Origin of the sequence: Burkholderia sp. BCC1644 (assembly GCF_902833225.1) — a bacterium.
In the GTDB taxonomy this organism is placed as follows: domain Bacteria; phylum Pseudomonadota; class Gammaproteobacteria; order Burkholderiales; family Burkholderiaceae; genus Burkholderia.
In genome coordinates this window covers 57,195-166,875 of record NZ_CADFEI010000011.1, presented here as the reverse complement: position 1 = coordinate 166,875, position 109,681 = coordinate 57,195, and the positions used below count along the sequence as shown (strand labels likewise).

Annotated in this window: 113 protein-coding genes and 6 tRNA genes (2 of these 119 only partly in view); 54 read left to right on the top strand and 65 right to left on the bottom strand. The window is 66.6% G+C overall.

What is annotated here, in order from left to right; all coding sequences use genetic code 11:
• The 10 genes from HWX87_RS22750 to hemN form a co-directional block, all read right to left on the bottom strand.
• A protein-coding gene (locus HWX87_RS22750; RefSeq protein ID WP_176049387.1) for an urease accessory protein UreD crosses the window boundary here: on the bottom strand, positions 1-646 show its 5' portion. It extends 230 nt beyond the left edge of the window; the window shows 646 of its 876 coding nt (coding positions 1-646); the start codon lies at positions 644-646; the stop codon falls past the left edge of the window.
• A 202-nt stretch (positions 647-848) separates the two neighbouring features.
• Positions 849-1,541, bottom strand: a complete 693-nt coding sequence (gene urtE, locus HWX87_RS22745; protein WP_176049386.1) for an urea ABC transporter ATP-binding subunit UrtE — start codon at positions 1,539-1,541, stop codon at positions 849-851.
• A 4-nt stretch (positions 1,542-1,545) separates the two neighbouring features.
• The gene (urtD, locus tag HWX87_RS22740; protein ID WP_176049385.1) at positions 1,546-2,403 is read right to left on the bottom strand and encodes an urea ABC transporter ATP-binding protein UrtD; all 858 of its coding nucleotides are present in this window, start codon (positions 2,401-2,403) and stop codon (positions 1,546-1,548) included.
• On the bottom strand, positions 2,400-3,587 hold the full coding sequence (gene urtC / locus HWX87_RS22735) for an urea ABC transporter permease subunit UrtC (RefSeq protein WP_176049384.1): 1,188 nt from the start codon (positions 3,585-3,587) through the stop codon (positions 2,400-2,402). Before urtC ends, urtD begins: the two co-directional genes overlap by 4 nt.
• Position 3,588: 1 nt before the next feature.
• Positions 3,589-5,208, bottom strand: a complete 1,620-nt coding sequence (gene urtB, locus HWX87_RS22730) for an urea ABC transporter permease subunit UrtB (protein WP_176049383.1) — start codon at positions 5,206-5,208, stop codon at positions 3,589-3,591.
• Positions 5,209-5,321: 113 nt separating this feature from the next.
• Positions 5,322-6,629, bottom strand: a complete 1,308-nt coding sequence (urtA, locus tag HWX87_RS22725) for an urea ABC transporter substrate-binding protein (RefSeq protein ID WP_176049382.1) — start codon at positions 6,627-6,629, stop codon at positions 5,322-5,324.
• A gap of 365 nt (positions 6,630-6,994) precedes the next feature.
• A complete protein-coding gene (locus tag HWX87_RS22720) occupies positions 6,995-7,318 on the bottom strand; it encodes a rhodanese-like domain-containing protein (protein ID WP_176049381.1) in 324 nt (107 codons plus the stop codon).
• A gap of 14 nt (positions 7,319-7,332) precedes the next feature.
• Complete coding sequence (locus HWX87_RS22715; RefSeq protein WP_176049380.1) at positions 7,333-7,989, bottom strand: protein-L-isoaspartate O-methyltransferase; 657 nt, start codon at positions 7,987-7,989, stop codon at positions 7,333-7,335.
• Positions 7,990-8,093: 104 nt separating this feature from the next.
• Positions 8,094-8,351 (bottom strand): hypothetical protein, encoded by a 258-nt coding sequence (locus tag HWX87_RS22710; RefSeq protein WP_176049379.1) that lies wholly within the window; start codon positions 8,349-8,351, stop codon positions 8,094-8,096.
• Between the two features lie 72 nt (positions 8,352-8,423).
• The gene (gene hemN, locus HWX87_RS22705; protein WP_176049378.1) at positions 8,424-9,815 is read right to left on the bottom strand and encodes an oxygen-independent coproporphyrinogen III oxidase; all 1,392 of its coding nucleotides are present in this window, start codon (positions 9,813-9,815) and stop codon (positions 8,424-8,426) included.
• Positions 9,816-9,974: 159 nt separating this feature from the next.
• On the opposite strand from hemN, the gene HWX87_RS22700 reads away from it, so the two are divergent.
• From HWX87_RS22700 to HWX87_RS22690, 3 genes are all read left to right on the top strand, one after another.
• Positions 9,975-10,304 carry a YkgJ family cysteine cluster protein gene (locus tag HWX87_RS22700; protein WP_244137729.1) on the top strand — a complete coding sequence of 110 codons (330 nt, stop codon included), beginning with the start codon at positions 9,975-9,977 and terminating at the stop codon, positions 10,302-10,304.
• Positions 10,301-10,882: a DUF1439 domain-containing protein gene (locus HWX87_RS22695; protein WP_176049377.1), complete on the top strand. Its 582-nt coding sequence runs from the start codon at positions 10,301-10,303 to the stop codon at positions 10,880-10,882. The genes HWX87_RS22700 and HWX87_RS22695 overlap by 4 nt, the downstream gene beginning before the upstream one ends.
• A gap of 79 nt (positions 10,883-10,961) precedes the next feature.
• Positions 10,962-11,792 (top strand): undecaprenyl-diphosphate phosphatase, encoded by an 831-nt coding sequence (locus HWX87_RS22690; protein WP_176049376.1) that lies wholly within the window; start codon positions 10,962-10,964, stop codon positions 11,790-11,792.
• A 94-nt stretch (positions 11,793-11,886) separates the two neighbouring features.
• Here HWX87_RS22690 and trmB read toward each other — a convergent pair whose 3' ends face one another.
• The 3 genes from trmB to HWX87_RS22675 all read right to left on the bottom strand — a co-directional run bounded on the left by trmB (position 11,887) and on the right by HWX87_RS22675 (position 14,615).
• Positions 11,887-12,654, bottom strand: a complete 768-nt coding sequence (gene trmB / locus HWX87_RS22685) for a tRNA (guanosine(46)-N7)-methyltransferase TrmB (RefSeq protein ID WP_176049375.1) — start codon at positions 12,652-12,654, stop codon at positions 11,887-11,889.
• Between the two features lie 345 nt (positions 12,655-12,999).
• Positions 13,000-13,527 (bottom strand): 2-oxo-4-hydroxy-4-carboxy-5-ureidoimidazoline decarboxylase, encoded by a 528-nt coding sequence (gene uraD / locus HWX87_RS22680; protein WP_176049374.1) that lies wholly within the window; start codon positions 13,525-13,527, stop codon positions 13,000-13,002.
• A 149-nt stretch (positions 13,528-13,676) separates the two neighbouring features.
• The gene (locus tag HWX87_RS22675; protein ID WP_176049373.1) at positions 13,677-14,615 is read right to left on the bottom strand and encodes a LysR substrate-binding domain-containing protein; all 939 of its coding nucleotides are present in this window, start codon (positions 14,613-14,615) and stop codon (positions 13,677-13,679) included.
• A 378-nt stretch (positions 14,616-14,993) separates the two neighbouring features.
• On the opposite strand from HWX87_RS22675, the gene HWX87_RS22670 reads away from it, so the two are divergent.
• From HWX87_RS22670 to HWX87_RS22650, 5 genes are all read left to right on the top strand, one after another.
• Complete coding sequence (locus HWX87_RS22670; protein WP_176049372.1) at positions 14,994-16,334, top strand: MFS transporter; 1,341 nt, start codon at positions 14,994-14,996, stop codon at positions 16,332-16,334.
• 2 nt (positions 16,335-16,336) lie between these two features.
• Positions 16,337-16,858, top strand: coding sequence for a hydroxyisourate hydrolase (gene uraH, locus HWX87_RS22665; protein ID WP_176049371.1), 522 nt, complete (start codon positions 16,337-16,339; stop codon positions 16,856-16,858).
• Between the two features lie 46 nt (positions 16,859-16,904).
• Positions 16,905-17,240, top strand: coding sequence for a hydroxyisourate hydrolase (gene uraH, locus HWX87_RS22660; protein ID WP_059235698.1), 336 nt, complete (start codon positions 16,905-16,907; stop codon positions 17,238-17,240).
• 23 nt (positions 17,241-17,263) lie between these two features.
• Positions 17,264-17,731 (top strand): nucleoside deaminase, encoded by a 468-nt coding sequence (locus tag HWX87_RS22655; RefSeq protein ID WP_176049370.1) that lies wholly within the window; start codon positions 17,264-17,266, stop codon positions 17,729-17,731.
• Between the two features lie 387 nt (positions 17,732-18,118).
• Positions 18,119-18,451 (top strand): hypothetical protein, encoded by a 333-nt coding sequence (locus tag HWX87_RS22650; protein ID WP_176049369.1) that lies wholly within the window; start codon positions 18,119-18,121, stop codon positions 18,449-18,451.
• Positions 18,452-18,679: 228 nt separating this feature from the next.
• On the opposite strand, the gene HWX87_RS22645 is transcribed toward HWX87_RS22650, so the two are convergent.
• A tRNA-Gly gene (locus HWX87_RS22645) sits at positions 18,680-18,754 on the bottom strand.
• A 240-nt stretch (positions 18,755-18,994) separates the two neighbouring features.
• Entirely contained in the window at positions 18,995-19,702 is a 708-nt protein-coding gene (locus HWX87_RS22640) for an ImmA/IrrE family metallo-endopeptidase (protein WP_176049368.1), read from the bottom strand.
• Positions 19,703-20,299: 597 nt separating this feature from the next.
• Between HWX87_RS22640 and HWX87_RS22635 the strand changes: the two genes are divergently transcribed.
• The 6 genes from HWX87_RS22635 (at position 20,300) to HWX87_RS22610 (ending at position 25,211) form a co-directional block, all read left to right on the top strand.
• The gene (locus HWX87_RS22635) at positions 20,300-20,542 is read left to right on the top strand and encodes a hypothetical protein (RefSeq protein ID WP_176049367.1); all 243 of its coding nucleotides are present in this window, start codon (positions 20,300-20,302) and stop codon (positions 20,540-20,542) included.
• A 42-nt stretch (positions 20,543-20,584) separates the two neighbouring features.
• The gene (locus tag HWX87_RS22630; RefSeq protein ID WP_176049366.1) at positions 20,585-20,887 is read left to right on the top strand and encodes a helix-turn-helix transcriptional regulator; all 303 of its coding nucleotides are present in this window, start codon (positions 20,585-20,587) and stop codon (positions 20,885-20,887) included.
• On the top strand, positions 20,865-21,890 hold the full coding sequence (locus HWX87_RS22625; protein ID WP_176049365.1) for a reverse transcriptase family protein: 1,026 nt from the start codon (positions 20,865-20,867) through the stop codon (positions 21,888-21,890). The genes HWX87_RS22630 and HWX87_RS22625 overlap by 23 nt, the downstream gene beginning before the upstream one ends.
• 42 nt (positions 21,891-21,932) lie before the next feature.
• Positions 21,933-22,832 carry a hypothetical protein gene (locus HWX87_RS22620; protein ID WP_244137728.1) on the top strand — a complete coding sequence of 300 codons (900 nt, stop codon included), beginning with the start codon at positions 21,933-21,935 and terminating at the stop codon, positions 22,830-22,832.
• A gap of 582 nt (positions 22,833-23,414) precedes the next feature.
• The gene (locus HWX87_RS22615; RefSeq protein WP_176049364.1) at positions 23,415-23,759 is read left to right on the top strand and encodes a cupin domain-containing protein; all 345 of its coding nucleotides are present in this window, start codon (positions 23,415-23,417) and stop codon (positions 23,757-23,759) included.
• Positions 23,760-24,044: 285 nt separating this feature from the next.
• Positions 24,045-25,211 carry an enolase C-terminal domain-like protein gene (locus HWX87_RS22610; RefSeq protein ID WP_176049363.1) on the top strand — a complete coding sequence of 389 codons (1,167 nt, stop codon included), beginning with the start codon at positions 24,045-24,047 and terminating at the stop codon, positions 25,209-25,211.
• A 3-nt stretch (positions 25,212-25,214) separates the two neighbouring features.
• On the opposite strand, the gene HWX87_RS22605 is transcribed toward HWX87_RS22610, so the two are convergent.
• The 3 genes from HWX87_RS22605 to HWX87_RS22595 form a co-directional block, all read right to left on the bottom strand.
• Complete coding sequence (locus HWX87_RS22605; protein ID WP_176049362.1) at positions 25,215-25,841, bottom strand: LysE family transporter; 627 nt, start codon at positions 25,839-25,841, stop codon at positions 25,215-25,217.
• A gap of 108 nt (positions 25,842-25,949) precedes the next feature.
• Complete coding sequence (locus HWX87_RS22600) at positions 25,950-26,291, bottom strand: SMR family transporter (protein ID WP_176049361.1); 342 nt, start codon at positions 26,289-26,291, stop codon at positions 25,950-25,952.
• 121 nt (positions 26,292-26,412) lie between these two features.
• Entirely contained in the window at positions 26,413-27,342 is a 930-nt protein-coding gene (locus HWX87_RS22595) for a LysR substrate-binding domain-containing protein (RefSeq protein ID WP_176049360.1), read from the bottom strand.
• Between the two features lie 170 nt (positions 27,343-27,512).
• Here HWX87_RS22595 and HWX87_RS22590 point away from each other — a divergent pair, with 170 nt between their 5' ends.
• The 3 genes from HWX87_RS22590 to scpB all read left to right on the top strand — a co-directional run bounded on the left by HWX87_RS22590 (position 27,513) and on the right by scpB (position 30,926).
• Positions 27,513-28,835, top strand: coding sequence for an MFS transporter (locus tag HWX87_RS22590; protein WP_176049359.1), 1,323 nt, complete (start codon positions 27,513-27,515; stop codon positions 28,833-28,835).
• A 61-nt stretch (positions 28,836-28,896) separates the two neighbouring features.
• Positions 28,897-30,120, top strand: a complete 1,224-nt coding sequence (locus tag HWX87_RS22585; RefSeq protein WP_176049358.1) for a CaiB/BaiF CoA-transferase family protein — start codon at positions 28,897-28,899, stop codon at positions 30,118-30,120.
• Positions 30,117-30,926, top strand: coding sequence for a methylmalonyl-CoA decarboxylase (gene scpB / locus HWX87_RS22580; protein WP_176049357.1), 810 nt, complete (start codon positions 30,117-30,119; stop codon positions 30,924-30,926). Before HWX87_RS22585 ends, scpB begins: the two co-directional genes overlap by 4 nt.
• Before the next feature lie 32 nt (positions 30,927-30,958).
• Here the strand turns inward: scpB and HWX87_RS22575 are convergent, their stop codons facing one another.
• The 3 genes from HWX87_RS22575 to HWX87_RS22565 all read right to left on the bottom strand — a co-directional run bounded on the left by HWX87_RS22575 (position 30,959) and on the right by HWX87_RS22565 (position 32,973).
• Positions 30,959-31,501 (bottom strand): chromate transporter, encoded by a 543-nt coding sequence (locus HWX87_RS22575; protein ID WP_176049356.1) that lies wholly within the window; start codon positions 31,499-31,501, stop codon positions 30,959-30,961.
• Entirely contained in the window at positions 31,498-32,109 is a 612-nt protein-coding gene (locus HWX87_RS22570) for a chromate transporter (RefSeq protein WP_176049355.1), read from the bottom strand. The genes HWX87_RS22575 and HWX87_RS22570 overlap by 4 nt, the downstream gene beginning before the upstream one ends.
• A gap of 108 nt (positions 32,110-32,217) precedes the next feature.
• Positions 32,218-32,973 (bottom strand): DeoR/GlpR family DNA-binding transcription regulator, encoded by a 756-nt coding sequence (locus HWX87_RS22565; protein ID WP_176049354.1) that lies wholly within the window; start codon positions 32,971-32,973, stop codon positions 32,218-32,220.
• 81 nt (positions 32,974-33,054) lie between these two features.
• Between HWX87_RS22565 and HWX87_RS22560 the strand changes: the two genes are divergently transcribed.
• The 3 genes from HWX87_RS22560 (at position 33,055) to HWX87_RS22550 (ending at position 35,085) form a co-directional block, all read left to right on the top strand.
• Positions 33,055-33,654: an NUDIX domain-containing protein gene (locus HWX87_RS22560; protein WP_176049353.1), complete on the top strand. Its 600-nt coding sequence runs from the start codon at positions 33,055-33,057 to the stop codon at positions 33,652-33,654.
• Positions 33,651-34,031, top strand: a complete 381-nt coding sequence (locus tag HWX87_RS22555) for a DUF4406 domain-containing protein (RefSeq protein WP_176049352.1) — start codon at positions 33,651-33,653, stop codon at positions 34,029-34,031. The genes HWX87_RS22560 and HWX87_RS22555 overlap by 4 nt, the downstream gene beginning before the upstream one ends.
• A 184-nt stretch (positions 34,032-34,215) precedes the next feature.
• On the top strand, positions 34,216-35,085 hold the full coding sequence (locus tag HWX87_RS22550; protein ID WP_176049351.1) for a Sir2 family NAD-dependent protein deacetylase: 870 nt from the start codon (positions 34,216-34,218) through the stop codon (positions 35,083-35,085).
• A gap of 37 nt (positions 35,086-35,122) precedes the next feature.
• Here the strand turns inward: HWX87_RS22550 and HWX87_RS22545 are convergent, their stop codons facing one another.
• A complete protein-coding gene (locus tag HWX87_RS22545; protein WP_176049350.1) occupies positions 35,123-36,334 on the bottom strand; it encodes a S53 family peptidase in 1,212 nt (403 codons plus the stop codon).
• A gap of 413 nt (positions 36,335-36,747) precedes the next feature.
• Between HWX87_RS22545 and crcB the strand changes: the two genes are divergently transcribed.
• Both crcB and HWX87_RS22535 read left to right on the top strand, forming a co-directional pair.
• Entirely contained in the window at positions 36,748-37,134 is a 387-nt protein-coding gene (gene crcB, locus HWX87_RS22540) for a fluoride efflux transporter CrcB (protein WP_176049349.1), read from the top strand.
• A 23-nt stretch (positions 37,135-37,157) separates the two neighbouring features.
• Positions 37,158-37,508, top strand: a complete 351-nt coding sequence (locus HWX87_RS22535; RefSeq protein WP_176049348.1) for a DUF190 domain-containing protein — start codon at positions 37,158-37,160, stop codon at positions 37,506-37,508.
• A gap of 14 nt (positions 37,509-37,522) precedes the next feature.
• Here HWX87_RS22535 and HWX87_RS22530 read toward each other — a convergent pair whose 3' ends face one another.
• Positions 37,523-38,086 (bottom strand): YggT family protein, encoded by a 564-nt coding sequence (locus HWX87_RS22530; protein WP_176049347.1) that lies wholly within the window; start codon positions 38,084-38,086, stop codon positions 37,523-37,525.
• A gap of 75 nt (positions 38,087-38,161) precedes the next feature.
• Entirely contained in the window at positions 38,162-39,091 is a 930-nt protein-coding gene (locus tag HWX87_RS22525) for a DUF2520 domain-containing protein (RefSeq protein WP_176049346.1), read from the bottom strand.
• 515 nt (positions 39,092-39,606) lie between these two features.
• Here HWX87_RS22525 and HWX87_RS22520 point away from each other — a divergent pair.
• A complete protein-coding gene (locus tag HWX87_RS22520) occupies positions 39,607-39,912 on the top strand; it encodes a hypothetical protein (protein ID WP_027783774.1) in 306 nt (101 codons plus the stop codon).
• 117 nt (positions 39,913-40,029) lie between these two features.
• Here HWX87_RS22520 and HWX87_RS22515 read toward each other — a convergent pair whose 3' ends face one another.
• Positions 40,030-40,698: a LysE family transporter gene (locus HWX87_RS22515; protein ID WP_176049345.1), complete on the bottom strand. Its 669-nt coding sequence runs from the start codon at positions 40,696-40,698 to the stop codon at positions 40,030-40,032.
• Positions 40,699-40,756: 58 nt separating this feature from the next.
• Positions 40,757-42,313, bottom strand: a complete 1,557-nt coding sequence (locus HWX87_RS22510) for a UbiD family decarboxylase (RefSeq protein ID WP_176049344.1) — start codon at positions 42,311-42,313, stop codon at positions 40,757-40,759.
• Positions 42,314-42,909: 596 nt separating this feature from the next.
• Between HWX87_RS22510 and HWX87_RS22505 the strand changes: the two genes are divergently transcribed.
• Positions 42,910-44,037 (top strand): transglycosylase SLT domain-containing protein, encoded by a 1,128-nt coding sequence (locus tag HWX87_RS22505; protein ID WP_176049343.1) that lies wholly within the window; start codon positions 42,910-42,912, stop codon positions 44,035-44,037.
• Positions 44,038-44,146: 109 nt separating this feature from the next.
• Here HWX87_RS22505 and HWX87_RS22500 read toward each other — a convergent pair whose 3' ends face one another.
• The 5 genes from HWX87_RS22500 to HWX87_RS22480 all read right to left on the bottom strand — a co-directional run bounded on the left by HWX87_RS22500 (position 44,147) and on the right by HWX87_RS22480 (position 48,273).
• Positions 44,147-45,343 (bottom strand): pyridoxal phosphate-dependent aminotransferase, encoded by a 1,197-nt coding sequence (locus tag HWX87_RS22500; protein WP_176049342.1) that lies wholly within the window; start codon positions 45,341-45,343, stop codon positions 44,147-44,149.
• A gap of 70 nt (positions 45,344-45,413) precedes the next feature.
• Positions 45,414-45,851, bottom strand: coding sequence for a transcription antitermination factor NusB (nusB, locus tag HWX87_RS22495; RefSeq protein ID WP_176049341.1), 438 nt, complete (start codon positions 45,849-45,851; stop codon positions 45,414-45,416).
• Positions 45,848-46,366, bottom strand: a complete 519-nt coding sequence (gene ribH / locus HWX87_RS22490) for a 6,7-dimethyl-8-ribityllumazine synthase (RefSeq protein WP_011351235.1) — start codon at positions 46,364-46,366, stop codon at positions 45,848-45,850. The genes nusB and ribH overlap by 4 nt, the downstream gene beginning before the upstream one ends.
• Before the next feature lie 53 nt (positions 46,367-46,419).
• Complete coding sequence (gene ribBA, locus HWX87_RS22485; RefSeq protein ID WP_176049340.1) at positions 46,420-47,562, bottom strand: bifunctional 3,4-dihydroxy-2-butanone-4-phosphate synthase/GTP cyclohydrolase II; 1,143 nt, start codon at positions 47,560-47,562, stop codon at positions 46,420-46,422.
• A 192-nt stretch (positions 47,563-47,754) separates the two neighbouring features.
• Positions 47,755-48,273: a DUF1993 domain-containing protein gene (locus tag HWX87_RS22480; protein WP_176049339.1), complete on the bottom strand. Its 519-nt coding sequence runs from the start codon at positions 48,271-48,273 to the stop codon at positions 47,755-47,757.
• A gap of 272 nt (positions 48,274-48,545) precedes the next feature.
• Between HWX87_RS22480 and HWX87_RS22475 the strand changes: the two genes are divergently transcribed.
• Positions 48,546-49,148: a class I SAM-dependent methyltransferase gene (locus HWX87_RS22475; RefSeq protein WP_176049338.1), complete on the top strand. Its 603-nt coding sequence runs from the start codon at positions 48,546-48,548 to the stop codon at positions 49,146-49,148.
• The gene (locus tag HWX87_RS22470; RefSeq protein WP_176049337.1) at positions 49,145-49,828 is read left to right on the top strand and encodes a GntR family transcriptional regulator; all 684 of its coding nucleotides are present in this window, start codon (positions 49,145-49,147) and stop codon (positions 49,826-49,828) included. The genes HWX87_RS22475 and HWX87_RS22470 overlap by 4 nt, the downstream gene beginning before the upstream one ends.
• A gap of 98 nt (positions 49,829-49,926) precedes the next feature.
• On the opposite strand, the gene HWX87_RS22465 is transcribed toward HWX87_RS22470, so the two are convergent.
• From HWX87_RS22465 to HWX87_RS22450, 4 genes are all read right to left on the bottom strand, one after another.
• A complete protein-coding gene (locus HWX87_RS22465) occupies positions 49,927-50,556 on the bottom strand; it encodes a riboflavin synthase (protein WP_176049336.1) in 630 nt (209 codons plus the stop codon).
• A gap of 14 nt (positions 50,557-50,570) precedes the next feature.
• Positions 50,571-51,692, bottom strand: a complete 1,122-nt coding sequence (gene ribD, locus HWX87_RS22460; RefSeq protein ID WP_176049335.1) for a bifunctional diaminohydroxyphosphoribosylaminopyrimidine deaminase/5-amino-6-(5-phosphoribosylamino)uracil reductase RibD — start codon at positions 51,690-51,692, stop codon at positions 50,571-50,573.
• Positions 51,693-51,707: 15 nt separating this feature from the next.
• Complete coding sequence (gene hemL / locus HWX87_RS22455) at positions 51,708-52,991, bottom strand: glutamate-1-semialdehyde 2,1-aminomutase (RefSeq protein WP_014897811.1); 1,284 nt, start codon at positions 52,989-52,991, stop codon at positions 51,708-51,710.
• A 185-nt stretch (positions 52,992-53,176) separates the two neighbouring features.
• Entirely contained in the window at positions 53,177-53,629 is a 453-nt protein-coding gene (locus HWX87_RS22450) for a hypothetical protein (RefSeq protein WP_176049334.1), read from the bottom strand.
• Between the two features lie 224 nt (positions 53,630-53,853).
• Here HWX87_RS22450 and HWX87_RS22445 point away from each other — a divergent pair, with 224 nt between their 5' ends.
• Positions 53,854-55,071 (top strand): Bcr/CflA family multidrug efflux MFS transporter, encoded by a 1,218-nt coding sequence (locus tag HWX87_RS22445; RefSeq protein ID WP_176049333.1) that lies wholly within the window; start codon positions 53,854-53,856, stop codon positions 55,069-55,071.
• Between the two features lie 98 nt (positions 55,072-55,169).
• On the opposite strand, the gene HWX87_RS22440 is transcribed toward HWX87_RS22445, so the two are convergent.
• The 3 genes from HWX87_RS22440 to zwf all read right to left on the bottom strand — a co-directional run bounded on the left by HWX87_RS22440 (position 55,170) and on the right by zwf (position 59,313).
• The gene (locus tag HWX87_RS22440) at positions 55,170-57,098 is read right to left on the bottom strand and encodes a bifunctional transcriptional regulator/glucokinase (RefSeq protein WP_176049332.1); all 1,929 of its coding nucleotides are present in this window, start codon (positions 57,096-57,098) and stop codon (positions 55,170-55,172) included.
• Positions 57,076-57,756 (bottom strand): 6-phosphogluconolactonase, encoded by a 681-nt coding sequence (gene pgl / locus HWX87_RS22435; protein WP_176049331.1) that lies wholly within the window; start codon positions 57,754-57,756, stop codon positions 57,076-57,078. Before pgl ends, HWX87_RS22440 begins: the two co-directional genes overlap by 23 nt.
• Before the next feature lie 87 nt (positions 57,757-57,843).
• Positions 57,844-59,313: a glucose-6-phosphate dehydrogenase gene (gene zwf, locus HWX87_RS22430; RefSeq protein WP_176049330.1), complete on the bottom strand. Its 1,470-nt coding sequence runs from the start codon at positions 59,311-59,313 to the stop codon at positions 57,844-57,846.
• A 431-nt stretch (positions 59,314-59,744) separates the two neighbouring features.
• On the opposite strand from zwf, the gene HWX87_RS22425 reads away from it, so the two are divergent.
• The 4 genes from HWX87_RS22425 (at position 59,745) to ugpC (ending at position 64,147) form a co-directional block, all read left to right on the top strand.
• On the top strand, positions 59,745-60,992 hold the full coding sequence (locus tag HWX87_RS22425) for an ABC transporter substrate-binding protein (RefSeq protein WP_176049329.1): 1,248 nt from the start codon (positions 59,745-59,747) through the stop codon (positions 60,990-60,992).
• 138 nt (positions 60,993-61,130) lie between these two features.
• Positions 61,131-62,069, top strand: a complete 939-nt coding sequence (locus HWX87_RS22420) for a sugar ABC transporter permease (protein ID WP_176049328.1) — start codon at positions 61,131-61,133, stop codon at positions 62,067-62,069.
• Positions 62,059-62,916, top strand: coding sequence for a carbohydrate ABC transporter permease (locus HWX87_RS22415; protein WP_006476648.1), 858 nt, complete (start codon positions 62,059-62,061; stop codon positions 62,914-62,916). Before HWX87_RS22420 ends, HWX87_RS22415 begins: the two co-directional genes overlap by 11 nt.
• A gap of 112 nt (positions 62,917-63,028) precedes the next feature.
• Positions 63,029-64,147, top strand: a complete 1,119-nt coding sequence (gene ugpC / locus HWX87_RS22410; RefSeq protein ID WP_176049327.1) for a sn-glycerol-3-phosphate ABC transporter ATP-binding protein UgpC — start codon at positions 63,029-63,031, stop codon at positions 64,145-64,147.
• A 99-nt stretch (positions 64,148-64,246) separates the two neighbouring features.
• Here ugpC and HWX87_RS22405 read toward each other — a convergent pair whose 3' ends face one another.
• The 3 genes from HWX87_RS22405 to trxB all read right to left on the bottom strand — a co-directional run bounded on the left by HWX87_RS22405 (position 64,247) and on the right by trxB (position 66,734).
• On the bottom strand, positions 64,247-64,897 hold the full coding sequence (locus HWX87_RS22405; protein WP_176049326.1) for a trimeric intracellular cation channel family protein: 651 nt from the start codon (positions 64,895-64,897) through the stop codon (positions 64,247-64,249).
• A complete protein-coding gene (locus tag HWX87_RS22400; RefSeq protein ID WP_176049325.1) occupies positions 64,857-65,636 on the bottom strand; it encodes a Smr/MutS family protein in 780 nt (259 codons plus the stop codon). Before HWX87_RS22400 ends, HWX87_RS22405 begins: the two co-directional genes overlap by 41 nt.
• Before the next feature lie 135 nt (positions 65,637-65,771).
• Positions 65,772-66,734: a thioredoxin-disulfide reductase gene (gene trxB, locus HWX87_RS22395; RefSeq protein ID WP_166957305.1), complete on the bottom strand. Its 963-nt coding sequence runs from the start codon at positions 66,732-66,734 to the stop codon at positions 65,772-65,774.
• Between the two features lie 397 nt (positions 66,735-67,131).
• Between trxB and HWX87_RS22390 the strand changes: the two genes are divergently transcribed.
• From HWX87_RS22390 to HWX87_RS22380, 3 genes are all read left to right on the top strand, one after another.
• Positions 67,132-69,441 carry a DNA translocase FtsK gene (locus tag HWX87_RS22390; protein WP_176049324.1) on the top strand — a complete coding sequence of 770 codons (2,310 nt, stop codon included), beginning with the start codon at positions 67,132-67,134 and terminating at the stop codon, positions 69,439-69,441.
• 46 nt (positions 69,442-69,487) lie between these two features.
• Complete coding sequence (lolA, locus tag HWX87_RS22385; protein WP_176049323.1) at positions 69,488-70,177, top strand: outer membrane lipoprotein chaperone LolA; 690 nt, start codon at positions 69,488-69,490, stop codon at positions 70,175-70,177.
• Positions 70,178-70,340: 163 nt separating this feature from the next.
• Complete coding sequence (locus HWX87_RS22380) at positions 70,341-71,651, top strand: replication-associated recombination protein A (RefSeq protein WP_176049322.1); 1,311 nt, start codon at positions 70,341-70,343, stop codon at positions 71,649-71,651.
• A 45-nt stretch (positions 71,652-71,696) separates the two neighbouring features.
• On the opposite strand, the gene HWX87_RS22375 is transcribed toward HWX87_RS22380, so the two are convergent.
• The gene (locus HWX87_RS22375; RefSeq protein ID WP_176049321.1) at positions 71,697-71,966 is read right to left on the bottom strand and encodes a DUF2164 domain-containing protein; all 270 of its coding nucleotides are present in this window, start codon (positions 71,964-71,966) and stop codon (positions 71,697-71,699) included.
• Positions 71,967-72,216: 250 nt separating this feature from the next.
• Between HWX87_RS22375 and serS the strand changes: the two genes are divergently transcribed.
• The 3 genes from serS to HWX87_RS22360 all read left to right on the top strand — a co-directional run bounded on the left by serS (position 72,217) and on the right by HWX87_RS22360 (position 75,732).
• Positions 72,217-73,518 (top strand): serine--tRNA ligase, encoded by a 1,302-nt coding sequence (serS, locus tag HWX87_RS22370; RefSeq protein ID WP_176049320.1) that lies wholly within the window; start codon positions 72,217-72,219, stop codon positions 73,516-73,518.
• 122 nt (positions 73,519-73,640) lie between these two features.
• Positions 73,641-73,731, top strand: a tRNA-Ser gene (locus HWX87_RS22365).
• 465 nt (positions 73,732-74,196) lie between these two features.
• Positions 74,197-75,732, top strand: coding sequence for a methyl-accepting chemotaxis protein (locus tag HWX87_RS22360; protein ID WP_176049319.1), 1,536 nt, complete (start codon positions 74,197-74,199; stop codon positions 75,730-75,732).
• 67 nt (positions 75,733-75,799) lie between these two features.
• Here the strand turns inward: HWX87_RS22360 and HWX87_RS22355 are convergent, their stop codons facing one another.
• Complete coding sequence (locus HWX87_RS22355; protein WP_176049318.1) at positions 75,800-76,960, bottom strand: alkane 1-monooxygenase; 1,161 nt, start codon at positions 76,958-76,960, stop codon at positions 75,800-75,802.
• Between the two features lie 669 nt (positions 76,961-77,629).
• On the opposite strand from HWX87_RS22355, the gene HWX87_RS22350 reads away from it, so the two are divergent.
• From HWX87_RS22350 to HWX87_RS22330, 5 genes are all read left to right on the top strand, one after another.
• Positions 77,630-78,142: a GNAT family N-acetyltransferase gene (locus HWX87_RS22350; protein ID WP_176049476.1), complete on the top strand. Its 513-nt coding sequence runs from the start codon at positions 77,630-77,632 to the stop codon at positions 78,140-78,142.
• Between the two features lie 169 nt (positions 78,143-78,311).
• Positions 78,312-79,091 (top strand): septum site-determining protein MinC, encoded by a 780-nt coding sequence (gene minC, locus HWX87_RS22345; RefSeq protein WP_176049317.1) that lies wholly within the window; start codon positions 78,312-78,314, stop codon positions 79,089-79,091.
• A 59-nt stretch (positions 79,092-79,150) separates the two neighbouring features.
• The gene (minD, locus tag HWX87_RS22340; RefSeq protein WP_176049316.1) at positions 79,151-79,966 is read left to right on the top strand and encodes a septum site-determining protein MinD; all 816 of its coding nucleotides are present in this window, start codon (positions 79,151-79,153) and stop codon (positions 79,964-79,966) included.
• Positions 79,967-79,978: 12 nt separating this feature from the next.
• A complete protein-coding gene (minE, locus tag HWX87_RS22335; protein WP_006486661.1) occupies positions 79,979-80,233 on the top strand; it encodes a cell division topological specificity factor MinE in 255 nt (84 codons plus the stop codon).
• A gap of 160 nt (positions 80,234-80,393) precedes the next feature.
• Positions 80,394-80,795: a YXWGXW repeat-containing protein gene (locus HWX87_RS22330; RefSeq protein WP_176049315.1), complete on the top strand. Its 402-nt coding sequence runs from the start codon at positions 80,394-80,396 to the stop codon at positions 80,793-80,795.
• Between the two features lie 116 nt (positions 80,796-80,911).
• Here HWX87_RS22330 and HWX87_RS22325 read toward each other — a convergent pair whose 3' ends face one another.
• Positions 80,912-82,483, bottom strand: coding sequence for a chloride channel protein (locus tag HWX87_RS22325; protein ID WP_176049314.1), 1,572 nt, complete (start codon positions 82,481-82,483; stop codon positions 80,912-80,914).
• Between the two features lie 171 nt (positions 82,484-82,654).
• Here HWX87_RS22325 and waaC point away from each other — a divergent pair, with 171 nt between their 5' ends.
• Positions 82,655-83,653 carry a lipopolysaccharide heptosyltransferase I gene (waaC, locus tag HWX87_RS22320; RefSeq protein WP_176049313.1) on the top strand — a complete coding sequence of 333 codons (999 nt, stop codon included), beginning with the start codon at positions 82,655-82,657 and terminating at the stop codon, positions 83,651-83,653.
• A gap of 19 nt (positions 83,654-83,672) precedes the next feature.
• Here waaC and HWX87_RS22315 read toward each other — a convergent pair whose 3' ends face one another.
• The 9 genes from HWX87_RS22315 to rph form a co-directional block, all read right to left on the bottom strand.
• Positions 83,673-83,852, bottom strand: a complete 180-nt coding sequence (locus HWX87_RS22315) for a hypothetical protein (RefSeq protein ID WP_034182977.1) — start codon at positions 83,850-83,852, stop codon at positions 83,673-83,675.
• Between the two features lie 105 nt (positions 83,853-83,957).
• Positions 83,958-85,268 carry an MFS transporter gene (locus HWX87_RS22310; protein ID WP_176049312.1) on the bottom strand — a complete coding sequence of 437 codons (1,311 nt, stop codon included), beginning with the start codon at positions 85,266-85,268 and terminating at the stop codon, positions 83,958-83,960.
• Between the two features lie 298 nt (positions 85,269-85,566).
• The gene (locus tag HWX87_RS22305; RefSeq protein WP_176049311.1) at positions 85,567-86,058 is read right to left on the bottom strand and encodes an energy transducer TonB; all 492 of its coding nucleotides are present in this window, start codon (positions 86,056-86,058) and stop codon (positions 85,567-85,569) included.
• A 334-nt stretch (positions 86,059-86,392) separates the two neighbouring features.
• Entirely contained in the window at positions 86,393-86,686 is a 294-nt protein-coding gene (locus HWX87_RS22300; RefSeq protein ID WP_176049310.1) for a hypothetical protein, read from the bottom strand.
• 173 nt (positions 86,687-86,859) lie between these two features.
• Positions 86,860-87,255 carry a hypothetical protein gene (locus HWX87_RS22295; protein WP_176049309.1) on the bottom strand — a complete coding sequence of 132 codons (396 nt, stop codon included), beginning with the start codon at positions 87,253-87,255 and terminating at the stop codon, positions 86,860-86,862.
• 149 nt (positions 87,256-87,404) lie between these two features.
• Positions 87,405-87,492 (bottom strand) — tRNA-Ser (locus tag HWX87_RS22290).
• Between the two features lie 44 nt (positions 87,493-87,536).
• The gene (gene hemW / locus HWX87_RS22285; RefSeq protein ID WP_176049308.1) at positions 87,537-88,751 is read right to left on the bottom strand and encodes a radical SAM family heme chaperone HemW; all 1,215 of its coding nucleotides are present in this window, start codon (positions 88,749-88,751) and stop codon (positions 87,537-87,539) included.
• 34 nt (positions 88,752-88,785) lie between these two features.
• Positions 88,786-89,412: an RdgB/HAM1 family non-canonical purine NTP pyrophosphatase gene (gene rdgB, locus HWX87_RS22280; RefSeq protein WP_176049307.1), complete on the bottom strand. Its 627-nt coding sequence runs from the start codon at positions 89,410-89,412 to the stop codon at positions 88,786-88,788.
• 1 nt (position 89,413) lies between these two features.
• Complete coding sequence (gene rph, locus HWX87_RS22275) at positions 89,414-90,145, bottom strand: ribonuclease PH (protein ID WP_176049306.1); 732 nt, start codon at positions 90,143-90,145, stop codon at positions 89,414-89,416.
• A 172-nt stretch (positions 90,146-90,317) separates the two neighbouring features.
• Here rph and HWX87_RS22270 point away from each other — a divergent pair, with 172 nt between their 5' ends.
• The 4 genes from HWX87_RS22270 to HWX87_RS22255 all read left to right on the top strand — a co-directional run bounded on the left by HWX87_RS22270 (position 90,318) and on the right by HWX87_RS22255 (position 94,614).
• Complete coding sequence (locus tag HWX87_RS22270; protein WP_176049305.1) at positions 90,318-91,241, top strand: YicC/YloC family endoribonuclease; 924 nt, start codon at positions 90,318-90,320, stop codon at positions 91,239-91,241.
• A 6-nt stretch (positions 91,242-91,247) separates the two neighbouring features.
• A complete protein-coding gene (gene gmk / locus HWX87_RS22265) occupies positions 91,248-91,922 on the top strand; it encodes a guanylate kinase (RefSeq protein ID WP_176049304.1) in 675 nt (224 codons plus the stop codon).
• A gap of 58 nt (positions 91,923-91,980) precedes the next feature.
• Positions 91,981-92,184, top strand: coding sequence for a DNA-directed RNA polymerase subunit omega (gene rpoZ, locus HWX87_RS22260; RefSeq protein ID WP_006025620.1), 204 nt, complete (start codon positions 91,981-91,983; stop codon positions 92,182-92,184).
• Between the two features lie 63 nt (positions 92,185-92,247).
• Complete coding sequence (locus HWX87_RS22255; protein ID WP_176049303.1) at positions 92,248-94,614, top strand: bifunctional (p)ppGpp synthetase/guanosine-3',5'-bis(diphosphate) 3'-pyrophosphohydrolase; 2,367 nt, start codon at positions 92,248-92,250, stop codon at positions 94,612-94,614.
• Positions 94,615-94,766: 152 nt separating this feature from the next.
• Here the strand turns inward: HWX87_RS22255 and HWX87_RS22250 are convergent.
• Both HWX87_RS22250 and HWX87_RS22245 read right to left on the bottom strand, forming a co-directional pair.
• Positions 94,767-94,843, bottom strand: a tRNA-Arg gene (locus HWX87_RS22250).
• 66 nt (positions 94,844-94,909) lie between these two features.
• A tRNA-Arg gene (locus tag HWX87_RS22245) sits at positions 94,910-94,986 on the bottom strand.
• 128 nt (positions 94,987-95,114) lie between these two features.
• Between HWX87_RS22245 and greB the strand changes: the two genes are divergently transcribed.
• Positions 95,115-95,678: a transcription elongation factor GreB gene (greB, locus tag HWX87_RS22240; RefSeq protein ID WP_176049302.1), complete on the top strand. Its 564-nt coding sequence runs from the start codon at positions 95,115-95,117 to the stop codon at positions 95,676-95,678.
• Between the two features lie 84 nt (positions 95,679-95,762).
• On the opposite strand, the gene HWX87_RS22235 is transcribed toward greB, so the two are convergent.
• Complete coding sequence (locus HWX87_RS22235; RefSeq protein WP_176049475.1) at positions 95,763-96,914, bottom strand: porin; 1,152 nt, start codon at positions 96,912-96,914, stop codon at positions 95,763-95,765.
• A 497-nt stretch (positions 96,915-97,411) separates the two neighbouring features.
• A complete protein-coding gene (locus HWX87_RS22230; protein ID WP_176049301.1) occupies positions 97,412-97,678 on the bottom strand; it encodes a hypothetical protein in 267 nt (88 codons plus the stop codon).
• Between the two features lie 393 nt (positions 97,679-98,071).
• Here HWX87_RS22230 and HWX87_RS22225 point away from each other — a divergent pair, with 393 nt between their 5' ends.
• The gene (locus HWX87_RS22225; protein WP_014897770.1) at positions 98,072-98,275 is read left to right on the top strand and encodes a cold-shock protein; all 204 of its coding nucleotides are present in this window, start codon (positions 98,072-98,074) and stop codon (positions 98,273-98,275) included.
• A 141-nt stretch (positions 98,276-98,416) separates the two neighbouring features.
• Complete coding sequence (locus tag HWX87_RS22220; RefSeq protein ID WP_176049300.1) at positions 98,417-99,544, top strand: exonuclease domain-containing protein; 1,128 nt, start codon at positions 98,417-98,419, stop codon at positions 99,542-99,544.
• Between the two features lie 36 nt (positions 99,545-99,580).
• On the opposite strand, the gene HWX87_RS22215 is transcribed toward HWX87_RS22220, so the two are convergent.
• Together HWX87_RS22215 and HWX87_RS22210 are read right to left on the bottom strand one after the other, a co-directional pair.
• The gene (locus HWX87_RS22215; protein WP_176049299.1) at positions 99,581-100,174 is read right to left on the bottom strand and encodes a chorismate mutase; all 594 of its coding nucleotides are present in this window, start codon (positions 100,172-100,174) and stop codon (positions 99,581-99,583) included.
• A gap of 223 nt (positions 100,175-100,397) precedes the next feature.
• Positions 100,398-100,544 carry a hypothetical protein gene (locus tag HWX87_RS22210; RefSeq protein ID WP_009690993.1) on the bottom strand — a complete coding sequence of 49 codons (147 nt, stop codon included), beginning with the start codon at positions 100,542-100,544 and terminating at the stop codon, positions 100,398-100,400.
• Positions 100,545-100,742: 198 nt separating this feature from the next.
• Here HWX87_RS22210 and HWX87_RS22205 point away from each other — a divergent pair, with 198 nt between their 5' ends.
• The 4 genes from HWX87_RS22205 to HWX87_RS22190 all read left to right on the top strand — a co-directional run bounded on the left by HWX87_RS22205 (position 100,743) and on the right by HWX87_RS22190 (position 105,356).
• The gene (locus HWX87_RS22205) at positions 100,743-101,132 is read left to right on the top strand and encodes a DUF2946 domain-containing protein (RefSeq protein ID WP_176049298.1); all 390 of its coding nucleotides are present in this window, start codon (positions 100,743-100,745) and stop codon (positions 101,130-101,132) included.
• Positions 101,133-101,257: 125 nt separating this feature from the next.
• Positions 101,258-103,621: a TonB-dependent receptor gene (locus HWX87_RS22200; RefSeq protein ID WP_176049297.1), complete on the top strand. Its 2,364-nt coding sequence runs from the start codon at positions 101,258-101,260 to the stop codon at positions 103,619-103,621.
• A complete protein-coding gene (locus tag HWX87_RS22195) occupies positions 103,609-104,877 on the top strand; it encodes a sialidase family protein (protein ID WP_176049296.1) in 1,269 nt (422 codons plus the stop codon). Before HWX87_RS22200 ends, HWX87_RS22195 begins: the two co-directional genes overlap by 13 nt.
• The gene (locus HWX87_RS22190) at positions 104,874-105,356 is read left to right on the top strand and encodes a TlpA disulfide reductase family protein (RefSeq protein WP_176049295.1); all 483 of its coding nucleotides are present in this window, start codon (positions 104,874-104,876) and stop codon (positions 105,354-105,356) included. The genes HWX87_RS22195 and HWX87_RS22190 overlap by 4 nt, the downstream gene beginning before the upstream one ends.
• Positions 105,357-105,435: 79 nt before the next feature.
• Here HWX87_RS22190 and HWX87_RS22185 read toward each other — a convergent pair whose 3' ends face one another.
• The 6 genes from HWX87_RS22185 to HWX87_RS22160 all read right to left on the bottom strand — a co-directional run.
• Positions 105,436-105,690, bottom strand: coding sequence for a GlsB/YeaQ/YmgE family stress response membrane protein (locus HWX87_RS22185; RefSeq protein WP_059235555.1), 255 nt, complete (start codon positions 105,688-105,690; stop codon positions 105,436-105,438).
• A 258-nt stretch (positions 105,691-105,948) separates the two neighbouring features.
• Positions 105,949-106,170, bottom strand: a complete 222-nt coding sequence (locus HWX87_RS22180) for a hypothetical protein (protein WP_176049294.1) — start codon at positions 106,168-106,170, stop codon at positions 105,949-105,951.
• Positions 106,167-107,906, bottom strand: coding sequence for an FAD-dependent oxidoreductase (locus HWX87_RS22175; protein ID WP_176049293.1), 1,740 nt, complete (start codon positions 107,904-107,906; stop codon positions 106,167-106,169). Before HWX87_RS22175 ends, HWX87_RS22180 begins: the two co-directional genes overlap by 4 nt.
• A 166-nt stretch (positions 107,907-108,072) precedes the next feature.
• Positions 108,073-108,882, bottom strand: a complete 810-nt coding sequence (locus HWX87_RS22170; protein WP_176049292.1) for a LuxR C-terminal-related transcriptional regulator — start codon at positions 108,880-108,882, stop codon at positions 108,073-108,075.
• A gap of 169 nt (positions 108,883-109,051) precedes the next feature.
• Positions 109,052-109,127 (bottom strand) — tRNA-Thr (locus HWX87_RS22165).
• Between the two features lie 205 nt (positions 109,128-109,332).
• On the bottom strand, positions 109,333-109,681 hold the 3' end of the coding sequence (locus tag HWX87_RS22160; protein ID WP_050011574.1) for a class 1 fructose-bisphosphatase. 665 nt of this gene lie beyond the right edge of the window; the window shows 349 of its 1,014 coding nt (coding positions 666-1,014); its start codon lies off the right edge, out of view; its stop codon occupies positions 109,333-109,335.

Below are 109,681 nucleotides of genomic sequence, written 5' to 3'. Positions count from 1 at the left end.
CCCACAGCGTGCCGTATGCGGGAAAGCCGGCGAGGCCCTGCAGCGCGCCGCGCAGCGGATCGTGCGCGTCGAGCAGCGCGCGTTCGGTCCAAAGCGGCCGGCCGTCGGCATCGACGAGCGCCGAGGTCGACGCGATGCGTCCTGCCGACCAGGTTTCGCCTGCCGCCTGCCGGCCGAGCTGCGTCGCGTCCCAGCCGATCGCGCTCGCGTCCGCGCCGAGCGTCACCGTGAAATCGAGCGACGCATGCGATGCGTCGAAGAACAGGTTGTTCTGCGGCAGCCAGTCGAGCTTCGCGTCGCGGCCGACCGTGATGCCGATGCGCTGCGTCGCGTCGAGGCCGTTCGACTTGTACCACTTGGTTGCGCCGGGCGTCGTCAAAACCGCATGCGTGCCGTCGCCGAGCGCGATGTCGATGTCGAGCCGGTCGCCGCCCGCGACGCCGCCCGGTGGATGGACGATCACCGCATGGCAGATCGCGTCGCCTTCCGGGTACAGCGGCCGCTGCACGCGCAGCGGGCCGTCATGCAGCCGGTGCACGAGCGTCGTGCGCGCGCCGTGCCGCTCGAAGCCGAGTTCGAGGCGGCCGCGCCACGACTTGGCGACGGCGGGGCGGGACAGCGTGGCGTGCGAATCGGGGGCGGACATCGGCGGCGAACGGGAAACGAGGGAAACGGGCGCGAAGAACGTGGATGCTACCGGAACAATAATGCAGATGCCGCGTTCGTTGGAAGCGCCGCGTGCGGGCGCGTCGCGAACCGGCCGCCGGTACCCGTTGCGGTGCCTACCGCCGTGCCTACCGCCGTGCCTACCGCCGTGTCTATCGCGGTGCCTACCGCCGTGCCGCGCATCACACCGCGATCAGTTCGCGCACGCCGTTCGTCTCCATGTCGTGCGCGTCGCCGCCCGCGACGATCTCGCCGCGGCTCATCACCCAGTAGCTGTCCGCGATCGATTGCGCGAAGTCGTAATACTGTTCGACGAGCAGCACGGTCATCCTCGATTCGTCGACGAGCTGGCGCAGCGTGCGGCCGATGTCCTGGATGATCGACGGCTGGATGCCTTCGGTCGGCTCGTCGAGGATCAGCAACTGCGGCTCGCTCATCAGCGCGCGGCCGATCGCGAGCTGCTGCTGCTGGCCGCCCGACAGGTCGCCGCCGCGCCGCGCGCGCATGTCCTTCAGCACCGGGAACAGGTCGTAGATGCGGTCGGGTACCTTCGACGGCGCCTTGCGGCTCGCCGCGCCGACGAGCAGGTTTTCCTCGACGGTCAGCCGCGGAAAGATGTCGCGACCCTGCGGCACGTACGCGAGCCCGGCCGCGACGCGCGCATACGGCGGCAGCGCACCGAGCGCGGTGCCGCGCCACGACACGCTGCCGCTTTTCGCGGCGACGACGCCCATCAGGCAGCGCAGCAACGTGCTCTTGCCGACGCCGTTGCGGCCGAGCAGCACGGTGAGCTTGCCGTCGTCGGCGGCGAGGTTCACGTTGCGCAGGATGTGGCTGCCGCCGTAGTACTGGTTCAGTGCTTCGATCTTCAGCATCGCATCATCGTCCGAGATAAGACTCGATCACCGCGTCGTCGCGCTTGACCTGGTCGAGCGTGCCCTGCGCGAGCACCGCGCCTTCGGCCATCACCGTCACGCGGCCCGTGTCGCCCGCGAGTGCCGCGACGAATTCCATGTCGTGCTCGACGACCATCATCGAGCAGGTGCCGCGCAGCGTGTTCAGCAGTTCGGCGAGTTCCATCGTCTCGTGGTCGGTCATCCCGGCCGCCGGCTCGTCGAGCAGCAGCAGGGCGGGGCGCTGCATCAGCAGCATGCCGATCTCGAGCCGCTGCTTCTGCCCGTGCGACAGTTCGCCGGCTGCACGGTATGCGTGACTTTCGAGGCCGATCAACGCGAGCGTTTCCTCGATCTTCGCCTGCGCCGAGCGGTCGAGCCGCGCGCGCAGCGATGCGAGCCAGCCCTTGTCGGTCTGCATCGCGAGTTCGAGGTTTTCCCACACCGGATGCTGTTCGAACACGGTCGGCTTCTGGAACTTGCGGCCGATGCCCGCGCGTGCGATCTCGGGCTCGCTCATCCGCGCGAGGTCGAGCGTCTGGCCGAGAAATACGCTCCCGGCGTCGGGGCGCGTCTTGCCGGTGACGACATCCATCATCGTCGTCTTGCCCGCGCCGTTCGGGCCGATCACGCAGCGCAGCTCGCCCGCGTCGATCGCGAGCGACAGCTTCTTCAGCGCACGAAAGCCGTCGAAGCTCACCTCGATATCCTCGAGGTAGAGGATCGTGCCGTGCGACGTGTCGATGCCTTGCGGCACCACGCGCCCCATCGACGCGGAGCCGCTGACGGCGAGCAGTTCGTCTTCGGGCGGCGGCGTGAACTGGTACAGGGCCGTTCCGTTCATGCGCGTTTCCCTTTCGCGATCAAGGTTTCGACGAGGCCCATGATCCCGCGCGGCAGCAGCAGCGGCACGAGCACGAAGATCAGGCCGAGGAAGAACAGCCAGTATTCGGCGAAGTACGCGGTAAACAGGCTCTTCGCGCCGTTCACCGCGAACGCGCCGACGATCGGCCCGATCAGCGTGCCGCGTCCGCCTACCGCGACCCAGATCGCCATTTCGATCGAGTTGCCGGGCGACATCTCGCCGGGATTGATGATGCCGACCTGCGGCACGTACAGCGCCCCTGCGATGCCGCACAGCACGGCCGACACGGTCCACACGAACAGCTTGTACGCGAGCGGGCTGTAGCCGAGGAACATCAGCCGCGTCTCGCCGTCGCGCACCGCGGTGACGACGCGCCCGAGCTTGCTCGTGACGATCGCGCGCGCGGCGATGAACGACAGCACGAGCGTCGCGAACGTCAGCAGCAACAGCACCGTGCGCGTGCCGGGCGACGTGATCGCGAAGCCCGCGATGCGCTTGAAGTCGGTGAAGCCGTTGTTGCCGCCGAAGCCCGTCTCGTTGCGAAAGAACAGCAGCATCGCGGCGAACGTCAGCGCCTGCGTGATGATCGACAGGTATACGCCCTTCACGCGGGAACGGAACGTGAAGAAGCCGAACACCCAGGCGAGCACGGCCGGCGCGAGCACGACGAGCGCGAGCGCCCACGCGAGGTGCTGCGTGCCGCTCCAGTACCACGGCAACTGGTGCCAGTCGAGAAACACCATGAAGTCGGGCAGGTCGCTGCCGTACTTGCCGTCGCGGCCGATCTCGCGCATCAGGTACATGCCGATCGCATAACCGCCGAGCGCGAAGAAGAGGCCATGGCCGAGGCTCAGGATTCCGCAGTAGCCCCACACGAGATCGAGCGCGAGCGCGGCGATCGCGTAGCACATCAGTTTGCCGGCGAGCGTCATCGCGTATGCGGACAGATGGAACGCGCTCGCTTCGGGCGCGACGAGCGCGGCGAGCGGCACGCCGATGCCGATCGCGATGCACAACGCGACGAGCGCGAGCCATGCGCGGCGCGACAGCAGCGCCGGGCGCGGCGGCAGGCCGAGCGCGAAGCCGTCGGCCGCGCGCGCGGCGGCAGCGGGCTTGGGTGAATCGGCGACCGGGTTCGACAGCGAATCGGTGAATGAAGTCACGTCAAGCCTCCGCGCTGCGGCCCTTCGGGGCGAACATGCCCTGCGGGCGTTTCTGGATGAACAGCACGATCATCACGAGCACCGCGATCTTCGCGAGCACGGCGCCCCAGAACGGCTCGATCGCCTTGCTCGCGAGGCCGAGCCCGAAGCCGCCGAGCACGGTGCCGGCGATCTGCCCGACACCGCCGAGCACAACCGCCATGAACGAATCGATGATGTAGTTCTGGCCGAGGTCGGGGCCCACGTTGCCGATCTGCGACAGCGCGCAGCCGCCGAGGCCGGCGATGCCCGCGCCGAACGCGAACGCATACGCGTCGACGCGAGCGGTCTTCACGCCGACGCATGCGGCCATCCGGCGGTTCTGCGTGACCGCGCGCACGAACAGGCCGAGCCGCGTCTTCGTCAGCACGGCCCATGCGATGAAGACCACCGCGAGCGCGAACGCGAGGATCGCGAGCCGGTTGTAAGGCAGGATCAGGTTCTGCATCACCGTCACGCCGCCGCTCATCCACGACGGGTTCACGACCTGCACGTTCTGCGCGCCGAACAGCATGCGCGTCGCCTGGATCAGGATCAGGCTCACGCCGAACGTCGCCAGCAGCGTTTCGAGCGGGCGGCCGTACAGGTGCCGCAGCACGAGACGTTCGAGCACGATGCCGACGAGTGCGGCCGTGACGAACGACACGGGCACGGCGACGAGCGGATACCAGTCGAATGCGCCGGGCGCGTAGCGCTGGATCAGCGTCTGCACGACATAGGTTGCGTACGCACCGATCATCAGGAATTCGCCGTGCGCCATGTTGATCACGCCGATCAGCCCGTAGGTGATCGCGAGGCCGAGCGCGGCGAGCAGCAGCACGCTGCCGAGCGACAGGCCCGCGAACAAGGTGCCGACGATCTCGCCGCGGCGCTGCAGCGTGTGCAGTGCGTCGAGCCCTTGCTGCGCGGCGTCGCGCACACGCGCGTCGGGTTCCGCGGAGCTGCCGTCGGCATTCTTCGCGACGAGCGGGCGCAGCTGTTCGATCATGTCGAGGTCGCGGCGCGCGGCCACCACCTGCACGGCTTCGAGGCGCTTCGCCGGATCGGCATCGTGCAGCGCGGCGATCGCCCACAGTGCGTCGAGGCGGCGCTTCAACGCGGGGTCGGTTTCCTTCGCGCGGGCGCGGTCGATCATCGGCTTGAGCGCCGGGTCGGGCGACTTCAGCAGCGCATCGATCGCGTCGCGTCGCGCGGCGACGTCGGGCGATGCAAGCGCGAGGCCCGACAGCGCGCCCGCGATCTTCGTGCGCAGCAGGTTGTTCAGCATCACGGGCTGCGCATCGCCGGCCGGCATCGCGGCCTGCGTGAGCGCGTCGTGTGCGGTGTCGCCGGTCTGGATCAGCAAGCGGCCGTCGCCGGTCGCGAGCGCGTCGCCGCTCGACAGTGCATTGAGCACCGCGACGGCGCGCGGATCGGTGTCGGCGGCGAGGCGCTCGATCGCGGACTCCTTCGCGTCGAAGTCGTCGCCGGCGAGCGCGGCGGTATCGGCCGCCGTCAGCGCGAATGCGGCGTGCGGCAGCATGCCCGCGAGGGCGGCGCACGCGACGATCGCGACGGCGGCGCGGCGAAAGCGTGTAGGCATCGGGAGATCCTGTCGGCGTAGGGAGGCGGATTCATGCACCGATGTGCCGGCCGGCGCATCGGTGCATGCGTGCGAGCGGGGCAGCGCGCCGGTGCGCGCGCCCCTGCATCGCGTCAGGCCAGCGCCGTGCGCTGCCGGCGCAGGAACGCCGGGATCGACGTGACGATGTCCGGCTTGCCCTGGTTGCCCGCGATGAACGGGCTCCACGGTTGCGCGCGCACCGCGGTCTTGGTCTTCCACACGACGTTGAATTGCCCGTCGCCGCGAATCTCGCCGATCATCACCGGCTTGTGCAGGTGATGGTTGCCGTCCATCGCGAGCGTGAAGCCCGACGGCGCGGCGACGGTCTGGCCGATCATCGCGACGCGCACCTTGTCGACGTCGGTGCTCTTCGCCTTCTCGACGGCCTGCTTCCACATGTGGATGCCGACGTAGGTCGCTTCCATCGGGTCGTTGGTCACGCGCTTCGCGCCGCCCGGCAGGTTGTTCGCCTTCACCCATGCGGCGAACTGATCCTTGAACTTCGTGTTGGTCGGGTTCTTCACTGACATGAAGTAGTTCCACGCGGCGAGGTGGCCGACGAGCGGCTTCGTATCGATCCCGCGCAGTTCTTCCTCGCCGACCGAGAACGCGACGACCGGCACGTCGGTCGCCTTGATCCCCTGGTTGCCGAGTTCCTTGTAGAACGGCACGTTCGAGTCGCCGTTGATCGTCGAGATCACGGTCGTCTTGCCGCCTTGAGAGAAATTCTTGATGTTCGCGACGATGGTCTGGTAATCGCTGTGGCCGAACGGCGTGTAGACCTCCTGAATATCGGTATCCTTCACGCCCTTCGATTTCAGGAATGCACGCAGGATCTTGTTGGTCGTGCGCGGGTACACGTAGTCGGTGCCGAGCAGGAAGAAGCGCTTCGCGCCGCCGCCTTCCGCGCCCATCAGGTACTCGACGGCCGGAATCGCCTGCTGGTTCGGCGCGGCGCCCGTGTAGAACACGTTGCGCGACATTTCCTCGCCCTCATACTGCACCGGGTAGTAGAGCAGCCCGTTCAGCTCCTCGAACACCGGCAGCACGGACTTGCGCGACACCGACGTCCAGCAGCCGAACACGCACGCCACCTTGTCCTGCGTGAGCAACTGGCGCGCCTTCTCGGCGAACAGCGGCCAGTTCGACGCGGGATCGACCACCACGGGCTCGAGCTTGCGGCCCATCACGCCGCCGCTCTTGTTGATGTCGGCGATCGTCATCAGCGCGGTGTCCTTCAGCGACGTCTCCGAGATCGCCATCGTGCCCGACAGCGAATGCAGGATGCCGACCTTGATCGGGCCGGTGCCCGCATCGGCGGCGTGCGCGAACGGGCTCTTGCCCGCCAGCGCGAGCGCGCCGGCCATCGAACCGAACTTCAACAGACTGCGACGTTTCATCGGGATCCCCTTGTCGTGTTGGATGCGCGTGCGCCGTGGCGGCGCCTGCCATCGTGTAACGCAAGGCATGTGCCAGTCGCGCGGATGCACGCCGGGCGTGCCTGTGCGGGGCGTTCCGGGGCGTCGGGGTGGTGCGGATGATGCGTCGTGCAGCATCCGCGGTCCGTTGCGGTGCAGGCGCGCGGGCGCAAATGGTGCACGGTCGGGGGCGCTGCGCCGCTGCGCGTCGGCGGCGGCGTGCGGAAGGAGACGGAGCGGGGCGGAAAAGAGCAACGGGCACGCGATGCGTGCCCGTTCGGCGGATCAGTGCGGCCGGCGGCAGTGTGCCGGGCGGCGAGGCGGCGCGCGATGCGCCGCCGGACAGGTCAGTAACGCGGCACGGACGGATCGACGTCGCGCGACCACGCGTCGATCCCGCCTTGCAGGTTGTACAGCTTCGTGAAGCCGCGCGATTCGAGGAACATCGCGACCTGCGCGCTGCGCATCCCGTGATGGCACACGCAGACGATTTCCGTTTCGTCGTCGAGCTCCTCGCTGCGCGCGGGAATCTGCTGCATCGGGATCGACACGCTGCCGGCGATCTGCGCGGTCGCGATTTCCCACGGCTCACGCACGTCGAGCACGACCGGTGCGGGGCGCGTCGCATCGCCGAGCCATTCCGCGAGCATCGCGGGCGTCAGGATCTGCATGGAGGCTCCGCTGCTCAGAACTTGAAGCGCGACGGCTCGATCGCGTTGACGAGGTGGTCGATGTACGTTTCGAACACGTCGGCGACGCGGTACTGCTTGTCGTCGATGCGCGTGATGATCTGCGCCTTCATCACCGGACGGCCGCCGACGAATGCCGACAGGCGGCCGCCGACCTTCAGTTGCTCGAGCATCTCCTGCGGCACGACGGGCAGGCCGCCCGCGACGCAGATCACGTCGTACGGCGCCTTGCCGGCCCAGCCCCGCGAACCGTCGCCGAGCACGACTTCAGCGTTGGTCACGCCGTCGTTGCGCAGGTTGTCTTCCGCGAACTTCGCGATCGTCGGATCGATCTCGACGGCCGTCACGTGCTGTGCGCGATGGGCGAACAGGGCGGCCAGGTAGCCCGAACCCGCGCCGATCAGCAGCACGTTCTCGTGCTTCTTGACCGTCAGCTCCTGCAGCACGCGCGCTTCGACGCGCGGGAACAGCATCTTGCTGGTGCCGCCGGGCAGCGGCAGTTCGAGGTCGGCGAACGCGATATCGCGGTATTCGGCCGGAACGTAGTTTTCACGCTTGACGATCGACAGCAGGCCCAGGACGTCCAGATCCAGCACGTCCCACGGCCGGATCTGTTGTTCGATCATGTTGAAACGCGCGTTTTCGATATTCATGGTGTGGTCACGCAGCCTGGTCGGCCATCAGCGGGGATAGAGAAACTTCGTGATTGTACCAAACGGGGCGGCTGCGAAGCCTTCAGGCGGCCTGCAACAGACCCTTACCCTTTGCTCTTCTTGATCTGCGCCTCGAATGCGAGGTCGAGCTTGCTCGCCTTGCGCGGTTTTTTGGGGCCGAATTCATCGACGAACTTGACGAACTCGTCGAGCGGCAGCGGCTCGCAGCGCTTCTCGGTGGTGCCGCCGGAGCGGTCGACGAGATAGAACAGGCCGCCCGCCATCGCGACGGCCGCGAATTGCGGGTTGCCGGAGCGGGTCTTCAGGCGTTCGACGGCGTAGGTCGCTTTGGTGGTGCGCATCGTGCGGGTTCTGGCGGAACGTAAGCCCCACACTGTATCAAACCGGCGGCCCGCATGCGGCCGGCGCGGGTGTCAGACGGTGCGCGAGTAGCGCTGCTGCGGCGTCTGGCCCAGATACGCGTCGAACGCCATCGCGATGTTGCGCACGACCATCCGGCCGGCCGGATGGATCGTCAGGCGGTCGCCCGCGATCGTCAGCAGCCCGTCGCGCTCGAACGGGCGCAACGCGTCGAGCTCGCGCGCGAAATGATCGGCGAAGCGGATGCCGTGCGCGGCCTCGACGTGCGAGAACGGCAGGTCGAGGTTGCACATCAGTTGTGTGATCACGTCGCGGCGCAGCCGGTCGTCGGGCGTGAGCCGCACGCCGCGCGCGATCGGCAGCCGGCCCGCGTCGAGGGCGGCGCCGTAGGCGGGCAGATCCTTCGCGTTCTGCGCGTAGACGTCGCCGACCTTGCCGATCGACGACACGCCGAAGCCGACGAGATCGGTATCCGCGCGCGTGCTGTAGCCCTGGAAATTGCGCTGCAGCGTGCCGTTGCGCTGCGCGCGCACGAGCTCGTCGGACGGCCGCGCGAAGTGGTCCATTCCGATGTACACGTAGCCGGCCGACGTCAGCATGTCGATCGCGAGGCCGAGCAGCGCGATGCGCGTTTCGGGCGGCGGCAGCGTCGCATCGTCGATCTGCCGCTGCATCTTGAACAGGTGCGGCATGTGCGCGTAGCCGAACACCGACAGGCGATCGGGCGCGAGCTCGATGATCGTCTCGAGCGTGCGCGCGAACACGGCGACGGTCTGGTGCGGCAGCCCGTAGATCAGGTCGACGCTCACCGAATGAAAGCCCGTCGCGCGGGCGGCGGCGAGCAGGTCGGCCGTCATCGCGAGCGGCTGGATGCGGTTGATCGCCTGCTGCACGACCGGATCGAAATCCTGCACGCCGAGGCTCAGCCGGTTGAAGCCGATCGTGCGCAGGTGCACGAGGGTCGCGGGCGTGACCGTGCGCGGATCGATCTCGATCGAGAACTCGGCGTCGGCGTCCGGCGCGAGCGCGAAGTGCTCGCGGGTGGCCGCCATCAGCTCGGCCGTTTCGTCGTCGGACAGGAAGGTCGGCGTGCCGCCGCCCCAGTGCAGCTGCGTGACGGGGCGGGACGGATCGAACAGCGCGGCCTGCAGCGCCATCTCGCGCTTGAGCTGGTCGAGATACGGGCGGGCGCGGCGGTGGTTGTTGGTCGCGATCTTGTTGCAGCCGCAGTAGAAGCACGCGGTGTTGCAGAACGGGATGTGGAAGTACAGCGACAGCTCGCTCGACGACGCACCGGGGTCGCCGGCCGCGCGCACGTAGTCGGCCGGGTCGAAATCGTCGCGGAACTGCAGCGCGGTGGGGTATGACGTATAGCGCGGCCCGTTCGCGCCGTATTTCGCGAGCAAATCGGGACGGAACATTGTGTCGGCAGAACCAGAACTCATGACGGTCTCGCGCTTTTTAGATGCTTTCGAGTATATAAACGCGCGATTCGGCTGCATTGTGTAATAACGTCGCAGCCGGCGATGGCACAATGCGGGGTGGGGCTGCCGGACGCCGCGTCCGGTTGCCGCACCGTTTTTGTTGTTTGTCGAGAGAGCCGAGTGTCCGTCGAATTGCCTGTCCGCCTGGCGCCCGCCGATGTCCCGCCGCATGCGTGCCGCGAGGGTTGCGGCGCGTGCTGCATCGCGCCGTCGATTTCCAGCCCGATTCCGGGCATGCCCGGCGGCAAGCCGGCCGGCGTGCGCTGCGTGCAGCTCGGCGGCGACCTGCGCTGCATGATCTTCGGCCGGCCCGAGCGCCCCGCGTGCTGTTCCGGGCTGCAGCCGTCCGCCGACATGTGCGGCGCGTCGCGCGACGACGCGCTCGCGTGGCTCACGCGCCTCGAGGCCGCGACGCAGCCGTCGTCGCATACAGGAGAGAGTTCAGCATGACCGCACCTCGCGCGCCCAGCCGGCGCCGTTTCCTTGCCGTATCCATCGGCGCCGTCGGCGTGTGCATCTCGCTCGCTGCCTGCGCGTCGACGTTCCCGTTCATCCCCGATCACTACACGTTCTCGCGCGGCGACGTGCAGAAGGCCGTCGGCCGCAAGTTCCCGTACCAGAAGACGGTCGCGCAGGTCGTCGACGTGTCGCTCGCGAACCCGGCCGTCAACCTGCTGCCCGACCAGAACCGCGTCGCGGTGCAGCTCGACGCGCATTTCGCGAGCCCGTTTTTGCGCGCGCCCGTCAGCGGCAAGTTCACCGTGTCGGGCCAGCTCGCGTACGACGCGCCGAGCCGCTCGGTCGTGCTGAAGGCGCCGGCCGTCGACAGCCTCGTGCTCGACGGCGACGCGCAGATGTATGCGCAGCAGGTCGGCGCGGCCGCCGGCCTGCTCGCGACGCAGTTGCTGACCAACTATCCGATCTACACGTTCAAGCCCGAACAGCTGCAATTTGCCGGGGTGAACTACGAACCCGGTACAATTACGATTCTTACAAACGGCATACGCGTGGCGATCGTCGAAAAGTGACGACGGACCGCGCGTGGCCGGGCGGGCCGCGCGTGGAAGAGTGGCCCTTTCTTTCGACCATTTCGGAGTTGGGCCACGGATGGACTGGATCCTGATCTGCAAGGCATTGATCCTCGGCGTCGTCGAGGGGCTGACGGAATTCCTGCCGGTGTCGAGCACCGGTCACCTGATCGTCGCGGGCAGCTTCCTGAATTTCAACGATTCGCACGCGAAAACCTTCGACGTCGTGATCCAGTTCGGCGCGATTCTCGCGGTCTGCTGGGAATACCGGCAACGGATCGCGTCCATCGTGTCCGGGCTGCCGAGCCGGCCCGACGCGCGGCGCTTCACGCTGAACGTCGTGATCGCGACGATTCCCGCGATCGCGCTCGGCCTCCTGTTCGAGAAGAAGATCAAGGCCGTGCTGTTCTCGCCGGTGCCCGTCGCGTTCGCGCTGGTCGTGGGCGGTGCGATCATCCTGTGGGCCGAGGCGCGGCAACGCGAACGCAGCGAGCCGCCGCGCGTGCTGTCGGTCGATGCGCTGACGCCGCTCGATGCGTTGAAGGTCGGCCTTGCGCAGTGCTTCGCGCTGGTGCCTGGCATGTCGCGCTCGGGCTCGACGATCATCGGCGGGATGCTGTTCGGTCTCGACCGGCGTGTGGCCACCGAATTCTCGTTCTTTCTCGCGATCCCGATCATCTTCGGCGCGACGCTCTATGAAACCGTGAAGGACTGGCAGGCGTTCACCGTCGATTCGCTCGGCCTGTTCGCGCTCGGGCTCGTCGCGGCGTTCGTCAGCGCGTTCGTGTGCGTGCGCTGGCTCCTGCGCTACGTCGCGACGCACGATTTCACGGTGTTCGCGTGGTACCGGATCGCGTTCGGGCTGTTCGTGCTGCTGGTCGGTTACAGCGGCTGGCTCAACTGGGCGTGATGCCGATACGGCGGCCGATGCGCCACCGATAAAAAAAGGCCCGATCGGCAGATGCCGGTCGGGCCTTTTTCCATTCGGGGCAGCGGCGAGTCGTTCAGCCTGCGCGCTTGCGGAACACCAGGTCCCACACGCCGTGGCCGAGCCGCAGCCCGCGCCGTTCGAACTTCGTCACCGGGCGGTAGTCGGGGCGCGGTGCGTAGTCGGCGGCCGTGTTCTCGAGCGTCGGCTCCGCGCCGAGCACTTCCAGCATCTGTTCGGCGTAGTTCTGCCAGTCGGTCGCGCAGTGGATGTACGCGCCCGGCTTCAGGCGCGACGCGAGATGCGCGACGAGCGGCGGCTGGATCAACCGGCGCTTGTGGTGGCGCGCCTTGTGCCACGGATCGGGGAAGAAGATGTGCACGCCGTCGAGGCTTTCCGGCGCGAGCATGTGCTCGAGCACTTCGACCGCGTCGTGCTGGATGATGCGGATGTTCGGCAGATCCTGCTCGCCGATCAGCTTCAGCAGCGCGCCGACGCCCGGCTCGTGCACTTCGACGCCGAGGAAGTCGTCGCCCGGGCGGTGCGTGGCGATTTCCGCGGTCGACGCGCCCATGCCGAAACCGATCTCGAGGATGCGCGGCGCGCTGCGGCCGAACACGTCATCCCAGTCGGGCAGTTCCGGCGCATACGGGACGACGAAGCGCGGGCCGAGGTCGTCAAGCGCACGGCGCTGGCCGGTCGACACGCGGCCGGCGCGTGTCACGAAGCTGCGGATGCGGCGGTGGTGCAGCGGGTTGACTGCGTCGGCGCCTTCGGCGGCTTCGTCGGTAATGGCGTCGTCGTGCGGCGGCAGGCCGGCTTCGTTCGGATCGTCGTGCATCATCGGTACAGAGAAAGGCTCGGTTGCGGGCGAGGGCATCGGGCGCGCGGGACGCGCCAGCGCGGTACAAAAAAGCCGCCTTCGACGAGGCGGCTGGCGCGCGGTTGCGGAACGTGGCGACGGGAGCGGCGATACGCCGTCAAGCCGTTGATCCTTAAGGATTTCCCGTTCAGCCAACCGGAAAGAGCCGGATTATGGACTGGTTTGATCCGACTGGCAAGGTTGCGTGGGCGGTGGCCGCGCTGCCGCTGGCCCGGCGTCGACGTGCTTCGGGTTGGGGCCATATGGAAAAAGGGCCGAAGCGCATGCCGCTTCGGCCCTCGTTTCAGCGAACGGATCTGTTGCGTGTCACGCGACGCGCTGGTCGAGCCGGCGGCGCGTGATCGCCTTGATCTGGTTCAGCGCGTAATCGAGTTCGAATGCGGTCTCGCGCGACACGCGGCTTTCCAGTTCGAAGAAGATGCCGGCTTTCGTGTAATGGCGCACGCAGATGATGAACGGGAAGCCGTGCTGCTCGCGGTACGCGCGGTTCATCCGCTGCAGGCGGATTTCCTCGTCGTCGGTCAGTGCGTCGAGGCCGGCGCTCGTCTGTTCGCTGACCGATGCATGCGTCAGCCCGCCGCCGCGCACGGCCTGTGCCGACAGTTCGGGGTGGCGATCGAAGAACGCCTTTTTCGCATCGATGCCGCGCGCGCGGATGCTGGCCATCATCGCGTCGTGCAGCGCGTCGACCGACGCGAACGGGCGCGCGGCCCACGCGTCTTCGGCAACGTCCGGCGAGTGCTCGAAGATGTCGCCGAGGGCTTGAACGAACTGATCCTTCGCCATCGCGTTGATCGCGGCGAGCTTGGTGGTGTCGAGTGAAGTCGAGGACATCGTCTGTAGGAACCTTCGAGCGGGAATGGAGGTTCCGAGTATAGGAATCGCGCCGGTGCGACCAGAAGTGGGCAAGTCCTATTGGCCGTATACCAGTCGGGGCATCGGCCCCGCACGTCGGCGGTTCCGGGCCCGCTTCGCCGCGCGCTTCATGCGGCGCCGGCAATCGACGTCAGCCGCTCGCCGCTGTCCGACAACAGTCCGCGCAGCCACGCATGCGCCTTCGAGCGATGCTTGTTCGGATGCCAAAGCACATAGAAGCGCATCAGCGGAAAGTTGAAGGGTGCCGGGCGGATCAGCAGCGGCAGGCGGCGTGCGTAGTAGGCCGCGAAATGCCGCGCGGTCGTCAGGATCAGGTCGGATTCGCTGACGAGGTACGGCGCGAGACTGAAGTACGGGCAAGACATCTGCCGGCCGCGGCTCAGGCGCAACGTCGCGAGCGAACTCTCCACGACACCGCGCTGCGAGCTCGAGTAGGGCAGCGGCACCAGGTGCGACGCATCGATATAGCTTTCCGCCGTCAGCTTGCCGGGTTTCGCGAGCGGATTGTCCTTCGACATCAGGCACACGATTTCGTCCTCGAGCAGCACGTTCATGTGCAGGTGCTCGGGCGGCGTCGGCCAGTTGCCGATCACGACGTCGACCTGGCCTTCGGCCAGCGCCTTCTCGTAGTCGTATTCGGCGCCCATCGGCAGCGTGACGAGCTTCGAATTCGGCGCGTGCTGGCGGAACCGCCGCGCCAGGTCCGCGAAGAACGGCGGCGCGAGGTAGTCGGGCATCGCGATCGTGAACGTGCGGTCGGAGCGCTGCGGATCGAATGCGTCGTCGGCGCTGAACATCTTGTCGAGTGCATTGAGCGCGACGCGCGCGTCCTGCGTGAGCTGCAGTGCGCGCTCGGTCGGCACCATCTCGTTCTTTTCGCGCGTGAGCAGCGGATCGTCGAACAGCTTGCGCAGGCGTTTCAGCGCGCTGCTGAGCGCGGGCTGCGACTGGTTCAGCCGGATCGCCGTGCGCGACACGCTGCGTTCCTCGACCAGCGTACACAGCACGCGAAGCAGGTAGGTGTCCAGCGGATCGTCGTTGCGCATGGTGGTTTCGGGTTCGTTGACCGGCTCCACTTTGCCGTCGAGTGCCGAACGGCGTCAACGGTTCGAGGTACGTCACGGAGCGCCTGCCCGGCAATCGGGAGACGGGCGAGATCGGCGTCGATGCTGCTGAAACGGCCGCCACGCTTGACGGGCGACACCCCGCGAAGCGGTACGGGGCGGCCTGCAGCGCGGTTTGCTATGGGGCCTATAACAACCCGAACCTGTCTGCTGCCGGACCCCTGCGATATGGTCGGGCTTCACAACAAGATCACGGCCTTGCAGGCCGCCGAGGCCCGACCGGATCGCCGCGCAGTGCGGCGGCGAGACGGGCGGTCGCGTCGCCGGCCCAGGACGGCCGAGTCATTACAGGAGACACCTGTGTCTGTCACAGAACAGCATTCGTCAGTCTATTCGTCGGTCGAGCCGACGCTTGAAGAGCGCGTCTATCGCAAGGTGTCGTGGCGTCTTCTGCCGTTTCTCAGCGCACTGTGGGTGCTCGCGTGGCTGGACCGCGTGAACATCGGTTTCGCGAAGCTGCAGATGCTCGATACGCTCAAGTTCAGCGAGGCCGTCTACGGGCTCGGCGCCGGCATCTTCTTTCTCGGCTACTTCTTCTTCGAGGTGCCGTCGAACGCGCTGCTGCAGAAGATCGGCGCGAAGAAGACCATCATGCGCATCACGATCGGCTGGGGGATCATCTGCATCCTGCAGTCGTTCGTGAAGACGCCGACGCAGTTCTATCTGCTGCGCTTCCTGCTCGGCGCATTCGAAGCCGGCTTCTATCCCGGCATCATCCTGTACCTGACCTACTGGTATCCGAGCTCGCGGCGCGCGAAGGCGTTCGGCACGTTCATGTCGGCGTCGGCGATCGCCGGCGTGCTCGGCGGCCCGCTCGCCGGCAGCATCATGACGTCGCTCGACGGTTCGCACGGCTTCCACGGCTGGCAATGGCTGTTCGTCATCGAGGGCATCCCGTCGGTGCTGGCCGGGATCGTTGCGTACTTCTACATGACCGATCGGCCGGAGCAGGCGACGTGGCTGTCCGTTGCCGAGCAGCAGGTCGTGCGCAACGTGCTGGACGCGGACAAGCGCGAACTCGGCGAGCGCGGCCACGACTGGCGCACGCTGTTCCGCAATCCGAAGGTGTGGCTGCTGATCGCGATCTTCTTCTGCCTGCTGTGCGCGAACTCCGCGCTGACGTTCTGGATTCCAACGATCATCCGCGACTCGGGCTTCGGCGCGACGGTGGTGATCGGCTGGATCGCCGCGCTCGCGTACGTGTTCGGTGCTGCGGGGATGATCCTGAACGGTGCGCGTTCCGACCGGAACAAGGAAGTGCGCTGGCACTTCGCGATACCGGCCGGTTGCGGTGCGCTGGCGATGGCGGTGATGGCCGTGCTGCTCGGGATGCCGGGCGTGGCGCCCGCGTTCACGATCGCCGCGATGATCGTCGCGCTGGCCGGCACGATGAGCGCGATCCCTGTCTTCTGGCAGTTGCCGAACCTGTATCTGGCCGGCAGCGCCGCCGCGATCGGCGTCGCGCTGATCAATTCGGTGTCGAATCTGGCCGGCTTCGGTGCGCCGTATGTGCTCGGGCTCGTCAAGAGCGCGACCGGCAGCCTCGCGCCGGGCCTTTACCTCGTCGCCGCGATCGAGCTGATGGCGGCCGTGCTGGTCGTGACCGGCATCGCGCATGCACGCAAGTCGAAGGAGTCCTGATCATGAGCGAATTCATCAAACGTGAGCGCCGGCAATTCGTGATGGCATCGATGGCTGCGGCCGGCGGCATGCTGCTCGCTGGCCGCGCACAGGCCGCGACGCCGTCGGCGGCGCAGGGCGATGCGCTGAAGCCCGCGCAGGCGGCCGATCCGATCTCGCAGCACGGCGCGAGCCCGCGCCTGACCATTCACCTGCTCGATACCTATCACGGTGCGCCTGCGGCCGGCATGCACGTCGAGTTTTCGCGGATCGAGAAAGGCGAGACCGTGCCGATTCGCAAGGCGGTCATCAACCGGAACGGGCGGACCGACGAGCCGCTGCTGATCGGCGACACGTACGTCGCGGGCGACTACGAGCTGCTGATGCAGGTCGACGATTACTTCCGGATGAAGGGCGCGCGGCTGCCGTCGCCGTCGTTCCTGTCGCAGGTGCCGATCCGCTTCCGCGTCACCGATGCATCGGAACGGCTGCACCTGCCCGTGCAGTTCGGGCCGTGGAACTACACGTACTACCGCGGCAGCTGAGCGGCAGGTTCTTTCCGGATCCCTCGACCAGAATTGGAGCAAGCGAATGGCTGGCATCAGCACCCATGTTCTCGACCTGACGACCGGCAAGCCGATCGGCGGCGTACCGATCGAACTCTATGACCTCGGCGTCACGCCGCCCAGATTGCTGAACCGCACGGTCAGCAACGCCGACGGACGCACCGACGCGCCGATGCTGCGCAGCGAAGCGGCGCGCGCCGGGCAGTTCGAGCTGCGCTTCTCGATCGGTGCGCATTTCAAGGACGCGAGTGCGCTGTCCGACGTCGTGCCGGTTCGCTTCACCGTATTCGATCCGGCACAGCACTATCACGTGCCGCTGCTCTGCTCGCCGTGGTCTTTCTCGACGTACCGCGGCAGTTGATTTCACCTGAATGGAGAAGTGCCATGTCTCAAACCGATACCTACCTCGTCGACTCGATCCGCCTCGCGATGGAGAACGTACGAGCGCGCAAGACCTGGCCGTTCGGCGCCGTGCTCGTCCGCGACGGCAAGGTGCTCGCGCGTTCGGTCAATGAAGTGGAGGCGACGTGCGATCCGAGCGCGCATGCCGAGATGCAGGCCGTGCGTGCCGCGAGCAAGGCGCTCGGCAGCACGGACCTGAGCGGCTCGGTGATGTATGCGAGCGGGTATCCGTGTTCGATGTGCCTGTCGGCGATGTATCTGGCGGGCGTCAGCGAGGTGTATTACGCGTACTCGAACGAAGACGGCGAACCGTACGACCTGTCGGCCGCGCGCGGGTATGTGGAGATCGCGCGTCCGCTGGAAGAGCGCGAGATGAAGCTCGTCTATCACCGTGCGCGCGATGAAGGGCAGGACCTGTATGAGGCCTGGCAAGCGGTGCACGGTAGCTGAACGACGGGCTCGCACCACGCAGGGTTGATCGGTGCTGGCGCTAACGGCGCACTCCCCGGCACCGGTTTTTGGACATGCTTTCCTGATGAGGGAGGGCGTGTCCTTTTTTCGTTGGGCGGTTCGCGATTGATCGGGCGATGGGCTGCCGCCGGGCGATTGAGTAGAATCGCTGACGCACAACCGGCATGACCGGATGCGCGAGACGCGTGCGCAACACGATGAAAATGGACAGCGCGCGTTTCGTTTCGATTGTTCGCGGCCAGAACGACAAGAAGCGATGACGGCCGCCATGATGCGTCATGTTCCGCATGGGGTTGCACTGGCAACGATGGTGAGAGATGACGGGTGGGCATGATCCACGACCAATGGCCTTTGGGGAGAAAAGCCATGAGCGAAACAACTTCCGTGCGTCGCAAGATCGGTAGCGGCCCGGCGACGCTCGCGCTCGCCGAGTGCGCGATTGCCGGCATCGTCGGCATTTCGATCTTTAATAGTCCGGAGGCTTTTGCCGGGGCGTCGGGGTTCGGTGCGATCGGTACCGCGCTGGCTGTTGTCGTCCTGTGTGGAATCGTCTCGCTCGGCGGTCTCGTCTGGGCGATCGGTGCGTTGCTGAATGCAAACCGCGATGCCGGAGCGAATGCGATGCCGGCGTATTGCGCGATCGTGCTTCATGGCCTGCTGTGCTTGCCTATCCTCATCGTCATGATGCGGGCGGTATGAGGTAGGCGTTGCGTGCATCGATCCGGCGTTCGCATGTGGTTGGGCGAGGGCGGCGGGATGTGCGTTGCGGATGGAGCAAGCGCCGGACTTTACGTCGTGGGCGATCTATCTGGAGATCTTGCGACGGACATGCGCCGTGGCACACATTCGAGAACTGATATTGCTGGAAGAGGGGCAGTGACTGCAGGAGAACCCTTCAGGCCATGTGCGGCAAGGGTTTGGAAGGACTGGAGCGGGCGATGGGAATCGAACCCACGTCATCAGCTTGGGAAGCTGAGGTAATGGCCATTATACGACGCCCGCAGAACGCGTAATTCTACAGGGATTCGCGGTGGTGTTGCAAGTGAGGCGTTTAGGCCGTCGGTATCGAAACTGGTGTGGCTCGGTGCGGGACCGGTGGCAGTGCTAGCCCCGACGAATATCGATCCGATTTTAGCTCGCAGCGACACTGTATCGGGCTGCTTTTTTCCTTCGCCGAAGCGAGCAGGCGCACATATCGAACGTCGTCCCCGAGGGTACCGAGGGTTCGGCTTGCCGGAATGGCTAAGCCGCAATGGCGCGGCCATTCTCCACCAGGCCGAGTTCGTCAAGGCGGATGGCCATGGCCGTCGGTGACATACCGAACAACTCACTGAGCGGCTTGAAATAGTTGCCCGGACCAAACGCCTTTGCCGTTGCAACTGCACGAGCGAATTCCAGCGAGCCCGTTGATGAACGCAGAAGATCCTGCATCTGGCAGCAACCCACCAAATAGAACGCAGTCGTGTCGTCGAGGTGCAGAGTCGATGTGCAGAAACGCGCTTCGAAAGCCTGTCGAACCAGCTTTTCGGGAGCAAGGAAACACGCCGCAAAATGATTCGCTTCGCGCTCGCGTTTGTCAGGTGGCGACCATTCGCCTGTCAGAGGGCGGTCGCGGTGTAACGACATGCCCGGATGCAGGACCATGTGGCCGAGTTCGTGTGCAGCAGTAAAGCGCTGCACTTCATAGGTAAGGTTGCCGGCGATTTTGATGATGTTGTTCGCCGGGTCGACAAGGCCGGCTACTTGGTATCTGTCCTTGCCAATGCCGTGAATGCCCAGCGAGCCTTCGGCAACCTCATATTCGTAGCCGTGGACGTGAGCGGCATGGTCCGGCCGAAACAGTTGCAGCAGGTGCGGCACGGTGTTGTGAGTCACGCCAGCGCGCTGCCAGATTTCGTATTGAAAGCGCTTTACCTCTTTGGCGATTGCTCTTTTGTCGATATCTTCCATGCGGGAATCCTCCCCAAGCCGATGGGGAAAGAGTATCCACAATTTGTGGTGTGTACAAGTCGCGTTTATACTATATATTGTGTGCGCTGCAGCAGCGAACACATCACGGAAACTCGGCAAAGGCAGCATCGCGGCGCATGCTGATTAATCTGGTCCTGTTTAATTTGCTCGTGCGGGTTGGACCATTGCAATCTAGCTTTCTTACCGATTTCACAATGAGTGAATATTTGACTTGCAAATGTGAATTCTTCGTGGTCTACTGCTTTGGCAGGCTAGGCGTATCGCCTAGGTGAGCAATGGCATTTCTCCTATCACGTCGAGGAATCAGTTGTGCGTTGACCCATTCAGTAGAGTGCGGAATGGGTAGCTCTAGCGTCCAGGGTTAGAGAGGTATCGGTGCGCGGCCGGGGACGGCTGCGTCGAGGAAGCCGAGCCGTCGTTCCGAGGTGGGACGGCAGACGGGACTTCCTCTAGCCGAAGGGACTGGTGTTGGGCTTGCGCATCGAGTTGGCTCCTTTCGATTCATTTGCCGTGAAGGACGTTGGGCTACGCCGAAATGGGACAGCGGCGATGGCGCCGCGTTCTAGGAGCTGCAAAATGCAGAAAGATGCTTTAGCGGTAGCAATTGCAACGCTCGAAAAGCTGCGCGAAACCTATCACAGCCAACTCGATGCTGGTGTACTGGTGGAACTCGATGATGTACTCGAACTGCTGAGGCAGCAGTTCGAGCGCCGCGAAGCTGTACGGCGTGTAGAGCTCGAAGACCGAGCTTTGCGCATCTTCGCAGCGGTCCTGCGGATCGTGACCAACGTCACTGATCTTATGGATCACTGGCGTTAAGCCAAGTCACAGCAAGCCCCACAGTTGATATTGGTGGGTATTATGAATATGGGTCAGGCTATTAAGATGTGTCGGACTCGTAGGTCATTGTCACAGGCTGAGCTGGCTGGACTTGCGGGTTGTTCCATCTCCTATCTCTCCATGCTCGAGAGCAATCAGAGGGACCCTTCGTTATCGACGTTGAAAAGCCTTGCCGGAGCGTTGCGCATTCCGACCGAGATCCTATTTTTCTTAGGGTCTGACCGAGATGAACTCGTAGGTATGGATAAAGAACTCTCCGGTCAACTTGCTCGAGTTGCACTTGAGATGCTGAGTGATACTTATGAACCAGGTAGAGGTTCCTAGATATACCGCTGCACCTATAGAAAGTATGGCAGCACTGTCTCGCGCGCTCGGTGTGACCAGTGCTCAGCTTGTTGCTGTTGCCACTAGAGCTTCCTCCCTCTACCGAATCGCAGGAAAGGTCGAAAAAGCGGACGGAACGTTCCGGGAAACCTTCGATGCAAAGCTCGTACTGAAGGACATACATCGTCGCATCAAGTGTGCGATTCTCGACAAGGTGGTGTTCCCTCGCTATCTCACTGGCAGCATCAAGGGGCAAGACTATCGTACAAATGCGCTGTTGCATCGAAATTCGAAGATATTAATTAGTGAGGATATCAAAGGATTTTTTCCGTCTACGGGGCAGTGCTTGGTGTACGAAGTCTGGTCTCGGTTCTTCGGGTTTTCGGATGATGTTTCTCGCTGTCTCACGGCACTTTGTGTGAAGGATGGCGTGCTCCCACAAGGGAGTATCACAAGTGCACATTTGGCCAACCTCGTGTTCTGGAGGGTGGAGCCGACAGTAAGGGCGGAGCTTGCGCGTTTCGGGATCAGGTACTCGCGTTATGTTGACGACATTTGTCTCTCGTCTTTAGAGGCTATCGGTCAGGAAGAGAAAAAGAAGGTGATTGCGCTGGTCTATGCGATGCTGGCGCGACACGGCTATTCTGCCAAGCGGTCGAAGCACAAGGTCCAGACATCTCGTGGGCGTATCGTCGCCACGAAGTTGGGTGTGAATCGAGAGCCTAGTCTTTCTCGGCAGCAGCGCGGACAGATTCGCGCTGCTGTCCACAAACTCGAATCGCTCATTGCTGATGGCGATCTGGTCGGCGTTCGGGAGCGATTGTCTTCTGTTGGCGGCCGCGTCAGCATGCTGAGTAGATTTCATGCAGCGGAGGGCGCTGCGCTTGCGAAGCGCCTCGCGTCGATTAGACGGGCGTTGGATCTGTTGCCCGTGATCTCCAAGACATCTGCAGCGATGTCGCAAATGAGTCACTCGGACTATAACGGTACAGTTCCGTGGTGATATCGGCGCGGCAGAAGTAGAGCGTCGCTTTTAACGAATCCAATGATTAAGTGGACAGACGAAGATTTGCTGCGGCTCGATAGGCGCTACGCAGAGGAAGGGGTTGCATTTCATGCGCGTCCAATGCGGGCTGCTATGGATCTACTGGGAAGTGGGGCTGTTCTGGATGTGCTAGGGAGCCCGGATTTTCAGGAGATTGAATCTGCATATCAGAGGCTCATCCCCGAGGTGAATACAACTTGGCCCGGAATGGGGATTGGGCTTGCGACGTCTCTCGATAGGGTGCGCAAGGTTGTTGTTGCGATTGCTTATGGACAAAACACGTTCTCGCTTGAGGAGGGTTTGGGATTTTCCTCTCGAGAGGAGTGGTTGAGCTGGTGTCGCTACGACAGTTCAATTGCTGCTGGTAGCGCTTTTGCGCTGGCTGATCTATTCGATCTGACGTATGGCCTCGACGAACTGTACCAGTCAAATGCAGTGACCAAATACTGGCAGATGGCGTTGTCTAATCTTGAAGATGTCACCAATATCTTGGCAAGTGGATTTAGTGTCGCTTCAGTGCTGCAGCCGGTCTGCATGACGGCGGAGCTAGCGATAAAAGGGGCCTTGATATATCTCGGGGATGATCCCAAAACGCTCGGTCGTCGAGATATTGGCCATCGACATGTCGTTTTGGCCGAGAGGCTGGCGAGGATGCGACCGCATCGCGATGACGCGTTGATCGCCTCGATTGTTTCGAAGTTGCCAGATTACGTGAGTAGTCGGTATGACGGCACGCACTTGACCCGCCTTGATGTTGTGAGGCTGGCGCTTGGTGTCCAATTCATTGCGGCGTCTTCTGTCCGACGCGTTACTAATCGTGACCTCGCACTTGAGTTAGAGTGCGATCAGTGGCCCGGACCGCGTAAGCCGTTTTTCAACTTCGAACTGCGCGGAGGGTGAGCAGGAGGGGCCTAGCTCGATGCATCGCAACTAGAATCAGTCGAAGAATGCGACTGCAGATCCATCAATGCATCTATTGGCTAGGGAGACTTCGCGATACTAGATCATCAGCTTCTTGACGTCGGTGCCGGCGTGAAAACTGGCATCGCCGTGAAGCCCACGTGAACTGTGGTTCTTCGTCGAGCTGGGAGAAGGTATAGCGTGAGAGCGCGCGTGAATAGTGGTTTTGATTAACGCGCTGCGGATTGGGAAGCTGAGGCAAAGGCAATTGTACGACGCCCGCGGGGCGCGTAGCTCTACAGAGTTTGGCCGCGGTGTTGCAAGTGAGGTGTTTTTGGCCGCTGGGAAACGGTTTTGCGTTTCCCGATGGTGACCCGCCCCGATGAACTGGCTTCGCGAGCGGGCCGACCGTAACGTAAGGCGGCACCGCAGCACCAACGCCGAACGAAACGCACCCGCCGCACGCCTGCCCACAAGCCCGTGTCGAAAATAGACGAGTCAGTGTCGGACGCATACAAGTCCCGACAACGCTTTCGAACTAACGTGACAAGCCTCTTACACGATCGTTAGTCTGGAGCCGACATGTCCGATTTCATCACCGTTCTTCGCGAAACCTGCCCGACGCCGGTCCTTGACGCGACCAAGTGGAAGCGCATCGGCGGCGACCCGCACACCGTGAACCTCAACGCGTATCTCTCCAAGGACGGCAGCAAGATCATGGGTACCTGGATCTGCACGCCGGGCAAGTTCGAGGTGAACTACGAGAAATGGGAGTACTGCCACTTCCTCGATGGCTACTGCATCATCACGCCGGAAGGTGAGAAATCGGTGCACCTGAAAGCTGGCGACGTGTTCGTGATCGAACCCGGCATGAAAGGGACGTGGGAAGTAGTGGAGACGGTGCGCAAGTACTTCGTCTTCGCCTGAGCGGGCCGGTAGATTCGAGCCACGCTTGTCTTGGTCGCCCGACACCCGCCCGGTTCACGGAGCAGGGAGGCAAGCAGGGGATTCCGGCTCAATAAAACCCGATCCGGTTCGGGAACAACTCGCCGAGCGTGATCGCACGCTCGGCCGGTTTCGCCGCCCCGCGCGATCGCGCCGGGTGCCGGCAAGACATCGCGCAAGCGCCTATGATGCGGCGATCAGCCAGTCGCGCCGGCCGCCGTGCGTGTGTGGCCTGCGAACACCGAACGTTTTCCCGGAACCCCGCCCATGCGCATCACCGCGATCCACGAGCAAGCGATTCCCGTCTCCCGCTATGCCGATCCGGCGATTCCATCCGGCGGCCTGACGACGAGTGTCGTTGCAGTCGTGACCGACGTCGTACGCGATGGCCACCCGGTGACGGGCTACGGCTACGCATCGATCGGCCGCTTCGCACAGGGCGGCCTGATCCGCGAACGGTTCGCGCCGCGCCTGCTGGCCGCGGCCGACATGCTAGCCGACGAAGCCGGCACGAACCTCGACCCGTTCCGCGCATGGCGCGCGATGATGGCCGGCGAAAAGCCCGGCGGACACGGCGAACGCTGCGTCGCAGTCGGCACGCTCGACATGGCGATCTGGGACGCCGCCGCGAAAATCGCCGACCTGCCGCTCAATCGCTTTCTGGCCGACCGGCTTGGACGCACGGCAGCACCACGCGTCCGTGTGTACGCGGGCGGCGGCTACCGCTATCCGCATGACGATCTGGCGCGCCTGTCCGACGAGATGCGCCGTATCGTCGATCTCGGCTACACGCACGCGAAGATCAAGATCGGCGGCGCGGATCTCGACCAGGATCGACGCCGCATCGAAGTTGCCGCCGCGCCCCTTGCGGGTAGTTCATGTCTCGCGGTCGACGCGATGAACACGTATGACACGACGACGGTCGGTGCGGCGGCCGAAATGCTCGCACCGTTCGACCTCTGGTGGTTCGAGGACGTGTGCGACCCGCTCGACCTGCCGCTCCAGGCAGACCTCGCCACACGATACGCGCCACCGATCGCGGCCGGCGAAGCATTGTTCTCGCTCGCCGAAGCAAAGCTGCTCGACCGTTACGGCGGGCTGCGCAACGACCGCGACGTGCTCGTGTTCGATCCCGTGCATTGCTACGGACTGCCGGGTTATCTGCAGATCGTCGATCACTTCGTGTCGCGCGGCTGGCGGTGCGATGCGTTCTGGCCGCATGGCGGTCATCTGTTCTCGCTGCACGTCGTCGCGGCGCTCGGTCTCGGTGGTGCGGAAGTCAGTCCGTTCGCGTTCCGCCCGTTCAGCGGGCTGGCCGATGGCGAAACCGTCGACGCCGGATACGCGCGCGTGCCGCAGGCGCCGGGCATCGGTTTCGAACTGCACGCCAACGCGCACGACGTATTCCGCGCGGTATCGGTATCGGGCCGTTGACGCCTAAAGCGCGTCGATCGCGAATCGAATCGCGAAGCCGAGCATCATCACTGCAACGAAACCATCGAGCACACGCCATGCGAGCGTGCGAGCGAACCACGCACGGCACGCGCGTGCGCCATAGGCGAGCATCAGGAACCACGCGAGCGACGCGGTCATCGCGCCGATCGCAAAGGGCGTGCGTGCGGACGGCGTGTGGCTCACGATCACGGTGCCGAGCAGCAGCACGGTGTCGATCCACGCATACGGATTGAGCAGCGAAACGGCGGCGGTCGCGAGTACCGTGCGTGACCGCGTGGGCTCGCTGCCGGCGCGTGAACCGTCGACATGCCCGGGCTGCCGTCTGACGATCGCCGAGCGCAACGCGAGCAGGCCATAACCGGCGAGATAGGCGATGCCGGCCCACAGCGCGACCGATACCACACCGGGATGCCGCGACAGCAGCGCCGACAACCCCTGCGCGCCGAGCGCGATCAGCAGCGCGTCGCTACCTGCGCAGACAAGGGCGATGGAGAGCAGATGGGGGCTCGAGATCGAGCGCTTGATGACGAAGGCGTCCTTGGGGCCGACCGACGTGAACAGGCCGGCGCCAAGCAGCAGGCCTTCGATGAAGGCAGAGGTGTCGAGCACGAGCGGGCCGACAACCTCTTAAGCTGAACCGGTGATGGTTACGATGTGAGCAACGTTAAGGGGTGCCGGGGGGCGTTGTCAATGCCCCGCCAGGTGCCTGCGCGCCGGTCACCGTGTTGCCGCATCGCCGAGGTTGAGCGCGACGAGCGCGCAGACGGTGAGCGCGATGCCGGCGAGCTTCAGTGAGGATACCGACTCATCGAAGCAGACGATGCCGATCACGGCGGTGGCCGCGGTGCTGGCGGCGGCCCAGCTCGCGTACGCGAGTCCCATTTCTAGGCGCTTCGTCGCGAGCGCCATCAACCACACGGCGCACGCATAGCAGACGACCGTGATCGCAGACGGCAGCGGGCGGGAAAAACCGGCGGAAAATTTCAGGCCGACGGAGCCGAGCACTTCGGCGAGAACGCTGATGCCCAGCAGAAGCCAGGCAGACTGGATCGGGGACACGGATGGCCTCCTTCCCCCGACGCTTATACCGAGCGGCGAGGAGAAGTGGAGGTGTCAGCGGTACCCAGTGAAACGAGCTTAGTACGCGCGGTGGGGCAGCACAAGGCAAGCGCTGCGCGGGTCACGCGCGATCGCTATGGCCGGCTGCCCATTCGGGCCGCTGCCCGAGCGCATCGAACAGCCGGACGATTTCGGCCTTCACCTTCTGCACCGCGTTGCTGACGAGCGCCGTATCGTGCCAGCACAGCGACAGGTCGCGCGCGAACAGCCGGTGCGCGACGGTCGACAGCTTGAGCTTGCGTTCCTCGATCTCGACGTGCGCGGCCGTCCACGGCAGGATCGTTACGCCGAGCTGCGCCATCACGGCCGCGAACAGCAGCCCGGTCGAACTCGCCTCGAAGCTGATCTCATACGACAGGCCGGCCTCGCGCATTGCCCAGTCGACGCGGTTGCGGATCGTGTTCGGTGCGCTCGGCAGCACGAGCGGCATGCGCGCGATCGCATCGAGCGACACGGGATCGTCCGGCACCGGGAATTCGGGCCACGTGATCAGGTACAGCGTTTCCGTCAGCAGCCGGTGGATCGCGATGCCGCGCGTGTCGACCGCATCGACGACGATCGCGAGATCGAGCCGCGCGCGTTCGAGCAGCGTGTCGAGATCGGCGCTCGGCGCCTCGATCAGTTCCAGCATGATGCCCGGATAGCGGTCGCGTACCGCGCGGGCGAGCGGAATGGCCAGCACGCGCGCGGTGCTCGACGGCATCCCGACCGTCACGCGGCCCTGGGGCGTATCGGCGTCGCGGCGCAGCAGCTCGCGCGTGCCGTCGGCCTGGCGCAGCAGTTCGAGCGCGTGCTGGTACAGCGTGCGGCCGGCGGCGGTCGGCGCGACGCCGCGCACGCTCCGCTCGAGCAGCTGCATCCCGAGATCCTGTTCGAGATTGCGCATCTGCTGGCTCACCGCCGGCTGCGCGACATGCAGCGCCTCGCTCGCATGCGTGACGTTGCCGCATTCGACGACCTTCACGAAATAGCGCAACTGTCTCAAGTCCATCGCGGCCGTCTCCCGATTCAAGCCATAAGCCAATCCGATCGAGCAAGATGAATATCATATTTTTCTGCGATCGATGGTGTTTCTATACTCGTCTCACAAAAGAGCCCGACTGCCGGCCATCCCGGACCGGACGCGGCGAACGTGCCGGCACCGCCGGCAAGGAGACGAAGATGTTCAAGGCGATCGACGCGCCGGCGGCCGGCGCGAAGCCGCGGCGCACGCCGCTCACGCGCGAGCAGGTGAAGGGCTTCTGGGCCGTGTACGCGGGCTGGGTGCTCGACGGCGTGGATTCGGTGATCTACGCGCTCGTGCTGATTCCCGCACTGACCGAGTTGCTGCCGGCTTCCGGCATCGCGGCGACGCCCGCGAACCTAGGGATGTACGGCTCGATCCTGTTTGCGCTGTTCCTGATCGGCTGGGGGCTGTCGTTCATCTGGGGGCCGCTCGCCGACCGCTTCGGCCGCGTGCGCACGCTCGCCGCGAGCATCCTGATCTACTCGGTGTTCACCGGTGCGGCCGCGTTCGTGCACGACGTCTGGGCGCTGGCCGCGTGCCGGCTGATCGCCGGGATCGGCGTCGGCGGCGAGTGGGCGCTCGCGGGCACCTACGTCGCCGAGAGCTGGCCGGAAGACCGCCGCAAGATGGGCGCCGGCTACCTGCAGACGGGCTACTACTTCGGCTTCTTCATCGCCGCCTGCCTGAACTACACGATCGGCGCGACCTACGGCTGGCGCGCGATGTTCCTGTGCGGGCTTGCGCCGGCATTGCTCGCGGTGTTCACCGTGATGCGCGTGAAGGAGCCCGGGCAGTGGCGCCGGCACGACGCGCGCGACGGCGACGTGGCCGACGCGCGGCGCGCGCATCCGCTGCGCGAGATCTTCGCGCCGGCGTTCCTGCGCCGCACGCTGACGAGCGCGAGCCTCGTGGGCGTCGCGATCGTCGGGTTGTGGGCCGGTTCCGTCTACGAGGCGAGCGCGGTCAGCACGCTGGCGGCGCGCGCGGGCATCGATCACGTCGGCGCGCTGCGGCTTGCGTCCATCGGTGCGGCGATCCTGTCGTGCGCGACGATCGCCGGCTGCCTGGTCGCACCGTGGCTGTCGGAACGGCTCGGCCGGCGCACCGCGCTCGGCGTGTATTTCGCGGGGATGGCCGGCTCGATCGTGTTCGCGTTCGGCTGGGCGTTCTACCAGCCGAACGGGCTTGCGGCGTTCATGGTGTCGCTCGCGTTTCTCGGCTTCTTCGGCGGCAACTTCGCGATCTTCTCGCTGTGGCTGCCCGAGCAGTACCCGACGCGTGTACGCGCCACCGCGTTCGCATTCAACGCGTCGGTCGGCCGCTTCATCGGCGCGGGCGTGAACTTCCTGCTCGGCGCCGCGATTCACGGCTACGGATCGCTCGGCGTGCCGGTCGCGTGGACCGCGGCCGTGTTCGGGCTCGGCATCCTGATCCTGCCGTTCGCGGTCGAAACGCGCCACCAGACGTTGCCCGAATGAGCGGCACGCACCGCGCGTTCGCATCCACGCCACACCCAGTCATCAATATCAGGAGTCCGGAATGCAGGCATTGAAGGGAATCAAGGTCGTCGATCTGAGTCGCGCGCTGTCGGGGCCGTTCTGCTCGATGGTGCTCGCCGATCTCGGCGCCGACGTGATCAAGGTCGAGTCGGGGCCGCACGGCGACATGAGCCGCGCATGGGGGCCGTTCGATCGCGGCGTGAGCACGTACTACCTGTCCTGCAACCGCAACAAGCGCGGGATCTGCGTGGATTTCCGGCAGCCGGCCGGCCTCGACGTCGTGCGGCGGCTGATCGCGCAGGCCGACGTCGTGATCGAGAATTTCAAGGCCGGCACGATGGACGCGATGGGGCTCGGTTACGCCGCGCTGAGTGCGCATGATCCGCGGCTCGTGATGGGCAGCGTCACCGCGTTCGGCCCGCGCGGTCCGTTGCGCGACTGGCCGGGCTTCGACCAGATCGCGCAGGGTTATGCGGGGCTGATGAGCCTCACCGGGTTCCCGGAAGGCGAGCCGACCCGCACGGGCACCGCGATCGGCGATCTCAGCTCCGGAATGTGGGTGGCGACCGGCGTGATGGCCGCGCTGTTCGAGCGCGAGCGGACCGGGCGCGGCCAGCATGTCGGCACGTCGTTGCTCGAAAGCCTCGTGTCGCTGCTGAGCGTGCACGGGCAACGCTACCTGAGCCTCGGCGACGTGCCGCGTCGCACCGGCAATGCGCACGCGGTGATCGCGCCGTACGGCGTGTTCGAGACGGCCGACGGCCCGCTCAACCTTGCGCCGATCACGACCGACATGTGGCTGCGTCTGTGCCAGTTGCTGGATCTTCCCGAACTGCCGAACGATCCGCGTTTTGCGACCAACGATACGCGTGTCGCGCACCGTGACGAACTGAAAGCGCTGCTTGAAAGCCGGCTGCGCACGCGCGGCAAGCGCGAATGGACGCAGCGTTTCGTCGAAGCCGGGCTGCCGGCCGGCCCGATCAATACGCTCGACGAAGTGTTCGACGATCCGCAGCTCGCCCATTGCGGGCTGGTCGAGCCGGTCGTCCATCCGACGCTCGGCGCGCTGCGCCAGGTCGTCACGCCGCTCGGCGGGATGGGCGACGACGTGCCGGCGCCGCGCACGCGCCATGCGCCGCCGCTGCTCGGCGAGCATACGGTCGACGTGCTGCGCGAAGCCGGCTACGGCGACGACGCGATCGACGCGCTGCTGGCCGGCCGTACGATCTTCCAGGCGGAAGCCGTGGCGGAGGCCGTGCAATGACCGACCCGACGAAACACGACAGCGCGTCGACCGTGACGGTCGACCTGATCGGCGAGCGGATCGCACGTGTGCGGTTCGCGAATCCTGCGCGGCGCCATGCACTCGACGCACCATTGCTCGACGCACTGGTCGCGCGTCTCGATGTGCTCGCCGGACACTGTCCGCCGCCCGTCGTGATCCTGTCGAACGACGGCAGCGGCGACGTGTGGAGCGCGGGGCACGACCTGCGCGAACTGGCCGACGATCGCGATCCGCTTGCATACGGCAAGCCGCTCGAACGTGCGCTGCGGCGCGTGCGAACCTATCCGGGCGCGGTGGTCGCGGCGGTGGCCGGTTCGGCGTGGGGCGGTGCGGTCGATCTCGTGATGAGCTGCGACCTCGTCGTCGCGGCGCGCGACGCGCGTTTTGCGATGACGCCCGCGAACATCGGCCTGCCGTATTCGACGAGCGGCCTGCTGCGCTTCTACGACAACCTGCCGATTCACGTGCTGAAGGAAATGTTCTTCTGCGCGCAGCCGCTCGATGCGGAGCGCGCCGCGCATCACGGGCTCGTGAACCGGCTGGCCGAACCGGGCGGCGTCGACGACGCGGCGCTCGACGTCGCGCGCACGATTGCCGCGAAGGCGCCGCTTGCCGTGCATGCGGTGAAGGAGCAGTTGCGCGTGCTGCAGGACGCGCGGCCGCTGCCGGCCGACGCGTTCGAACGGATTGCCGAGTTGCGCCGGCAAGCGTGCGAAGGCGCCGATTTCGACGAAGGGCTGCGTGCGTTTGCGGAGCGCCGTACGCCGCGGTTTCGCGGCGCCTAGGCGTACCGGTCGCGTTGCGACGGCGGCGTGCGCTACACGCCGCCGAACGCGTGCAGGCCGACGAGCAGCAGCGCGCCGATCGCGATCAGCAGTAGCGCATGAATGCGCGTGTAGATCACGCACAGCGTCGACGCGACCGCGATCGCGCGCGCGGCCCAGCCGCCGTCGAGCGCTTGCAGCAGCACCCAGACCGACGCGAGGATCATGCCGGCCGCGACCGGGCGCAGGCCGGCTTCGAGCGCGATCTGCCAGCGCTTGCCCTGGTGCCGCCGCCACAGATGCGCGACGCCGTAGATCAGGAAGGCGGTCGGGCCGAACAGCGCGAGCGTCGCGATCACCGCGCCCCAGAAACCGGCTACCTGCCAGCCGATCAGCGTCGCCAGCAGCGAGCCGGGCCCCGGCGCCATCCGCGCGATCGCGAAGTCGTTCACGAATTGCGTGGCGGTCATCCAGTGATGGACGTCGACGACCTGGCGCTGGATGTCGGCGATGATCGCCTGCCCGCCGCCGATCGTCGCGATCGACAACGGCGCGAATACGCCGAACAGTGCCGCGTAACGTGCAGACGCGTTCATCGTGCGTCGCTCCTGACCGGTGTGGCGGCCGCGCGGCGGTATTCGAGCGCGACGCTCAGCGCGCCGCCGATCAGCACGGTCCACACGAGCGGCCAATGCAGCACCGCCACCGACACGAAGGTGAGCGCCATCACGGCGAACGGCAGCGCGCGACGCGGCAGCCGCCGCACGGCGGTGATCGCCATCGAGATCGACAGTCCGATCGCCGCGGCTGCCGCGCCGGCGAGCGCGACATGCGTGAGCGGGAAGCGCGTGAGCGTCGAGAACGCGACGCCGATCAGCACGATCAGCACGGCCGGCGGCGCGATGATGCCGGTGAAGCCGGCCACCGCGCCGCGCCATCCGGCGAGGCGGTAGCCGATCCAGATCGCGAGGTTCTTCACGTTGACGCCCGGCAACGCTTGCGACAGTGCGAGGCCGTTGAGGAATGCCTCTTCATCGAGCCAGCGCCGTTCGTGGACGAAGTCGCGCATCATCCGCCCGCTCAGTCCGCCGCCGAAGCTGGTCAGGCCGATCTGCGTGAACGCGATGAACAGCGCGAGGATGCCCGGCGGCGGTGCGTCGCCTGCGGGCGGTGCCGGTGGAGTCGTGGCGGAAGGCGGGGGCATCGGGCGGGTGGCGCGTGGCGATCGGGTGATCGCCCATGTTAGCAAGCGGCGCCTGTCAGCACGCTGACATCGGCTCGGCGCGGCGACATCCGCAACCGATTCGGCGCGCTACGCGCGCACGACCGTCACGCCCGCCGCCTCGATCGGCTCCGTCAGCGCGGCTTCGGTTTCCTTCTCGACGACGACCGTCTGCGCCAGCGTGATCTCGCCGATCACGAACTGCGACGCCGCGCGCAGTTTCGACTGCGACGCGAGCACGACCGTCTCGGCCGCGCGTTCGGCCAGCGCGCGCTTGATCGCCGCTTCCTCGAAATCGCCGGTGCTCAGCCCCGCGACCGGATGGACGCCCGTGACGCCCATGAAGTACAGGTCCGCATGGATGCGCGCGATGCCTTCCATCGCCGCCGCGCCGACCGCGACGATCGAGTGCTTGTAGAGCCGCCCGCCGATCAGGATCACGTCGATCGACGGATGCGCGGCCAGCGCGACCGCGACGCTCGGGCTGTGCGTGACGATCGTCGCGCGCAGGTCGGCCGGCAGCTGGCTGACGAGCAGCGCGGAGGTCGTGCCGCCGTCGACGATCGCGACCAGGCCGGGCGCGATCATCTCCGCGGCCCGCCGCGCGATGCGCCGCTTTTCCGCCGTCTCGAGCGTCTCGCGCTGCGCGAACGGCGCGACGGCCGGCGACGCCGGCAGCGCGCCGCCGTGCACGCGCTGCAGCAGGCCTTCGGCCGCGAGCTCGCGCAGGTCGCGGCGAACCGTGTCTTCGGACACGCCGAATTGCGCGCTCAGCTCGACCGCCAGTACCTGGCCGTCGCGCGCGAGCGCATCGAGGATCGCCTTCTTGCGTTGGGTCGTCAGCATCGGGATTGCACGAAAATTCTTGAAATTGCACGAATCTGCACGTTACCATGGGCGCCGTCTTTTGTCGAACGGGAGGCTGCAATGGCTGCAACGCGTGACCGGGTCCGCATCGTCGATACGACGGTGCTGTCCGATGACTGGTATGTGCTGAAAAAGGTGACCTTCGATTTCCAGCGCCGCGACGGAACGTGGCAGCGCCTGAACCGCGAGACCTACGATCGCGGCAACGGCGCGACGATCCTGCTGCGCCATGCCGGCACGGGCGACGTGCTGCTGACGCGGCAGTTCCGGATGCCGGCGTTCGTCAGCGGCCACGACGGCATGCTGCTCGAAGCGGCCGCCGGCCTGCTCGACGATGAAACACCCGAAGCGCGCATCCGCGCGGAGGCCGAGGAGGAGACCGGCTACCGCGTGCGTGGCGTGCGCAAGGTGTTCGAGGCGTTCATGAGCCCGGGCTCCGTGACGGAGAAGCTGCATTTCTTCGTCGGCGAATACGATGCGTCGCTGCGTACCGGTGACGGCGGCGGCGTCGCGGAAGAGGGCGAGGATCTCGAAGTCGTCGAGATGCCGCTCCAAGCGGCTCTGGACGCGGTCGAGCGCGGCGAGATCGTCGACGCGAAGACGATCATGCTGCTGCAGTACGTCGCGCTGCGGGAAACCGCCGGCGCGCGCGCCGCATGACGCCGCAGCTCGTGCTGGTCGCCGGCCCCTATCGCAGCGGCACCGACGGCGACCCCGCGCGCATCGCCGCGAACCTGCACCGGCTGGAAGCGGCGGCGCTTGCCGTGTACCGGCGCGGGCACGTGCCGATGATCGGCGAATGGGTGTCGTTGCCGCTTGCGGTCGCGGCCGGGTCGACGCAGGTCGGCGACGCGATCAGCGAGACATTCCTGTATCCGGCCGCGCACCGGTTGTTGCGGCGTTGCGATGCCGTCCTGCGGATCGACGGCGCGTCGCGCGGCGCGGACATGGACGTCGGTCTTGCGCGGGAGCTTGGCAAACCGGTCTATTTCGCGGCCGACGAGATTCCGCTCGCGCAGGACGATCCGGATCGCTGACCGGGAAGGGCGGCGCCGGGCCGACGGAACACCGGCGGCCTCGCCGCATCGGTCGATACCTGCACGGCCGATGACCGGACGAGCGTGGCGTCGTGCCGCTGCATCGCGCATGCGGCGCGACGCTCGAACGGGCGTATGATCGCGACGCCATTCGCGCAACGTTCGACGCTACCGCCTGCCCATCATGCCGTTCTCCGATCCCGCTGATTCCGCCGACTCCACCGCCGCGCAATTGCCCGCCGATCTCGTCGCGGCCGCCGTCGACGCGCTCGCACGCGCCGACGCATTGCTCGTGACGGCCGGCGCGGGTATCGGCGTCGATTCCGGGCTGCCCGATTTTCGCGGCACGGACGGGTTCTGGCGCGCGTATCCGGCGCTGCGCCACGAGCGTTTCGAATTCCACGAGATCGCGTCGCCGCACGCGTTCCGTGCGCGTGCGCCGCTCGCGTGGGGGTTCTACGGACACCGTCTCGCGCTCTATCGCGCGACGGTGCCGCACGCGGGCTTCGCGATCCTGCGCCGCTGGATCGACGCGATGCCGAACGGCGGCTTCGTGCTGACGAGCAACGTCGACGGCCAGTTCCAGAAAGCCGGCTTCGATCCGGCGCGCATCGTCGAGATCCACGGGTCGATTCATGCGATGCAGTGCCTGAGGCCGTGCACGGACGCGACATGGGAGGCGGCGCCGTTCGTGCCGGATGTCGACGAGGCCACCTGCCGCCTTGTTGGCGACATGCCGCGCTGCCCGCACTGCGGCGGCCTCGCGCGGCCGAACATCCTGATGTTCGGCGATACCGGCTGGCTCGGGGAGCGCTATGACGCGCAGGAGCGCGCGCTGGAAGACTGGATCGCGCAGGCCGGGCGCGTCACGGTGGTCGAGATCGGTGGGGGTACCGCGATTCCGACCGTGCGTCTGCTGAGCGAACGGCTCGGTGCGGACGTGATCCGCATCAACACGCGCGAAGCGCATGCGCGCCGCGCGGACGTGATCGGACTGAAGGGCGGGGCGCTGGCGACGCTGAGCGTGCTCGATCGCGCGTGGCGCGGTGGTTGAGTACCGCGCCACGGGCCGACCGGCGCCGACCGCGCCGTTACGGCCGGGCGACGAGCGCCTGCACGAGCGCCGGCGCGACGGGTGAACCGAGGCCGGTCACATAGTCGTAGCCGCCTGCTGCGTTGCAGATGCTGCCGCAACTGCCGTTGGACCCGGTCGTCACGTCGTGAAAGTCGCTGCCGTATCCGGTTTTCCCGACCGTATAGAGCGCGTCGTAGGTGCCGCTCAACGATTTCTTGCCGGCGGCCGTGCGCAGCGAATTCGCGATCGCGACGAGCGCCGACCATTGCGGCGCGCCCGCGCTCGTGCCGCCGACCTGGAACCAGCCCGTCTGCCCCTGATAGGTGACCGAGTCGTACACCGCGAAACCGCTGGACGGATTCGCGTCGTAGCTGACGTCGGGCACGCCGCGCTTGCCGGCCACCGGAATCGGCCATGCCGTCTGGCCGGCCGGCTCGGCCTCGGTCGTGCTCACGCCGCCGCCGCTGCCGCTCCACGCGGCTTCGCCGACGTAGTTGCCGGCCGAGTCGGACGACAGCGTCGTGCCGCCGACCGATACCACGTAAGGCGACGCGGCCGGGTATTCGGTCCCGGCGCCGCTGTCGCCGGACGACGCGACGAACGTGACGCCCGCGACGTTGAAGTGGCTGTCGAAGCCGGTCTCGGTGCTGAATTCGTTGCCGCCGAAACTCATCGACACGACCGATGCGCCGCGCTTGACCGCGACGTCGACCGCGGCGAGCAGGTCGCTGAAGCTGGCCGATGCCGCCTCGACCAGCACGATCTTCGCCTTCGGCGCGATCGCGTGCACCCATTCGACGTCGAGCGATATCTCGAGCGACCAGCCCGAATCGGTCTTCGGCCGTGCGCCGTGTGCGTACACCTTGGTGAAACAGCCGTTCGACGACGTGCAGGCCGGCAGCGAGAACGCGTTGCTGAACGTGCCGAGGTCGGACTCGATCTTCGGGTCGTCGTACGCGTCGACGATCGCGACGGTCATCCCGTCGCCCTGGTTGGCGATCGAGTCGAACCCGTACGCGTGGCGCGTGAGCGCGGGCGTGAGGCCGGCGATCGTGGCCGTGTTCGCGCGCTGCTTCGTGTGGAACGGCGGACGGGCGAATCCTTTCGGCGCGCGGTTGCCTTCGACGTAGGACGGCGGCCCGTTGCCGTCGGCGAGCGCGACACTCGATGCGAGCAGCGACGCGCACAGCGCCGGAATCAACATGGATGACGGGCGGATATTGTTCATTTTTCGAGTCTCCATGTCGATGGAGTGGAGTGGCGAAACAATTTTACGAAATCGACGACGTCAATTGAATTGAATATCGGCCGGATACGGGAATGTCTGATAAGGGTAAGTACGTGGAATCCCCGTACAAACAGGGGTTTGAGGAATTGGCGTGCGGATGGATTGAATCGCGTTTTGCTTTTTAAAATCTGATAAATAATCGGCTGATTCAAAACGAATTTGTAATGTCAGATGTAATCGCCTGGAAATATTTATTCAATCGCACTCGCGAAAACAATGAGCGGCATTGCGCAGTCGCGACACGACCCGGCGCCTGTCTCCCCGGCCCGCCGGCATTGCCGCCGTCGCGCGATTCCGCATACAGTTCAGCGTAGGCCGTGTCCGCCGCACGGCGTCGTCAGTGAGGAGTGCCCTTGTTCTATTCGATGGTCGCGATCTTCGTCGGCGCCGGGCTCGGCGCGTTGCTGCGCTGGTTCCTGAGCCTTGCGCTCAACGAATTCTTTCCGGCCGTGCCGCTCGGCACGCTCGCGTCGAACCTGATCGGTGGCTACGTGATCGGCGTGGCCGCCGTCGTGTTCACGGCGCGCGTCGGGCTGCCGCCCGAGTGGCGGCTGTTCGTGATCACGGGCTTCCTCGGCGGGCTCACGACGTTCTCGACCTATTCGGTCGAAGTGATGACGCATGCGCTCGAGGGCGAATTCGGATGGGCGTTTGCGGTGGCTGCCCTACACTTGACTGGATCGTTCGCGCTCACGGCGCTCGGCATGTGGACCGCGCGTGCGTGGCTCGTGGCGGCCTGAGCGTGCCGCCATCGGAGGGTGCGATGGACAGGGTCTTCTTGCGCTTCTATGTGCACGAGCAGCACCGGCTGCACTGGAAGCCGCTGTGGGAATGGCTGCTGGAGGAGGCGAGCCGGATGGGCGTCGCGGGCGGGTCCGCATTTCGCGCGATGGCCGGCTTCGGCCAGCATCGCGTGCTGCACGAGGACCGCTTTTTCGAACTGCAGGGATCGCTCGCGATCGAGGTCGAATTCATCGTCACCGAGGACGAGGCGCAGCGGCTGCTCGAGCGGCTGTCACATGAGAAGGTGCGCGTGTGTTACGCGATGATGCCGGCGCACTTCGGCGTGATCGACACGCTCGGCGCACCGCCGGCGCAGGGGCCGGCGGCGTAGGACGGTGCGCTGGATCAGATGCCGAACATCGTCAGCGAGACGGCCGCACGCGTGACGATCATCAGCAGCACCTGCACGATCACGAACAGCAGGATCGGCGACAGGTCGATGCCGCCGAGGTTCGGGATGATGCGGCGCAGCGGGTTCAGGAACGGTGCGGTGAGCTGGAAGAGGATCGGCATCGCCGGCGAGCGCGGGTTGAGCCACGACAGCAGCGCCATCAGGATCGTCATCCAGATCACGAGATTGAGCGCCCACTTCACGACGGTGAGCAGCGCGACCACGACGAGCGTCGCGATCACCGCGGCCGGATCGAAGCCGGCCATCACGACCATCAGCACGACGTAGACGAGCGCGGTGAGGAGGGCTGCGACGACGCTGGCCCAGTCGATCCCGCGCACGCCGGCGATGACGCGGCGCAGCGGCAGCACGAGCCAGTTGGTCGCCTGCAGCACGGCCTGCGTGACGGGGTTGTACGGCGGCACGCGGACGGCCTGCATCCAGATGCGCAGGATCAGCGCGGCGCCGAACAGCGTGAAGACGGTATTGAGCAGAAAACGGGCGATCTCGCCGAACATCGTTGGCATCCTTTTTATACAGTCAGTAGCGCGCGGCCGCCAACGCCGGTTGGCGGCGCATCGGCCGACACATTATCACGCCTCGTCTTGCGACGGGGAGGGGTGCGCGGCCGTGCGCGCGAGCGACGTTTCGACCGCGTCGGCAAGCGCCGGCAGCGACGCCGGCGGTGCGGCGCGCTTCGCCGCAAGCGCGACCGCGCGGCGCGTCAGCAGCGCATACAGCGTCGCGTGATCGCCGCCGAGCGTTTCAAGCAGTGCCAACTGGCGTTCGACGATACCCGTATCGCCGCGCGACACCGGGCCGGACAGCGCGTTCGCGAGCCCCTTGTCCCGCGCAGTCTCGATCGTGCCGGCGAGCATCGGCAGCAGCGCGCGCAGCGCGGCGTCCTCGTCGAAACCGAGGCCGCGCCACAGCTCGACCGCTTCCGACAGCCCGCACAGCGCGAAGCTCGCCGCGTAGTGCGCGGCCGCGTGGTACAGCATCCGGCCGCCGGCCGGAATCGACAGCGGATGGCAGCCGAGTGCGGCAGCAAGTCGCAGCAGCGTCGCGTGCAGCGGGCCGGCTGCTTCGATCGTGACCGAGCAGCCGTCGATGCGCGCGAGGTCGGCATCGGTGCCGCCGAACAGGTAGAGCGGATGGAAGCCGCCGGTGGCCACGCCCTGCTGCCTGGCCGGATCGAGCAGCGCAACCGCCGACGCGCCGCTGCAGTGGACGACTGCCTGGCTCGCGGCGCGCGACGCGTCGAAGCGGAGGGCGGCCGCCGTCGGCGCGAGATGGTCGTCGGGCACGGTCACGAAGATCAGGTCGGCGGCATCGGCAACCTGCTGCGGCGTGTCGACTGCGTGGCACCCGCCGATGCGTGCGGCGAGGTCGGCAGCCGATGCGGGCGTGCGGCTCGCGATCGCGACGACCGGGAAGCCGGCCTGCGCGAAGCGCTGCGCGACGCAGCGCGCGAGGCGGCCGGCACCGATGAAGCCGAGGCGGGGTGTGTCGGGAAGGGGCATGGCAGCGAGCGTAAGCAAAAGCGAAGCAACCGCCAGTATCGCAGGAATGTCGGTGGCGTCGCGGAAGGGCAGTCGTCGCGACGCTGCGGGTAGTCGTTACCGACACGCGCCCCGATCCTCTCGCGTATCGGTGCCCGGTGCGACGGCCGAATCATGATCGTGGAATCCGACCCCGAAACACATCGTGCGCACGTCCCGCTTGAAATGTCGGCATCTTGTCTCAAATTTGTAATCGTTCATTACGTGCGCGTGGCTGCTGCGCGCGCCGTATCCGGTAAGACTGACCGGCCAGTGTGTCGCGACCTGAGTCGTCGGACGGAATCGCGCGATCTGCAAGGGTCGCCGCCCGCTCCGGACGCCACACCGCAGCGCACCTCAAGCCGCGTGCAATTGCAATTTGCAACAAATGCACGATACGTGAGGGGCGGGTTTTCGCTACATTGCTTCCATGCGACGTGCATGCCCGCCGTTGCCGACAGGAGCGCACAAAATACCGCTCCAGCAGGAGAATCGAAGTGAAAAAGCTCATTCCGTTCATCGCCGCCGCCGCGCTGGGCCTGGGTGCCGCAAGCGCCGCGCAGGCTCACGTGTCGATCGGGGTCGGCATCGGTATCCCGGTCGCACCCGCGTACCCCGTCTATGCACCGCCGCCGCCCGTGTACTACGCGCCGCCGCCTCCGCCCGTCTACTACGCACCGGCGCCGGCCTACTATGCACCGCCGCCCGCCGTGGTCGTCGGTGGCTATGGTGGCTACTACGGTCGCCCGTACTGGCGCCATGGTTACGGCGGCTGGGGCCATCACGGCTACTGGCGTCGCTGATTCGTCCCGCGCGGTCTGACCGCGCGTGGCAAAACGGCGCATCGTCCCGCGAGGGGCGTTGCGCCGTTTTTCTTTGGGGCGGCCGCTTGACGGGCGGCCCGTGCGGGCCGGCTTCGCTTACACCGCGTGCGCGATCAGGTCGCGGTAGCCGCCGACGATCACACTGTACGAGAAATACGCGAACAGCAGCGCCGACGCGATATGGCACGCACGCATCAATCCGGCGCCCGCGCGCTTGCGGCCCTGGCTCGCGAGCGTGCACATGAAGAGCGTCCAGGCGAGGCCGCCGAGAAAGAAGCCCGACAGGAACACCGACGCGGTGGCCGGCGTCGTCGCGCCGGCCTTCGCGATCAGCGCGCCGCCGACCGCCGCGAACCACAGGATCGCGCTCGGCGACGACATCGCGAGCAGCATCCCGCGCAGGAAGCTGCGACGTGCACTCGCCCGCGGCTGCGGGGTGTCGTCTGCATCGTCGTCGGCCGTGCCGGCCGGCGTCAGCGCTTCGCGCGCCATTTTCCACGTGAGAAACAGCAGCACCGCGCCGCCGCCGATCCAGACGATCCAGCGCACGGGCTCGAACTGCAGCAGCACGGCCATTCCCGCGAGCGCGAGCGCCGCGTAGACGAGATCGCCGACGCACGAGCCGACACCGAGCCAGAAGCCCGGCCGGAAGCCGTGCGACAGCGTCAGCGACAGCATCGCGACGTTCACGAGGCCGATGTCGAGACAGAGCGACAGCGACAGGAAGAAACCGTCGGACAGCATGGAGGCGGGCGGAAAGCTCATCTTCGTCGTTCTTGTGGCGATTGCGATGCACGGGCCGGCGCGCGCCGGCCGCATGACTTCAGAGGCCGATCTCCTGCCAGAGCCGGTCGACGCGCGCCTTCACGGCCGCATCCATCTCGATCGGGCGGCCCCATTCGCGATTCGTCTCGCCGGGCCACTTGTTGGTCGCGTCGAGCCCCATCTTCGAGCCGAGACCGGCCACCGGCGATGCGAAGTCGAGATAGTCGATCGGCGTGCTGTCGACCATCACCGTGTCGCGCACGGGGTCGACGCGCGTCGTGATCGCCCAGATCACCTCCTTCCAGTCGCGGATGTTCACGTCCTCGTCGACGACCACGATGAACTTCGTATACATGAACTGCCGCAGGAAGCTCCACACGCCGAACATCACGCGCTTCGCGTGGCCTGCGTAGCTCTTCTTCATCTGGACGATCGCCATCCGGTAGCTGCAGCCTTCGGGCGGCAGATAGAAGTCAGTGATCTCGGAGAACTGCTTCTGCAGCAGCGGCACGAACACCTCGTTGAGCGCGACACCGAGCACCGCGGGTTCGTCGGGCGGCTTGCCCGTGTAGGTCGAGTGGTAGATCGCGTCGCGGCGCATCGTGATGCGCTCGACGGTGAACACGGGGAACCACTCCTGCTCGTTGTAATAGCCGGTGTGGTCGCCGTACGGACCTTCGAGCGCGTGCTCGTACGCGGCCGACGCGTTGCCGGACGGGCGCGGCGGTGCGCCGGCCGGCGCGGGGGCAGGGGCGCCTTCCTGCGGATAAATGAAGCCTTCGAGCACGATCTCCGCGCGCGCGGGCACCTGCAGCGTGTCGACGCCGGGCGTCAGGCACTTCGCGAGCTCCGTGCGGCTGCCGCGCAGCAGGCCGGCGAACTGATACTCGGACAGCGAATCGGGCACGGGCGTCACCGCGCCGAGCGTCGTGGCCGGATCCGCGCCGAGTACGACCGCGACCGGATACGGCTTGCCGGGGTTCTGCAGCGCGAACTCGCGGAAGTCGAGCGCGCCGCCGCGATGCGCGAGCCAGCGCATGATCAGCTTGTTGCGGCCGATCAGCTGCTGGCGGTAGATGCCGAGATTCTGGCGCGACTTGTTCGGCCCGCGCGTGACCGTCAGGCCCCACGTGACGAGCGGCCCCGCGTCGCCGGGCCAGCAGGTCTGGATCGGCAGCCTGTTCAGGTCGACGTCGTTGCCTTCCCAGACGATCTCCTGGCAGGGCGGCGACGACACCGACTTCGGCGCCATGTCCCACACGGCCTTCGCGAGCGACAGCAGCTTGCCGGCATCCTTCAGGCTCTTCGGCGGATCGGGCTCCTTCAGCGCCGACAGCAGGCGCCCGAGATCGCGCAGCGAATCGAGCGCGGCGTCGTCGCCCGCATCGACGCCCATCCCGAGCGCGACGCGGCGCGGCGTGCCGAACAGGTTGCCCAGCACCGGGAAGTCGTGGCCGGTCGGCGCGTTGAACAGCAGCGCAGGGCCGCCGGCGCGCAGCACGCGGTCGCACAGCTCGGTCATTTCGAGCACGGGCGACACGGGTTGCGTGACGCGCCGCAGTTCGCCGAGCGCCTCGAGGCGCTGGATGAAATCTCGTAAGTCTTTGTATTTCATGAAGAAGGTCCGGGCCACCCGCATGGCAGGCAGCGATGGGTGGGCACAGCGGCCGGCTGCGGCCCCGAATCGACCGACGATTTTACCCGCGCCGCCGCACGGCCGCCCGGCGGAGAAAAAAGTCGACCGCGCGCAAACCCCCTACGGCACGGGATTTGCGATCTGAAGAGCGATCGTAAATTACTTTTTGTTATGATTTCGTGGTTTTATAGTGTTGACGATCTATAAAACCCTGCTAGAATCCGCTCACATTGGCTGCAGGGTAAAAGGCTTCGAGCCGCCAATCACCGATCTTTGACGCAGCGCGTCACCGTCCGCCGAATCCTGCACGGCGTATCCGACGGCTTGAGTAGTAGTCCCAGCCAGCGCTACCAGACGCTGGTTTTTTGCGTGGGTGCCACCGCGTATGCCCGCCTCGCCCAGTGTGCGAAGGCGCCGGCCCTCTTACACCGTGGCCTCGAACGGTACTTATACCGTTTCCCCGATGCTTGTACGTCCCAACCAAGGCGTGCGGCATCGTGATTCCGCGGCGCGTTTTCTGTCTCGCCATCGAGCTGAGCGAGCCGCACGAGTCATGTTCATGGGAGATGATCTGAATGAACGCTTGGTTATCGTGGCGTCCCAATGAGCAGCATGCGCAGATCGTGCGCAACATGCTGCGTCGCGGGACGCGTGTCAGTCACCATCTATTCAGCGTTGTCGGCTGTTTCGCTGTCGCAGTTGCGCTTGCACTGTGGCTGCTGCCAACCGTCCGCGGCACGCTCGCCGCGAAGCTGATGCCGGTCGTATCCGCGGCCGTGCAGGCCGGGCCAGCCCGTTTGCTGTCCGGTCATCCGCTGCCGAACTTCGCGCCTGCCGGCGCGCAGCCGCAGCAGGAAGAGACGCCTGAAACGGACGCGCTCGCGGTCGGCCTCGATGTCGCACCGGAAGCCGCCGCACCGGGCGCCCAGGCCGATGCGTCCGATCCGGCCCGCAACGGCCCGTCGCCGGTCGCACTGGCCAAGCTAATCCCGACCCAGCGGGTCGCCGCCGATGCGCGCGACGATCGTGCACTTGCGTCGAACCGCGAACAGGCGCTCGTCGCGACCTACCTGTCGCGCCGTTACCGCGTCGCGCAGGAGCCGCTCGGCCAGCTCGTCAAGGCTGCGTTCCAGACCGGGCGCGACGTCGGCCTCGATCCGCTGCTGCTGCTGTCCGTGATGGCGATCGAGTCGGGCTTCAACCCGTATGCCGAAAGCGGCGTCGGTGCGAAGGGCCTGATGCAGGTCATGTCGAAGGTCCATTCCGACAAGTTCGAATACTTCGGCGGCACCGATACGGCGCTGCAGCCGCTCGCGAACCTGCAGGTCGGCGCGCTGGTGCTGAAGGACTGCATTGCACGCGGCGGCTCGCTCGCGACCGGCTTGCGCATGTACAACGGTTCGACGAACCCCGAAGACAACGGCTACGGTTCGAAGGTGATGGCCGAGCGTGGTCGCCTGCGCGACGTCGCACGCGGCCGCAGCGTGCCGGTCAATGCACCGCAGGCACCGGCTCAGCCGGCGAAGCCGATCGTCACGGCTGCCGTGACGGCAGCCGCAGGCGGCGCGAAGCGCGTGCACGCGACGCTCGACAGCGCGACGTCGGCGAAGGCGGCCGCGCCGAAGGAAGCGTCGCCGCAGGACGACGCGAGCGTCGACACCGCCAAGCAGTCGCACGGCGATCGTTCGGAGCTCGGCGCGTAACGTCGCGCGTTCCGCCCGGTTCCGTCCGGCAGGCAATGAAAAAGGCACCCGATCCGGGTGCCTTTTCTGTTTGCGGCGCGTGAAACGCGCCGGTGTGCGGGCCGTCGCGTCAGTGCTGCCCGAACAGCGTCGCGAGCCGGTCGACCGCCTCTTCGAGCCGCGAGTAGGCCGTCGCATACGACAGGCGGATATAGTCGCGCGGCGCATGTACGCCGAAGTCCATGCCGGGCACCAGCACGACGCCGGCGTCGTGCAGCATCGCCTGCGTGAGCGCGGCGCTGTCGCCGGCTGCCGGATGGGCGACGCCGCCGCAATGCGCATACACATAGAACGCACCGTCCGGCATCACGGGCACCGTGAAGCCGAGCCGTTCGAGTGCCGGTGCGATGAAATCGCGGCGGCGCTTGAATTCGAGCCGGCGCGCTTCGTAGAGGTCGAGTGTGGCCGGCTCGAAGCACGCGAGCGCGGCGTGCTGCGCGAGCGCGGACGGGCAGATGAACAGGTTCTGCGACAGTTTCTCGAACGTGCCGACCAGCGCGGGCGGCACGACGAGCCAGCCGAGCCGCCAGCCCGTCATGCTGAAATACTTCGAGAAGCTGTTCACGGTGATCACGTCGTCGCCGAACGACAGCGCCGACACGGGCGCCGCGTCGTAGCTGAGCCCCTGGTAGATCTCGTCGACGATCGTGAAGCCGCCGCGCGCGCGCACGGCTTCGACGATCCGCTTCAGTTCGTCCGGTTCGAGCGACGTGCCGGTCGGGTTCGACGGCGACGCAAGCAGCACGCCGCGCGTGCGGTCGCCCCAGCGCGTGCGGACATCGTCCTCGGTGAGCTGGAAGCGCGCGTCCGGGCCGCTCGGCACGAGCACCGCGCGGCCTTCGGCCGCCGCGACGAAATGCCGGTTGCACGGATACGACGGGTCGGGCATCAGCACTTCGTCGTCACGGCCGACGAGCGCGAGGCACGCGAGCAGCAGCGCGGCCGACGCCCCGGCCGTCACGACGATCCGCTCCGGGCTGATCGCGAGGCCGTACGCGCGCGCATAGTGCGCGGCGATCGCCTCGCGCAGCGGCGCAATGCCGAGCGCGCTCGTGTACTGCGTGACGCCACGGCGCAGCGCGGCCGCGGCGGCTTCGACGACAGGCTCCGGCGCGGTGAAGTCCGGCTCGCCGATGCCCATGTGGATAACATCGCGTCCGAGGGACTCGAGCCGCTGTGCCTCCTTCATCAGTTCCATCACATGGAAGGGCTGGATCGCGTCGACGCGTGCGGCGAGCGTGACGAGCGAATCGGCGGTGGTATTCATCGGCGGGCAGGGCGGGGGAGAGGAAGAATGAAAAACGGGCGCTTGCGCGCCCGTGGACCAGCAAACGGTGTCAGCCGTTGCGGCGCGCCTGCGTTTCGGCGGGGCGCAGCTTCGCGGCAAGCTTGTCGAGCACGCCGTTCACGTACTTGTAGCCGTCGGAGCCGCCGAACGTCTTCGCGAGTTCGACCGCTTCGTTGATGATCACGCGGTACGGCGTTTCGACATGGTGCGTGAGCTCGAACGTCGCGATCAGCAGCACCGCGCGTTCGACCGGCGACAGCTGCTCGATCGGACGGTCCAGCGACGGCGTCAGCGCTTCGACGAGCGTGACGTGCTCGCGGATCACGCCGTGCAGGATCGCGTCGAGCAGCTCCTTGTCAGCCTTGTCGTAACCGAGCGCGCCGCGCAGTTGCGCGTCGATCTCGCCGGAGGACGCGTTCGACAGCAGCCACTGGTAGAGGCCTTGCGTCGCCAGCTCGCGCGATTGTCGGCGGGCGCTCTTCTTCATGCGCGCTCCTCTTCGTCGTCTTCGTCTTCCTCTTCGTCCTCGTCGTCATCGCCGAGCTGGTCGAGGGCCATCGTCAGGTTGGCCATCTCGACGGCGACGCGTGCGGCGTCACGACCCTTTTCGGTCATGCGCGCGACGGCCTGCTCGTCGTTTTCGGTCGTCAGGACCGCGTTCGCGATCGGCAGGTTGAAGTCGAGGCCGATGCGGGTGATGCCCGCGCCGCTCTCGTTCGACACGAGTTCGAAGTGGTAGGTCTCGCCGCGGATCACCGCGCCGAGTGCGATCAGCGCGTCGAACTGGCCGCTTTCCGCGAGCTTCTGCAGCGCGAGCGGGATTTCCAGCGCGCCGGGCACCGACACGAGCAGCACGTCTTCACCGGTGACGCCGAGGCGTTCCAGTTCTTCGACGCACGCGTCGGCGAGGCCGTTGCACACGGGCTCGTTGAAGCGCGATTGCACGATGCCGATACGCAGGCCGTCGCCTTCGAGATTCGGTTGGTATTGTCCGATTTCCATGATCTTGTCCGTGGTGTGGATGAACGGTTATAGGGCGAAAGCGTCGTGGCGGGTTACGCGTTGGACGCCGGGCAGGACTTGGCTTCGCCGCCGGGCATCGGAATGAAGCCCGTGACTTCGAGGCCGTAGCCGGACATGCTGCCCAGCTTGCGCGGATTCGACAGCACCTGCATCTTGCCGACGCCGACATCGCGCAGGATCTGCGCGCCGATGCCGAACGTCTTGAAATCGACCGGCCGGCGCTTGAGCGCAGCAGCCTTTTCTTCCTCGTCGAACGCCTTGAAGACGTCGATCAGGTGTTCCTTCGTGTCGCCGCAGTTGAGCAGCACGATCACGCCGAGATCGCGCTCCGCGATCTCGCGCATGGCGGCGTCGAGCGTCCACGAGTGCGTCGACACGCCCGTTTCGAGCAGGTCGAGCACCGACAGCGGCTCGTGCACGCGCACCGGCGTATCGAGGTCGGGCGACGGCGCGCCGCGCACCAGCGCGATGTGCGGCGAGCCGCTCGGCTGGTCGCGGTACAGCACCGCGCGGAACGTGCCGTGCGCGGTCTGCATCGAGCGCTCGGCGATCCGCTCGATGATCGATTCGGTGCGGCTGCGGTACTGGATCAGGTCGGCGATCGTGCCGATCTTCAGGTTGTGTTCCTTCGCGAATTCGATCAGGTCCGGCAGGCGCGCCATCGTGCCGTCGTCCTTGATGATCTCGCAGATCACCGCGGCCGGCGTGAGGCCCGCGAGCGCGGTGAAGTCGCAGCCGGCTTCGGTGTGGCCCGCACGCACGAGCACGCCGCCCGGTTGCGCCATGATCGGGAACACGTGGCCCGGCTGCACGATGTGCTCGGGGCGCACGTCGTGCGCGACCGCGGTGGCGATCGTGTGCGCACGGTCGGCGGCCGAGATGCCGGTCGTCACGCCTTCGGCCGCTTCGATGCTGACCGTGAACGCGGTGCCGTACTGCGTGCCGTTGCGGTAGGTCATCAGCGGCAGGTGCAGCTGCTTGCAGCGTTCCTGCGTCAACGTCAGACAAACCAGGCCGCGGCCGTACCTGGCCATGAAGTTGATCGCTTCCGGCGTGACGAATTCGGCGGCGATCACGAGGTCGCCCTCGTTTTCGCGGTCTTCTTCGTCGACCAGGATCACCATCCGGCCGGCTTTCAGCTCGGCGATGATGTCGAGCGTGGAGGCGAGCGTCATAAGGGGGCGAGAAAGAGGAAAGTGCGTATTTTACGCCAGCCGGACGGTGTTTCGGCTGGCATGGGCCGCGCGCGTCGGGCAAGCGCTCCGGAAAGCGTCGCGGACGGCCCGCGCGGCAGGCCCGACGGGCCGCCGCGCGTGGCCGGCGCGCGGGTGCAGAAGGTTGTGGGCCGGGCTGAGCCCGGCCGCGCGTCAGGCTTGCTGGTCGCGCCCGCCGAGGTAGTCGAGCTTGCCGAGCTCGACGCCGCTGTGGCGCAGGATGTCGTAGGCGGTCGTCACGTGGAAGAAGAAATTGGGCAGCACGAAGTTCAGCAGGTACGACTGGCCGGTGAACTCGATCGGGCCGACGCGCATCTTCAGCACGATCTGGCGCGCCTCGCTGCCGTCGATCTGCGCGGCGTCGAAGCCTTTCAGGTAGTCGATCGTCTTCTGGATGCGCGCGTGGAGTTCGTCGAAGGTCTGCTCGACGTCGGGAAAGCTCGGGATCTCGGCACCGGCGAGCCGCGCCGCGCAGCCCTTCGCCGTATCGGTCGCGATGTAGACCTGGCGGACGAGCGGCAGCATGTCCGGGTAGAGGCGTGCACCGGTGAACACCGACGGATCGATCTGTTTCTCGGCCGCGTGCGCCTGCGCCTTGCCGAGGATGTGCTGCAGGTTGGTCAGGCCGCGGATCAGGACAGGCAGCGAAGCCTGGTACATCGAGATGGACATGGGAACGACTCCTGTGGGAAGAGGGGCGGCCGGTGCGCGGCGCGTCGTGCGTGGCGGCGTTGAAACCGCTGTTGACGCATCTTAGCGCGACGGCATGACCCGTGCGCGTCGTTGGCCATTCGGCCGGGAATCGTTAGGGCAAACGGCCGCCGGCCGCGCCGGAGCGGTTTCAATCACGCTGGAATGGCGGCCCTCACGGGCGCCGGGCGTCGACCCGAAAATCGTCGTATCATGAAACACGAAACACGAAATATGAAGTAACGGAGACCCGCATGATCGAACTCGACAGCGCCGCATCGGCCGTCCTTGCCCGGCTGGCGTCCTTCGGCCAGGAAAACGACGCGCAGATGGCCGACCGCAGCCGCAAGATGCTCAACCTCGAGCCGCCCACGGCCGAACTGCTGTACCTGCTCGTCACCGGCGCGCGGCGCCGGCGCGTGCTCGAGATCGGCACGTCCAACGGCTACAGCGCGATCTGGCTCGCGCATGCGCTGCGCGAAACGGACGGGCAGCCGCTCGTCACCGTCGAGTATTCGCCGCAGAAAGCCGGGCAGGCGAGGGCCAACCTGCGCGCGGCGGCGCTGCAGGACTGGGCGCAGGTGATCGAAGGTGACGCGACGCAGGTCTGCGCGGCCGTGACGGGCCCGTTCGATTGCGTGTTCTTCGATGCCGATCGCGTGAGCGCGCCGCTGCAACTGGCGCACCTGGTGCCGAAGCTGACCGCCGACGCGCTGCTTATCGCGGACAACGCGCTGTCCCATCCGGACGAGATCGCCGGCTATCTCGCCGCGGTCGACGCCACGCGCGAGTTCGACACGACGATCGTGCCGGTCGGCAAGGGGCTCCACATCGCACGTCGCCGGCGGCCGGCATGACGCGCGCCACACTCGAGCGCACGACACTGGGGCGCGACGCCTACGGGGCGATCCGGGAGATGCTGGTCGACGAAGCGCGCTTCGCGGCGGGCGAGAAGATCAGCATCGAGGCGCTGTCGCGCGACCTCGGCATCAGCCGCTCGCCCGTGTGGGCGGCGGTCTCGCGCCTGGAGGCCGAGGGGCTGCTGCAGGTCGTGCCACGGCAGGGCGTGTTCGTGATCGCGTTCGACCGCGCGCGGATCGTGGCCATCTTCGAGGCGCGCGAAGCGCTCGAGGGCATGGCCGCGCGCCTGGCGGCGCAGCGCATGACGCCCGAAGATCACGCCATGCTGGACGAAGCGCTGGTGCGGCAGGCGCGTGCGGTCGACGTGCGCGACGGCGACGCATACCGCATCGCCAACCTCGATTTCCACCACGGGTTGCTCGCCACCGCGCGCAACGCGACGATCGAGACGTCGCTCAGGGCGCTATACGCACAAGTGCAGACGATGTGTGCGGGCGGCGCGAGCCCGATGGACGACTGGGCGCGACTGGGCGGGAATGTCGCCGAACACCGGCAGGTCTTCGACATGATCGCGAAGCGCGATGCGGATGCCGCCGAGCGTGCGGCGCGCGAGCACGTGCGGCAACTGCTCGACACGATACTGGCGCGAGCGGGTGGGGAAGGCGCGGATGCCTGATTGCCGGCGGGTGATGCCGGGCAGGAAGAAGAAAAGCGGCGGCTGTCGATACCCGGATATCGGGCCGTCAGCCGCCGCTTCGAGGATTGCCGCTGCGATCAGTCCTGGTGCGCGCCCTGCGACGACGACAGCATCCGTTCGACATAGCGCGCAATCATGTCGACCTCGAGGTTGACCTTGTCGCCGGCCTTCACATGGCGCAGCGTCGTGACCTCGACCGTATGCGGAATCAGGTTGATCGAGAATTCGCAGCCGTCCGCGCGATCGTCGATCGTGTTGACGGTCAGGCTCACGCCGTTGACCGTGATCGATCCCTTGTACGCGAGATAGCGGCCGAGCTCGCGCGGCGCGACGACGCGCAATTCGTGCGATTCGCCGACCGGCGCGAAGCGCGACACGGTGCCGAGGCCGTCGACGTGGCCCGACACGATGTGCCCGCCAAGCCGGTCGTGCGCGCGCAGCGCCTTCTCGAGGTTCACTTCGCCGGGCTGGGCGAGGCCGACCGTACGGTTCAGGCTTTCGCGCGACACGTCGACATCGAACGCGGTGTCGCGCTTGTCGATCACCGTCATGCACGCGCCCTGGATCGCGATGCTGTCGCCGAGTGCGACGTCGGCGAGATCGAGCCCGCCGGCCTGCACGGTCAGGCGCACGCCCGCGTCGGCCGACGTGCCGAGCGGATTGATCGATTCGATGCGGCCGACGGCCGCGACAATTCCGGTGAACATCGTGACGATTCCGTTCAATGAGGCGTATCGGGCGGTGCGAAACGCGCGAGGATCCGCAGGTCGTCGCCGATCCGCTCGACCCCGTGGAACGACAGTCGCGTGCGGGCCTCGAGATTCGCCGGCGCGGCGAGGTCGAACATGCCGGCCGCATCGGCGCCCAGCAGGCTCGGCGCGAGATAGACCAGCAATTCGTCGACGCACTGTTCGCGCAGCAGCGAGCCGTTCAGCTTGTGACCGGCCTCGACGTGCAATTCGTTGACGCCGCGCGCGCCGAGCGCCGCCAGCATCGCGGGCAGGTCGACCTTGCCGTGCGCATTCGCGAGCGGCACGATTTCCGCGCCGCGCGACTTCAGCACGTTCGCCCGCATTTCACCGCCGGCGTCGAGCCGTCCGCAGAAGATCAGCAGCGGGGCGCCCTCGAGCAGCCGCGCGTCGAGCGGCAGGTCGAGGCGGCTGTCCACCAGGATGCGTTGCGGCTGGCGCGGCGTGTCGATGCCGCGCACGGTCAGCAGCGGATTGTCCTCGCGCACGGTGCCGATGCCGGTCAGGATCGCGCAGGCGCGCGCACGCCAGGCGTGCCCGTCGAGGCGCGCGGCCTCGCCGGTGATCCACTGGCTTTCGCCGGACGGCAGCGCGGTGCGGCCGTCGAGCGACGCGGCGGCCTTCATCCGCACCCACGGGCGGCCGCGCGTCATCCGCGACACGAAACCGATGTTCAGCTCGCCGGCTTCATGCGCGAGCAGCCCGCAGCGCACGTCGATGCCCGTGTCGCGCAGCATCCCGAGGCCGCGCCCCGACACCTGCGGGTTCGGGTCTTCCATCGCGGCGACGACCTTCGCGACGCGCGCCTCGATCAGCGCGTTCGCGCACGGCGGCGTGCGGCCGAAATGGCTGCACGGTTCGAGCGTCACGTAGACGGTCGAACCCGCGACGTCGTGGCCGCGCGAGCGTGCATCCTTCAGCGCCTGCACTTCCGCGTGATCCTGGCCGGCCGGCTGCGTGAAGCCTTCGCCGATCACGTCGCCGTCCTTGACGATCACGCAGCCGACGCGCGGATTCGGCGCGGTCGTGTACATGCCGCGCGCGGCGAGCGCGAGCGCGCGTTGCATGTGGGCGAAATCGATATCCGAGAACATGCGCGCGGCCCCGGATCAGGCAGCGAGTGCCGCGAAGGCGCGGCGCGCGGCCGCGAGCGTCGCGTCGATCACCGCGTCGTCGTGCGTGCTCGACACGAAACCGGCCTCGTAGGCCGACGGTGCGAAGTACACGCCTTCGTCGAGCATCAGGTGGAAGAAGCGGTTGAAGCGCTCGGTGTCGCTCTTCGTGACTTCCGCGAAGCTGGTGGGCACGCGCTCGGCGAAATACAGGCCGAACATCGCGCCGATCGAGTCGGCCGCGAACGGCACGCCGGCCGCGCGCGCTTCCGCCGCGAGGCCGTCGGCGAGACGCTTCGTCTGCGCGGTGAGCGCGTCGTAGAAGCCCGGCGCCTGGATCAGCTGCAGCGTCTTCAGGCCTGCCGCGACCGCGATCGGGTTGCCCGACAGCGTGCCGGCCTGGTAGACGCCGCCGAGCGGCGCGAGGTGGGCCATGATGTCGCGGCGGCCGCCGAACGCGGCGGCCGGCATCCCGCCGCCGATCACCTTGCCGAGGCAGGTGAGGTCGGCCGTGATCCCGTAGTACGCCTGTGCGCCGCCGAGCGCGACGCGGAAACCGCACATCACCTCGTCGAAGATCAGCACGGCGCCGTGCTTCGTGCACAGCGCGCGCAGCGCGTTCAGGAATTCGGGCGTGCCGCGCACGAGGTTCATGTTGCCCGCGACGGGCTCGACGATCACGGCGGCGATCTCGTCGCCGAACGCGCCGAAGGCTTCCTCGAGCGCGGCGACGTTGTTGTATTCGAGGACGGTCGTGTGCTTCGCGATGTCGGCGGGCACGCCGGCCGACGTCGGGTTGCCGAATGTCAGCAGGCCCGAGCCGGCCTTGACCAGCAGGCTGTCCGCGTGGCCGTGGTAGCAGCCCTCGAACTTGACGATGCGGCTGCGGCCCGTGAAGCCGCGCGCGAGGCGCAGCGCGCTCATCGTGGCCTCGGTGCCGCTCGACACCATCCGCACCTGCTCGATCGACGGCACGAGCTTGCAGATTTCCTCGGCGATCTCGATCTCGGCTTCGGTCGGCGCGCCGAACGAGAAGCCGTCGGCGAGCACGTTCTGCACGGCCGACAGCACTTCCGGATGGACGTGGCCGACGATCATCGGGCCCCACGAGCCGATGTAGTCGATGTACTGCTTGCCGTCGGCATCCCAGAAATACGGGCCTTGCGCGCGTGCGACGAAGCGCGGCGTGCCGCCGACCGAACGGAATGCGCGCACCGGCGAGTTGACGCCGCCGGGAATGGTCTTCTGGGCGCGTTCGAAGAGGATCTGATTGTTGGACATGAGCGAAACCTGCGAGAGAGGGGCGCGGGGGCCTGTGCACGGGCCGCGGCGCCTGGGCGGAACGATCGTCTGATTGTACCGGAGACGCCCGCGGCGGGCCCGCCAGCGCTTGTGCGGCCTTTCGGCGCGCGGGGAGCGGCACGGGCCGGAAACGAGGGCCGGATTCGGTCCGGCACCCGGCCCGGCTAGCGCGGCGGCTTGCGCTTGCCGGTCAGTTCGGCCCAGCGTTTCTCGAGCGGACCTTCGACCATCGGCTTGATCGACGTGCCGGACGTCTGCGCGTCCCAGGTCTGCACCGAGTACGGGTGGACGCGCAGCGCGTCGCGCGCGATCACGACGTCCTGGTGCGCGTCGACCAGCCAGTCGTAGACGAAGTCGATGCACAGCCGGTAGCCGCGCTTCGTCGACGCATCGGGCACCTCGTACGGCGCACGCGTCACATAGCCGGAGCCGAACACGCCTTTCGGCTCCTTCGCGACGCGGTGCAGGAACACGCGGTCGCCCGGCAGGATGCCGCGTGCGAAGCCGCAGCCCCACACGTCATGCACGGCCTCGCCGGCCTTCACGCGCGCGGCGACCTCGGGCAGCTCGGGCCACGGCCATTTCTTGGGGCTCCAGATCAGCAGGAAAGCGGTCATCGGTTCGGTCGTGCGTTCAAATGATCAGACGAGAGCGGCAAGCTTAATCGAATCCGCGTGCGATCCCGCGCACGGGGGCTTGCCGGCCCGCCATCGTACGCGGCCGGCGGCACGTAAAAAAGTTGCGCGTACAATCATGGGCCTGAACGCGTCGCTTGCGGCGCGGCCTCCCGTCTTCACCGCCACGCGCGCCGCGATGCGCGCGGGCTCCATTCCGGATACCCATGTCTCACGTCGTCCGCCGCCGGCCCGATGCCCGGTTGATCCTGTTGCTCGGCGCGCTCGCGGCCTGCGGGCCGATCGCCACCGACATGTACCTGCCGAGCCTGCCGTCGATCGCCGACGGCTTCTCCGTCAGCCCCGGCGCCGCGCAGCGCACGCTGACGAGCTTCATGGCCGGCTTCTCGGTCGGCATGCTGCTGTACGGCCCGCTGTCCGATACGTGGGGGCGTCGTCCCGTGCTGCTCGGCGGCATCGCGCTGTTCACGCTCGCGAGCATCGGCTGCTTCGTGTCAGGCTCGATCGACATGCTGATCGTCGTGCGCTTCCTGCAGGCGCTCGGTGCCGGCGCCGCATCGGTGCTCGCGCGGGCGATCGCGCGCGACGCGCACGAGCCGAGCGACGCGGCGAAGGTGCTGTCGATGGTCGCGATCGTCACCGCGGTCGGGCCGTTGCTCGCGCCCCTGATCGGCGGCCAGATCCTGCGCTTCTCGGGCTGGCGCGGCGTGTTCGTCGTGCTGGCCGTGTTCGGCGCGATATGCGCGGCCACTGCCTACCTGCGCGTGCCCGAAACCTGGCCGAAGGAGCGGCGCAAGAGCACGGCCGTGCTCGCGTCGTTCGCGTCGTACGGGCGCATCCTGTCGGACCCCGTCGCTTGGGGGCACATGCTGTGCGGCGGGATGGCGTTCGCGGCGATGTTCTCGTACATCACCGCGACGCCGTTTGTGTACATCGAGTATTTCCACGTATCGCCGCAACACTACGGGCTGCTGTTCGGCCTGAACGTCGTCGGGATCATGATCGGCAACTTCGCGAACACGCGCCTCGTCGGCCGCATCGGCTCGCTGCGCATCATCGCGGCCGCGTCGCTCGTGAGCGCCATCGCGTCGCTCGCGGTCGCGCTCGTCGCGCTGACGGGGTGGGGCGGGCTGTGGTCGATCGTCGTGTGCCTGTTCTTCGTCGTCGGCGTGGTCGGGATCCTGTCCGCGAACTGCACGACCGACCTCATGCACCGCTATCCGCACAACGCGGGCGCGTCGGCGGCCGTGTTCGGCGCGATGCAGCTCGCGCTCGGCGCGCTCGCGAGCGTCGCGATCGGCGCACTCGCGGACGGCACGCCGTTCGCGATGGGCGTGACGATCGGCGTGTCGGGCGTGCTGTGTTTCGCCGGACGCTACCTCGTGCTGCGCTGGCACGGCCGGCCGGTGAAAGCGGGCGCCTGACACGGCAGCCGCGCCGCACAAAGAAAAACGCCACCGGCGCATCGCGCGCGGTGGCGTTTTTCTTTGGGACGCGGGAAGCGGCTGACGCCGCGCGCGCATCAGTCCCGCGCGACGTCCTTCGCCGCCGGCGACGCGCCGTGGCTCAGCCAGTCGAGCACGTCGGCTGTCTCGTCGTCGCTCGCGCGCGCCTTCGCCTGGGCGACGGCCTCCGGCACCTCGCCGTTCGTCGACGCGCGACGGATCGCGACGCCGACCGCGAGGATGTCGATCATCAGCAGATGCAGGATCCGCGAGATCATCGACAACTGCGATTCGCGCATCTCGATGTGATCGGTTTCGAGCGCGACGGTCGCGCGCTTCGCGAGCGGCGTGTTGCTCGACGTGATCGCGATCACCTTGGCGCCGGCCTGCATCGCGACGTCGAGCACGCGCAGCAATTCGGGCGCGCGCCCCGACTTCGACACCGCGACGATCACGTCGCCCTTGCCGAGCAGCGCGGCCGACGCGGCCTGCATGTACAGGTCGCCGTACGCGATCGTCGGAATCCCGAAGCGGAAGAACTTGTAGTGCGCGTCCTGCGCGACGATGTTCGAGTTGCCGAGCCCGTAGAACTCGATGCGCCGCGCGCCGTTCAGGATCTCGATCGCGTTCTCGACGTGCTCGAAATTCAGGTGCTCGCGCAATTGCAGGATCGCGGACACCGTGTTGTCGAGCACCTTCGCGCCGAAGTCGGTGGCCGTGTCGCCGAGATGCACCTGGCTGTGGCTCATCGGGATCGTGCCGGTAAGGCCGGTGGCGAGCTTCAGCTTGAAGTCCGACAGCCCCTGGCAGCCGAGCGAGCGGCAGAAGCGGATCACGGTCGGCTGGCTCACGTCGGCCTTGCGCGCGATGTCGACGATCGGATCGTTGATGATCGAGCGCGGATGGTTCAGCGCGAGATCGGCGACGCGGCGCTCGGCCGGCGTCAGCGCGTCGCGCATCTGGCGGATCCGCTCGAACACGGCCGACGACGCCCCGCCCGAGCGGTTCGACAGCTGCTCGGCGAGGATCGCCGATACGCCGAGGAACGCCGGGTATTCGGCGGTGATCAGGTAGGTCGGGATGTTCTCGAGGTAGTGCGTGAAGCGGCCCTTCGCCTCGAAGCGCGCGCGGAACGACGAGCGCGTGAACAGTTCGCCGAGCTTCAGCGCGACGCCGCCGCCGATGTACACGCCGCCGAGCGCGCCGAGCGTCAGCGCGACGCTGCCCGCGAACGCGCCGAGAATCCCGCAGAAGCATTCGACCGTCTCGAGCGCGAGCGCATCGCCCGCATGCGCGCGCTCGACGATCTCGACCGTGTCGACGGTCGCGGCCACCCGTTTCTTGTCACGCGCGGCGAGCGCGCGATAGATGATCTCCATGCCGGGGCCCGCGCACACGCGTTCGAACGACACGTGCGGAAATTTCTTGCGCGCGTACTGCAGCACCAGATCCTCGCGCTCGTCCTGCGGCGCGAACGACGCGTGGCCACCCTCGCTGCCGAGCGCAATCCAGCGGTCGTCGGCCGGAATCAGCCCCGACACGCCGAGCCCGGTGCCGGGCCCGAGCAGCCCGATCACGCTGTTCTGACGTCGCGCGCCGCCGCCGACCTGCACGCGCTGCGCATCGGTCAGGCCCGGCAGCGCCATCGCGAGCGCGGTGAAATCGTTGACGACAAGCAGCGTGTCGAAGCCGAGCGCACGGCGCGTCGCCTCGATCGAGAAGCTCCAGTCGTGGTTGGTCATCGTGACCTGGTCACCGTCGACCGGATTGGCGATCGCGATCGCCGCGTGGTTCACGCGGTTGATCTTCACGTCCTTCAGGTACTTGCGGATCGCGTCGGTGATCGTCGGGTAATCGGCGCCGGGATACACGCGGATCTGCGTGATCTCGCCCGGGCCGGTTTCCAGCGCGAAGCGCGCGTTGGTGCCGCCGACATCCGCGAGCAGGCGCGGGCCGTCGGCATGCTGACTCGCGACGACCGCCTTACTTTGCGCACCAGTAGACATCGAGCTGGGTCCCCTTGTCGTTGGCCAGTTGGGAAATCGCGTTCTTCTGCAGCGACGCGGCCGCGGCGTCGAGCACGTCGCGTTTGCGGTCGCCCGCGATCAGCAGGAACAGCCGGTCGACGCGCTTCAGCGCATCGAGCGAATAGCTCACGCGCGCGTGCGGCGCGGCGCCGGGATGCACGGCGACGAAACGCTCGGGCGTCGTGATCGCGTGGTCCCATTCGGGTGCGTCGGCGAAGATCGACGCGGTGTGGCCGTCCTCGCCCATGCCGAGCACGGCGACGGTCGGCACGCGGTAGTCGGCGTTCGCGTTCAGTGCGGCGACGTGCGCGTCGAGCGTGCTGCGCGTGTCGACGAGCGGCAGGAAGCGGGCAGGGGCCGCCGCGTGCTGCAGCAGCGTGTCGCGCACGAGTTGTGCGTTGCTGGCTGCGTCGTCGTCCGGCACCCAGCGGTCGTCGACCAGCGTCACGTCGACGCCGGCCCAGTCGAGCGCCGCGTGCGACAGCGTGTGCAGGAACGGGCGCGGGCTCGTGCCGCCGGACACCGCGAGCGTCGGGCGCGCGGGCCCGGCGAGCGCGGCGCGCAGCGCCTCGCCGACGGCGCGCGCGAGCGCTTCGCTTTGCGCTTCCTGGGTGTCGAAAGCGTGGATCTCGATCACATCTCCTCCGGACTGCTTTGTCTGTTCAAATCGTACGAATCGTGGGGCGCGTAGCCGCGTGCGATGACGTGCGCGGCTACGTTTACATCAGTTCTCTTCTTCGAGCCAGCAGGTATCGTGCTGCGCGAGCATCGCGCTCGCCGCGGCCGGCCCCCACGTGCCCGCCGCATACGGCTTCGGCGGCTTCAGCGTGCGCGCCCATTCGTTCAGGATAGGCTCGACCCAGCGCCATGCGGCCTCCTGTTCGTCGCGACGCACGAACAGCGCGAGCCGGCCGTTGATCACGTCGAGCAGCAGGCGCTGGTACGCCTCCATCTGCCCTTCCTTGAAGAACTGGTCGAACGCGAGGTCGAGGTGCACGCTCGCGAGGTTCATCCCTTCGCCCGGCTGCTTCGCGAGGCAGTACAGGCGGATCGTCTCGTTCGGCTGCAACCGGATCACCAGGCGGTTCGAACCGGGGCGCAGCGCGGTCGGGCCCAGCGCCGAGTGCGGCACCGGGCGGAAGTTCACGACGATCTCGGCGACGCGATCGGCGAGACGCTTGCCGGTGCGCAGGAAGAACGGCACGCCGGCCCAGCGCCAGTTCTCGATCTCGACCTTCAGCGCGACGAAGGTTTCGGTCTGGCTGTCGGGCTTCACGCCCGGCTCGGTCGCGTACGCCGGCACCTGCGCGCCCTTGATCACGCCCGCATGATACTGGCCGCGCACGGCCACCTTGCCGATGTCGCGCGGATCGACCGGTTTCAGCGCGCGCAGCACGCGCAGCTTCTCGTCGCGCACCGAGTCGGAATCCATCGAATGCGGCGGCTCCATCGCGACGATCGACAGCAGCTGCAGCAGGTGGTTCTGCACCATGTCGCGCAACGCGCCCGTATTGTCGTAGAAATCGCCGCGCGCCTCGACGCCGAGTTCCTCGGCGATCGTGATCTGGATGCTTTCGACCCATTCGCGGCGCCACAGCGGCTCGAACAGCGCATTGCCGAAGCGCAGCGCGAGCAGGTTCTGCACCGGCTCCTTGCCGAGGTAGTGGTCGATCCGGTAGATCTGGCCTTCCGCGAAGATCTCGCCGACCGCGTCGTTGATCGCGTTCGACGATTTCAGGTCGTAGCCGAGCGGCTTCTCGAGCACGATGCGCGAGCCTTCGTTCAGGCCGACCGACGCGAGCGCCTTGCAGATCGGCACGAACAGCGACGGGCCCGTCGCGAGATAGAACACGCGGATGCCGGGCAGCGATGCGATCGCGTCGCGCAGCACGACGTAGTCTTCCGCGCGGCCGAGGTCGAGCTTCACGTACTCGATGCGATCGAGGAAGGACTTCCACGCGGCGTCGTCGAACGCCTTGCCGGAGGCTTTCTCCGCATGCGGCTTCACGTGCGTGTCGACCCACTCGAGATAACCCGCCCGATCCGATTCATGTCGTGCCACGGCGACGATCCGGCCGCTCTCCGCCAGCATGTTCGCGCGGTGCGCTTCGAACAGCGCGGGCAGGATCTTGCGCATCGACAGATCGCCGGTGCCGCCGAAAAGTACGAAGGTAAAGCTGGAATCGGTATGCATGTGTCTCCGCCGTGTTGGGGGTGCTGGGAAGCGATCCGTAGTGCGATAAAAATATTTTTGACACTGAATTGTAGTTTAACTACAATCCGCCGCAAGGGGTAGCACCTGGGTGAAGAAAAAAAGAAGTGCGGTCGATGAACTGCGCGAGCTTCATCTTCGGGGGCGCCTTGTGCCGAATGTTATCGGACATTGGCGGCGCGCATCGTCCGCGCGCCGTCGGCCCCGGGCTCGCGTCGCATCATCGCGGCGGGCCAGAAACACAAAGAGGAGACACACCGTTGAATCTCGATTCACGCTTTCTGTAAGAGCCCGGCCGGTCATCGGCCCCGTACGCTGCATGCGTCCCGCGGCTCGATTTCCCCGTCGTTATCAAGAAGCCGGTTCCCGGTCAGGGAACCTCACGAGTTGATTCAGTCTGGAGGAGATAAGTAATGAAAGTTCGCTCGATCATGGGTGCGCTCTGCGCCGCGGGTCTGATGGCTGGCGCCGTGGCGGCGCAGGCAGCCGAGAATGTAACCGTGCTGCACTGGTGGACCTCGGGTGGCGAGTCGAAGGCCGTCGGCGTGCTGAAGGACGACGTGCAGAAGCAGGGCTACGTGTGGAAGGACTTCGCGGTCGCGGGCGGCGCCGGCGCCGCGGCGATGACGGCACTGAAGACCAAGGTGATCAGCGGCGACGCACCGTCGGCCGCGCAGATCAAGGGCCCGCTGATCCAGGACTGGGCCGACCAGGGCGTGCTCGTCAACATCGATTCCGCTGCCGGCGACTGGAAGCAGAACCTGCCGCCGGAAATCGACAAGATCATCAAGTACAAGGGCCATACCGTCGCCGCGCCGTTCTCGGTGCACCGCGTGAACTGGCTGTACATCAACAAGGCCGCGCTCGACAAGGTCGGCGCGAAGGTGCCGACCACCTGGCCTGAATTCTTCGCGGTGGCCGACAAGCTGAAGGCCGCGGGCATCCAGCCGGTCGCGATGGGCGGCCAGCCGTGGCAGGACCTGACGCTGTGGGAAGACGTCGTGCTGTCGCAGGGCCCGGCGTTCTACAAGAAGGCGCTGGTCGACCTCGACCAGGCGACGCTGACGTCGCCGCAGATGCTGTCCGTGTTCGACACGGTGCGCAAGATCCAGGGCTACTTCGACGCGGGCCGTAACGGCCGCGACTGGAACCTCGCGACCGCGATGGTCATCAACGGCAAGGCCGGCATGCAGTTCATGGGCGACTGGGCGAAGGGCGAGTTCGAGAACGCCGGCAAGAAGGCGGGCAAGGACTACATCTGCGCAGCGGTGCCGGGCACCGCGAACTCGTACACGTTCAACGTCGACTCGTTCGTGTTCTTCCAGCAGAAGGGCGAGAAGGCCGCGACGCCGGGCCAGCTCGCGCTCGCGAAGACGATCATGACGCCGGACTTCCAGGAGCAGTTCAGCCTGCTGAAGGGTTCGGTGCCGGTGCGCCTCGGCGTGAAGATGGACAAGTTCGACGACTGCGCGAAGAAGTCGTACGCCGACGAGCAGACCGCGATCAAGTCGGGCGGCTTCGTGCCGTCGCTCGCGCACGGGATGGCGCAAAGCGACGCGACCGCCGGCGCGATCACGGACGTCGTGACGAAGTTCATGAACTCGCAGCAGGATTCGAAGAGCGCGGTCGCCGCGCTCGCGAAGGCCGCGAAGGTCAAGTAACGCGCGACAGGCGCCCGGCCGGAAGCGCTTCATCGGCCGGGCGTTTTTGCATGTGCAGCAAACGGGCTCGCCCGCGGGCCCGTGCCGTACCTGGCGCCGGCCCGGCCTGCGTCGCCCTCGTTCCAGGAGTCGAATCAAGTGGCTGCCCCTCTTAACGGAAACGGATCCGGCGCTGCCGCCGCGCGGCGTACGTCGCCGATGTCGGCCTTCGCCGATCGCTGGATTCCGAAGCTCGTGCTTGCGCCGAGCGTCGCGATCGCCGTGGTGTTCATCTACGGCTTCATCCTGATTACCGGCTATCTGTCGCTGACCAACTCGCGGCTGTTGCCGAACTACGAATTCGACGGCTTCGGCCGTTACACGGACCTGTTCCAGAACGACGTGTGGTGGACCTCCGCCGCGAACCTCGGCTGGTTCGGGATTCCGTTCATCGCGGTCTGCGTCGCGCTCGGCTTGTTCCTCGCGATCCTGCTCGACCAGCGGATCCGCAACGAAGGCGCGCTGCGCGCGATCTTCCTGTACCCGATGGCGCTGTCGTTCATCGTGACCGGCACCGCGTGGCAGTGGATCCTGAACCCGGGCCTCGGCCTCGAGAAGGTGATGCACGACTGGGGCTGGACGAGCTTCTCGTTCGACTGGCTCGGCGATCCGGACAAGGCGATCTTCTGCGTGGTGATCGCGGCCGTGTGGCAGTCGACCGGTTTCGTGATGGCGCTGTTCCTCGCGGGGCTGCGCGGCGTCGACGCGGAGATCTTCAAGGCCGCGCAGGTGGACGGCGCGACGCTGCCGACCATCTACCGCAAGATCGTGATCCCGAGCATGCGCCCGGTGTTCTTCTCGGTGCTGCTGATCCTGTGCCACATCACGATCAAGACCTTCGACCTCGTCGTCGCGCTGACGGCAGGCGGCCCGGGCACGTCGTCGTCGCTGCCGGCCATGTTCATGTACACGTTTTCGTTCAACCGCGGCCAGCTCGGGCTCGGCGCGGCGTCCTCGGTGATGATGCTCGCGACCGTGGTCGCGGTGCTGGTGCCGCTGATGTATATGGAATCGAGGAGCACCCGCAATGCAGCCTAAGATGACGATCAGCCGGGCAGTGATCTATGCGGCACTGATCCTGTTCGCGCTGTATTTCCTGTTCCCGATCTACGTGATGCTGTCGACGTCGTTCAAGGATCTCGACCAGCTGCGCACCGGCAACCTGCTGACGCCGCCCACCAGCTGGACCGTCGATCCGTGGGTGAAGGCGTGGAGCGGGGCGTGCACCGGCGTGCGCTGCGACGGCATGAAGCCGTTCTTCCTGAACTCGCTGCAGATGGTGATCCCGGCCGTGCTGATCTCGTCGCTGATCGGCGCGTTCAACGGCTACGTGCTCACGCACTGGCGCTTTCGCGGCGCCGACGCGCTGTTCACGATGATGCTGGTCGGCTGCTTCATCCCGTTCCAGGTGATCCTGCTGCCGATGGCGCGGCTGCAGGGGATGCTCGGCCTCGCCAACACGATTCCGGGCCTCGTGTTCGTGCACGTCGTGTACGGGATCGCGTTCACGACGATGTTCTTCCGCAACTTCTACGTGAGCGTGCCGGCCGAGCTGGTGAAGGCCGCGCGCATCGACGGCGCGGGCTTCTTCACGATCTTCACGAAGATCCTGCTGCCGGTGTCGCTGCCGATCTTCATGGTGTGCCTGATCTGGCAATTCACGCAGATCTGGAACGACTTCCTGTTCGGGATCGTGTTCTCCGGTGTCGATTCGATGCCGATCACGGTGGCGCTGAACAACCTCGTCAACACGTCGACGGGCGTGAAGGAATACAACGTCGACATGGCCGGCGCGATCATCGCCGCGCTGCCGACGCTGCTCGTCTACATCGTCGCCGGCCGCTACTTCGTGCGCGGGCTGACGGCGGGCGCGGTGAAGGGGTAGGCGCGGCTTTATCCGATACGACGAACCGGCCGCGCACGACGCGCGGCGCATCGAAACGAACCCGACGCGGCGCCCGAGTGCGCCGCGCGAGACGAGACAGAGGATTCACAGCATGGCAAGCCTTTCCATCCGTGACGTGTACAAGACCTACCCGAACGGGGTGCCGGTCCTGAAGGGTGTCGACATCGAGATCGAGGACGGACAGTTCCTGATCCTGGTCGGCGGGTCGGGCTGCGGGAAGTCGACGCTGCTCAACATGATCGCCGGGCTCGAGACGGTCACGAGCGGCGAGATCTGCATCGACGGCAAGGTCGTCAACGACCTGTCGCCGAAGGATCGCGACATCGCGATGGTGTTCCAGTCGTACGCGCTGTACCCGTCGATGACGGTGCGCGAGAACATCTCGTTCGGCCTGAACATCCGCAAGGTGCCGAAGAACGAACAGCAGCAGATCGTCGACCGCGTGTCGCAGATGCTGCAGATCCAGCACCTGCTCGACCGCAAGCCGGGCCAGCTGTCCGGCGGCCAGCGCCAGCGCGTCGCGATGGGCCGCGCGCTCGCGCGCGATCCGTCGCTGTTCCTGTTCGACGAGCCGCTGTCGAACCTCGACGCGAAGCTGCGTATCGAGATGCGCGCGGAAATCAAGCTGCTGCACCAGCGCCTCGGCACGACGATCGTCTACGTGACGCACGACCAGATCGAGGCGATGACGCTCGGCGACCGGATCGCGGTGATGAAGGACGGCGTGGTCCAGCAGTTCGGCGCGCCGCAGGAGATCTACGATTCGCCGTCGAACCTGTTCGTCGCGGGCTTCATCGGCGCGCCGCCGATGAACTTCATCAACGGCAAGCTGGTCGAGCAGGGCAGCGGGATCGCGCTCGAGATCGACACGGGTCTTGCGCGCAGCGCGCTGAACCTGCCGTTCGACGCGAAGCGGATGAACGGCCACGTCGGCCGCGAGGTGATCCTCGGGCTGCGCCCGGAGCGCATCACCGACGCGCGCAACGCGCACCACGGCGAGGCGTCGACGCTGCAGCCGATCGACGTGCGCGTCGACGTGACCGAGCCGACCGGGCCGGACACGCACGTGTTCGCGCAGGTGAACGGCAAGCGGATCGTGAGCCGCGTGCATCCGGCCGCGAACCCGCAGCCGGGGCAGACGCAGTCGCTGCTGTTCGACGTGTCGAAGGCCGTGCTGTTCGATCCGGCTTCGGAAGAGCGGATCGCGTGACGCAGCGGCAGCGGTTGCGCTGAACGAAAGAGCAAGGGGCCGTGTCGAACGGCCCCTTTTGTTTGCGTGATGCGGCCGAGGTGGCCGCGGACGTGGCGATCAGTGCGGCAGCCGCACGTCGAACTTGAACGTCGCGAGCCGCGCGACGAGGATGAAGCCGGTCGCGAGCAGCACGCTGTACACCGAGTCGAACTGCAGCCACACGAGCAGCAGATAGAACCAGCAGCCGACGAACGCGCAGGTCGCGTACGGCCGCGAATCGCGCAGGATCAGCGGGATGTCGTTGCACAGCACGTCGCGGACGATCCCGCCGACCACGCCGGTGATCACGCCCATCATCACCGCGATGAAGCGCGGCATCTCGGCGTCGAGCGCGATCGCCGTGCCCGAGATGCTGAAGATGCCGAGCCCGATCGCGTCGGCGATCAGCAGCAGCCGTTCGGCCGACAGTCGCGACAGCATCCGCAGCACGAACGGCGCGAACAGCGCGAGCACGAAGATCGCGATCACGTAGTCGTCGTGCACGACCCAGTAGAACGGCCGGCGCTCGAGCAGGATGTCGCGCAGCGTGCCGCCGCCGAACGCGGTCGCGAGCGCGACGACGAACGTGCCGACCGAGTCGAGGCGGTTCTTGCGCGCCTCGATGAAACCCGAGATCGCAAAGGCCAGCGTGGCGATCGCCTCCAGTATCGCGATCGCGAGCGTCAGCCTAGGATGCGGCACGCGGCCCCCGCTCGGCCGGCGCCGCATGCGGCTGCAGCAGCACGAGCACCGCGCCGGCGCCGCCGTCGTTGCCGCGCGCCTCGCAGAACGCGATCACTTCTTCCTTCTGCACGAGCCACGCGCGCACCTTGCCTTTCAGCACGGGTTCCTTGCCGATCGAGCCGAGCCCCTTGCCGTGGATCACGCGCAGGCAGCGCAGCCCCTTCTTGCCGGCTTCGCGGATGAATTCGGCGAGCGCGTCACGCGCCTCGTCGCGCCGCATCCCGTGCAGGTCGATCTGCGCCTGCACGATCCACGCGCCGCTGCGCAGCTTGCGCACGACGTCGCGGCTGATGCCGGGGCGGTGGTAGTACAGCGAGTCGTCGCTGTCGAGCAGCGTCTCGGGATCGAATTCGTCGGACAGCGTCGCGTTCAGCACGGCTTCCTCGTCGCGCTGGGTCTGCTTCGGCACCGGGTCGGGCGGCGTGCGGCCCGACGACGCGCGCGGCGGCGCATTCAGCGGCCGGATCGAGCCGATTTCGTTGCGGAACAGGTTCGCGTCGGCTTCCGCCTTGCGTTCTGCCTTCGCGGTTTCGACGCGCGTGCGTTCGCGGCGCTCGGCTTCGCCTTGCAGCGACTTGCGCAATGCGCCGAGGCCCGCGAGGCCCTGGCCGCGCAACGCGGCCGGATCGGGCGCGGGCGGCGGGGCGGCCGGCGCGGGGTTCGCGGGACGGGCGGCGATCTTCCGCTTCGCGGGATCGCTCGGGTGGGGCTGGTTCTTCGCCATGATTCGGTAACGGGGCAGGCGCGTTCGGGCGCGCGGGCAAAAAAAAGCCGCTGCACGGCGGCAGCGGCTTTCCGGTCGGGCCCGCTTCGCGGCAGCGGACGCCATTGTAGCGCCCGGCGCGGCCAGGCTCGCGGCTTACTTCTTGTCGTGCAGGCTTTCGAGGTAGCGCTGCGCGTCGAGCGCGGCCATGCAGCCCGTGCCGGCGCTCGTGATCGCCTGGCGATACACGTTGTCCTGCACGTCGCCCGCAGCGAACACGCCGGCGACGCTCGTCGACGTCGCGTTGCCGTGCAGGCCGCTCTTCGTCAGGATGTAACCGTCCTTCATCTCGAGCTGGCCCTGGAACAGGTCGGTGTTCGGCTTGTGGCCGATCGCGACGAACACGCCCTGCACGGCGAGGTCTTCCGTCGCGCCGGTCTTCACGTTCTTGATGCGCAGGCCCGTGACGCCCGAATCCTCGCCCGTCACTTCGTCGAGCACGTGATCCCACTTGATCACGACGGCGCCTTCCTTTTCCTTCTCCAGCAGGCGGTCGATCAGGATCGGCTCCGCGCGGAACTTGTCGCGGCGGTGGATCACCGTGACCTTCTTCGCGATGCCCGTCAGGTAGAGCGCTTCCTCGACGGCCGTGTTGCCGCCGCCGATCACCGCGACTTCCTGGCCGCGATAGAAGAAGCCGTCGCAGGTCGCGCAGGCCGACACGCCCTTGCCCATGAAGTGTTCTTCGGACGGCAGGCCGAGATACTGCGCGGACGCGCCGGTCGCGATGATCAGCGAGTCGCACGTGTATTCGCCCGAGTCGCCGATCAGGCGGATCGGCTGCTCGTGCAGCTTCGCGGTGTGGATGTGGTCGAAGACGATTTCGGTGTTGAAGCGCTCGGCGTGCTCGAGGAAGCGCGCCATCAGCTCCGGACCCTGCACGCCTTTCGCGTCAGCCGGCCAGTTTTCGACATCGGTCGTGGTCATCAGCTGGCCGCCCTGCGCGATGCCGGTGATCAGCACCGGGGACAGGTTGGCGCGTGCCGCGTAGACGGCAGCCGTGTAGCCGGCGGGGCCGGAACCGAGAATCAGGACTTTGGCGTGTTTGGGCGTGGACATGTGCGAATCCGTAAAAGGCGGCCGTGGCGGGCGGGGTAGGGCTCGCCGTACGATCCGGGTTGACCGGGATGCCGTCATAGATGGGTATCAGACGCGCATTATAAAGGCCTCGTTGCTGCGCTGCCGAACGAGAGTTTCAATCGTCGCGATAGCGTTTCGCGGCGAGCCGCCCGCGCCGGCGCGGCAGGCCGGGCGTCCCGCCGGTGCGCGGCGGCGCGTTGTCGCACGCGCTCCGGGCCGGCACGGCCGGCCGGTCCCGAGCGTGCGCAGCCGGCCGGTTCGGCACCCCGTCCCTGTTATGTAACCGTCATTTACACTTGGCGGCCCGGTGCAGCGTTTACAATAAGCGGGATCGAACGACAGGCGGGCGCACGGCCCGTCCTCTTTATACGGATTCATGGCAAAAGCTCCTTATTCCGCCCAGGCACAGGCGTTGCCGCACCGGATGTCGAAGCTCCTCACGGAGATCCGCTGGATTCTCCAGGTCGCGCTCTGCGCCTTTCTGGTGATGGCCCTGCTGAGCTACAGCCGGCGCGATCCGAGCTGGACGCACGCCGCCCAGGTCGATCACATCTCGAACTGGGCCGGTCGCGTCGGCGCGTGGACGGCCGACATCATCCTGCTGCTGTTCGGCCTGTCGGCCTACTGGCTGATCGTGCCGCTCGGGCGGCGCATCGCCGTCAACTACCGCCGCATCACGCGCCACGAGGCGATTCCCGACGAACCCGAGCGGCCGATCGGGTGGCTCACCGAAATCTTTGCGTTCGTGCTGGTCGTGCTCGCGTGCGACGGCATCGAGGCGCTGCGTATGTGGTCGCTGAAGGTGCAGTTGCCGCGCGCGCCGGGCGGCGTCGTCGGCGAGGCCGTCGCCGGTGCGATGTCGCACGCGTTCGGCTTCACCGGCGGCACGCTGCTGCTGCTGATCGCGCTCTCGATCGGCCTGTCGCTGTATTTCCGCTTCTCGTGGCTGTCGGTTGCCGAGCGCGTCGGCGGCGCGATCCTGTCCGCCGTCAACGTCGCGAAGCTGCGCCGCGAGGCCGAGCGCGACCGCAAGCTCGGCGAGGCCGCGGCCGTGCGCCGCGAAGGCAAGGTCGAAGAGGAGCGCGTGCGCATCGAGGATCACGAGCCCGTGACGATCGTGCCGCCGGTCGTCACGCCCGTGAAGTCCGAGCGCGTCGAGCGCGAGCGCCAGGTGCCGCTGTTCACCGACCTGCCGGGCGATTCGACGCTGCCGCCGGTGTCGCTGCTCGATGCCGCGCCGAAGACGCAGGAAGCGATTTCCGCCGATACGCTCGAATTCACGTCGCGCCTGATCGAGAAGAAGCTGAAGGACTTCGGCGTCGAGGCGAGCGTCGTCGCCGCGTATCCGGGCCCGGTCGTCACGCGCTACGAGATCGAGCCGGCCACCGGCGTGAAGGGCAGCCAGATCGTGAACCTCGGGAAGGATCTCGCGCGCTCGCTTTCGCTCGTGTCGATCCGCGTCGTCGAGACGATCCCCGGCAAGAACTACATGGCGCTCGAACTGCCGAACCAGCGCCGCCAGACGGTGCACCTGTCCGAGATCATCGGCTCCGAGGTGTATGCGGCCGCCTCGTCGGCGCTGACGCTGAGCCTCGGCAAGGACATCGGCGGCAAGCCCGTGTGCGCGGATCTCGCGAAGATGCCGCACCTGCTGGTGGCCGGCACGACCGGTTCGGGCAAGTCGGTCGGGATCAACGCGATGATCCTGTCGCTGCTGTACAAGGCCACCGCCGAACAGGTGCGCCTGATCCTGATCGATCCGAAGATGCTCGAAATGAGCGTCTACGAAGGCATTCCGCACCTGCTGTGCCCGGTCGTCACCGACATGCGCCAGGCCGGCCACGCGCTGAACTGGACGGTCGCGGAGATGGAGCGCCGCTACAAGCTGATGAGCAAGCTCGGCGTGCGTAACCTTGCCGGCTACAACAACAAGATCGACGATGCGGCGAAGCGCGAGGAGAAGATTCCGAATCCGTTCAGCCTGACGCCCGAGGATCCGGAGCCGCTCGGCCGTCTGCCGAACATCGTCGTCGTGATCGACGAGCTGGCCGACCTGATGATGGTCGTCGGCAAGAAGGTCGAGGAACTGATCGCACGGATCGCGCAGAAGGCGCGCGCGGCCGGCATCCACCTGATCCTCGCGACGCAGCGTCCGTCCGTCGACGTGATCACGGGCCTGATCAAGGCGAACGTGCCGACGCGGATCGCGTTCCAGGTGTCGTCGAAGATCGACTCGCGCACGATCCTCGACCAGATGGGCGCCGAGTCGCTGCTCGGGATGGGCGACATGCTGTACCTGGCGCCCGGCACCGGGCTGCCCGTGCGCGTGCACGGCGCGTATGTCGCTGACGACGAAGTGCACCGCGTCGTCGACAAGCTCAAGGAGCAGGGCGAGCCGAACTACGTCGAGGGCCTGCTCGAAGGCGGCACCGCCGACGGCGACGAGGGCTCCGCCGGCGCGGGAACCGGTGAAGGCGGCAGCGAGTCTGATCCGCTGTACGACCAGGCGGTCGAGATCGTCATCAAGAACCGCCGCGCGTCGATCTCGCTTGTGCAGCGCCACCTGCGGATCGGCTACAACCGCGCGGCGCGGCTGCTCGAGCAGATGGAACAGTCGGGGCTCGTGTCCGCGATGTCGTCGAGCGGCAACCGCGAAATTCTTGTGCCGGCGCGCGACGCGGAATGAGTCCGCGGCGTTCGCAGCGCCGGCCACCCAGGGAGAAAACCGCAATATGCAGCAACATTCGTTCGCAATGTCCCTTCGTTCGACGCGGCGCTGGCTCGGCGCGGCGCTCGCCGGCGCATCGCTGATGCTCGCGGCGACGCACGCGTTCGCGGGCGGCACCGAGCAACTGAAGGCGTTCGTGTCGCAGGTGCGTTCGGCGAAGGGCGATTTCACGCAGCAGATCGTCAAGGCGCCGGCCAAGGGCGCGAGCGCCGTGCAGGCCGCGCCGAAGCCCACCGACAATTCGAGCGGCACGTTCGTGTTCGCGCGTCCCGGCAAGTTCATCTGGACGTACCAGAAGCCGTACCAGCAGGTGCTGCAGGCCGACGGCGAGAAGCTCTACGTGTACGACCGCGACCTGAACCAGGTCACCGAGCGCAAGCTGAACGGCGCGCTGGGCGCGAGCCCGGCCGCGATCCTGTTCGGCAGCAACGATCTCGACAAGAACTACACGCTGCGCGATGCCGGCGAGAAGGGCGGCATCGAGTGGCTCGAGATGTTGCCGAAGGCGCAGGACACGCAGTTCCAGCGGATCGGCATCGGCTTCCGGAACGGCACGCTCGCCGCGATGGAGCTGCATGACGTGTTCGGCAACGTCACGCTGCTGACGTTCACGAACATCCAGACGAACCCGCCGCTGAAGGGCGATACGTTCAAGTTCGTCGTGCCCAAGGGCGCCGACGTGATCACCGGCTGACCGGCGCCGCGCGCCGCTCTCCCGCAACGGGCCTGCCGGCGACGGCAGGCCCGTGTTGTTTCTGCGCGCGGGCACCAGGCGCGGCGGCGCCGTCGCGCGGCTGTCATAATGTCGGATCCGGCGGCCGGTTCGGCCGCCATTGTTTGATGTGGAGCGAGGGTTCATGTCCGACCTGTTTCAAGTCGAGCCGCGCCGCCCGCTCGCCGAGGCGCTGCGGCCGAAGACGCTCGCCGAGGTGATCGGCCAGACGCATTTGCTGGGCGAAGGCAAGCCGCTGCGGCTCGCGTTCGAATCGGGCAAGCCGCATTCGATGATCCTGTGGGGGCCGCCCGGCGTCGGCAAGACGACGCTCGCCCGGCTCACCGCGCTCGCGTTCGACTGCGAATTCATCGCGCTGTCGGCGGTGCTGGGCGGCGTGAAGGACATCCGCGAGTCGATGGAGCAGGCGAAGGACACGCTGAACCGCACCGGCCGCCACACGATCCTGTTCGTCGACGAGATCCACCGCTTCAACAAGGGGCAGCAGGATGCATTGCTGCCGTTCGTCGAGTCGGGCCTCGTGACCTTCATCGGCGCGACCACCGAGAACCCGAGCTTCGAGGTCAACTCGGCACTGCTGTCGCGTGCGCAGGTGTACGTGCTGAAGTCGCTGAACGACGACGAGATGCGCCAGCTGCTGACGCGCGCGCAGGAAATCGCGCTCGACGGCCTCGCGTTCGACGACAAGGCGATCGATACGCTGGTCGGCTATGCGGACGGCGACGCCCGCCGCTTCCTGAACCTGCTCGAGCAGGCGCAGACCGCGGCGACGTCGGCCGGCGTCGCGACGATCGATGCCGACTTCGTCAGCAACGCGATGACGCTGAACGCGCGACGCTTCGACAAGGGCGGCGACAACTTCTACGATCAGATATCGGCGCTGCACAAGTCGGTGCGCGGGTCGAGCCCGGACGGCGCGTTGTACTGGTTCTGCCGGATGATCGACGGCGGCGCCGATCCGAAGTATCTCGCGCGGCGCATCGTGCGGATGGCGTGGGAAGACATCGGCCTGGCCGATCCGCGCGCGCTGCAGATGGCGAACGACGCGGCCGAGACCTACGAGCGGCTCGGCTCGCCGGAAGGCGAACTCGCGCTCGGGCAGGCGGTGATCTATCTCGCGTGCGCGGCGAAGAGCAACGCCGGCTACAACGCGTTCAACCAGGCGATGGCGTTCGTGAAGCAGGACAAGTCGCGCGAGGTGCCCGTGCACCTGCGCAACGCGCCGACCAAGCTGATGAAGGAACTCGGCTACGGCCACGCTTACCGTTACGCGCACGACGAGCCGAATGCCTATGCGGCCGGCGAGACGTACCTGCCGGACGGGATGCGCGAGCCGCGCTGGTACCAGCCGGTGCCGCGCGGGCTCGAATCGAAGATCGCCGACAAGCTCGCGTGGCTGCGCGACCTCGACCGCGAGGCCGGCAAGAAGGACTGACGGAGCGTTGCGCGGGCCGGTTCGGCCTGCGCCACCGCCGATCCGTCAGCGCTTGCGGCCCGGCTGCTGTTTCTTCCAGTATTCGAACGGCTCCTCGTGGCATTCGATGTCGAGTTCGGCGACGCGCCCATGCAGGTGCTCCTGCGCGTCGGCGATCGCGAGGTTGTAGATCGCCGGCGCGATTTCATCGACGAAGAAATGCAGCAGCGCACCGGCCTGGATGTTGCCGATCGGTTCGTCCATGTTTTCTGTGAAATAGCGTTGCAGCGACGCGATTGCGCGGTCGCGGACATCCTTGTCGAGTTCGATGGCCATCGGGTTCCTCGGAATGCGGTGATGTGAAACCGGGCGCTTCGCCTGATGCGCTGCGGCCCGCCGGCGCCGCTGTTTTGCGATCCGCAACGGTCGGGCGCACCGCGATTCGCCGGCCGTCGGCGCACGGGCCGGCCAGGTCATGTTGCCATGGCCGCCGCCCGTTTGCGGCATTGTCCGTCCGGCCGGTGCCGTGGCGGCCGCGCGGTGCGTTAGAATTCCCGTCTTACACAACGATTTTCCAAGTCCTCCCATGCTCGACATCCAGTTGCTGCGCAAAGACCTCGACGGCGTCGCGAAGCGCCTCGCCGATCGCGGCTACACCCTCGACGTCGCCGCGTTCTCCGCACTCGAAGCGGAACGCCGCGCGATCCAGACCCACACCGAAGAGCTCCAGGCGCGCCGCAACAGCCTGTCGAAGCAGATCGGCGCGATGAAGGGGAAGGGCGAGGACACGTCGGCCGTGATGGCCGAGGTCGGCGGGATCGGCGACGACATGAAGGCGTCGGAAGCCAAGCTCGGCGACATCCAGGCGCGCCTGTCCGACCTGATGCTGGGCATGCCGAACGTCGCGCACGACAGCGTGCCGGTCGGCAAGGACGAAGCCGACAACGTCGAGGCGCGCCGTTGGGGCACGCCGCGCCAGTTCGATTTCGAGGTGAAGGATCACGTCGATGTCGGCACGCCGCTCGGCCTCGATTTCGAGACGGGCGCGAAGCTCGCCGGCGCACGCTTCACGATGCTGCGCGGCCCGATCGCGCGCCTGCACCGCGCACTCGCGCAGTTCATGATCGACACGCACACGCAGCAGCACGGCTATACCGAGACGTACACGCCGTACATCGTGAACCCCGAGATCCTCTACGGCACGGGCCAGTTGCCGAAGTTCGCGGACGACATGTTCCGCGTCGAGAAGGGCGGCGCGGAGAACACGGTCACGCAATACCTGATTTCCACGTCCGAGATCTCGCTGACGAACACCGTGCGCGAGTCGATCGTCGACGCAGCCGCGCTGCCGATCAAGCTGACCGCGCATTCCCCGTGCTTCCGCTCGGAAGCCGGTTCGTACGGCCGCGATACGCGCGGGATGATCCGCCAGCACCAGTTCGACAAGGTCGAGATGGTGCAGGTCGTCGCGCCGGAAACGTCGTACGCGGCGCTCGACGAAATGGTCGGCCATGCGGAAGCGATCCTGCAGAAGCTCGGCCTGCCGTACCGCGTGATCACGCTGTGCACGGGCGACATGGGCTTTTCGGCCGCGAAGACGTTCGACCTCGAAGTGTGGCTGCCCGCGCAGAACACCTATCGCGAGATCTCGAGCTGCTCGAACACCGAGGCGTTCCAGGCGCGCCGGATGCAGGCGCGTTTCCGCAACGCGCAGGGCAAGCCGGAGCTCGTGCATACGCTGAACGGTTCGGGGCTTGCCGTCGGCCGCACGCTCGTCGCGGTGCTGGAGAACTACCAGAACGCGGACGGCTCGGTCACGGTGCCGGAAGCGCTGCGTCCGTACATGGGCGGCATGGAGCGCATCGACGCGCCTGCCCAGGCGTCGTAACGTAACGCAGGCCTTCGAAGTCCCCGCAAAAAAATTTGCACAGAGGGCTTGTCAGCCAAGAAGAGATCGTCTTATAATCTTTTCTTTCGCGGAAACGACCAGCCGCGAAATGCAGTAAGGAAGGAGAGGTGGCAGAGTGGTCGAATGTACCTGACTCGAAATCAGGCGTACGGTTTCCCCGTACCGTGGGTTCGAATCCCACCCTCTCCGCCAAAATACGAAGCCCCTTGATCCGGAAGGATCAAGGGGTTTTTCGTTTTGGGTCTGCGGTGCGCGTGTCGATTGCAACGTCAGGCTTGCTACCGGCACACCGGATCGTGCTGATGCGATGGCCGCCAATTGCGCACACGATCGTGCCGCGCCTTCGATGCAGCGTCGCTGCATGATGTACACCGCGACCCATGACGAACCGGCTGTCGAAAGTCCTGACGGCTTTCGCGCTGCTGATCGTTGTCCTCGTGTCGACATCGTTTCCCGCGCAAAGCCCGATCGTCCATTTCGGCATCGCCGATCCCGATGCCGCATCGACCGTGTCTCGCTACGACCTGATCCGACCGCACCGCGCTCCGGTCTTCGCCGCTTTCCTCAGCTTTAAGCCTTCGATCTCCGCGCCGTTAACACGGTGCGGCGGCCGGCACGCGCGCCGCGCTGCATCGTTCCCCGTCGATTCAAGGTCCCATGAAGCTGAGCTACAAGATTCCCCTCGCATTTGCTGTCGCGCTGTTGCTGATGTTCGGTGGCGCGCTGTACGGCATCCACATCCTCAACCGGTCGATCGATACGTTCGCCGAAGACGTTCAGACGAACGTCGGCGACGAACGGCTCGTGTCGGCCACGCTCGTGCAATTCAAGCTGCAGGTGCAGGAATGGAAGGACACGCTGCTGCGCGGCAAGCAGCCCGACAAGCTCGACCGGTACTGGCAGGCGTTCCAGACGCGTGAGCGGTCGGTCGATGCGCTCGCCGCGCAACTCGTCCGCCAGTTGCCGGCCGGCGAGAGCCGCTCGCTCGTCGAACAGTTCATGCGTGCGCACACCGCGATGGGCGACGGTTACCGGCGCGGCTTCGACGCGTTCAAGGCGGCCGGCTTCGAGCCGTCGGCCGGCGATGCGGCCGTGGCGGGCGTCGACCGTGAGCCTGCCGCGCTGCTGGAGCGGGCCGCGAAGTCGATTGCGGACGAAAGCGCGGCCGTGTCGGCGCAGGCGAGCCGCGACGCGCAGCATGCGACCACCGCGAGCCTTGCGCTGATGCTGGTCGTGCTCGGCGTCGCGATGGTCGGCGCGTTCCTGTTCAGCCGCGCGATCCTGCGCCCGCTCGATCGTGCGGTGGCGTGCGCACAGGCCGTCGCGGGTGGCGACCTGACACGCGACGTCGACGCAACCGGCCGCGACGAGATCGCCGATCTGCTGCGCGCGTTGCAGACGATGCAGGCGAGCCTGTCGGGCGTCGTGCTCGAGGTGCGCACGCATGCCGAAGCCGTCGCGACCGCGAGCGCGCAGATCGCGTCGGGCAACCACGATCTGTCGGCGCGGACCGAGTCGCAGGCCGCTTCGCTCGAGGAGACGGCTGCCAGCATGACCCAGCTGACCGGCATCGTGCGCCAGTCGGCCGAGCATGCGCAGCACGCGGCGCAACTGGCGCGCGATGCGTCGCATATCGCGTCTGCCGGCGGCGGCGTGATGTCGGATGCCGTCCACACGATGAACGGCATCGCCGACAGCGCGGCGAAGGTCGGCGAGATCATCGCGGTGATCGACGGCATCGCGTTCCAGACCAACATCCTCGCACTGAACGCGGCGGTCGAAGCGGCGCGCGCGGGCGAGCAGGGGCGCGGCTTCGCGGTCGTCGCGGCAGAAGTGCGCACGCTCGCGCAGCGCAGCGCGTCGGCCGCGAAGGAGATCAAGGGGCTCATCGAGCAATCGACGCAGCGGGTCGACGAAGGCGCGGTGCTGATCGGCCGTGCAGGGGAATCGATTCACGAGATCGTGGGCGCCGTGCAACGCGTCACGACGATCGTCGGCGAGATCTCGTCCGCGTCGCAGGAGCAGAGCGGCGGCATCCAGCAGGTGAATGTCGCGGTCACGCAGATGGATGAAGCGACGCAGCGCAACGCGGCGCTCGTCGAGCAGGCCACGGCCGCGACGCAGGCGCTGGCCGAGCAGGCGAGCGCACTGCGGCACGCGGTGGCCGTGTTCCGGCTGCGGGAAATGGCGTGATGGCTGTCAGTGGCGGGCGCGCGACCTGGCGAGCCCTCGCCCGTTCACGCGGACCGGTCACCGCCGATCACGCCGCGGCCGGATACTGCGCAAGCACCCTGGCGCGAATCGACGGCTTGATGTTCGATTGCGCCATGTCGCCGCCGTAGTGCGCGACGACGCGCGGGTTCATCACGCGATACCAGAGCGGCGGCAGGTACGCGAACAGGATCATCGTCGCGTAGCCGGCCGGCAGTTGCGGCGAATCGTCGAAGTGGCGCAGCGCCTGGTACGAGCGCGTCGGATTCGCGTGATGGTCGGCGTGCCGCTGCAACTGGTACAGGAACAGGTTGGTGACGACGTGGTTGCTGTTCCACGAATGCTGCGGCGTGCAGCGTTCGTAGCGGCCGCTCGGCAGCTTGCGGCGGCCGAGCCCGTAGTGCTCGACGTAGTTCACGACTTCGAGCAGCGATGCGCCGTAGACGGCCTGGATCACGAGGAACGGGATCACGACCTTGCCGGCCATCGCGATCGCGATGCCCCACACGACGACGGTCATCGCCCATGCGTGCAGCACCTCGTTGCGCCAGGTCCACGGCGAATGCCCGAGCCGTTCGAGACGCGCCTTCTCGAGCCGCCATGCCGAGCGGATGCTGCCGGTCACGGTGCGCGGCAGGAATGCCCAGAACGACTCGCCGTAGCGCGCGCTCGCCGGATCCTCGGCCGTCGCGACGCGCACGTGGTGGCCGCGATTGTGCTCGACGTAGAAGTGGCCGTACGCGACCGGTGCGAGCGTGATCTTCGCGAGCCAGCGCTCGAAGCGGTCGGTCTTGTGCCCCAGCTCGTGCGCGGTATTGATCGAGATGCCCGTCGAGGCGCCGAGCGACAGTGCGAAGCCGACGTAGTCGTACCACGCGAGCGCGTGCGTGCCGACGATCCATACGCACATGAAGAACGCGACGTATTCGACGAAAGTCGCCAGATAGACGATGAACCGGTAATAGCGCTCGCGTTCGAGGTGCGGTACGACTGCCTCGGGCGGATTGTCGCGATCGTCGCCGATCAGCGTGTCGAGGATCGGGATCACGCCGAATGCGAACAGCGGGCCGAACCACCAGAACACATGAAGGCCTGTCGACAGCGCAAGCTGGGCAGCGAGGATGGGCAGCGTGATCGTCAGTGCGCCGAGCAGCCACAGGTACCGCTTGCCATCCGACCAGCCCGCGGCCGATCCGTCGGTCATTGCCATTGTCTCCCTCCAGTCAGCGGGCCCGATGGGCGGCCGCATGCACGGTTGTTCGAATCCTCGTGAGCCCGCGACGCGCGCGCGGTGGCACCGGATCGTTGCCCGGTTCTGCCTGTTATACGACCCGTACGCCCGCTTGCCAAACACCGGCGCTAGGCGCGCGACTCCAAACGGAAGGGCGCGCGCGAGCCATGCCGGGAGGGGCCGGCACGCGCTGATTGAAACATGCAGCGCAGGCCGGATCGGCTCGCGCATGCCGCGTGTTTGTCAGATGAATCGTGCGGCGTGCGTGCGAGCGCGTCGATCGTGCGCGTCCGCAACAAATGTTGCATTGCAATAAACCGGGTGGGCAGACACTGGAGGAGCGCGCTTTTTGTTTGCTTATATTACGCCGCATTACGGAGCCGGGAGTGACATGCGACGCGCTTCGAAACGCAACTGCCATGCGTCGCAAGGCAAGCCGGGCGAGACGTCGGACGGCGAATCCTCGACGGTTGTCCGTCGGCACGCATCGGCATGCCGATGCTGCACCTGCACACCGGTTGGCTCATGCCGCTGCTGGTGACGCCTGTTGCCTTTCGATCCGCGCCGTCATTTGAAAATAACGATTTGACTCATGCCCCGCTTTCGGTTGAAGCTAATAGCTTGCTGTCCGAAGGGGGCTGTGCCTGCATGAGTTCGACCTTGACCGTTCGTCGTATCGTTGCCAACCAGGGCAGCGTGTATCGCGAACTCCGCGCCGCATCGCTGCGTGAGCCCTACGCACCGGGCGAAGCGCCGGAGGCCGAATTGCTGAACGTCGAAACGGACGCAGCGTCGGCGATCGCCGCGCTGCGCGCCTTGTCCGACGAGTCGACGACTTTCCTGCTGTACACCGAAGGCCATCCGGCCGGCATGATCGGCGCGTATTTCGACAACACGCCCGATCGGCGCGCGTTCGTCAGCGAACTGTGGGTTGCGCACGCGGTGCGTCATCTGCGCGGCGGCGTGCTGCTGCTGGAGACGGCCACCGCATGGCTCGCCGAGCGCGGCGCCAGCGACGTCTATGCGTGGATCGCCGATGCGAACCGCAACGCGATCCGGTTCTACGAGCGTGCGGGTTTCGGCAACACCGGCGAGCACGCGCCGATCGCGCGGATGCCCGGCGCGATGAAATCGCTGTTCGTGTCGCAGGTGAAGCACTGACGTACCCTCGAAACACGGGCCGCGCGGCGCGATGAAGGCCCGGCCGCCCGCTTGCCCGCCCGCCTGCCGGTTGCGTGCCCGCCCGGGCCGCCGCAACCCCGAGTCCCAAAAATAATGGCTGCGCGCGTGGACGCCTGTAAAATACGCAAAAAATTTTTGCAGAGTATCCATGTCGCTTAAAAAATCGCCATTCTTCGAGCTGCGCAGCGGATCGGTCGATACGTTGCTGTTCACCGTGAAGACGACCGATCTCGACGCGTTGCGTACCGAACTGGTCAAGCGCTTCGAAGCGACTCCCGAGTTTTTCGCCGACGATGTCGTCGCGATCGACGTCCGCCGCCTGGCTGACGGCGAACGCGTCGCGCTCGCGGACATCCGGCAGATGCTGAACGACGTGCGGATGCGCCCGGTGGGCGTCGTCGCACTGGCAACGCAGGGCTGGGCGGGGGAAGCCGGCCTGCCGTTGCTCGAGGCGCGCGATCGCCGTGTGCCGGCCGCAAGGCCGGCCGAGGGCGTGGAACCGTCGTCGATCGCCGAGGCCGTCGTCGCCGCGGCAGCCGCGGCGACGCCCGAACCGGCGTCGGAGCAGGCGCCGGCATCGAATCAGCCGGGTGGCCAGACGCTCGTGATCGACCGGCCGTTGCGTTCGGGGCAGCAGATTTACGCGAAAGGAGACCTCGTGGTGCTCGCGCCGGTCAGTCACGGCGCGGAGATCATCGCGGAAGGCAATATCCACATCTACGCGCCGTTGCGCGGCCGCGCTCTCGCGGGCGTGCACGGTAATCACGACGCGCGCATTTTCTGCACGTGTCTCGAACCGGAACTGATTTCGATCGCGGGTATCTATCGAACAACCGAGAACCCGTTGCCCGCCGAAGTACTGGGCAAATCGGTGCAGATCCGGCTCGAAGAGGAAAAACTGATGATCGAACCGCTGCGCCTGACGTAAATCACGCGGCACGCTCCGGATCGATCGGCTCTCATTGACGAACACAGGGTATTGGGTAAATGGCAAAAATCATCGTGGTGACCTCGGGCAAGGGCGGCGTGGGCAAGACGACGACGAGCGCGAGCTTCGCGTCCGGTATCGCGCTGCGCGGCCACAAGACGGCTGTGATCGACTTCGACGTCGGCCTGCGCAACCTCGATCTGATCATGGGCTGCGAGCGTCGCGTCGTGTATGACCTCGTGAACGTGATCCAGGGCGAAGCGAACCTGAACCAGGCGCTGATCAAGGACAAGAAGTGCGAGAACCTGTTCATCCTGCCGGCGTCGCAGACGCGCGACAAGGATGCGCTGACGCGCGACGGCGTCGAGAAGGTGCTGAACGACCTCGTCGCGATGGACTTCGAATACATCGTCTGCGATTCGCCGGCCGGTATCGAGGCCGGCGCGCTGCACGCGATGTACTTCGCGGATGAAGCGCTGATCGTCACGAACCCGGAAGTGTCGTCGGTGCGCGACTCGGACCGCATCCTGGGCATCCTGTCGTCGAAGACGAAGCGCGCGACCGAAGGCAAGGATCCGATCAAGGAGCACCTGCTGATCACGCGCTACAGCCCGAAGCGCGTGAGCGAAGGCGAGATGCTGTCGCTCGAGGACATCAGCGAGATCCTGCGCATCAAGCTGATCGGCGTGGTGCCCGAGTCGGAAGCCGTGCTGCACGCATCGAACCAGGGTCTGCCGGCCGTGCATATCGACGGTACCGACGTCGCCGAAGCGTACAAGGACGTCGTCTCGCGCTTCCTCGGCGAGGACAAGCCGCTGCGCTTCACCGATTACCAGAAGCCGGGCCTGCTGCAGCGCCTCTTCGGCAGCAAGTAACGGAGGCCGCCCATGTCCATCCTTTCGTTTCTCCTCGGCGAGAAGAAGAAATCCGCATCGGTCGCGAAGGAGCGCCTGCAGCTCATCATCGCGCACGAGCGGGTCGGCGGCCGGCCGCCGGCCGATTACCTGCCGGCGCTGCAGAAGGAACTCGTCGCGGTCATCTCGAAGTACGTCCATATTTCGAACGACGACATCCGCGTGAGCCTCGAGCGCCAGGACGACCTCGAAGTCCTCGAAGTGAAGATCGAGATCCCGCAAGCCTGACGCTTGCCGGTGTCCCTCCGCACGGCGGCGCCCGCCGCCGTGCGCGTCTTACGCCCTGTTGCACTTTCGGGCACGCCGTAACACGGCGCCTGTCGGCCGTAATCGCCCCTCCCGCATTGAACGAATACGCTCGCGTAACTTGTTCAACCAGGAGGTTGTGATGGCTGTCTCTACCGTTCAACGTCGTATCGTTTCGCTCGCCCTGTTTGCCGCGGGCCTGTCAGCCGTCGTCGCGCCGTTTGCCGCGCATGCGGACGAGATTCTCGTCGGCACACCCGTGATCGCGCCGCAGGGCCGCGTGGTCATCGCCGAGCCGGTTGCCGTGCGCACCGAGGAGATCGTCGTCGTTTCGCCGAACGCGCCGCCGCCCGTGCGCTACGAGGTCGTGCCGACCGCGCGCGTGGGCTACGTGTGGGAGCGCGGGCACTGGCGCTGGGAGCATGGCCGCTACGTGTGGATCGGCGGCCACTGGGAAGCCGAGCGCGTCGGCATGCAATGGGTGCCGGGCCACTGGGACCAGCGCGGTCCGAACTGGTTCTGGACCCGTGGCCACTGGGCGTGATGGAGGCGCGTGATGAAAAGAACCGTCATTGCCATCGCGCTCGTCGCGATCACGCTGGCCGGGTGCATCGTCGTGCCGGCGCGGCCCGTCTATTACCGGCCGGCGCCGGTCGTGATCTACTGAGCGTCGCGCGGGCCGGGTTGCGCCGGGCCGTTCGCGCCGGCCGCAGCCGGTTCGTCGCCCTGCGGGGCCGGTGCGTGCGCCGAGCGTGCGCCCGGCGTTGCAGCGACCGGCTCGTCGCCGCCCACGTCGCGCAGCGTGTCGAGCGGATCGGCGGGCGCGGCGGCCGCATCCTGCGGCTCCGTCACGCCGGTCACGCCGGTCGCAGCCGCCGCGCTCGCCGTCGTGCTCGCCGTCGATGCCGCGGCGGGTTCGGTGGCCGCGGCGGGCGGCGCGAGATAGCGCAGCGCGAGCGTTTCGTAGAGCGGCGGCGCGAAAAAGCGCGATATGCGGCTCGACACCAGTGCGGTCGCCATCAGCGAAATCACGAGCGCATGGCCGTTGATCATTTCCATCACGATCACGAACGACGTGATCGGCGACTGCGTGACGGCCGCCAGATAGCCGACCATCGCGAGTGCGATCAGCATCGGCAGGCTCATGTTGCTGAACACGACGTGCAGCAGGTTGCCGAACCCGGCGCCGATCGACAGCGACGGCGCGAAGATCCCGCCCGGGATGCCCGGCAGGTACGACGCGACCATCGAGATCATCTTCAGGAACGGATAGAACACCGACAGGTGCTGGCTGCCGTCGAGCAGGCCGCGCGCCTCGGCGTAGCCGCTGCCGAAGGTCGTGCCGCCCGACACCAGGCCGACGACGGCGATCGCGAAGCCGCACAGTGCGGCGAACGTGATCGGCCGCTCGCGGTACAGGCCCAGCAGTTGCGCGGGCAGCCAGCGCCCTGTGTTCAGCAGCAGCCAGCAGAACAGGCCGCCCGCGATGCCCGTGACGATCGCCGTGACCAGCACCGCGACCGCCAGCAGTTTCGGGAAATGGAGGCCGGCATCGATCGTGCCGAAATACGTGTAATTGCCGTTCAGGCCGAGCGCGACGACACCGGCGAGGATGATCGCGGTGATCAGCACGCCGCTTGCGCGCGCGGAGAAGCTGCGCGTCAGTTCCTCGATCGCGAACACGATCCCGGCGAGCGGCGTATTGAACGCGGCCGACAGTCCGGCCGCCGCGCCGGCCAGCACGAGCTGCCGTTCGATCTGCGCGTTCGAGCGCGGGTAGAAGCGTCGCAGGTTGAACATCAGCGCCGCGCCGACCTGCACGGTCGGCCCCTCGCGACCGATCGTGAAGCCGCCCAGGATGCCCAGGAACGAAATCAGCACCTTGCCGAACAGGATGCGCAGCGTCAGCAACCGGGCGCCGAATGCGCTCGGGCGCGCATGCAGCGTCGCGATCACCTGCGGGATGCCGCTGCCTTCGGCGCCGCGGAAGAACCGGCGCGTGAGCCATACCGACACGGCGGCGATCGCGGGCGTCAACAGCAGCGGCAGCCACACCGCGTGCTCGCGCATCGCGCGGAACGACTCGTAGCCCCAGTCGATCAGCCGCGCGTAAAGTACGGCTGCGAGCCCGACGACGATCGCGCCGAGCCAGAAAATACCGTACTGTCGCCAGATGCGCAGCGAGCGGCGGGTGACGGCGGGAAACAGGGCGGGAATGGCAGGGCGTGGCATCGGCGGTGGCCATCAGGCAAAGGACCGATTATAAAAAGAACCGGCGCCGCGCAGTCGGGCGACAATGTTTTGCAAGCTTGTAGCATTTCGTTGCAAATGTAATTCAGGAGTAATGTTCGCGGCGGGCATCCGTCGTTAGCATCCCCAAATGGCTGGCTCTTCCCCGCAAACGTGAAACGTATCCTCATCGTGAAAGTGACGTCGCTCGGCGACGTCGTCCAGACGCTACCCGTCGTCGCGGATCTGCATCGCGCCTTTCCGGGCGTGACGGTCGACTGGGCCGTGGACGAATCGTGTGCCGAGGTCGTGCGCTGGCATCCGGGCGTGAGCGCCGTGCTGTGCGCGCCGCTGCGCCGCTTCAAGAAACTCCGCAACGCCGGTGACCTGAAGGCGATTTCGTCGTCGATCGGCGCGTTGCGGGCGCATCGCTACGATGCGGTCATCGACCTGCACGGCGTGTACAAGAGCGCGATCATTTCGGCGCTGGCGCGTGCGGCGCGCCGTGTCGGCTACCAGACTCAGGATCTCGGCGAAACGGGCGCGCGCTTCGCGTATTCGCATCGTTTCGGCCCGCGGCCGGACTGCGATGCGTGGCACGGCATGCGCGTGAGCGCCGGCGAAGCGCTCGGCTACCGGCCTGAAGGCCTCGCCACCTACGGCATCGTCCCGCCGCAGGGTGCGAACCTGCCGGCGGCCGTGACCGATGGTGCACCGTTCATGCTGCTGTTCCATGCGACGTCCAATCCCGACAAGAAATGGCCGGCCGACCATTGGGCCGCGCTGGCCACGCAGATGATGGCGCGCGGCGTGCGGGTGCTGTTGCCATGGGGATCGAACGCCGAGCATGACGACGCGCAGGACATCGCCGCACGTGCGCCGGGCGCAGTCGTATTACCGGCGATGACTGTGCGCGAACTCGGTGCGGCGCTCGGACGGGCCGCGCTGGTGGTGGGGGTCGATACGGGATTCGTTCACATGGCGCATGCGTTGCAGCGGCCGACCGTCATGATCTTCGTCGCGACATCGCGCCACCATTGCGGTATCGGCGGTGCGCCGAACGCCCTGTCGATCGGCGAACCGGGCGCGATGCCGTCCGTCGACGAGGCGCTGGACGCGATCGATGCGGTCGCCCCTGCCTATGGCGCGCTGCGCGCGCGCCTGACCGCCTGACGGCTTGCTGCGGGCCGGTTCAGGCCAGCAGCGCCTCGACCGTGATGACGGCGGCGATGGCCGCCAGATTCGCCAGCAGCGCCTCGAACACGAGGCCGCGCCACGTCTTCGGCCGGAACCGCAGCGCGAGCAATAGCGCGCCACCCAGCGCGAGTGCGAGGATCAGGACGAGATCGGCATTGCCGAGGCGGATATTCATGGCGGCGGCTCCTTTCGGGGCGGGATCCCCGGGCACGCAACGGCGCGCCCAGGATCGAGTATAGGCAGCGCCCGCCGCCGCACAACCCGGGTCGCCCCGGGGGCATCAGACGAGCGATGCGTCGCGCGTTTCGCGCATCAGCAGCACGCCGATCAGGCTGATCGCCGCTGCGACCGACACGTACCCGCCGACCCAGGACAGCCCGCCGCGCGCCGCCAGCAGTTGCGCGATATACGGTGCGATCGACGCGCCGAGGATCCCGCCGAGGTTGTACGCCACGCCCGCGCCCGTATAGCGGACGTTGGTCGGGAACAGTTCCGGCAGCAGCGCGCCCATCGGCGCGAACGTCACGCCCATCAGGAACAGCTCGATCGTCAGGAACAGCGCGACGAGCGGCATCGAGCCGCTGCCGAGCAACGGCTCCATCGCGAAACCCGACAGCAGCGCGGCGATCGCGCCGACGATCAGCACCGGCTTGCGGCCGAAGCGGTCCGACGCCCACGCGGAAAGCGGCGTCGCGAGCCCCATGAACACGACGGCGAAACACAGCAGCCCGAGGAAGCTCTGGCGCGGAATATGCAGCGCCGACACGCCGTACGACAGCGAGAACACCGTCGAGATATAGAACAGCGTGTAGCAGACGACCATCGCGAGCGCGCCGAGCAGCGTCGGCTGCCAGTGCTGCGTGACGAGCGTCGCGACCGGCACGCGCACGCGCTCGTTGCGGTCGAGCGCGGCCTGGAACGCGGGCGTTTCGGTGATCTTGAGCCGCACGTACAGGCCGAGCGCGACGAGCACCGCGCTGACGAGGAACGGAATGCGCCAGCCCCAGCTGCGGAACTGCTCGTCGGACAGCGACAGCGCGAGCGCGAAGAACAGGCCGTTCGACATCAGGAAGCCGACCGACGGCCCGAGTTGCGGGAACATCCCGAACCAGCCGCGCTTGCCCTGCGGCGCGTGCTCGGTCGCGAGCAGCGCCGCACCGCCCCATTCGCCGCCGAGGCCGATCCCCTGGCCGAAGCGCAGCACGCACAGCAGCACCGGCGCGAGCGCGCCGATCGCGTCGTAGCCGGGCACGAAGCCGATCGCGGTGGTCGACACGCCCATCACGAGCAGCGACGCGACGAGCGTCGACTTGCGGCCGATGCGGTCGCCGAAGTGCCCGAACAGGAACGAGCCGATCGGGCGGGCAATGAATGCGATGCCGAACGTGACGAACGCGGACAGCGCCTGTGCGGTCGCGGAGCCGTGCGGGAAGAACACCGGGCCGATGACGAGCGCGGCGGCCGTCGCATACACATAGAAGTCGTAGAACTCGATCGCGGTGCCGATGAAGCTCGCGAACACGATGCGCCGGTGGCTGACGGCGCCGGCCGAACCGGTTGCGTGAGCAACGGTCGGGGGGGATGCGGACATGGATGTCTCCGTTTTGTCGTTGGGCGGTCGGCTGAGCGTGCGGTCGGGCAGGCGGATGCCTGCCGGGTGCAGCCGAGCGGATGATGCGGATGACGCGATGGCGGCGTGGACGCGCGCCGTGGCGCGGACGTCACCCGCCGGTCGACGATGGAGACGGGTATGTCGCCGCCGCCCGGTGCCGGCGTGGTCGGCTCGCATGCCGGGTGGGGCGCGCGAACGCGCGCGCGGCGTGATGGCCGCGCGGTTGCGGAAAATTATAGCCAGCGCTGCCGCACACCGGCAATCGCGCGGCGGCGCATCAGTCGATCGATTGCGCCTGCGCGGACGCCGTGCTTTGCAACTGGAAGTGGCCGTCGTCGTTGAAGAGCCAGCCTTCCATCATTTCGAGCCGGCCGTTGCCGTCGAGCAGCCGCGACGGCGGTGGCGGCAGCGGCGCCGAGCGGCGCAGCGACGCGAGGGCGAGCGCTTCCGCCTCGCTGTCGCCGTTGCTGCGATAGACGGACGCATTGACGAGCCGGCCGTTGCCATCGACGGTGAAGGACACGACGACGAGCGAACGGAGCATCGCCTGCGGCGTGCCACGCAGCAGGCCGGAAGGATTGCGTTCGGCGACACGCCGCGCGACCTCGACGCGATACTGGTCGAGGCTGCCGCTACGCGTGATCGAAGGAATCGTCAGGACCGAGTGCAGTGAAGGCGGCGGTGTGATCGTGCACGCCGCGAGCAGGGCGGCGACGGCCAACGCGGCAACACGCAGCCGGTCGACGCGCAAACGGAGAAGGGGGCGCATGGGAGGCTGGCCGGAAGTGACTATAAAAAAATGATAGGCGCACGGACGCGAGTCGATATCGGGACAAACGCATAACGCGCGAGGCCGGGCGTTGCGATTGCTGATGACGAGGCGGCGTGCGTCGGCGTATCGCGATGTGACGTGACATGTGACGGCACGCTCGCGCGACTGCCGCACGCGCGCATCCCGGCGTGCGTGTTGCAAGGTTGAAAGCAAGGCGACGAACGCGGGTGGCGCGCAGGCACGTGACGATGGTGCGGCCGGGCGCATCGGTTGCCGTCGGCTGCACCGAGGCAGGCGCCCGCGCAAGCGTCGGCGATGCGTGCCGCCCGGTTCAGAATCCGTGCGTGACGAGCGACAGCACCGACAGGTCGGGGTGCGTCCCGTCGATGATGCTCTTGCCGATGTGCACGGCTTCGTGGACAGCCTCGTCGAGGCTCGTGAAGCTTTCCTCGCCGTCCGCGTGGAACGGCACCGCGTGGCCGGGCAGCGCGGGATTCGCGCCCGGATGGCACACGTAGCCGGTGTAGGTGTAGCGCGTGTCGCTGCCGGGCACGGCGGCCGGCACGACATGGATCTCGAAGCCTTCGTAATCGACGGGTTCCGTCGCGTTCGACAGTTCGGTCATGGCGATCTCCGTGTGCCGCGCGCAGGGGTGGCGCGTACGGCATCGAGTACGCGGCGGCGGTCGTGTCGCCGTGTTGAACGAATTCTAGGTGATCGCGGGGCGGGCCGGGAGGCTTCCGGCGCGACGCACGGCCCCTTGCCGTCCCGATTGACAGGTGCGCGTGTGCGGCTGCGTCAAGGCTTGCAGCGCGCGTCCTTGCGTTGCACCACGATGATCACCGGGTATTTCTGGCCGTGGTCGAGCTCCACGCGCGCGACGACGGTGAGCGTCGCCGGATCGGAATCGTCGTACACGCTGACCTGTTCGTTGCGCAGGTAGGTCACGCCGGTGCAGTTCGACGTGCGTCCGTCGTCTCCCACCTTGCACTGGAGGTCGTTGTCTTTCAGGTAGTTGTAGGGCGACGGGCTCGCGAGGTACTCGCTCAGGCCGCGCGGCGAACCGCCGACGCCGCTGACGGTTGCGATCGCGCACGATGCCGGTGTGCCGCTGCCGGACGCGGTGTCGGCCGCAGCATGCGTGCTGACGGCAGCCAGCAGGGCGACAAGCGACGAGACGATGAAGGGCTTCATGAAGTGGGTTTCCCGTTTCGCAAATCGGAGCGCGGGATTGTAACGGCATCCGGCGCGATGCGTCGGAACGTGCGGGGAGGGCGCGCACGGACGAACCGATAAGCAAAAACCCCGTCATTCAACGAATGGACGGGGTTTGGCGAACTTCCTGGCGGAAGCGGTGAGATTCGAACTCACGGACAGTTTCCCGTCGCCGGTTTTCAAGACCGGTGCCTTAAACCGCTCGGCCACGCTTCCACACGAGGCGGCATTGTAACCGAAATGCTGCCTCGCTCATTCCTTCAATCGTCGCGCAGGAACAATTCCTGCAGGTCGTTGAGGAAACGCTGGCCGAGCGGCGTCGGCGCGATCTGCGCGAAATCGCGCGCGATCAGCCCGCGTCGCTCAGCTTCCTTCAGCGCCGGCTCGATCGTGCTCATCGGCAGGCCCGTGCGTTCGGCGAAGCTGTGCACCGGGAAGCCCTCGACGAGCCGCAGCGTGTTCAGCATGAACTCGAATGGCAGGTCGCGCGCACCGACTTCGCGCTCTTCCTGCACGGCCGTGCCGGCCTTCGCCTGCTCGATGAAGGTCGCCGGATGCTTGTAGCGTGCCTGCCGCAGGATCCGGTTCGGGAACGACAGCTTCGTGTGTGCGCCCGCGCCGATCCCGAGATAGTCGCCGAAGCGCCAGTAGTTCAGGTTGTGCTTGCACTGATGATTCGGCTTCGCATACGCGGACACTTCATAGCGCCCGTAGCCGGCCTCGGCCGTGCGCGCGTGGATCCACTCCTGCATGTCGGCCGACGCGTCGTCGTCGGGGACGACGGGCGGGAACTTCGCGAACATCGTATTCGGCTCGAGCGTCAGGTGATACAGCGACAGATGCGGCGGCGCGAACGACAGCGCGGTCTCGATGTCGGTGCGGCATTCGTCGAGCGTCTGGTTCGGCAGCGCGAACATCAGGTCGAGGTTGAAGTTGTCGAAGTTCTTTGCGGCGATCTCGACGGCCGCGCGTGCTTGCGCCGTGTCGTGAATCCGGCCGAGCGCCTTCAGGTGCGTTTCGTTGAAGCTCTGGATGCCGACCGACAGGCGATTCACGCCGCTCGCACGGAACTGCGCGAACTTCGCGGCTTCGAACGTGCCGGGATTCGCCTCGAGCGTAATCTCGGCATCGGCGTCGAGCGGCAGCAGCGCGCGCACGTCGGACAGCATCCGGTCGAGGCCGGCCGCCGACAGCAGGCTCGGCGTGCCGCCGCCGATGAACACGGTATGCACCTGCCGCCCCCAGACGAGCGGCAGCGCCTGCTCGAGGTCGGCGCGCAGCGCATCGAGGTACTCGGTTTCCGGAAACCGTTCGCCTTTCCATTCGTGCGAGTTGAAGTCGCAGTACGGGCACTTGCGCACGCACCACGGGAAATGCACGTACAGCGCGAGCGGCGGCAGCGACGTGAGTCGCACCTGGCCGGGCGACGTGAAGGTCGCGACGACACGCGCGCCGGTTTCCGCGGCCTGACTCATGCAACCCCCTGCAGCGAACGGGTATCGGGCACGCTCATGCTTCCTCCGCGAGCCGCGCCAGCAGCGCCTTCAGCGCCAGCGCGCGATGGCTGTGCGTGTTCTTCACGGCCGGATCGAGTTCCGCGGCCGTCGCGCCGAGCGCCGGCAGGTAGAAATACGGGTCATAGCCGAATCCGTGCTCGCCGCGCGGCGTGTCGACGATTTCCCCGGTCCAGCGCCCCTCGGCGAACAGCGGTTCGGGATCGTCCACGTGGCGCACGAGCGCGAGCACGCAGCAATAGTATGCGCGCCGGTCGTCGATGCCGCGCAGTTGCTCGACGAGATACGCGTTGTTCGCCGCGTCGCCCTTGTCGCGGCCCGCGCGCTGCGCATAGCGCGCCGAGTAGACGCCCGGCGCGCCGCGCAGCACGCGCACGCACAGGCCCGAATCGTCGGCGATCGCCGGCAGCCCGGTGAGCCGCGACGCGTGACGCGCCTTCGTCAGCGCGTTCTCGATGAAGGTGCCGAACGGCTCTTCCGCTTCGGGCACGGCGAGATCGCCCTGCGGGACGATCTCGATGCCGACCGTCGAGAACAGCGCGGTGAATTCGCGCAGCTTGCCGGCGTTGTTCGACGCGAGAACGATGCGCGACAGCGGCGCGATGGTGTGGTCGTCCGGCATGTCAGGCGCCCAGCACGTCTTTCTGAAGCTGCACGAGCTCGGCGATCCCGCCTTGCGCGAGGTCGAGCAGCGCGTTCATTTCGGCGCGCGAGAACGGCACGCCTTCGGCCGTGCCCTGGACTTCGACGAAGCCGCCGGCGCCCGTCATCACGACGTTCATGTCGGTGTCGCACTGCGAATCTTCCGCGTAGTCGAGGTCGAGCACCGGCGCGCCTTCGTACACGCCGACCGAGATCGCGGCGACGTGGTCGGTGATCGGCGAGCGCGTGAGCTTGCCGGCCGCGATCAGCTTCGACACCGCGTCGTGCGCGGCGACGAAGGCGCCGGTGATGCTCGCGGTGCGCGTGCCGCCGTCGGCCTGGATCACGTCGCAGTCGAGGTGGATCGTGCGCGGGCCGAGCGCCTCGAGATCGAACACCGCGCGCAGCGCGCGGCCGATCAGGCGCTGAATTTCCTGCGTGCGTCCCGTCTGCTTGCCGCGCGCGGCTTCACGGTCGCTGCGCGTGTGCGTCGCGCGCGGCAGCATCCCGTATTCGGCGGTCAGCCAGCCTTGCCCGCGGTCGCGCAGGAAGTCGGGCACGCGTTCGGAGACGCTCGCGGTGCAGAGCACCTTGGTGTCGCCGAATTCGACCAGCACCGAGCCTTCGGCGTGTTTCGTGTAGTGGCGCGTGAGGGCGACCTTGCGCAGTTCGTCGGCGCGGCGGCCGCTCGGGCGGGAAACGGAAGACGTCATGGGGAAATCGCGGAAGGAGAGGAAACCCCGATTTTAGCGCCGAACGGCGGGCTTGCCCGGCGGGGTGGTCCGCAAAATGGGATAATGCGCGCTTCCCGCCCCGCGCTTTCCGATGCGCCGGGCGCCTCGACATATCCCCGCCCGCGAGGGCACCCAGACGGCGAGACGAACCATGATCTACAGCATGACGGGCTACGCGAGCGCGACGCGCGAACTCGCGACGGCCACCGGCAACGGCGGCACCAGCGTGTCGGTCGAACTGCGCACCGTGAACTCGCGCTTCCTCGACCTCAATTTCCGGATGCCGGACGACGTGCGCGCGTGCGAACCCGCGCTGCGCGAAATGCTGATGAACAAGCTGTCGCGCGGCAAGGTCGATATCCGCATCAACCTGCAGCGCGGCGAACAGAGCATCGGCGCGGGTGCGCTGAACCAGTCGGCGCTCGGCCAGCTCGCCGAGCTCGAGCGCTCGGTGCTCGATTCGTTCCCGGGCGTCGGCCGCCTGCGCGCGGGCGAGATCCTGCGCTGGCCCGGTGTGATCGCCGAGAGCGGCGTGTCGGCGGAAGCGATCCGCGACGCAGTGCTCGCATGCGGCAAGGAAGCGATCGGCGAGCTCGTCGTCGTGCGTTCGCGCGAAGGCGCGCAGCTGGCGACGATGCTGCTGTCGAACGTCACCGAGATGGAAGCGATCGTCGCGCGCATCACGCCGCTCGTGCCGGAACTGATCGCGAAGCATCAGCAGAAGATCGTCGAACGGCTGCAGGAAGCGCTCGGCATCGCGGCGCCCGAAGGCAGCTCGACGATCGTCACGCGCGAGGAAGCCGCGGAACGCATTCGTCAGGAAGTGACGATGTACGGGATCCGGATCGACATCGCGGAAGAGCTGTCGCGTCTCACCGCGCACCTGAACGAAACGCGCCATGTCATCGAGAAGGGCGGCCGCGTCGGCAAGCGTCTCGACTTCATGATGCAGGAACTGAATCGAGAAGCGAACACGCTCGGCTCGAAGGCGGCGGCGAAGGAACTGGCCGACGCATCGATGGCGCTCAAGCTGTTGATCGAGCAGATGCGCGAGCAAGTGCAAAACCTGGAGTAACGCAAGATGATCCACCCCACTCACGACGCGCATACGCTTCACGCGGGCGTCTATCCCGGCAACCTGTTCATGGTCATTGCGCCGTCGGGCGCCGGCAAGTCGACGCTCGTGAACGCGTTGCTGTCGAAGGACAGCGACATCTGCCTGTCGATCTCGTACACGACACGCAAGCCGCGCCCGGGCGAACAGGACGGCCAGCACTATCACTTCACGACCGTCGAGGATTTCCGCACGCGTCACGCGGCGCACGAATTCCTCGAGAGCGCGGAAGTGCACGGCAACTACTACGGCACGTCGCGCGTCTGGATCGAAGAGCAGATGAAGAGCGGCCATGACGTGCTGCTCGAGATCGACTGGCAGGGCGCACTGCAGGTGAAGAAGCAGTTCCGCAACGCGGTCGGCATCTTCATCCTGCCGCCGTCGCTCGATGCGCTCGAGGAGCGTCTGAAGAAGCGCGGCCAGGACGAACCGAACGTGATCACGCGCCGCCTGCTGGCTGCCGGCAGCGAGATCGCGCACGCGTCGGAAGCGGAATACGTGGTGATCAACGAGAATTTCGAGCGTGCGCTCGCAGAGCTCGAATGCATCGTCGCCGCGACGCGCCTGCGCTTTGCTTCGCAGTACGCGCGACACACGGAGCTGTTCATCGAGCTCGGCATCCATCTGCCCCACGCGGAATGACGCGGGGGCCGAGGGACATAAGGTAGAATAAGGACTATATTCAGAAGGAATTACCACCATGGCTCGCATTACCGTCGAAGACTGCCTGAAGCAAATCCCGAACCGCTTCGAACTGGCGCTCGCCGCCACCTACCGCGCGCGGCAGCTCGCGCAAGGCCATACGCCGAAGATCGAAAGCCGCGACAAGCCGACCGTCGTCGCGCTGCGCGAAATCGCTGCCGGCCAGGTCGGCGTCGAGATGCTGAAGAAGGTGCCGGTGTAACGCGCATCCGGCCCGTTCCAGCCATGTAATCCACGCGCGCAACGACCCGACCTGGAGGCGAATATGAGCACCACCCCATCGTCCGCCTCCGCGGATTCGACCACCGAAGCCACGGCCCAGTCGCCTGCGCGCCAGTACATCGACGCGGTCCTCGAACAGTCCTTCCGGCATCTGTTCGGGCCGACCGCCACACCGGAGCAGCCGCGCAAGCACGGCGTCGTTTCGATCGCGAAACTGACGGCCGTGCTTGCCGAGTATCTTCCTCCGGAAGAAATCAAAGAGGTCAAGGCGGCGTTCCACTTCAGCGACGAAGCCCACCTCGGTCAATATCGCCAGAGCGGCGAACCCTACATCACCCATCCCGTCGCCGTCGCGGAAATCTGCGCCGGCTGGAAGCTCGACGCGCAGGCCGTCATGGCGGCGCTCCTGCACGACGTGATGGAAGACCAGGGCGTGACCAAGAGCGAGCTGGCCGAACGGTTCGGCCCGAAGGTCGCCGAACTGGTCGACGGCCTGTCGAAGCTCGACAAGATGGAGTTCCGCAGCCGCGAGGAAGCGCAGGCGGAAAACTTCCGCAAGATGCTGCTCGCGATGGCGCGCGACGTGCGCGTCATTCTCGTCAAGCTCGCCGACCGCCTGCACAACATGCGTACGCTCGGTGCGGTGCCGATGGAAAAGCGTCGTCGCGTCGCGCGCGAAACGCTCGACATCTATGCGCCGATCGCGCACCGCCTCGGGTTGAACAACACGTATCGCGAGCTGCAGGACATGAGCTTCGCGAACTTCAACCCGCATCGCTACGCGACGCTCGAGAAGGCCGTGAGGGCCGCGCGCGGCAATCGCCGCGAAGTGATCAGCAAGATCCTCGAGGCCGCACAGCGCGCGATGGCCGACGCGAAGATCGACGCCGAGATCACCGGCCGCGAGAAAACCATCTACAGCGTCTACCGCAAGATGCGCGACAAGCAGCTGTCGTTCTCGCAGGTGCTCGACGTGTATGGCTTTCGCGTCGTCGTTGATAGCCCGCTCGACTGCTACACGTGCATCGGCGCATTGCATGCGCTGTACAAGCCCGTGCCCGGCAAGTTCAAGGACTACATCGCGATCCCGAAGATCAACGGCTACCAGTCGCTGCACACGACGCTCGTCGGCCCGTTCGGCGCGCCGATCGAGTTCCAGGTGCGCACGCGTAAGATGCACGAGATCGCCGAGGCGGGGGTCGCCGCGCACTGGCTGTACAAGAACGGCAGCGCCGATCTCAGCGACGTGCAGAAGCGCGCGCACCAGTGGCTGAAGTCGCTGCTCGACATCCAGAGCGAAGCCGGCGATTCGAGCGAATTCCTCGAGCACGTGAAGATCGACCTGTTCCCCGACGCGGTCTACGTGTTCACGCCGAAGTCGAAGATCATGGCGCTGCCGCGCGGCGCGACGGCGCTCGATTTCGCGTATTCGATCCACAGCGATCTCGGCAACCAGTGCGTGGCCGTGAAGATCAACAACGAATTGCTGCCGCTGCGCACCGAGCTGAAGAGCGGCGACATCGTCGAAGTGATCACCGCGCCGTATTCGAAGCCGAATCCCGCATGGCTCGGTTTCGTACGTACCGGCAAGGCGCGTTCGGCGATCCGCCACTACCTGAAGACGATGCGCCTGAACGAGTCGGTGCAGCTGGGCGAACGGCTGGTCGACCAGAGCCTGAAGGGCTACGGTCTCGCGCTGGCAGACGTCGAGCCGGAAGTGTGGGAGAAGCTCGTGCAGTGGACGGGCAACAAGAGTCGTCAGGAAATTTTCGCGGACATCGGCCTCGGCCGCCGCGTCGCCGCGGTGATGGCCAAGCGCATCGAGGTGCTGATGAGCGGCCGCGACGCGGACGACGATCTGCCGAAGTCCGAACGGCATCCCGCGCATCATGCGCCGCCGGTCGTGATTACCGGCACCGAAGGGATGTCCGTGCAGTTGTCGGCATGCTGCCGGCCGATTCCGGGCGATGCAATCATGGGTTACATCGGCATCGGCCTGGGGATGGCGATTCATACGACCGATTGCCGCGTTGCGCAGCGGATCCATCGCCGCGACCCGGGCCGCTGGATCGACGTCGAATGGGCGCCGCAGCCGGGCCGCCTGTTCGATGTCGCGGTGAAGGCGCTCGTGAAGAACACGAAGGGCATCTTCGCGCGTGTCGCGGCGGACATCACGTCGGCCGACGCGAACATCGTGCATATCGCGATGGACGAGGATCTGACGCACGAATCGACGGTGCTGCGCTTCGTGATCCAGGTCAGCGATCGCGTGCATCTCGCGAACGTGATGCGGCGCGTGCGAACCAACCCGGATGTGATGCGGATCATGCGCGAGCGCTCGACCGACGACGGTGCGCATGCGCGCCACGACGGCGGCATGCGTATCGAGCGCGAACGGCAGGATTACTGACGCGCTCGGCGCGCAGGTGCTCGATCGACAGACGGCGGCCAATGGCCGCCGTTTTCACGAGTGCCGCGGCACGAACCTGCGACGGCGCGAGCGAGAGAAGAGGGGATGCGGAAAAGAAAAAAGGGCTTTCCCGGAGGAAAGCCCTTTTAAGGTGGCGCGGCTGGCAGGATTCGAACCCACGACCCCTTGGTTCGTAGCCAAGTACTCTATCCAACTGAGCTACAGCCGCACGCAAAACAAAACTTCTACTGCTTTGAACTGAAAGGGCCTTCGGTTGGGAAGGCCCTCGAAAAAGTGGCGCGGCTGGCAGGATTCGAACCCACGACCCCTTGGTTCGTAGCCAAGTACTCTATCCAACTGAGCTACAGCCGCACGCAGAAGCGAAATTATAGCAGGGTTGTATAAAAAGGGAAGCCTTATTCGCGAATTAGGGTGCATGGCCCGGGCGGTGGCCCTTCGTGTACCCTTGGAGGATCAGTCATCCATGTTGAATCTGCACCATGAACAAGGCGTTTGTCAAAGAGTCGGACGGTGACGACGACGATCTCGACCAGGCTCAACCCGCGATTCCGGCGGGCGCGAAGAACTACATCACGCCGGCCGGCCACAAGCGGCTGAGGGACGAGCTGTTGAGCCTGATCGACGTCGAGCGCCCCGAGGTCGTGCGGCTCGTGTCGTGGGCCGCGTCGAACGGCGACCGGTCGGAGAATGGCGACTACATCTACGGCAAGCGTCGGCTGCGCGAGATCGACCGCCGCATCCGCTTCCTCACGAAGCGGCTCGATCTTGCCGAAGTCGTCGACGCGAGCCGGCAGGAGAATGTCGACCAGGTGTTCTTCGGTGCAACGGTCGATTACGAGACGCCGGACGGCGTGGATCATACGATCACGATCGTCGGGATCGACGAGGTCGATCTCGACCACGGCTGCGTCAGCTGGATTTCGCCGGTCGCGCGTGCGCTGATCAAGGCGAAGATCGGCGATACCGTCACGCTGATGACGCCGGCCGGCCCGCAGCCGATCGACATACTCGACGTCCGCTATCCGGCGCGGGGTGACGCCTGATCGACGGCCAGCCCGGTGCGGTAAAGAAAAAGCGCCCCGGTGGGGCGCTTTTTTCTTCCGGCGTACGGTGGCGTTGCCGGTCGCTCAGAAGCGATGACGCAGGCCGGCCGTGACCGCGATCTGCTTGTTGGTCGACGAAGCGCCGCCGAGGCCATTGACATAGGCGCCGATGCCCAGGCCGTCCGTGCTGACTCGCTGATACACGCCTTGCACGTACACGTCGGTCCGCTTGGACAGTGCATAGTCGGTCTGCAGGTTGAACTGGTTCCAGCCCGGATGGCGGCCGTCCAGGAAGCCGGCGGTGTACGTGTACGACCCGGCCAGCGACAAGGCCGGCGTGAGCGCGTAGCGCGCGTTTACTTCGTAGTTGTTGAAGCGGGCGAACGTGCCGTCGAGACCCAGGCCATTCGACACGCCCGAGGCACCCGCAGAGATGCCGAGCGCCCGGTTCACGCGCGATTGCGTGAACACGAAGCCGGCCGTTGCCGGACCGAATGTGTAGTTCAGGCCGCCGCCGAACACGCGCTGGCGCTTGCCGACGAACGTATTGTCGCCTGCCACCGCGCCGCCGCTGTTGGTGACCGCGGCCGACGTGAGGCCCGAGATGTCATTGTTCAACTGCAGGTAGCCGGCACCGATATTGAAGCCGGCGTAGGTGTACGACACGCCCGCGCTGTATGCGCGATTGTTCGAGAACTGGTCGCTGTTCGAGAAACCGTACAACGCACCGAACTTCAGGCCGCCGAAATTGACGCTCGTGTACTTGACGGAGTTATTGATCCGGAACGAATTGTTCAGGTTGTCGTTGTCGAACGGGTGGGCAAACTGGGTGCCGCCGAACTGTGTACCGGTCAGCGACAGCGGCCCGATGTAGTCGACGACGCTATCGTATTGGCGACCGAGGGTGACGGCGCCGAACTGGTCTTGCGACAGGCCGACGAACGCCTGGCGGCCGAATTCGCGGCCATTCTGGCCGAGCGTGCCGTTGGCGATGTTGAAGCCGTTTTCCAACACGAAGATCGCTTTCAGGCCGCCGCCGAGATCTTCCGTGCCACGCAGGCCCCAGCGGCTGCCATTGATCTGGCCGCTGCGTTCGGACCATGAGCTGTGGCCACCCTGGTTGTTCGTATAGGTGATGCCTGCGTCGATCAGGCCATATAGCGTCACGCTGCTTTGCGCGTGTGCGGCGGTAACGAATACACCCGACAACGCGGTGACGATCAGGGTTTTTTTCATGGATCTGTCTCCAAACAGGATGATGTCGATCGAACCTGCTGCCGGGCCGGGCTGTTTTGCTTGACGCCGTGACCGGCAGAGCGGCGGTACGCTTGTCAGAAAGCCATCTGCAGTGTACGGAGCGCAGGAAGCGGGGGAGCGGCGCGCTTTAAGCAATAATGTATTTAGAAATCCGCAAAGATCGGTCGACGCGCGCAAACGATTGCCCATCAAGGGTTTGCGGCAGTGCAGCGAAGGAAAATGGCGTTCAGGACTACGTATCGGGCGTTGCGCGATCGCGACAGGCAATCAGCGGCCGGCGGGGGAGCTCATAGCGCGATTATTGACACATCGGCAATAGAGGTTTGTGTGGAGCATGGCTAATGAAAGGTTGATCTCTCGTTATACTGCGATCTCTGCTTTCCGAAGCAGACTTTTTCGTTGACGGAAAAGATCTCCAAACCTTTGTCGGCGCGACTTCCCAGTCGCGCTTTTTTTTTGCCCCGCCGGTCCGTGCGCTACTGCGCGTACGAGCGCCGCTTGCGCTTGGCCGCGGGCGCGACTTCCTCGGCATCGGTCGGCGGCGGTGTATAGGTCCAGTCTTCCATCACGTAGTGACGGGCATCCAGCGGCGATGCGAGCAGGTTCTGCCAGTGGTCGCCGTGCCAAGTCGTATCGAATTCGGTATCGCACGGCACTTCGCGCGCGGACTCGGCCAAGGCGCGGGACTTGCGGCGTACGCGCCCGAGCCGGCTCGCGAAGCGCTTGATTCCGTCCAGCCACATGACCGTCTCCTTCCTTTCGGCGTTGCGTCAGCATCTCAATGTCCCCGGATTTCTGCAACCCGGAAAAAACCCGAGGAATTTACCGAACCGATTCGTCCCCGGTAGAAATTTCATTGCCGCGATTATCATCGATCGGATCCCGGTAATGTTGACAGGTTTTTGATGCGAATCAATTAATCAAAGGCGATGGTGTACCGATTCCATTGGCATTAGCGCTTTTTTGATAAAACAACTGTTAAAAATTTTCTTGACGCACCCGGATTGTCCAATTTATAAAGTCAGCACTCCGTCCTCGGGCGGCGTGCTGGTGCGGGTGCTGGCGCAATGTTTCGGGATTTCGGGAAACGGCTATAAAAATAGCTTTTTTGATCTAATCGAGTGGGGAACGAAGACATGGATACCGGTATCGTGAAATGGTTTAACGATGCTAAAGGTTTCGGCTTTATTACGTCGGACAATGGTGGTGAGGATTTGTTTGCGCACTTTTCCGAAATCCGGATGGACGGCTTCAAGACGCTGAAGGAAAACCAGCGTGTTTCGTTCGACGTCAAAGTCGGGCCGAAAGGCAAGCAGGCAGCGAATATCCAGGCGGCCTGACGCGCCACGCTTTGCCGATCACGTCCGGCCCCCGCAATGCGGGGGCTTTTTGTTTTTCGGGGATGGAACACGGCGGTCCACGCTGGCCGCGACCCTGCTTGCCGGTGCATACTCACGGAAGCATCGTTTTCCAGTCTTTTCATGTCCGATTCCCGTCCGTCCGATCCCGCCAGCGAACAACCGCTCGTCTTCGTCGATCTTGAAACCACCGGTGGCTCGCCCGCCGAGCACCGCATCACCGAAATCGGCGTGGTCGAAATCGGCCCGCTCGGCGTGTCGACGTGGACGAGTCTCGTCAATCCGGGGCAGGCGATACCGCCGTTCATCCAGCAACTCACGGGCATTTCGGACGCGATGGTGCGCGACGCGCCGTCGTTCGCGTCGCTTGCGCCGGCGCTGTTCGAGCGGCTCGACGGCAAGCTGTTCGTTGCGCACAACGCGAGCTTCGATCGCGGTTTCCTGCGTGCCGAATTCGAGCGTATCGGCCTGGCGTTCAATCCCGACGTGCTGTGTACGGTGCGGCTGTCGCGCGCGCTGTTCCCGCGCGAGTCGCGGCACGGGCTCGACGCGTTGATCGAGCGGCACGGTCTCGTTCCGGCTGCGCGCCACCGCGCGCTGGCGGATGCCGACCTGCTGTGGCAGTTCTGGCGTCAGTTGCACGACATCGTGCCGCTCGAGCGGCTGCGCGACCAGATCGCGCGCACGACGCGCCACTTCCGCCTGGGCGGCGATCTGACCGAGGCGTGGCTCGACACCGCGCCTGCCGGGTGCGGTGCCTATGCGTTGTTCGGGGAGGGTGACGCACCGTTGTATGTGGGCCGCAGCGTGAGGGTGCGGCAGCGGCTGCGTGCGCTGCTGACCGGCGAGCGCCGTTCGTCGAAGGAAATGCGACTCGCGCAGCAGGTGCGGCGCGTCGAATGGCGTGAGACCGGTAATGAACTGGGCGCGATGCTGGCGGAAGCGCAATGGATTGCGCAGCTGCGGCCGTCGTACAACCGGCGCCCGGCAGCCGATGGCGCCCGTGGTGGCAATGCACCCTGGCCGTTCGACGGCGCCGTTGCGTTCGAGGCGACCGGCGAGCGCCGCCTGTTTCATGTGATCGACGGTTGGCGTTACCTTGGCGCGGCCGAGTCGCTCGACGCGGCCGCGCGGCTCGTCGCCGAGGCGGCGGACGGCGCATTCGAACCCTTCACCCATCGCTTGCTGCAGACGCATCTCGCGCGCGGGCTGCAGCTGATTCCGCTCGCCGCGCTCACGCCGGCAGGTTGAGGGCGGCCGCGCGTCACGCGTGCGGTGCCCGCCGCGTCAGCCGATCGCGCTTGCGCCGCCGGCCGAGCAGACGTGCGACAGCGCGGTGTCGAGTGCCTGCGTCTGCTTCGAGTCATAGCGCGTCAGCGTTTTCCAGTTCGCGATGCTGCGCGCGAGGCGTGCCTGGCAATCGGGCGCATTGCGCAGTGGCTCGACCTGCGCGAGGCCTGCGAGCATTTTTTGCGTCAGCCGGTCGAGGGCCGGGCGCGTGCTGGTCGCGAGGTCGGGGGGCGTGCCCTCGGGCGGCCGCGTCGCACGCCAGGTCGCGAACAGTGCGTTCTGCACGTCCTTGCTCGCGGCGATCTGGTCCTCGAAGAACGTCCGTGCGAATGCAGGATCGACGCCGGCCTGTGCCGCGCGCTTTTCGACCGACGTGAGCAGGGCTGCTTCGCGCGGCTGGTCCTCGATTGCCTTGTGATTCGCCCATTTCCATCGCGCGACCGGTTCGGCGAGCGCGAGGCGCTGCGACGCGAGCGCGACGATGTTGGTGAGCGCGGTGTCGTCGCCGTCGGCACGCGCGACGTGGGGCGACGCAAAGAGGGCGACGCCGAGCGCGGCGACAGCGACGCTGGCACGAATGGCTTGCTTCATTGGAATGATCGGGGGAGCCGGGCGGGCCGGACGTGGAAAACCAGAAGAATAGACGAAGACAGTCGCGCGGCGTAGCGTCGCGACAGGAGAATCAGCAGGCGAGCTGATCCGGCACCGTCAGGCTCTTGCGGCCCGGGTGCGAGGCGAATTGCGCGCGATGCGCAGTGATGGACCGCACGATAGCGATGATCGACACGTGGCGGTTACAGAACCGGACGGGCGTTCACTTCGGCGAGTACAGCTTGTGCTGCTCGTCGAAGAATGCCCGCACGTGCTCGGGCAATTCGGCGAGGAATTCCACGCCGACGGGTTCCGGATCCGGGCTCATCACTTGCTCGGGCGGTGGCATGCGAGTGGGTCTTTCGTCCATGGTCATTTCTCCAGCAGGTTCAATGATTATCAACCTCGCGCTTGGATTTATGCCAGAGGCGAATCGTTAGATTTTGTCTCTGTTGTATTAACGGCACATGCGCTGCGACGCGAAGTGTGATGGCCGCTATTGCATCCAGCGCAATCGGCAACAATCGGGGCGCTTGTTATACTTGCGCGCACTTTTTCCTGGACCGCGATGAGACGAACGACGCGATGGATCGGCCTCGTATGGCTGGCGCTGGTACTGAACGTACTGTCGCCCGTCGTCGGCTACGCGCGTCTTGCGTCGAGTGGTTCAGGCGCGCTCACGCTCGAATTGTGCAGTGCAGCGGGCGCGCGCCAGGTCGTGCTCGCACAAGCGGGCGACGACCGCGACACGTCGTCGTTCGATCATGCCGGCGTGCCGCACTGCGTGTACTGCCCGGGCTTTGCGGCGAACCTTGCGCTCGGCACGCGTCTGCCCGACATGCCGGGTTTCGTGCGGACGTTCGCGTATCGCGTGGCCGCGCCGGCCGTTCCCGATTTTCCCCGCAAGGGCATCCGGCTCGCGCAGCCGCGCGCCCCGCCTGAAAACCTCCCGATCTGATTGATGTCGTTCGCGCGCCCCGGTGGCGCGCGTGCCGCCCGCGGCCCGATCCGCGCGCCGCGCCGTGCGTGCGCGGCGCGCGCTCGTGTCCGGCGGCGTCCGATCACGTTTTCAGGAATTCATTCATGTCGTCTCCCTACGTCGCGCGGCTGCCGCGCGGCCGGCTCGCGCTCGCATGCGCGGCCGCTTTTGCGTGGCCCGCCGCTCACGCCGCATCCGCGGACGATGCGCGCGCCGATTCCGCCCTTGGTGGCGTCGAGCGCCCGGCCAGTGGCGCCGTGCCGGCTTCCGCGGTTGCCACCGTGCCGCCGGCACCGGCCGGCGATACGCTGACCGCCGTCAGCGTGACCGCCCAGCGCCAACCGGTCGACCCGGATACGCCGGCCGTCGTGACGTCGATCACGCGCGAGCAGATCGAGTCGCACACCAACGTCACCACCGAGGACGCGCTGAAGTACGCGCCGAACCTGATGGTCCGCAAGCGCTACATCGGCGACCGCAACAGCGTGTTCGCGGGCCGCGACTTCAACGAGCTGCAGAGTGCGCGCGGGCTCGTGTACGCGGACGGCGTGCTGCTGTCGAACCTGCTCGGGTCGAGCTATGCGTATCCGCCGCGCTGGTCGCTGATTCCGCCTGACGACATCGCGCGCGTCGACGTGCTCTATGGCCCCTTTTCCGCGCTGTATCCCGGCAACTCGATCGGCTCGACCGTGCTGCTCACGACGCGCCGCCCGGACACGCTCGAGGCGTCGTTGTCGACGCAGTTCTTCACGCAGCGCTATCACGACGGCTACGGATTCGCGGACAGCTTCGGCGGCAATCACCAGACCGCGCGGATCGCCAACCGTGTCGGCCGGTTCTGGTTCGCGCTGTCGCTCGACCGGCTGGAGAACAATGGCCAGCCGATGCAGTATGCGAGCCCCAATTCGGCCTACAACCCGAAGCTGGGCGCCGCCGTGCCCGTGACGGGCGCCGTGACCGACATCGGGCCCAACGGCAAGCCGCGGACGATCGTCGGCGCGCAGACGATCGAACGGACCGAGCAGCTCAACGAGACGGTCCGGATGGGGTACGCATTCACCGACCACGTCGACGCGACGCTCACGCTCGGGCATTGGGAGAACCATTACCGGCAGCATGGCGAAACCTTCCTGCGCGATGCGGCCGGTAACCCGGTCTACGGCGGCAACGTGTCGATCGGCGGCCGGAACATGACCGTCGCGCCAAACGCGTTCGCGCCGCAGCGCGGCGACCAGGAGAACTGGTTGTACGCGCTCGGCCTGAACGGCCGGCTCGATTCGGGCTGGCGGCTGTCGGGCGTCGTGTCCGCGTACGACGTGTCGCGCGACGTGCTGCGCGCGGCGTCGACCGTGCAGGGCGGCGCGGGCACGCTGTTCCAGGGCGACGGCACCGGCTGGCGCACGCTCGACCTGAAGGCCGAGGCGCCGGAAGTGAAGGGCCACACGTTCACGTTTGGTTATCACTACGACAACTACTTCCTGCGCAACGTCACGTACAACACGGCCGACTGGCTGGCCGGGCCGACCACGTCGCTCGCGAGCGTCTATCGCGGCGATACGCGCACGCAGGCGCTGTTCGGGCAGGACGCGTGGCGCTTCGCGCCGGGCTGGCTCGCGACGCTCGGGTTGCGCTACGAGCGCTGGGACGCGTACGGCGGCGCGCTCGGCAACGCGAGCGGCACGCTCGGCTATGCGGACCGCGGCGCGAATGCGCTCTCGCCGAAGGTCGCACTGCAATGGGACGCGACGCAGGTGTGGCGCTTCCGGCTGTCGTTCGCGACCGGCACGCGGTTCCCGACGGTCGGCGAACTGTTCCAGGGCACGATCTCGAACAATGCGATCGTCAACAACAACCCGAACCTGCGGCCGGAAAAGGCGATCGACTGGGACTTCACGGCCGAGCGCGACGTGGGTGTCGGCGTCGTGCGCGCGAGCGTGTTCCAGAGCGACCTGCGCGATTCGATCTACAGCCAGACGACCGTCTCGGGCGCGTCGACCGTCACCAACATCTCGAACGTCGACCGCGTGCGCGTACGCGGCGTCGAACTCGCGTTCAGCGGCGAGAACGTCGGGCTGAGGGGGCTGGCGATCGACGCGAACGTGTCGGCAAGCAATGCACGGATCCTCGCCGATGCCGCGAATCCGACCTATGTCGGCGCGCGCTTCCCGCGCATTCCGCGCATGCGCGCGAACCTGCTCGCGTCGTATCGCTTCGACGAGCACTGGCTCGCGAGCGTCGGCGTGCGCTACTCGGGCCGGCAGTTCAACACGCTCGACAACAGCGACGTGAATCCGGACGTGTATGGCGGCACGAGCTCGTTCACGGTCGTCGACCTGAAGGCGCGCTATCGACTCGATCGTCACTGGAGCGCGTCGCTCGGCATCGACAACCTGACGGACCGCCGCTACTACGTGTTCCACCCGTATCCGGGGCGCACTTTCTATGGAGAACTGAAATGGTCGCTGTGAAGTCGTTCGCGGCGGGCTGCGCGCTGTGGCTCGTGGCGCTGTCGCCCGCCGGCGCGCATGACGCGAGCGACGCGTCGAAAGCCGCCGATCCGCATGCAGCGCACATGAGCATGCAGGCTGCGCCTGCACAGCAGAAGCAGCCGCTCGCGACGGGCGCCGCGTTCGATGCGCGCCACCGGCTGTGGGTCGCGTGGGTCGAAGGCGCGCACGTCGTCGTCGCGCACTCCGACGACGCGGGCCGCACGCTGTCGGCACCCGTCACCGTCAACGCGATGCCGGAGCCGGTCTACACGAGCGCCGAGAATCGTCCGAAGATCGCGACGAGCCCTGACGGACGCGCGGTCTACGCGTCATGGTCGATGCCGCTCGATGCGCCGTACACGGGCATGGTGCGTTTCTCGCGCTCGCTCGACGGCGGCGCGACGTGGAGCGTGCCCGCCACCGTGCATCGCGACCGGCAGGCGATCACGCATCGCTTCGACATGATGGCCGTCGATCCGGCCGGCAACATCGCGATCGCGTGGATCGACAAGCGCGATCTCGTCGCGGCGAAAGCGGCGGGGCAGGCGTACGAAGGCGCGGCCGTCTACTACGCGGTGTCGCGCGACGGCGGCGCGTCGTTCGAGCCCGAGCGCAAGGTGACCGATCACACGTGCGAATGCTGCCGGATCGCGATGGCGATCGATCCGGCCGGACGCATCGAGGCCGCGTGGCGCAACGTGTTTCCGGGGCAGATCCGCGATCATGCGCTCGCGGTGTTGCCCGTCGCGGCGTCGGAGCCGGTCGTGCCGGTGCGAGCGACGTTCTCGAACTGGCACGTCGAGGCATGTCCCGAGCACGGGCCGGCGCTCGCGATCACGCCGGACGGCACGCGTCACCTTGCATGGTTCGGCGTTGTCGACGGTCGGGCCGACGTGTTCTATTTGCGCATCGGCGCCGACGGCCAGCCGCGCGGCACGCCCTGGGCATTCGGCGCGAACCCGGCGGTGCCGGGCGAGCAGGCGTCGCATGCGGCGCTCGTCGCGCGCGGCGACGTCGTGTGGCTCGCGTGGAAGGCATTCGACGGCGACACGATGCAGATCAAGCTGCGACGGTCGGACGATCGCGGCGAGCACTGGTCGGCGCCGCGCGTGATCGCGGCGACGTCGGGCGCAAGCGACAACCCGCAATTGCTCGACGATGCGGGCCGCGTCTATCTGTCGTGGCGTACGCGCAACGACGGCTATCGGCTGATCGCGGTGGAGGGAGCGCAATGAAGCGACTGATCGTGTTGCTCGGCGTCGTGCTTGCGAGCATGCCGGCGTGGGCCGGCGGTGAACTGCAGCCGCTGCGTGCGGCCGACGTCGCGCGGGTGGTTGCGGCCGCAAATGGGCGGCCGCTGGCAATCGAGATCTGGTCGCTCGATTGCGGATACTGTCGCGAGAACGCCGCGCATCTGGTTGCGTGGCAGCGCCGTCACCCGGACGTGCAACTCGCGATGGTCGCGATGGATGCGTACGACGACAACGGTGCGGCGATCGCGCAGGCGCTCGCGCAGATGAACCTGCCGCCGCAAGTTGCGCAGTATGCGAACGCGGAACCGATGCCCGAGCGTTTGCGCGCGACACTGGATGCGGGATGGAGAGGGGAAATGCCGCGCACCGTGTGGATCGGGCGCGATGGTGCACGCGAAGCGCGCAGCGGGGTGCTGACGACCGAGGTGCTCGATGGCTGGTTGCAGCACGCGAAGCGTTGAACGAGCGGGTGGCGCGCGGCAAACGAGCCGCGCGCCGGCCTGATGCGAAAACGCGCCCGAAGGCGCGTGGAGAGGTGCGTCAGGCCGCTCGCTTGAATAGCCGGATCACGAACAGCAGGATCACCGCACCGACGACCGCGACGATCACCGAGCCGATGAAGCCGCTGCCGACACTGATGCCGAGTATCCCGGCAAGCCAGCCGCCGATCACCGCGCCGACGATCCCGACGATGATGTCGACGATCAGCCCGAAGCCGCCGCCTTTTACGAGCAAGCCTGCAAGCCAGCCGGCGATCGCGCCGATGATGAGCCACATAATCAAGCCATGAGTCATGGTGGTCCTCTCCTTGGGTTGAGTCGAAATGACCGGACGTCGGCTGTCGTGCGCCGCAAGCTGGGTGAAAGCGGCATGCGACCCGCCGCGCCGCCCACGCAATGTAACGCGATAGGCGGGTCAGAATCGTTAAGTAATGTTATGCACCCTCAAGCGGATTTTCCAGGGAATTCGTCTGCATACGACCCGGTTCGTGCGGTGACAATGCGTGGCGAAATGAATTTGTAATAAATGAGCGGGGGCACCGGGCCAGGCCGGTCAGTTGTCTCGCCGTCCGTGCGTCGCTGCCGGCACGTTTGTATCGGGCAGTCCTTCGCCTGCATCGGCGATCAGCCGAGCGACGGTCGCGGGTTCGCCGATCGCCTCGATCGCCAGGAGTGCGAAGCGGGCGAGAAAGAGCGACGCATCGGCTTCGCCGATTCCGGTCATCGTCCGGCAAAGGTCGGTATAGAGCATGTCGCGTTCGGTGTCCGTCATCATGCGGTCTCCTGAAGATCGGTTTCGGTGGACGTGCGTGGATGGAGCACGCGTTCGAGCGCGGCGGCGAGATCGTCGGCGTGCGCGTCGTGCCAGCGGCCGAGTACGTGCCCGTCCGGCCGTACGAGGTAGACGGTGCCGTTGCGCGCGCCGTACAGGTCGAACAGACGGCCGTCGTCGTCATGGCCGCGGCAGGCCGGGTGCCGCGGCGCCGCATGTCGTGCGAGCGTGACGAGCGCGAACGGCACGTGCGCCTCCTGCAGGCGTCGCTCGAGATCGTCGAGCGACGGATCGGGCACGCCATCGCTCGTGAAGCAGAACGCGGTGAAGCATGGCGCGACGAGATCGGTCAGGTGGCCGCGGCGTGTGTCGCTGCCGTGTGCCGCATACAGTGTCAGCGGACATTCGGCGAGTACCATGCCGGGCGCCGGGCCGGCCGCGAACGTGTCGCGTTCGGCCGCGTTGAGCGGCGACGCCGCATAGGCGATGGCCGATGTCTGTCGCGGGTTGATCAGCGAACGCAGCGCCGGATGCCGAACCGCGAGCGTCAGCACGGCCTTGCGCATCAACTCGAATGCAAACGACGGCGGCGCCATGAACTCGGTGCTCTTCGTGCCATAGCGCAGGTTCTCGTGCGTTGCGAACACGCGCTCGTCCGAGTAGCTGTCGAGCAGTGCGTCCGACGCGATGCCGCGGATCACGTACGCGAGTTTCCACGCGATGTTGTCGGCATCGTCGATGCCCGAATTGGCGCCGCGCACGCCGAAGATCGGCACGAGGTGCGCTGCGTCGCCGCAGAACAGCACGCGGTCGTGCCGGTAGCGTTCGAGCGTCAATGCGTTCGCCTTGTAGATCGTGATCCAGATCGGCGACCATGCGCCGCGCTCGCCCATCATGTCGAGCAGGTTCTGCACGCGCGGGATCACGTTGTCGGGCTTCACGGCAGCCTCGGCATCCTCGTCGTCGCGCAACTGGTAGTCGATCCGCCACACGTTGTCGGGCTGCTTGTGGACGAGCACCGTCGAGCCGGGATTCGACGACGGATCGAAGTACGCGAGCCGTTCGGTCGGCCGGTTGCTGTCGAGCGCGATGTCGACGATCACGTAGCGGCCCTCGTAGCTCGTGCCCCGGAGCGACAGGCCGAGCGCATCGCGCATCGTGCTGCGTCCGCCGTCGCATGCGACCACCCAGTCGGCATCGAGCGCATAGCCGCCGAGCGGCGTGTCGACATCCAGACGCACGCCATCCGCGTGCCGCGTCACGCCGGTGACCTTCGTCCGCCAGCGGATTTCGATGAGATCGGGGCGGCGCCGCGCGGCGTCGAGCAGGAACTGCTCGATGTGATACTGCGCGAGGTTCACCATCGGCGGCAGTTTCTGGTTCTCGTCCTGCGGCATCGTGAAATGCAGCACTTCGTCGTGACGATAGAAACTGCGTCCGCCGGCCCACGGCAGCCCCGTGCGCAGGAAATCGTCGAGCGCGCTGAGCCGTTCGATGATTTCGAGGCTGCGGCGCGAGATGCAGATCGCGCGGCTGCCATGGCAGACCGAATCGTCGGCTTCGATCAACACGCTGCGGATGCCGTGATTCGCGAGGCCGAGCGCGACGGCGAGGCCCACGGGGCCGCCGCCGACGATCGCGACGCGATGCCGGTGCGTATCGACGCCGTCGATGCGGTCCGGCCGATGTGCGGGATAGCGTTCGGCGACGAACGGATAGGGTTTGAACGCGATGGTCATCGTTGGCTTCCACGGTGGTCTGGCTCGACGTGCGCGCATCGGCGATGCGATGGGTGCAACGGGTCGATGCAGTATGGAAGCCGGTGGTGCCGCCGTTGTCCCCATTTCGGGTACAGCGGGGCACCGCGGGCACGGCGGCGCTACGTTCGGCGCGAACCGGGACGCATCAGGGCTGCATGCACAGCGCAAACAGCTCGCGCTGGCTCGAAACGCCGAGGCGCCGGTACGCGCGCTTCTGATAGGTGACGACGCTCGATGTCTTCACGCCGATCGTCTCGCCGATCTCGTGCGCGCTCTGGCCTTCGAGCACGCCGCGCAGCACGTCGAGTTCGCGCTTGGACAGTTCGGGGCATGCGTGGCGTAACCGCGCGAGCATCCTTTGCGGGATGCCGATCTGCGTCGCGCCGGCGAGTGCGTAGTGATGTTTCGCGGCCTGCGCGATCAGCGGCGCGAGCGTTTCGATCGCCGCGATCTCGCGCGGCTGGAACGCGCCGCTGCGATGTGCGCGATACAGGTTGATCGACAGCCACGTCGCATCGTCGGGCTGCATCAGCAGCGCCAGCCGGTCGGATACGTCGGGGCCGCGATAGCATGCGGCGCGATACGCTTCGTGATCGATCTCGTCGCCTGCCTGCTGATGCAGCAGCAGGTCGTGCCGGTGCGCGCCGCGATGGGCGGTCGATACGACCTGCTGGTTGCCGTCGAGTGCGTAGAAGTGTCGTGCGTAGGTGTCGGCGATGTCGCGCAGGTAGCGGCCGCCACGATGATCGGCAACCGACATCGTGCGCGGGCGATTGCCGAACTCGTACGCGAAGATCGTGCACTGCGTGATCGACAGCGCATCGTCGAACAGCTTCAGGACTTCGGCCGCGAACGCGTTAGGCTCGTTGCCGCCGATCGCGGCGACGAGGCGCGTTGCGCGGGAGATATCCAGCTGCGCGTTGAGAGTCGGTCGCTCGAGACGCCAGGTGCGCATGATGCGGGGAAGAGGGCGGAATGGTCCGGCGATTGTAATCGGCGGCACGCGATGCGTGAGTCGGGGGATGCCCGCAAGCGGAGATGAGTCGGGGAGGGGCGTGCGCACGATTTCGGCGCCGGAAAAGAGAAAAGGTCTGACAAGCGATGCTTGTCAGACCTTTATGTCTTGGTGCCGGAGATAGGAGTCGAACCTACGACCTTCGCATTACGAATGCGCTGCTCTACCAACTGAGCTACACCGGCAGCAGAGAAATGAAATTATATGGTGAAATCCGAGATCTTGGCAATAGGTTTTGCGAACTTTTTTCAGCTTGCTGCCGCTGCTTCGCGAAACCCTCGATCCGGCGGACTTCCCGCTTTCACTTCACTGTGATGCGACCGGTCAGGGCCACATCAAGAGGCGCGATTGTACTTGCGCATCGCACCTCCGTCTAGTGCTGCAGTGCAATTATTTTGCTTCGTCGTGATAGCCGGTGACGCGCTCGACTTCGTTCTTCGAGCCAAGGAACACGGGCACGCGCTGGTGCAGGCCCGTCGGCTGCACTTCCATGATGCGCTGCGTGCCGGTCGTCGCGGCGCCGCCTGCCTGTTCGACGATGAACGACATCGGATTCGCTTCGTACATCAGGCGCAGCTTGCCCGGGCGATCGGGCGTGCGCTTGTCGGCCGGGTACATGAAGATGCCGCCGCGGTTCAGGATCCGGTGCACGTCGGCGACCATCGATGCGATCCAGCGCATGTTGAAGTTGTCGCCGCGCGGGCCGTCCTTGCCGGCGTTCAGTTCGTCGACGTAGCGC

Bases quoted from the DNA above. Each gene is read 5' to 3' on its own strand.
- ribBA (WP_176049340.1), bottom strand. From the start codon at position 47,562: ATGACGCTCGCCTCCACGCTCGACATCATCGCCGAGCTGAAAGCCGGC.
- HWX87_RS22425 (WP_176049329.1), top strand. From the start codon at position 59,745: ATGAAAGTTCGCTCGATCATGGGTGCGCTCTGCGCCGCGGGTCTGATG.
- HWX87_RS22590 (WP_176049359.1), top strand. From the start codon at position 27,513: ATGTTCAAGGCGATCGACGCGCCGGCGGCCGGCGCGAAGCCGCGGCGC.
- minC (WP_176049317.1), top strand. From the start codon at position 78,312: ATGTCGCTTAAAAAATCGCCATTCTTCGAGCTGCGCAGCGGATCGGTC.
- HWX87_RS22400 (WP_176049325.1), bottom strand. From the start codon at position 65,636: ATGGCGAAGAACCAGCCCCACCCGAGCGATCCCGCGAAGCGGAAGATC.
- hemL (WP_014897811.1), bottom strand. From the start codon at position 52,991: ATGTCCAACAATCAGATCCTCTTCGAACGCGCCCAGAAGACCATTCCC.
- HWX87_RS22190 (WP_176049295.1), top strand. From the start codon at position 104,874: ATGAAGCGACTGATCGTGTTGCTCGGCGTCGTGCTTGCGAGCATGCCG.
- urtB (WP_176049383.1), bottom strand. From the start codon at position 5,208: ATGCCTACACGCTTTCGCCGCGCCGCCGTCGCGATCGTCGCGTGCGCC.
- HWX87_RS22180 (WP_176049294.1), bottom strand. From the start codon at position 106,170: ATGATGACGGACACCGAACGCGACATGCTCTATACCGACCTTTGCCGG.
- HWX87_RS22415 (WP_006476648.1), top strand. From the start codon at position 62,059: ATGCAGCCTAAGATGACGATCAGCCGGGCAGTGATCTATGCGGCACTG.
- HWX87_RS22325 (WP_176049314.1), bottom strand. From the start codon at position 82,483: ATGCCACGCCCTGCCATTCCCGCCCTGTTTCCCGCCGTCACCCGCCGC.
- scpB (WP_176049357.1), top strand. From the start codon at position 30,117: ATGACCGACCCGACGAAACACGACAGCGCGTCGACCGTGACGGTCGAC.
- HWX87_RS22535 (WP_176049348.1), top strand. From the start codon at position 37,158: ATGGACAGGGTCTTCTTGCGCTTCTATGTGCACGAGCAGCACCGGCTG.
- uraH (WP_176049371.1), top strand. From the start codon at position 16,337: ATGAGCGAATTCATCAAACGTGAGCGCCGGCAATTCGTGATGGCATCG.
- HWX87_RS22295 (WP_176049309.1), bottom strand. From the start codon at position 87,255: ATGAAGCCCTTCATCGTCTCGTCGCTTGTCGCCCTGCTGGCTGCCGTC.
- urtD (WP_176049385.1), bottom strand. From the start codon at position 2,403: ATGAACGGAACGGCCCTGTACCAGTTCACGCCGCCGCCCGAAGACGAA.
- HWX87_RS22450 (WP_176049334.1), bottom strand. From the start codon at position 53,629: ATGACCGCTTTCCTGCTGATCTGGAGCCCCAAGAAATGGCCGTGGCCC.
- HWX87_RS22550 (WP_176049351.1), top strand. From the start codon at position 34,216: ATGCCGTTCTCCGATCCCGCTGATTCCGCCGACTCCACCGCCGCGCAA.
- HWX87_RS22500 (WP_176049342.1), bottom strand. From the start codon at position 45,343: ATGAATACCACCGCCGATTCGCTCGTCACGCTCGCCGCACGCGTCGAC.
- HWX87_RS22625 (WP_176049365.1), top strand. From the start codon at position 20,865: ATGAACCAGGTAGAGGTTCCTAGATATACCGCTGCACCTATAGAAAGT.
- HWX87_RS22315 (WP_034182977.1), bottom strand. From the start codon at position 83,852: ATGAATATCCGCCTCGGCAATGCCGATCTCGTCCTGATCCTCGCACTC.
- HWX87_RS22300 (WP_176049310.1), bottom strand. From the start codon at position 86,686: ATGACCGAACTGTCGAACGCGACGGAACCCGTCGATTACGAAGGCTTC.
- hemN (WP_176049378.1), bottom strand. From the start codon at position 9,815: ATGAGTTCTGGTTCTGCCGACACAATGTTCCGTCCCGATTTGCTCGCG.
- nusB (WP_176049341.1), bottom strand. From the start codon at position 45,851: ATGAAGAAGAGCGCCCGCCGACAATCGCGCGAGCTGGCGACGCAAGGC.
- rdgB (WP_176049307.1), bottom strand. From the start codon at position 89,412: ATGCCGGACGACCACACCATCGCGCCGCTGTCGCGCATCGTTCTCGCG.
- HWX87_RS22465 (WP_176049336.1), bottom strand. From the start codon at position 50,556: ATGTTCACCGGAATTGTCGCGGCCGTCGGCCGCATCGAATCGATCAAT.
- ribH (WP_011351235.1), bottom strand. From the start codon at position 46,366: ATGGAAATCGGACAATACCAACCGAATCTCGAAGGCGACGGCCTGCGT.
- HWX87_RS22390 (WP_176049324.1), top strand. From the start codon at position 67,132: ATGGCAAAAGCTCCTTATTCCGCCCAGGCACAGGCGTTGCCGCACCGG.
- HWX87_RS22360 (WP_176049319.1), top strand. From the start codon at position 74,197: ATGAAGCTGAGCTACAAGATTCCCCTCGCATTTGCTGTCGCGCTGTTG.
- HWX87_RS22270 (WP_176049305.1), top strand. From the start codon at position 90,318: ATGATCTACAGCATGACGGGCTACGCGAGCGCGACGCGCGAACTCGCG.
- HWX87_RS22305 (WP_176049311.1), bottom strand. From the start codon at position 86,058: ATGCGCCCCCTTCTCCGTTTGCGCGTCGACCGGCTGCGTGTTGCCGCG.
- uraH (WP_059235698.1), top strand. From the start codon at position 16,905: ATGGCTGGCATCAGCACCCATGTTCTCGACCTGACGACCGGCAAGCCG.
- rpoZ (WP_006025620.1), top strand. From the start codon at position 91,981: ATGGCTCGCATTACCGTCGAAGACTGCCTGAAGCAAATCCCGAACCGC.
- HWX87_RS22525 (WP_176049346.1), bottom strand. From the start codon at position 39,091: ATGCCCCTTCCCGACACACCCCGCCTCGGCTTCATCGGTGCCGGCCGC.
- HWX87_RS22445 (WP_176049333.1), top strand. From the start codon at position 53,854: ATGTCTCACGTCGTCCGCCGCCGGCCCGATGCCCGGTTGATCCTGTTG.
- HWX87_RS22350 (WP_176049476.1), top strand. From the start codon at position 77,630: ATGAGTTCGACCTTGACCGTTCGTCGTATCGTTGCCAACCAGGGCAGC.
- HWX87_RS22405 (WP_176049326.1), bottom strand. From the start codon at position 64,897: ATGCGGCGCCGGCCGAGCGGGGGCCGCGTGCCGCATCCTAGGCTGACG.
- HWX87_RS22475 (WP_176049338.1), top strand. From the start codon at position 48,546: ATGATCGAACTCGACAGCGCCGCATCGGCCGTCCTTGCCCGGCTGGCG.
- HWX87_RS22675 (WP_176049373.1), bottom strand. From the start codon at position 14,615: ATGCGCAACGACGATCCGCTGGACACCTACCTGCTTCGCGTGCTGTGT.
- HWX87_RS22505 (WP_176049343.1), top strand. From the start codon at position 42,910: ATGAACGCTTGGTTATCGTGGCGTCCCAATGAGCAGCATGCGCAGATC.
- lolA (WP_176049323.1), top strand. From the start codon at position 69,488: ATGCAGCAACATTCGTTCGCAATGTCCCTTCGTTCGACGCGGCGCTGG.
- HWX87_RS22615 (WP_176049364.1), top strand. From the start codon at position 23,415: ATGTCCGATTTCATCACCGTTCTTCGCGAAACCTGCCCGACGCCGGTC.
- HWX87_RS22310 (WP_176049312.1), bottom strand. From the start codon at position 85,268: ATGTCCGCATCCCCCCCGACCGTTGCTCACGCAACCGGTTCGGCCGGC.
- HWX87_RS22175 (WP_176049293.1), bottom strand. From the start codon at position 107,906: ATGACCATCGCGTTCAAACCCTATCCGTTCGTCGCCGAACGCTATCCC.
- HWX87_RS22355 (WP_176049318.1), bottom strand. From the start codon at position 76,960: ATGGCAATGACCGACGGATCGGCCGCGGGCTGGTCGGATGGCAAGCGG.
- uraD (WP_176049374.1), bottom strand. From the start codon at position 13,527: ATGTCCTCGACTTCACTCGACACCACCAAGCTCGCCGCGATCAACGCG.
- HWX87_RS22555 (WP_176049352.1), top strand. From the start codon at position 33,651: ATGACGCCGCAGCTCGTGCTGGTCGCCGGCCCCTATCGCAGCGGCACC.
- minD (WP_176049316.1), top strand. From the start codon at position 79,151: ATGGCAAAAATCATCGTGGTGACCTCGGGCAAGGGCGGCGTGGGCAAG.
- hemW (WP_176049308.1), bottom strand. From the start codon at position 88,751: ATGAGTCAGGCCGCGGAAACCGGCGCGCGTGTCGTCGCGACCTTCACG.
- HWX87_RS22690 (WP_176049376.1), top strand. From the start codon at position 10,962: ATGGACTGGATCCTGATCTGCAAGGCATTGATCCTCGGCGTCGTCGAG.
- HWX87_RS22710 (WP_176049379.1), bottom strand. From the start codon at position 8,351: ATGCGCACCACCAAAGCGACCTACGCCGTCGAACGCCTGAAGACCCGC.
- HWX87_RS22610 (WP_176049363.1), top strand. From the start codon at position 24,045: ATGCGCATCACCGCGATCCACGAGCAAGCGATTCCCGTCTCCCGCTAT.
- HWX87_RS22170 (WP_176049292.1), bottom strand. From the start codon at position 108,882: ATGCGCACCTGGCGTCTCGAGCGACCGACTCTCAACGCGCAGCTGGAT.
- HWX87_RS22650 (WP_176049369.1), top strand. From the start codon at position 18,119: ATGAGCGAAACAACTTCCGTGCGTCGCAAGATCGGTAGCGGCCCGGCG.
- HWX87_RS22720 (WP_176049381.1), bottom strand. From the start codon at position 7,318: ATGCAGATCCTGACGCCCGCGATGCTCGCGGAATGGCTCGGCGATGCG.
- HWX87_RS22255 (WP_176049303.1), top strand. From the start codon at position 92,248: ATGAGCACCACCCCATCGTCCGCCTCCGCGGATTCGACCACCGAAGCC.
- HWX87_RS22195 (WP_176049296.1), top strand. From the start codon at position 103,609: ATGGTCGCTGTGAAGTCGTTCGCGGCGGGCTGCGCGCTGTGGCTCGTG.
- HWX87_RS22570 (WP_176049355.1), bottom strand. From the start codon at position 32,109: ATGCCCCCGCCTTCCGCCACGACTCCACCGGCACCGCCCGCAGGCGAC.
- HWX87_RS22215 (WP_176049299.1), bottom strand. From the start codon at position 100,174: ATGAAGCAAGCCATTCGTGCCAGCGTCGCTGTCGCCGCGCTCGGCGTC.
- HWX87_RS22225 (WP_014897770.1), top strand. From the start codon at position 98,072: ATGGATACCGGTATCGTGAAATGGTTTAACGATGCTAAAGGTTTCGGC.
- HWX87_RS22470 (WP_176049337.1), top strand. From the start codon at position 49,145: ATGACGCGCGCCACACTCGAGCGCACGACACTGGGGCGCGACGCCTAC.
- HWX87_RS22630 (WP_176049366.1), top strand. From the start codon at position 20,585: ATGAATATGGGTCAGGCTATTAAGATGTGTCGGACTCGTAGGTCATTG.
- minE (WP_006486661.1), top strand. From the start codon at position 79,979: ATGTCCATCCTTTCGTTTCTCCTCGGCGAGAAGAAGAAATCCGCATCG.
- HWX87_RS22510 (WP_176049344.1), bottom strand. From the start codon at position 42,313: ATGAAATACAAAGACTTACGAGATTTCATCCAGCGCCTCGAGGCGCTC.
- HWX87_RS22515 (WP_176049345.1), bottom strand. From the start codon at position 40,698: ATGAGCTTTCCGCCCGCCTCCATGCTGTCCGACGGTTTCTTCCTGTCG.
- ugpC (WP_176049327.1), top strand. From the start codon at position 63,029: ATGGCAAGCCTTTCCATCCGTGACGTGTACAAGACCTACCCGAACGGG.
- HWX87_RS22200 (WP_176049297.1), top strand. From the start codon at position 101,258: ATGTCGTCTCCCTACGTCGCGCGGCTGCCGCGCGGCCGGCTCGCGCTC.
- HWX87_RS22695 (WP_176049377.1), top strand. From the start codon at position 10,301: ATGACCGCACCTCGCGCGCCCAGCCGGCGCCGTTTCCTTGCCGTATCC.
- HWX87_RS22480 (WP_176049339.1), bottom strand. From the start codon at position 48,273: ATGTCCATCTCGATGTACCAGGCTTCGCTGCCTGTCCTGATCCGCGGC.
- HWX87_RS22595 (WP_176049360.1), bottom strand. From the start codon at position 27,342: ATGGACTTGAGACAGTTGCGCTATTTCGTGAAGGTCGTCGAATGCGGC.
- HWX87_RS22575 (WP_176049356.1), bottom strand. From the start codon at position 31,501: ATGAACGCGTCTGCACGTTACGCGGCACTGTTCGGCGTATTCGCGCCG.
- serS (WP_176049320.1), top strand. From the start codon at position 72,217: ATGCTCGACATCCAGTTGCTGCGCAAAGACCTCGACGGCGTCGCGAAG.
- HWX87_RS22545 (WP_176049350.1), bottom strand. From the start codon at position 36,334: ATGAACAATATCCGCCCGTCATCCATGTTGATTCCGGCGCTGTGCGCG.
- HWX87_RS22330 (WP_176049315.1), top strand. From the start codon at position 80,394: ATGGCTGTCTCTACCGTTCAACGTCGTATCGTTTCGCTCGCCCTGTTT.
- HWX87_RS22185 (WP_059235555.1), bottom strand. From the start codon at position 105,690: ATGACTCATGGCTTGATTATGTGGCTCATCATCGGCGCGATCGCCGGC.
- HWX87_RS22620 (WP_244137728.1), top strand. From the start codon at position 21,933: ATGATTAAGTGGACAGACGAAGATTTGCTGCGGCTCGATAGGCGCTAC.
- HWX87_RS22635 (WP_176049367.1), top strand. From the start codon at position 20,300: ATGCAGAAAGATGCTTTAGCGGTAGCAATTGCAACGCTCGAAAAGCTG.
- trxB (WP_166957305.1), bottom strand. From the start codon at position 66,734: ATGTCCACGCCCAAACACGCCAAAGTCCTGATTCTCGGTTCCGGCCCC.
- urtE (WP_176049386.1), bottom strand. From the start codon at position 1,541: ATGCTGAAGATCGAAGCACTGAACCAGTACTACGGCGGCAGCCACATC.
- HWX87_RS22220 (WP_176049300.1), top strand. From the start codon at position 98,417: ATGTCCGATTCCCGTCCGTCCGATCCCGCCAGCGAACAACCGCTCGTC.
- HWX87_RS22640 (WP_176049368.1), bottom strand. From the start codon at position 19,702: ATGGAAGATATCGACAAAAGAGCAATCGCCAAAGAGGTAAAGCGCTTT.
- HWX87_RS22715 (WP_176049380.1), bottom strand. From the start codon at position 7,989: ATGAATATCGAAAACGCGCGTTTCAACATGATCGAACAACAGATCCGG.
- urtA (WP_176049382.1), bottom strand. From the start codon at position 6,629: ATGAAACGTCGCAGTCTGTTGAAGTTCGGTTCGATGGCCGGCGCGCTC.
- HWX87_RS22375 (WP_176049321.1), bottom strand. From the start codon at position 71,966: ATGGCCATCGAACTCGACAAGGATGTCCGCGACCGCGCAATCGCGTCG.
- gmk (WP_176049304.1), top strand. From the start codon at position 91,248: ATGATCCACCCCACTCACGACGCGCATACGCTTCACGCGGGCGTCTAT.
- HWX87_RS22230 (WP_176049301.1), bottom strand. From the start codon at position 97,678: ATGTGGCTGGACGGAATCAAGCGCTTCGCGAGCCGGCTCGGGCGCGTA.
- zwf (WP_176049330.1), bottom strand. From the start codon at position 59,313: ATGCATACCGATTCCAGCTTTACCTTCGTACTTTTCGGCGGCACCGGC.
- HWX87_RS22440 (WP_176049332.1), bottom strand. From the start codon at position 57,098: ATGTCTACTGGTGCGCAAAGTAAGGCGGTCGTCGCGAGTCAGCATGCC.
- HWX87_RS22205 (WP_176049298.1), top strand. From the start codon at position 100,743: ATGAGACGAACGACGCGATGGATCGGCCTCGTATGGCTGGCGCTGGTA.
- rph (WP_176049306.1), bottom strand. From the start codon at position 90,145: ATGACGTCTTCCGTTTCCCGCCCGAGCGGCCGCCGCGCCGACGAACTG.
- HWX87_RS22565 (WP_176049354.1), bottom strand. From the start codon at position 32,973: ATGCTGACGACCCAACGCAAGAAGGCGATCCTCGATGCGCTCGCGCGC.
- greB (WP_176049302.1), top strand. From the start codon at position 95,115: ATGAACAAGGCGTTTGTCAAAGAGTCGGACGGTGACGACGACGATCTC.
- HWX87_RS22380 (WP_176049322.1), top strand. From the start codon at position 70,341: ATGTCCGACCTGTTTCAAGTCGAGCCGCGCCGCCCGCTCGCCGAGGCG.
- HWX87_RS22530 (WP_176049347.1), bottom strand. From the start codon at position 38,086: ATGTTCGGCGAGATCGCCCGTTTTCTGCTCAATACCGTCTTCACGCTG.
- ribD (WP_176049335.1), bottom strand. From the start codon at position 51,692: ATGTTCTCGGATATCGATTTCGCCCACATGCAACGCGCGCTCGCGCTC.
- HWX87_RS22210 (WP_009690993.1), bottom strand. From the start codon at position 100,544: ATGGACGAAAGACCCACTCGCATGCCACCGCCCGAGCAAGTGATGAGC.
- HWX87_RS22655 (WP_176049370.1), top strand. From the start codon at position 17,264: ATGTCTCAAACCGATACCTACCTCGTCGACTCGATCCGCCTCGCGATG.
- HWX87_RS22585 (WP_176049358.1), top strand. From the start codon at position 28,897: ATGCAGGCATTGAAGGGAATCAAGGTCGTCGATCTGAGTCGCGCGCTG.
- trmB (WP_176049375.1), bottom strand. From the start codon at position 12,654: ATGATGCACGACGATCCGAACGAAGCCGGCCTGCCGCCGCACGACGAC.
- HWX87_RS22235 (WP_176049475.1), bottom strand. From the start codon at position 96,914: ATGAAAAAAACCCTGATCGTCACCGCGTTGTCGGGTGTATTCGTTACC.
- HWX87_RS22560 (WP_176049353.1), top strand. From the start codon at position 33,055: ATGGCTGCAACGCGTGACCGGGTCCGCATCGTCGATACGACGGTGCTG.